At 48.9% G+C, this 95,691-nt stretch carries 94 protein-coding genes, 2 tRNA genes and 1 other RNA gene (1 of these 97 only partly in view); 60 read left to right on the plus strand and 37 right to left on the minus strand.

Features of this window, described 5'->3' with window-relative positions:
* The 3 genes from ligA to ampD form a co-directional block, all read right to left on the minus strand.
* A protein-coding gene (gene ligA / locus ACTHSX_RS06520) for an NAD-dependent DNA ligase LigA (RefSeq protein ID WP_440377158.1) crosses the window boundary here: on the minus strand, positions 1 to 1,294 show its 5' portion. 1,175 nt of this gene lie to the left of the window's left edge; 1,294 of the gene's 2,469 nt are visible here — the first part of the coding sequence; the start codon lies at positions 1,292 to 1,294; its stop codon lies beyond the left edge, outside the window.
* Positions 1,295 to 1,434: 140 nt separating this feature from the next.
* Positions 1,435 to 2,703 (minus strand): cell division protein ZipA C-terminal FtsZ-binding domain-containing protein, encoded by a 1,269-nt coding sequence (locus tag ACTHSX_RS06525; RefSeq protein WP_440377159.1) that lies wholly within the window; start codon positions 2,701 to 2,703, stop codon positions 1,435 to 1,437.
* A gap of 177 nt (positions 2,704 to 2,880) precedes the next feature.
* Complete coding sequence (gene ampD / locus ACTHSX_RS06530) at positions 2,881 to 3,447, minus strand: 1,6-anhydro-N-acetylmuramyl-L-alanine amidase AmpD (protein WP_440377160.1); 567 nt, start codon at positions 3,445 to 3,447, stop codon at positions 2,881 to 2,883.
* 115 nt (positions 3,448 to 3,562) lie between these two features.
* On the opposite strand from ampD, the gene mltG reads away from it, so the two are divergent.
* The 3 genes from mltG (at position 3,563) to ACTHSX_RS06545 (ending at position 6,796) form a co-directional block, all read left to right on the plus strand.
* Positions 3,563 to 4,558 (plus strand): endolytic transglycosylase MltG, encoded by a 996-nt coding sequence (gene mltG / locus ACTHSX_RS06535; protein WP_250600947.1) that lies wholly within the window; start codon positions 3,563 to 3,565, stop codon positions 4,556 to 4,558.
* 67 nt (positions 4,559 to 4,625) lie between these two features.
* Positions 4,626 to 5,252: a dTMP kinase gene (gene tmk / locus ACTHSX_RS06540; RefSeq protein WP_440377161.1), complete on the plus strand. Its 627-nt coding sequence runs from the start codon at positions 4,626 to 4,628 to the stop codon at positions 5,250 to 5,252.
* A 263-nt stretch (positions 5,253 to 5,515) separates the two neighbouring features.
* Positions 5,516 to 6,796 (plus strand): malic enzyme-like NAD(P)-binding protein, encoded by a 1,281-nt coding sequence (locus ACTHSX_RS06545; RefSeq protein ID WP_440377162.1) that lies wholly within the window; start codon positions 5,516 to 5,518, stop codon positions 6,794 to 6,796.
* A gap of 299 nt (positions 6,797 to 7,095) precedes the next feature.
* Here ACTHSX_RS06545 and ACTHSX_RS06550 read toward each other — a convergent pair whose 3' ends face one another.
* From ACTHSX_RS06550 to ACTHSX_RS06580, 7 genes are all read right to left on the minus strand, one after another.
* Positions 7,096 to 8,439: an aldehyde dehydrogenase family protein gene (locus tag ACTHSX_RS06550; RefSeq protein WP_440377163.1), complete on the minus strand. Its 1,344-nt coding sequence runs from the start codon at positions 8,437 to 8,439 to the stop codon at positions 7,096 to 7,098.
* Positions 8,440 to 8,518: 79 nt separating this feature from the next.
* Complete coding sequence (locus tag ACTHSX_RS06555) at positions 8,519 to 9,178, minus strand: MarC family protein (protein ID WP_440377164.1); 660 nt, start codon at positions 9,176 to 9,178, stop codon at positions 8,519 to 8,521.
* A gap of 1 nt (position 9,179) precedes the next feature.
* Positions 9,180 to 10,331 (minus strand): rod shape-determining protein RodA, encoded by a 1,152-nt coding sequence (gene rodA, locus ACTHSX_RS06560; protein WP_440377165.1) that lies wholly within the window; start codon positions 10,329 to 10,331, stop codon positions 9,180 to 9,182.
* Positions 10,324 to 12,372, minus strand: a complete 2,049-nt coding sequence (gene mrdA / locus ACTHSX_RS06565) for a penicillin-binding protein 2 (RefSeq protein ID WP_440377166.1) — start codon at positions 12,370 to 12,372, stop codon at positions 10,324 to 10,326. Before mrdA ends, rodA begins: the two co-directional genes overlap by 8 nt.
* 4 nt (positions 12,373 to 12,376) lie before the next feature.
* Positions 12,377 to 12,877 carry a rod shape-determining protein MreD gene (gene mreD, locus ACTHSX_RS06570; RefSeq protein ID WP_063075403.1) on the minus strand — a complete coding sequence of 167 codons (501 nt, stop codon included), beginning with the start codon at positions 12,875 to 12,877 and terminating at the stop codon, positions 12,377 to 12,379.
* A gap of 4 nt (positions 12,878 to 12,881) precedes the next feature.
* Positions 12,882 to 13,712, minus strand: coding sequence for a rod shape-determining protein MreC (gene mreC, locus ACTHSX_RS06575; protein ID WP_440377167.1), 831 nt, complete (start codon positions 13,710 to 13,712; stop codon positions 12,882 to 12,884).
* An 11-nt stretch (positions 13,713 to 13,723) separates the two neighbouring features.
* Entirely contained in the window at positions 13,724 to 14,761 is a 1,038-nt protein-coding gene (locus ACTHSX_RS06580; RefSeq protein ID WP_039862245.1) for a rod shape-determining protein, read from the minus strand.
* Positions 14,762 to 14,985: 224 nt separating this feature from the next.
* Between ACTHSX_RS06580 and gatC the strand changes: the two genes are divergently transcribed.
* From gatC to ACTHSX_RS06610, 6 genes are all read left to right on the plus strand, one after another.
* Entirely contained in the window at positions 14,986 to 15,276 is a 291-nt protein-coding gene (gatC, locus tag ACTHSX_RS06585) for an Asp-tRNA(Asn)/Glu-tRNA(Gln) amidotransferase subunit GatC (RefSeq protein ID WP_440377168.1), read from the plus strand.
* Between the two features lie 151 nt (positions 15,277 to 15,427).
* Complete coding sequence (gene gatA / locus ACTHSX_RS06590; protein WP_440377169.1) at positions 15,428 to 16,876, plus strand: Asp-tRNA(Asn)/Glu-tRNA(Gln) amidotransferase subunit GatA; 1,449 nt, start codon at positions 15,428 to 15,430, stop codon at positions 16,874 to 16,876.
* Positions 16,877 to 16,974: 98 nt separating this feature from the next.
* Positions 16,975 to 17,595 carry a trimeric intracellular cation channel family protein gene (locus ACTHSX_RS06595; RefSeq protein WP_049331484.1) on the plus strand — a complete coding sequence of 207 codons (621 nt, stop codon included), beginning with the start codon at positions 16,975 to 16,977 and terminating at the stop codon, positions 17,593 to 17,595.
* 99 nt (positions 17,596 to 17,694) lie between these two features.
* A complete protein-coding gene (gatB, locus tag ACTHSX_RS06600; RefSeq protein ID WP_440377170.1) occupies positions 17,695 to 19,125 on the plus strand; it encodes an Asp-tRNA(Asn)/Glu-tRNA(Gln) amidotransferase subunit GatB in 1,431 nt (476 codons plus the stop codon).
* An 81-nt stretch (positions 19,126 to 19,206) separates the two neighbouring features.
* Positions 19,207 to 20,211 (plus strand): FAD-binding oxidoreductase, encoded by a 1,005-nt coding sequence (locus ACTHSX_RS06605; RefSeq protein WP_440377171.1) that lies wholly within the window; start codon positions 19,207 to 19,209, stop codon positions 20,209 to 20,211.
* Positions 20,212 to 20,285: 74 nt separating this feature from the next.
* Positions 20,286 to 20,492, plus strand: coding sequence for a hypothetical protein (locus ACTHSX_RS06610; RefSeq protein WP_440377213.1), 207 nt, complete (start codon positions 20,286 to 20,288; stop codon positions 20,490 to 20,492).
* Between the two features lie 44 nt (positions 20,493 to 20,536).
* On the opposite strand, the gene ACTHSX_RS06615 is transcribed toward ACTHSX_RS06610, so the two are convergent.
* Positions 20,537 to 20,707: a YegP family protein gene (locus ACTHSX_RS06615; protein ID WP_049332664.1), complete on the minus strand. Its 171-nt coding sequence runs from the start codon at positions 20,705 to 20,707 to the stop codon at positions 20,537 to 20,539.
* Positions 20,708 to 20,719: 12 nt separating this feature from the next.
* Here ACTHSX_RS06615 and ACTHSX_RS06620 point away from each other — a divergent pair, with 12 nt between their 5' ends.
* The 4 genes from ACTHSX_RS06620 to ACTHSX_RS06635 all read left to right on the plus strand — a co-directional run bounded on the left by ACTHSX_RS06620 (position 20,720) and on the right by ACTHSX_RS06635 (position 22,815).
* The gene (locus ACTHSX_RS06620; RefSeq protein ID WP_049227008.1) at positions 20,720 to 20,938 is read left to right on the plus strand and encodes a hypothetical protein; all 219 of its coding nucleotides are present in this window, start codon (positions 20,720 to 20,722) and stop codon (positions 20,936 to 20,938) included.
* Positions 20,935 to 21,159 (plus strand): hypothetical protein, encoded by a 225-nt coding sequence (locus tag ACTHSX_RS06625; protein WP_254323667.1) that lies wholly within the window; start codon positions 20,935 to 20,937, stop codon positions 21,157 to 21,159. The genes ACTHSX_RS06620 and ACTHSX_RS06625 overlap by 4 nt, the downstream gene beginning before the upstream one ends.
* 366 nt (positions 21,160 to 21,525) lie before the next feature.
* On the plus strand, positions 21,526 to 22,149 hold the full coding sequence (locus tag ACTHSX_RS06630) for a ferric reductase-like transmembrane domain-containing protein (protein ID WP_440377172.1): 624 nt from the start codon (positions 21,526 to 21,528) through the stop codon (positions 22,147 to 22,149).
* 21 nt (positions 22,150 to 22,170) lie between these two features.
* Positions 22,171 to 22,815 carry an FAD-binding oxidoreductase gene (locus tag ACTHSX_RS06635; protein WP_440377214.1) on the plus strand — a complete coding sequence of 215 codons (645 nt, stop codon included), beginning with the start codon at positions 22,171 to 22,173 and terminating at the stop codon, positions 22,813 to 22,815.
* A gap of 355 nt (positions 22,816 to 23,170) precedes the next feature.
* Here the strand turns inward: ACTHSX_RS06635 and ACTHSX_RS06640 are convergent, their stop codons facing one another.
* Positions 23,171 to 25,279, minus strand: a complete 2,109-nt coding sequence (locus ACTHSX_RS06640) for a LysM peptidoglycan-binding domain-containing protein (RefSeq protein ID WP_063075409.1) — start codon at positions 25,277 to 25,279, stop codon at positions 23,171 to 23,173.
* Between the two features lie 156 nt (positions 25,280 to 25,435).
* Here ACTHSX_RS06640 and ACTHSX_RS06645 point away from each other — a divergent pair, with 156 nt between their 5' ends.
* The 5 genes from ACTHSX_RS06645 (at position 25,436) to ACTHSX_RS06665 (ending at position 30,401) form a co-directional block, all read left to right on the plus strand.
* A complete protein-coding gene (locus ACTHSX_RS06645; protein ID WP_440377173.1) occupies positions 25,436 to 26,095 on the plus strand; it encodes a class I SAM-dependent methyltransferase in 660 nt (219 codons plus the stop codon).
* A gap of 42 nt (positions 26,096 to 26,137) precedes the next feature.
* Positions 26,138 to 26,965, plus strand: a complete 828-nt coding sequence (mutM, locus tag ACTHSX_RS06650; RefSeq protein ID WP_063075582.1) for a bifunctional DNA-formamidopyrimidine glycosylase/DNA-(apurinic or apyrimidinic site) lyase — start codon at positions 26,138 to 26,140, stop codon at positions 26,963 to 26,965.
* A gap of 64 nt (positions 26,966 to 27,029) precedes the next feature.
* Positions 27,030 to 27,815, plus strand: coding sequence for a 1-acylglycerol-3-phosphate O-acyltransferase (locus ACTHSX_RS06655; protein WP_063075411.1), 786 nt, complete (start codon positions 27,030 to 27,032; stop codon positions 27,813 to 27,815).
* Positions 27,816 to 28,003: 188 nt separating this feature from the next.
* Entirely contained in the window at positions 28,004 to 28,741 is a 738-nt protein-coding gene (locus ACTHSX_RS06660; RefSeq protein ID WP_003747251.1) for a redoxin family protein, read from the plus strand.
* Between the two features lie 253 nt (positions 28,742 to 28,994).
* On the plus strand, positions 28,995 to 30,401 hold the full coding sequence (locus tag ACTHSX_RS06665; protein WP_440377174.1) for a dihydrolipoyl dehydrogenase: 1,407 nt from the start codon (positions 28,995 to 28,997) through the stop codon (positions 30,399 to 30,401).
* A 69-nt stretch (positions 30,402 to 30,470) separates the two neighbouring features.
* Here the strand turns inward: ACTHSX_RS06665 and ACTHSX_RS06670 are convergent, their stop codons facing one another.
* On the minus strand, positions 30,471 to 31,601 hold the full coding sequence (locus ACTHSX_RS06670) for a PilT/PilU family type 4a pilus ATPase (protein WP_070590824.1): 1,131 nt from the start codon (positions 31,599 to 31,601) through the stop codon (positions 30,471 to 30,473).
* A 204-nt stretch (positions 31,602 to 31,805) separates the two neighbouring features.
* On the opposite strand from ACTHSX_RS06670, the gene ACTHSX_RS06675 reads away from it, so the two are divergent.
* The 3 genes from ACTHSX_RS06675 to lepB all read left to right on the plus strand — a co-directional run bounded on the left by ACTHSX_RS06675 (position 31,806) and on the right by lepB (position 35,452).
* Entirely contained in the window at positions 31,806 to 32,507 is a 702-nt protein-coding gene (locus ACTHSX_RS06675; RefSeq protein WP_440377175.1) for a 5'-methylthioadenosine/adenosylhomocysteine nucleosidase, read from the plus strand.
* Positions 32,508 to 32,639: 132 nt separating this feature from the next.
* Positions 32,640 to 34,433, plus strand: coding sequence for a translation elongation factor 4 (gene lepA / locus ACTHSX_RS06680; protein WP_440377176.1), 1,794 nt, complete (start codon positions 32,640 to 32,642; stop codon positions 34,431 to 34,433).
* Positions 34,433 to 35,452 carry a signal peptidase I gene (lepB, locus tag ACTHSX_RS06685; protein WP_295846339.1) on the plus strand — a complete coding sequence of 340 codons (1,020 nt, stop codon included), beginning with the start codon at positions 34,433 to 34,435 and terminating at the stop codon, positions 35,450 to 35,452. Before lepA ends, lepB begins: the two co-directional genes overlap by 1 nt.
* Positions 35,453 to 35,505: 53 nt before the next feature.
* Here lepB and ACTHSX_RS06690 read toward each other — a convergent pair whose 3' ends face one another.
* Positions 35,506 to 36,384 (minus strand): DMT family transporter, encoded by an 879-nt coding sequence (locus ACTHSX_RS06690; protein ID WP_440377177.1) that lies wholly within the window; start codon positions 36,382 to 36,384, stop codon positions 35,506 to 35,508.
* A gap of 237 nt (positions 36,385 to 36,621) precedes the next feature.
* Between ACTHSX_RS06690 and ACTHSX_RS06695 the strand changes: the two genes are divergently transcribed.
* The 12 genes from ACTHSX_RS06695 to greB all read left to right on the plus strand — a co-directional run bounded on the left by ACTHSX_RS06695 (position 36,622) and on the right by greB (position 45,855).
* A complete protein-coding gene (locus ACTHSX_RS06695; RefSeq protein ID WP_440377178.1) occupies positions 36,622 to 37,161 on the plus strand; it encodes a gamma carbonic anhydrase family protein in 540 nt (179 codons plus the stop codon).
* A 14-nt stretch (positions 37,162 to 37,175) separates the two neighbouring features.
* Positions 37,176 to 37,781 carry a Maf family protein gene (locus ACTHSX_RS06700; RefSeq protein WP_440377179.1) on the plus strand — a complete coding sequence of 202 codons (606 nt, stop codon included), beginning with the start codon at positions 37,176 to 37,178 and terminating at the stop codon, positions 37,779 to 37,781.
* Positions 37,782 to 37,863: 82 nt separating this feature from the next.
* The gene (rsmA, locus tag ACTHSX_RS06705; protein WP_440363752.1) at positions 37,864 to 38,643 is read left to right on the plus strand and encodes a 16S rRNA (adenine(1518)-N(6)/adenine(1519)-N(6))-dimethyltransferase RsmA; all 780 of its coding nucleotides are present in this window, start codon (positions 37,864 to 37,866) and stop codon (positions 38,641 to 38,643) included.
* 61 nt (positions 38,644 to 38,704) lie between these two features.
* Positions 38,705 to 38,923, plus strand: a complete 219-nt coding sequence (locus ACTHSX_RS06710; protein ID WP_440379659.1) for a hypothetical protein — start codon at positions 38,705 to 38,707, stop codon at positions 38,921 to 38,923.
* Between the two features lie 50 nt (positions 38,924 to 38,973).
* On the plus strand, positions 38,974 to 39,702 hold the full coding sequence (locus ACTHSX_RS06715; protein ID WP_137040945.1) for an amino acid ABC transporter ATP-binding protein: 729 nt from the start codon (positions 38,974 to 38,976) through the stop codon (positions 39,700 to 39,702).
* 63 nt (positions 39,703 to 39,765) lie between these two features.
* Entirely contained in the window at positions 39,766 to 40,125 is a 360-nt protein-coding gene (locus ACTHSX_RS06720) for a hypothetical protein (protein ID WP_070608171.1), read from the plus strand.
* A 4-nt stretch (positions 40,126 to 40,129) separates the two neighbouring features.
* Entirely contained in the window at positions 40,130 to 40,582 is a 453-nt protein-coding gene (locus ACTHSX_RS06725) for a protein YgfX (RefSeq protein ID WP_440377180.1), read from the plus strand.
* A gap of 38 nt (positions 40,583 to 40,620) precedes the next feature.
* On the plus strand, positions 40,621 to 41,904 hold the full coding sequence (gene folC / locus ACTHSX_RS06730) for a bifunctional tetrahydrofolate synthase/dihydrofolate synthase (RefSeq protein ID WP_440377181.1): 1,284 nt from the start codon (positions 40,621 to 40,623) through the stop codon (positions 41,902 to 41,904).
* Positions 41,905 to 41,917: 13 nt separating this feature from the next.
* Positions 41,918 to 43,066, plus strand: a complete 1,149-nt coding sequence (gene ftsN / locus ACTHSX_RS06735) for a cell division protein FtsN (RefSeq protein ID WP_440377182.1) — start codon at positions 41,918 to 41,920, stop codon at positions 43,064 to 43,066.
* The gene (locus ACTHSX_RS06740; RefSeq protein WP_254346843.1) at positions 43,059 to 43,592 is read left to right on the plus strand and encodes a CvpA family protein; all 534 of its coding nucleotides are present in this window, start codon (positions 43,059 to 43,061) and stop codon (positions 43,590 to 43,592) included. The genes ftsN and ACTHSX_RS06740 overlap by 8 nt, the downstream gene beginning before the upstream one ends.
* Positions 43,593 to 43,744: 152 nt before the next feature.
* The gene (gene purF / locus ACTHSX_RS06745) at positions 43,745 to 45,289 is read left to right on the plus strand and encodes an amidophosphoribosyltransferase (RefSeq protein ID WP_440377183.1); all 1,545 of its coding nucleotides are present in this window, start codon (positions 43,745 to 43,747) and stop codon (positions 45,287 to 45,289) included.
* Between the two features lie 74 nt (positions 45,290 to 45,363).
* Positions 45,364 to 45,855 (plus strand): transcription elongation factor GreB, encoded by a 492-nt coding sequence (greB, locus tag ACTHSX_RS06750; RefSeq protein ID WP_003685038.1) that lies wholly within the window; start codon positions 45,364 to 45,366, stop codon positions 45,853 to 45,855.
* Positions 45,856 to 45,942: 87 nt separating this feature from the next.
* Here greB and plsY read toward each other — a convergent pair whose 3' ends face one another.
* Positions 45,943 to 46,554, minus strand: coding sequence for a glycerol-3-phosphate 1-O-acyltransferase PlsY (gene plsY / locus ACTHSX_RS06755; protein ID WP_314593132.1), 612 nt, complete (start codon positions 46,552 to 46,554; stop codon positions 45,943 to 45,945).
* 57 nt (positions 46,555 to 46,611) lie between these two features.
* Here plsY and folB point away from each other — a divergent pair, with 57 nt between their 5' ends.
* The 3 genes from folB (at position 46,612) to ACTHSX_RS06770 (ending at position 48,278) form a co-directional block, all read left to right on the plus strand.
* Positions 46,612 to 46,962 carry a dihydroneopterin aldolase gene (gene folB, locus ACTHSX_RS06760; RefSeq protein WP_377073069.1) on the plus strand — a complete coding sequence of 117 codons (351 nt, stop codon included), beginning with the start codon at positions 46,612 to 46,614 and terminating at the stop codon, positions 46,960 to 46,962.
* A gap of 46 nt (positions 46,963 to 47,008) precedes the next feature.
* A complete protein-coding gene (locus ACTHSX_RS06765; protein ID WP_440377184.1) occupies positions 47,009 to 47,656 on the plus strand; it encodes a nuclease-related domain-containing protein in 648 nt (215 codons plus the stop codon).
* Positions 47,657 to 47,741: 85 nt separating this feature from the next.
* Positions 47,742 to 48,278 (plus strand): NUDIX hydrolase, encoded by a 537-nt coding sequence (locus tag ACTHSX_RS06770; protein WP_003747210.1) that lies wholly within the window; start codon positions 47,742 to 47,744, stop codon positions 48,276 to 48,278.
* A gap of 129 nt (positions 48,279 to 48,407) precedes the next feature.
* Here the strand turns inward: ACTHSX_RS06770 and ACTHSX_RS06775 are convergent, their stop codons facing one another.
* Both ACTHSX_RS06775 and ACTHSX_RS06780 read right to left on the minus strand, forming a co-directional pair.
* Positions 48,408 to 49,046 (minus strand): alpha/beta hydrolase, encoded by a 639-nt coding sequence (locus ACTHSX_RS06775; protein ID WP_440377185.1) that lies wholly within the window; start codon positions 49,044 to 49,046, stop codon positions 48,408 to 48,410.
* 41 nt (positions 49,047 to 49,087) lie between these two features.
* Positions 49,088 to 49,882 (minus strand): polyamine aminopropyltransferase, encoded by a 795-nt coding sequence (locus ACTHSX_RS06780; RefSeq protein ID WP_440377186.1) that lies wholly within the window; start codon positions 49,880 to 49,882, stop codon positions 49,088 to 49,090.
* Positions 49,883 to 50,097: 215 nt separating this feature from the next.
* Here ACTHSX_RS06780 and ACTHSX_RS06785 point away from each other — a divergent pair.
* The 7 genes from ACTHSX_RS06785 (at position 50,098) to ACTHSX_RS06815 (ending at position 56,764) form a co-directional block, all read left to right on the plus strand.
* Positions 50,098 to 50,173: transfer RNA gene (locus ACTHSX_RS06785), tRNA-Thr, on the plus strand.
* A 36-nt stretch (positions 50,174 to 50,209) separates the two neighbouring features.
* Positions 50,210 to 50,285, plus strand: a tRNA-Thr gene (locus ACTHSX_RS06790).
* A 128-nt stretch (positions 50,286 to 50,413) separates the two neighbouring features.
* Positions 50,414 to 51,205: a 3-methyl-2-oxobutanoate hydroxymethyltransferase gene (panB, locus tag ACTHSX_RS06795; protein WP_440377187.1), complete on the plus strand. Its 792-nt coding sequence runs from the start codon at positions 50,414 to 50,416 to the stop codon at positions 51,203 to 51,205.
* Between the two features lie 119 nt (positions 51,206 to 51,324).
* On the plus strand, positions 51,325 to 52,161 hold the full coding sequence (gene panC, locus ACTHSX_RS06800; RefSeq protein WP_308538293.1) for a pantoate--beta-alanine ligase: 837 nt from the start codon (positions 51,325 to 51,327) through the stop codon (positions 52,159 to 52,161).
* A 68-nt stretch (positions 52,162 to 52,229) separates the two neighbouring features.
* The gene (locus tag ACTHSX_RS06805) at positions 52,230 to 53,177 is read left to right on the plus strand and encodes a DUF4424 family protein (RefSeq protein WP_440377188.1); all 948 of its coding nucleotides are present in this window, start codon (positions 52,230 to 52,232) and stop codon (positions 53,175 to 53,177) included.
* Positions 53,178 to 53,274: 97 nt separating this feature from the next.
* Positions 53,275 to 55,875, plus strand: coding sequence for a DNA mismatch repair protein MutS (gene mutS / locus ACTHSX_RS06810; RefSeq protein WP_440377189.1), 2,601 nt, complete (start codon positions 53,275 to 53,277; stop codon positions 55,873 to 55,875).
* Positions 55,876 to 55,912: 37 nt separating this feature from the next.
* Complete coding sequence (locus tag ACTHSX_RS06815) at positions 55,913 to 56,764, plus strand: DUF5672 family protein (RefSeq protein WP_440377190.1); 852 nt, start codon at positions 55,913 to 55,915, stop codon at positions 56,762 to 56,764.
* Positions 56,765 to 56,807: 43 nt separating this feature from the next.
* Here the strand turns inward: ACTHSX_RS06815 and ACTHSX_RS06820 are convergent, their stop codons facing one another.
* Positions 56,808 to 57,638, minus strand: a complete 831-nt coding sequence (locus tag ACTHSX_RS06820; protein WP_003685007.1) for a DUF4198 domain-containing protein — start codon at positions 57,636 to 57,638, stop codon at positions 56,808 to 56,810.
* 388 nt (positions 57,639 to 58,026) lie between these two features.
* Between ACTHSX_RS06820 and ACTHSX_RS06825 the strand changes: the two genes are divergently transcribed.
* The 3 genes from ACTHSX_RS06825 to ACTHSX_RS06835 all read left to right on the plus strand — a co-directional run bounded on the left by ACTHSX_RS06825 (position 58,027) and on the right by ACTHSX_RS06835 (position 61,059).
* The gene (locus ACTHSX_RS06825; RefSeq protein ID WP_440377215.1) at positions 58,027 to 59,076 is read left to right on the plus strand and encodes a sulfate ABC transporter substrate-binding protein; all 1,050 of its coding nucleotides are present in this window, start codon (positions 58,027 to 58,029) and stop codon (positions 59,074 to 59,076) included.
* A gap of 77 nt (positions 59,077 to 59,153) precedes the next feature.
* Complete coding sequence (gene dinB, locus ACTHSX_RS06830; RefSeq protein WP_440377191.1) at positions 59,154 to 60,212, plus strand: DNA polymerase IV; 1,059 nt, start codon at positions 59,154 to 59,156, stop codon at positions 60,210 to 60,212.
* A gap of 115 nt (positions 60,213 to 60,327) precedes the next feature.
* Entirely contained in the window at positions 60,328 to 61,059 is a 732-nt protein-coding gene (locus tag ACTHSX_RS06835) for a phosphoadenylyl-sulfate reductase (protein ID WP_440377192.1), read from the plus strand.
* Positions 61,060 to 61,118: 59 nt separating this feature from the next.
* Here ACTHSX_RS06835 and recB read toward each other — a convergent pair whose 3' ends face one another.
* The 4 genes from recB to ACTHSX_RS06855 form a co-directional block, all read right to left on the minus strand.
* Positions 61,119 to 64,775: an exodeoxyribonuclease V subunit beta gene (gene recB / locus ACTHSX_RS06840; protein ID WP_440377193.1), complete on the minus strand. Its 3,657-nt coding sequence runs from the start codon at positions 64,773 to 64,775 to the stop codon at positions 61,119 to 61,121.
* A 144-nt stretch (positions 64,776 to 64,919) separates the two neighbouring features.
* Positions 64,920 to 68,678, minus strand: a complete 3,759-nt coding sequence (locus tag ACTHSX_RS06845; protein WP_440377194.1) for a beta strand repeat-containing protein — start codon at positions 68,676 to 68,678, stop codon at positions 64,920 to 64,922.
* Positions 68,679 to 68,933: 255 nt separating this feature from the next.
* Positions 68,934 to 70,601 (minus strand): ShlB/FhaC/HecB family hemolysin secretion/activation protein, encoded by a 1,668-nt coding sequence (locus ACTHSX_RS06850; RefSeq protein WP_440377195.1) that lies wholly within the window; start codon positions 70,599 to 70,601, stop codon positions 68,934 to 68,936.
* A 211-nt stretch (positions 70,602 to 70,812) separates the two neighbouring features.
* Positions 70,813 to 71,721, minus strand: coding sequence for a Dyp-type peroxidase (locus ACTHSX_RS06855; RefSeq protein ID WP_440377196.1), 909 nt, complete (start codon positions 71,719 to 71,721; stop codon positions 70,813 to 70,815).
* A gap of 103 nt (positions 71,722 to 71,824) precedes the next feature.
* Between ACTHSX_RS06855 and ACTHSX_RS06860 the strand changes: the two genes are divergently transcribed.
* Both ACTHSX_RS06860 and ACTHSX_RS06865 read left to right on the plus strand, forming a co-directional pair.
* Positions 71,825 to 72,913 carry a metallophosphoesterase gene (locus tag ACTHSX_RS06860; protein ID WP_440377197.1) on the plus strand — a complete coding sequence of 363 codons (1,089 nt, stop codon included), beginning with the start codon at positions 71,825 to 71,827 and terminating at the stop codon, positions 72,911 to 72,913.
* Between the two features lie 142 nt (positions 72,914 to 73,055).
* A complete protein-coding gene (locus tag ACTHSX_RS06865; protein ID WP_440377198.1) occupies positions 73,056 to 73,646 on the plus strand; it encodes a LemA family protein in 591 nt (196 codons plus the stop codon).
* 108 nt (positions 73,647 to 73,754) lie between these two features.
* Here the strand turns inward: ACTHSX_RS06865 and ACTHSX_RS06870 are convergent, their stop codons facing one another.
* From ACTHSX_RS06870 to ACTHSX_RS06885, 4 genes are read right to left on the minus strand one after another with little or no spacing between them, the layout of a single operon-like run.
* Positions 73,755 to 74,867, minus strand: a complete 1,113-nt coding sequence (locus tag ACTHSX_RS06870; RefSeq protein WP_440377199.1) for an SGNH/GDSL hydrolase family protein — start codon at positions 74,865 to 74,867, stop codon at positions 73,755 to 73,757.
* Positions 74,864 to 75,892, minus strand: coding sequence for a peptidoglycan O-acetyltransferase PatB (patB, locus tag ACTHSX_RS06875; protein WP_440377200.1), 1,029 nt, complete (start codon positions 75,890 to 75,892; stop codon positions 74,864 to 74,866). Before patB ends, ACTHSX_RS06870 begins: the two co-directional genes overlap by 4 nt.
* 10 nt (positions 75,893 to 75,902) lie before the next feature.
* A complete protein-coding gene (locus ACTHSX_RS06880; protein ID WP_440377201.1) occupies positions 75,903 to 77,339 on the minus strand; it encodes an MBOAT family O-acyltransferase in 1,437 nt (478 codons plus the stop codon).
* Between the two features lie 46 nt (positions 77,340 to 77,385).
* On the minus strand, positions 77,386 to 78,024 hold the full coding sequence (locus tag ACTHSX_RS06885) for a DedA family protein (protein WP_070592086.1): 639 nt from the start codon (positions 78,022 to 78,024) through the stop codon (positions 77,386 to 77,388).
* 230 nt (positions 78,025 to 78,254) lie between these two features.
* On the opposite strand from ACTHSX_RS06885, the gene hda reads away from it, so the two are divergent.
* The 4 genes from hda (at position 78,255) to ACTHSX_RS06905 (ending at position 80,905) form a co-directional block, all read left to right on the plus strand.
* A complete protein-coding gene (hda, locus tag ACTHSX_RS06890; protein ID WP_440377202.1) occupies positions 78,255 to 78,923 on the plus strand; it encodes a DnaA regulatory inactivator Hda in 669 nt (222 codons plus the stop codon).
* Positions 78,920 to 79,588, plus strand: coding sequence for an HAD family hydrolase (locus ACTHSX_RS06895; protein WP_440377203.1), 669 nt, complete (start codon positions 78,920 to 78,922; stop codon positions 79,586 to 79,588). Before hda ends, ACTHSX_RS06895 begins: the two co-directional genes overlap by 4 nt.
* Before the next feature lie 59 nt (positions 79,589 to 79,647).
* Complete coding sequence (locus ACTHSX_RS06900) at positions 79,648 to 79,962, plus strand: TonB family protein (RefSeq protein ID WP_308111186.1); 315 nt, start codon at positions 79,648 to 79,650, stop codon at positions 79,960 to 79,962.
* Positions 79,963 to 80,119: 157 nt separating this feature from the next.
* Positions 80,120 to 80,905 (plus strand): endonuclease/exonuclease/phosphatase family protein, encoded by a 786-nt coding sequence (locus ACTHSX_RS06905; RefSeq protein ID WP_440377204.1) that lies wholly within the window; start codon positions 80,120 to 80,122, stop codon positions 80,903 to 80,905.
* A gap of 164 nt (positions 80,906 to 81,069) precedes the next feature.
* Here the strand turns inward: ACTHSX_RS06905 and ssrA are convergent.
* The 3 genes from ssrA to ACTHSX_RS06920 form a co-directional block, all read right to left on the minus strand.
* Positions 81,070 to 81,432: a transfer-messenger RNA gene (ssrA, locus tag ACTHSX_RS06910) on the minus strand.
* Positions 81,433 to 81,545: 113 nt separating this feature from the next.
* Complete coding sequence (locus ACTHSX_RS06915) at positions 81,546 to 82,760, minus strand: pyridoxal phosphate-dependent aminotransferase (RefSeq protein WP_003685291.1); 1,215 nt, start codon at positions 82,758 to 82,760, stop codon at positions 81,546 to 81,548.
* Between the two features lie 85 nt (positions 82,761 to 82,845).
* The gene (locus tag ACTHSX_RS06920; protein WP_250579506.1) at positions 82,846 to 83,061 is read right to left on the minus strand and encodes a tautomerase family protein; all 216 of its coding nucleotides are present in this window, start codon (positions 83,059 to 83,061) and stop codon (positions 82,846 to 82,848) included.
* A gap of 165 nt (positions 83,062 to 83,226) precedes the next feature.
* Between ACTHSX_RS06920 and ACTHSX_RS06925 the strand changes: the two genes are divergently transcribed.
* The gene (locus ACTHSX_RS06925) at positions 83,227 to 83,826 is read left to right on the plus strand and encodes an MlaC/ttg2D family ABC transporter substrate-binding protein (protein ID WP_254321839.1); all 600 of its coding nucleotides are present in this window, start codon (positions 83,227 to 83,229) and stop codon (positions 83,824 to 83,826) included.
* A 59-nt stretch (positions 83,827 to 83,885) separates the two neighbouring features.
* On the opposite strand, the gene efp is transcribed toward ACTHSX_RS06925, so the two are convergent.
* From efp to ACTHSX_RS06940, 3 genes are read right to left on the minus strand one after another with little or no spacing between them, the layout of a single operon-like run.
* A complete protein-coding gene (gene efp / locus ACTHSX_RS06930; protein ID WP_049351376.1) occupies positions 83,886 to 84,446 on the minus strand; it encodes an elongation factor P in 561 nt (186 codons plus the stop codon).
* Between the two features lie 42 nt (positions 84,447 to 84,488).
* The gene (gene earP, locus ACTHSX_RS06935) at positions 84,489 to 85,646 is read right to left on the minus strand and encodes an elongation factor P maturation arginine rhamnosyltransferase EarP (RefSeq protein WP_440377205.1); all 1,158 of its coding nucleotides are present in this window, start codon (positions 85,644 to 85,646) and stop codon (positions 84,489 to 84,491) included.
* 31 nt (positions 85,647 to 85,677) lie between these two features.
* Positions 85,678 to 85,956, minus strand: coding sequence for a hypothetical protein (locus ACTHSX_RS06940; RefSeq protein ID WP_440377206.1), 279 nt, complete (start codon positions 85,954 to 85,956; stop codon positions 85,678 to 85,680).
* Between the two features lie 102 nt (positions 85,957 to 86,058).
* Between ACTHSX_RS06940 and nadE the strand changes: the two genes are divergently transcribed.
* Positions 86,059 to 86,847, plus strand: a complete 789-nt coding sequence (nadE, locus tag ACTHSX_RS06945) for an NAD(+) synthase (RefSeq protein ID WP_440377207.1) — start codon at positions 86,059 to 86,061, stop codon at positions 86,845 to 86,847.
* 68 nt (positions 86,848 to 86,915) lie between these two features.
* Here nadE and ACTHSX_RS06950 read toward each other — a convergent pair whose 3' ends face one another.
* The gene (locus ACTHSX_RS06950; protein WP_003682450.1) at positions 86,916 to 87,116 is read right to left on the minus strand and encodes a protein MIGRI; all 201 of its coding nucleotides are present in this window, start codon (positions 87,114 to 87,116) and stop codon (positions 86,916 to 86,918) included.
* A 116-nt stretch (positions 87,117 to 87,232) separates the two neighbouring features.
* Between ACTHSX_RS06950 and metX the strand changes: the two genes are divergently transcribed.
* Entirely contained in the window at positions 87,233 to 88,372 is a 1,140-nt protein-coding gene (metX, locus tag ACTHSX_RS06955) for a homoserine O-succinyltransferase MetX (RefSeq protein WP_311459837.1), read from the plus strand.
* Positions 88,369 to 88,950, plus strand: coding sequence for a methionine biosynthesis protein MetW (gene metW / locus ACTHSX_RS06960; protein ID WP_049329691.1), 582 nt, complete (start codon positions 88,369 to 88,371; stop codon positions 88,948 to 88,950). The genes metX and metW overlap by 4 nt, the downstream gene beginning before the upstream one ends.
* Positions 88,951 to 89,044: 94 nt before the next feature.
* On the opposite strand, the gene ACTHSX_RS06965 is transcribed toward metW, so the two are convergent.
* Both ACTHSX_RS06965 and ACTHSX_RS06970 read right to left on the minus strand, forming a co-directional pair.
* Positions 89,045 to 89,509 (minus strand): low molecular weight protein-tyrosine-phosphatase, encoded by a 465-nt coding sequence (locus ACTHSX_RS06965; protein WP_440377208.1) that lies wholly within the window; start codon positions 89,507 to 89,509, stop codon positions 89,045 to 89,047.
* Positions 89,510 to 89,596: 87 nt separating this feature from the next.
* A complete protein-coding gene (locus ACTHSX_RS06970) occupies positions 89,597 to 90,697 on the minus strand; it encodes a conjugal transfer protein (RefSeq protein WP_440377209.1) in 1,101 nt (366 codons plus the stop codon).
* 204 nt (positions 90,698 to 90,901) lie between these two features.
* Between ACTHSX_RS06970 and gloA the strand changes: the two genes are divergently transcribed.
* On the plus strand, positions 90,902 to 91,315 hold the full coding sequence (gloA, locus tag ACTHSX_RS06975; RefSeq protein ID WP_003685011.1) for a lactoylglutathione lyase: 414 nt from the start codon (positions 90,902 to 90,904) through the stop codon (positions 91,313 to 91,315).
* Positions 91,316 to 91,366: 51 nt separating this feature from the next.
* On the opposite strand, the gene ACTHSX_RS06980 is transcribed toward gloA, so the two are convergent.
* Positions 91,367 to 92,116 (minus strand): lysophospholipid acyltransferase family protein, encoded by a 750-nt coding sequence (locus ACTHSX_RS06980; RefSeq protein WP_440377210.1) that lies wholly within the window; start codon positions 92,114 to 92,116, stop codon positions 91,367 to 91,369.
* A 58-nt stretch (positions 92,117 to 92,174) separates the two neighbouring features.
* Positions 92,175 to 92,930 carry a GNAT family N-acetyltransferase gene (locus tag ACTHSX_RS06985; protein WP_070608212.1) on the minus strand — a complete coding sequence of 252 codons (756 nt, stop codon included), beginning with the start codon at positions 92,928 to 92,930 and terminating at the stop codon, positions 92,175 to 92,177.
* Between the two features lie 178 nt (positions 92,931 to 93,108).
* Between ACTHSX_RS06985 and ACTHSX_RS06990 the strand changes: the two genes are divergently transcribed.
* From ACTHSX_RS06990 to ACTHSX_RS07000, 3 genes are all read left to right on the plus strand, one after another.
* Positions 93,109 to 94,041: an AEC family transporter gene (locus ACTHSX_RS06990; protein ID WP_003685108.1), complete on the plus strand. Its 933-nt coding sequence runs from the start codon at positions 93,109 to 93,111 to the stop codon at positions 94,039 to 94,041.
* A gap of 182 nt (positions 94,042 to 94,223) precedes the next feature.
* Positions 94,224 to 94,697 carry an iron-sulfur cluster repair protein DnrN gene (dnrN, locus tag ACTHSX_RS06995; RefSeq protein WP_003681045.1) on the plus strand — a complete coding sequence of 158 codons (474 nt, stop codon included), beginning with the start codon at positions 94,224 to 94,226 and terminating at the stop codon, positions 94,695 to 94,697.
* A 157-nt stretch (positions 94,698 to 94,854) separates the two neighbouring features.
* Positions 94,855 to 95,580 (plus strand): hypothetical protein, encoded by a 726-nt coding sequence (locus tag ACTHSX_RS07000; protein WP_440377211.1) that lies wholly within the window; start codon positions 94,855 to 94,857, stop codon positions 95,578 to 95,580.
* The last annotated feature ends 111 nt before the right edge of the window (positions 95,581 to 95,691 follow it).

Raw genomic sequence — 95,691 nt, forward strand, 5'->3', positions numbered from 1 at the left:
CGGCTTGCGTTTTAGAAGGTGTTTCGGCAAACAAATCGTCTTGCAGGCCGTCTGAAACGGAAATATTGGTCTCCTGCATTGGGCGGCGTTCAAAAATTACGCGCACCACCTCGGGAATGACGTCTCCGGCACGGCGCACAACGACGGTATCGCCAACGCGTACGTCTTTACGCGATACTTCGTCCTGATTGTGCAGGGTAGCGTTGGTAACGGTAACGCCGCCGACGAATACAGGTTGCAGGCGGGCAACCGGGGTTACTGCGCCGGTGCGCCCGATTTGTACATCAATGGCTTCGACAATGGTCAATGCTTCTTCGGCAGGAAATTTGTGGGCAATGGCCCAGCGTGGTGCGCGTGAGATGAAACCCAGTTTTTCTTGTTGTGCCAGACTGTTGACTTTGACCACCATGCCGTCGATTTCATAAGGTAAAGTAGGGCGTTTTTGCTGCATTTTTTCGTAAAACGCCAATACTTCGTCGATATTTGGGAAACAGCCGAAATTGCCATCGGGCAGACTGAAGCCAAGCTCTTTACAGTAGCTCAGCTCTTGCAGGTGTTCTTCTGCGATAAAACCGCCTTGTTGTCGGGCAATGGAATAGGGGAAGAAATGCAGTTTGCGTTGTGCCGTAATGCGCGAATCGAGTTGGCGCAGGCTGCCGGCGGCGGCATTGCGCGGATTGGCGAAAGGTTTTTGTCCGTTTTCAGCCTGTCGTTCGTTCAAGGCAGCAAAATCGGCTTTGAGCATCAGTACTTCGCCGCGTATTTCGATAAGCTCGGGGATATTTTCTCCATGCAGACGCAGGGGGATGTTGGATACGGTTTTGACGTTTTGGGTAACGTCTTCGCCTGTTGTGCCGTCGCCACGGGTTGCCGCTTGAATCAATACGCCGTCGCGGTACAGCAGGCTGATGGCCAGACCGTCAAATTTAGGCTCGATAACGTATTCCGGTTTTTCTCCGTTTAATCCGCCACGAACGCGCTCATCGAAAGCGTACATTTCGGCATGGTCAAATACGCCGTTTTCATCTTGTGGCGAAAAGGCGTTGGTCAGTGACAACATAGGCACTTCATGACGCACTTCATCAAAGCCTGCCAAAGGCTCGCCGCCGACGCGCTGGGTTGGGCTGTCGGGTAGTTTCAACTCAGGGTGATTCAGCTCCAATGCTTCAAGCTCGCGGAACAATTTGTCGTATTCGGCATCGGGTACACTGGGCGCGTCTAGGGTGTAATATTCGTAGGCGTAGCGGTTGAGGAGGTCGGTCAGGTATTTGATACGTTGTGCGGTCGGATTCATGAGCAATCGAAATAGAGTTTTCAGACGGCCTGATGATAGCGAGGCCGTCTGAAAATCGATGAATATTGAAGATGAAGGGATTTTACCTGAAAAAAAGCGGATATGCCGTCATTGCATATCCGCTTTTTGATTGGGGAAGTTTAAGAGAACAGGCGCAGGGCTTGTTTGCTGCCGGGTTTGATGCCGACTTTAAGCATTTCTTCCTGACGGGCCAAAACGTAGTTGCGTACGTCTTTAAGCCATTGGGTGGAAACTTCTTCCATTTGGTCGTTAACCAAATCCAAGCTGAGTTGGCCGGAGAGTTTGACTGCCAAGTCCATGAATTTGTCGAAAGTTTTTTCTCCGGCCGGAACATGCGGAATATCCAGAAGCATGCTGAAACCGCGGTAGGCTTGGTTGTCCAACAGAGGGTTGGTAAACGGTTTGTTGTCCAAAGTATGGATGGAGAACAATTGAGGGTTGTTGTTGTCGCCGAAGTGGAACGCGCCGTCTTCGCCCAGTTTGAAGCCTGTATCTTCCACGGCGGCACGTAATTCTACGCCGCTGATATTGGAGTGGGAAACCAAGTGAATGGCGATGGTTTGGTCAACACGCGCACAGAATTGGTCGAGGGCTTGCGCGACTTCGGTGAACGCGTCTAAGTCGGTATGCAAAACTTTGCCGTTCATCAGTTGGGCAAAAGCATCAACCTGTTGGTCGAAGTGTTGCAGCTCTTCACGCGTGGCCAAACCGTTGCGGCTGACAGCTTGCAGGCCCATGACGAAGCCTTGGTAGTAAACGCCCGGAATCGGCTCGGCAACGCGGAAATGGTCGTCCATGGTACAACCGATGATTTGGAAGCGGTGAGTGCTGGAAAGGCGCGGCAGGGCGTGCAATTCTTGGGCTTGTTTCAGGGAGACGTAGGCCATGTAGTCGAAGCGCGGGTCAAACCAAGGCAACTCGACTTGAGACAATTCGTCCAAGCTGATCAATGGTACTTGTGCCACAGGTTCGGCTGCGGTTTCAACCGGAGCAGAAGCGGCTTCGGCAGGGCTGACGGTAATTTCGTTGTTCAAACCGATAACGGTGTGTTGGACTTTTTCTTCTGCGGAGAAGTCGTCTTCCACAGTCAACTCAACATCAGTTTTAAGCTGGGCAGGGTGGGCCAGTTTGGCTTTTGCCGCGTAGATTTCATCTTGCTCTTGCAGGTTGCGCAATGCCTCTTCGGTTTTTTTGTTTTTCTTAATAAACAAACCTTGGCCGCCGGTTTCTTTACTGTCGCGGACATGTTTGGGTTTGCTGGTCAAAAGTGCATCCTTATCGGAATGGCCGAATTGTTCGCGCACTTGTTTGCGGTATTGGTTTTCCTGGTACATGTTGTAACCGATGACCGCCAAAAGGGCGGCGAGGGCTAAGACGATGAAAATCATGGAGTAATCACTTTTTAAAAAGGCAGCATTCCGTCTTTTTCAGGGTGCGGAATCTTGCTGCATGGGAAGTTCGTTGGAGCCGGACTTTATGCGTCCGAATGAATAGCTGAATTATAACGAAAATAAACGGTTGTGACAGCATTATGTCTGCCAATCATTGTTCAGGCCGTCTGAAAGTTATCCGCGCCGGACGGGGAAACCTGCTTTTTGAAGGCGTGGCCAATCGAAGAAATGTCCGGGATCGGTTTTCCTGTCCGGCGCGATGTCCTGATGACCGGTAACGGCCTGAATCGGGTAATGTTCGGAAATAGCGGTCAGCAAGGCTTGCAGGCTGATGTATTGTGCTTCGGTAAAAGGCTCGAAATCACAGCCTTCCAATTCGATACCGATGGAGAAGGCATTGCATTTTTCTCTGCCTTGAAACGACGATATTCCGGCATGATAGGCCATGTCGTCGCAGGAAACGAATTGGACGGTTTCGCCTTTACGGCTGATGAAAAAATGGCTGGAGACGCGCAAGGTGTGGAGGATGCTGAAGAAAGGATGTTCGTCAGGGTTGATTTGGTTGGTAAACAATTTTTCCACAGCCCCCGTGTTGTACTCAAAAGGAGGGAGGGAAATATTATGGAGGACAACCAATGAGATGTCTGTATCCGGTTCGCGCGGGCTGAAATTGGGCGAATGAGTTTGGCGTGCATTCAGCCAACGGCCGTTTTGCCAAGTGTTTTTTGAAGGGGAATTCATGATTTCAGACGGCCTTTCGGGATAGGAAAACATACGTTTGGGAAGGTGGCGGGCTTGGTGCGCTTGTTTTCGGTTATACTGTCGCCCGACACGTTCACAAACCAAGAATCCTACCATGCTGAAAAAATTGTTGAAATGGCTGGCCGTATTTTTGACGGCATTTGCCGCCGTGGTTGCCGCATTGTTGTTTGTTCCGAAAGACAACGGCAAACCATACCGTATTACCATTACCAAAAACCAAGGTATCTCTTCCGTCAGCCGTAAACTGGCTCAAGACGGCATCGTTTATAACCGTTATGTGCTGGTAGCCGCCGCATATGTGATGGGCGTACACAACCAACTCAATGCCGGTTCTTACCGCCTGTCTTCCAAAGTATCGGCTTGGGATATTTTAAAACGCATTAAAAAAGGCCGTCCTGATTCGGTCAGCGTGCAAATTTTGGAAGGTGCGCGTTTTGCCCAAATGCGCCGTATTATCGACAATACTGCCGACATTGCCCACGACACGCGCGGTTGGAGCGATGAAAAACTGATGGCCGAAGTGGCGCCCGATGCCCTGAGTAGCAATCCGGAAGGACAGTTTTTCCCAGATAGTTACGAAATTGATGCCGGTGGCAGCGATCTTCAAATTTACAAAATTGCCTACCGTAAAATGCGGGAAAACCTGCAAGAAGCATGGGACGACCGTCAAAGCGGCCTGCCTTATAAAAATCCGTACGAAATGCTGATTATGGCGAGTCTGATTGAAAAAGAGACCGCGCACGAAGACGACCGTGCTCATGTAGCCGCCGTATTCGTCAACCGCCTGAATATCGGCATGCGCCTGCAAACTGACCCGACCGTCATCTATGGCATGGGCGATGCGTATAAAGGCAGAATCCGCAAAGCCGACCTGCAACGAGATACGCCTTACAATACCTATACGCGCAGCGGTTTGCCGCCGACTCCGATTGCGCTTCCCGGCAAGGCCGCGCTTGAAGCGGCGGGTCATCCGTCTGATGAAAAATATCTGTATTTCGTCTCAAAAATGGATGGTACGGGCTTGAGCGAGTTCAGCCACAATCTTTCCGAACACAATGCTGCCGTGCGCAAATATATTTTGAAGAAATAAACCGAATAGGCCGTCTGAAACATTTATAATCCCTGTTTCAGACGGCCTTTAAATTGACGATATCCATATGAAACCCAGATTTATTACCCTTGACGGCATAGACGGCGCAGGCAAATCCACCAACCTAGCTGTAATGAAAGCATGGTTTGAAAAACACAAACTGCCCGTGTTGTTTACGCGCGAACCGGGAGGCACTCCGGCCGGAGAAGCATTGCGTGAAATCCTGCTCAACCCAGCCACCCAAGTCAGCCTGCGTACCGAAACCCTGCTGATGTTTGCCGCCAGACAGCAACACTTGGAAACAGTCATTCTGCCTGCCCTGAAAAACGGCACGCATGTCGTTTCCGACCGTTTTACCGATGCAACGTTTGCTTATCAAGGCGGCGGACGCGGTGTTCCCTTGCGAGATATTGCCACGCTTGAGCATTGGGTGCAGGGTAATTTCCGTCCCGATTTAACTTTGCTGTTGGATGTGCCTTTGGAAGTGTCAATGGCACGCATCAACCAAACGCGTGAGAAAGACCGCTTTGAGCAAGAAGAAGCCGAGTTTTTCAATCGGGTGCGCGAAGTGTATCTGCAACGTGCTAACGAACAGCCGGAACGCTATGCCGTCATCGACAGCAGCCAAAGTCTGGACGCGGTAAAAAATCAGATTGAAACCGCGCTAGACAGTCATTTTGGATTGAATGTTTAAGTTTAAATAAAATGCCGTCTGAAAGAAGGATAGTGTAGCGAAGAAATATTATTACAGAAGTTTTTAGACATAAAACCAAATAAAACGAAACATCAAAACAAATGTAATAAATATCGGTATGCGCCACCAAAAGAACATGATAAAATTACGGCCTCTTACAAAGCCGGTCTGTTAACAACCCGACTTTAGAAATTTTAAACGTCTGAAGCAGCCTGTTTCAGACTTGTTCGCTGTAAAATCTCTCTCGCAAACAGGATCGATAAATGGAAAATTCATTAAAAGAAGCCGCCCTGCAGTTCCACGAATTCCCCGTGCCGGGCAAAATCTCCGTTACCCCAACCAAATCTTTGGCCACTTCTAAAGACTTGGCGTTGGCGTACTCTCCGGGCGTAGCCGCTCCTTGTATGGAAATCCATGACGATCCTCAAACTGCCTACAAATACACTGCCAAAGGCAATTTGGTTGCCGTGATTTCCAACGGTACCGCAGTGTTGGGTTTGGGCAACATCGGTGCGTTGGCCGGTAAACCTGTAATGGAAGGCAAAGGTGTATTGTTCAAAAAATTCGCCGGCGTTGACGTATTCGATATCGAAATCGATGAAAAAGACCCACAAAAATTGGTAGACATCATCGCTTCTTTGGAACCGACTTTCGGCGGCATCAACCTCGAAGACATCAAAGCGCCTGAGTGCTTCTATATCGAACGCGAATTGCGCAAACGTTGCAAAATCCCTGTATTCCACGACGACCAACACGGTACCGCCATCATTACTGCTGCCGCTGTATTGAACGCTTTGCGTTATACCGGCCGCAAAATTGAAGAAGCGACTTTGGTGTGCTCCGGTGCAGGTGCCGCAGCGATTGCTTGCTTGAACCAATTGCTGGATTTGGGTCTGAAACGTGAAAACGTAACCGTCTGCGACTCTAAAGGCGTGATTTATAAAACCCGCGAAGACAAAGACCGTATGGACGAGTCCAAACAATTCTACGCCATCGAAGACAACGGCCAACGCGTATTGGCTGATGCCGTTAAAGGTAAAGACATCTTCTTGGGTCTGTCCGGTGCAAACCTGCTGACTCCTGAAATGCTGAATACCATGAACGAAAAACCAATCGTGTTCGCTATGGCAAACCCAAATCCGGAAATTCTGCCTCCATTGGCAAAAGAAACCCGTCCGGATGTGGTAATCGGTACCGGCCGCTCAGACTTCCCGAACCAAGTAAACAACGTATTGTGCTTCCCATTCATCTTCCGTGGCGCATTGGATGTCGGCGCGACCACCATTAATGAAGAAATGAAACGCGCTTGCGTATACGCTTTGGCTGACTTGGCAATGGAAGAAGTAACTGAAGAAGTGGTTGCCGCTTACGGTAAGAAATTCGAATTCGGCGCGGAATACCTGATTCCTACCCCATTCGACTCCCGCCTGTTGCCTCGCGTTGCTTCTGCCACTGCTAAAGCAGCTATGGAAAGCGGCGTGGCTACCCGTCCAATCGCCAACTTGGATGCGTACGCTGCTAAATTGGCTGCATGGGAACTGTAATTCAGTAAGTAGTGCTTGATTGAAAAGGCCGTCTGAAAGTTGTATTTCAGACGGCCCTTTTGTTTATTGGGTATTTTAGAAATGGCTTAATGCAGTAATTGTAATAAAGAATACGATAATCTGCTGGTTCAAAATCGACGTGGGAATATGGATTACTTTCTAAGATAGGTTTCTTATTTTTGAAGTATTTTGGCTTTGCATGGTTTGTACGGGATTGAATACAACATTTTGCCAGCCTTTTAAACAATATCAGGCCGTCTGAAATCGAGTTTTCAGACGGCCTGAGTTAATAAGACAGTTTATTTTTGCCAATAGGTTTTGACGTTGACGAACTCGTACAGCCCGAATTCTGATAGCTCGCGTCCATAGCCGGAAGCTTTGACGCCACCAAAGGGGAGGCGCAGGTCGCTGCTGGTATGGCGGTTGATAAAGACAGAGCCTGCTTGAATTTTTTCGGCGTATTTCCATGCGTTTGCCGTGTCGGCTGTGTAGATGCAGGCGCCGAGGCCGAAAGGTGTGTCATTGGCAAGTGCGACGGCGTGATCCGGATTGTCGGCACGTAAAATCATGGCAACCGGGCCGAAAACTTCTTCGTGCCAAACGCGGCAGTTGGGGTTGACCTGATCCAATACCGTGGCAGGGTAAAACCAGCTTTCTCCATCAGGGATATAGCCGCCGCTCAAGCATTGCGCGCCATGTGCAACCGCATCTTGAACCTGCTCGTGTACGGTTTGACGCAAGTCTTGGCGGTGAAGTGGGGCAAGGGTGGTGTTCGGGTCTTTGGGATTGCCGGTTTGCAGTTTGGCGCACTCGACAAGGAAGAGCGGGATAAATTGTTCGGCAATATCTTGGGTAACAACGATGCGTTTGGCGGCATTGCAGGATTGTCCGGCATCGCGAAAGCGCGAATAGCAGGCATCGATGGCTGCGCGTTGCAGGTCGGCATCGGGCAGGATAATAAACGGATTGCTGCCGCCCAGTTCAAGGACGGTTTTTTTCAGATGTTTGCCTGCATGGGCGGCCAGCAGGCGGCCGGTATGGGTCGAACCGGTAAACGCCATGGCATCGGTATCTTCAATGGCTTTAAGCGTGTCTTCATGGCTCAACCATGCGCCGATAAGCGGCAAACCTTTTGGGACAAGGCTGAATAGGGTTTCGCTAACGCGGGCGACACTGGGCGCAGGTTTGACCGCGCAGGCATTGCCGGCACAGAGGGCAGGGATGGCAAATCGTAAAATCTGCCAAACAGGATAGTTCCACGGCATGACCGCCAAAACAACGCCCAAAGGCTCGAAGCGGACCTGGCTGAGGCTGGCTTGGGTGGCGATGGTTTTATGGGCAAGCAGTTTGGGGGCAAGGCGGACGTAGTAGCGGATAAGCTCAATGGATTTGCTGATTTCGGCACTGCATTCGTGCAGGCAGCGTCCGACTTCTTCGCAAACCATTTCGGCAAGGTGTTCTTGGTTTTGGGTGAGGCTGTCGGCAAATTGCTGTAAGAGGGCGGTGCGCTCGATAATGCTTGATTGGGCAAAGGTTTGCTGAAGGGTTTGGAGGCAGTTTAATTCGTCGGTGAACTCGGTATAGCTTTGCGCCGGTCGGCGGTAAATGGTTTCTCCGGTGAAAACGTGGGTGCTGTGAAACATGGTTGGCTCCTTTGTTTTTATGTTTTTATGAGGCCGTCTGAAAATGTTTCAGACGGCCTTTTATTGTGATGATTGTACTTCAAGCGACCAGTTGGGGGAAAATGGATTTTAAGCCGGCAACAATAATCTCTACGGAAATGGCAGCAAGCATCATGCCCATGATGCGGTTGAGGATGGTCAGACCGGTATTGCCCAAGCGTTTGCTGATGCGTCCGGCCACGACCAAAATGAAATAGCAAATCAGGCTGACCAAAAAGCCGGAGATGATAATCAGGGCAATCTCGCTGTAATTTTTGGCGGCAGAGGAATAAATGATGACAGTGGAGATACCGCCGGGGCCGATGGTAATCGGAATGGCAATGGGTACGACGGCAATGGCTTTTTCATTGCGGTGGACTTGTTGCGCACTTTGATGCTCTTCTGAATGGGGATCAATTTTGGGTTTGGCAGGATTGTCGTTGCCGTTCATTAATGAGATGGCAATCAGCAAAACCAGAATCCCGCCGCCGACTTGGAAAGAACCGACGCTGATGCCGAGTACTTTCAGTAAGATACCGCCGCTCAGTGCAAAGACGACAATCACGATGAAAACAGCCAATGCGGCAGTACGCGCGATTCTGCGCTTTTCTTTGGTGCTGTGGTTTTGTGTCAGATCAAGATAGATTGAGAGCGCGCTGAAAGGATTAATCAGCACGAGAAATGCCACAAGCAGCTTGCCGATTTCTACACCTAATTCCATATTATTCCTCGCTTTCAGTCAGGTCATCGTTATCCGCATTACGGCGGCGGAGGTTTTTGTGTTCATTAGCAATACCCATCAACAGGGCGAGTACCACCATGATAGAAAGCGTAGCCGTACCGCCGTAGCTGACCAAGGGGAGGGGGACGCCGACGACGGGCAAAATGCCGCTGACCATGCCCATGTTTACAAAGGCATAACAGAAAAAAGTCATGGTTAACGCACCTGCCAGAGTACGGCTGTAAAGGGATTGCGCTTGCGCGGCAATCCACAATCCGCGTGCCAGAATGATAAGGTAAATCAGTAGCAACAGGATATTGCCAATCAGACCGAACTCTTCGCCGAATACCGCGAAAATAAAGTCAGTCGTTGATTCGGGAATATAGTCCAAATGGGTTTGCGTACCGTTTAGCCAGCCTTTACCCCATACGCCGCCCGAGCCGATGGCAATCATGGATTGGATGATGTGGTAGCCTGCACCTAACGGATCTTTGGTTGGGTCAAGCAGGGTGAGAACACGGGTTTTCTGATAGTCGTGCATGCCGTAATTCCATAAGAGCGGCAAGGCGGCCACAAAGGCAATAATAGCGGCAAAAATGGCTTTCCAAGGCAATCCGGCAAAGAAGATGACAAAAATACCCGAAGCCATAATCAATGCTGCCGTACCGAGGTCGGGCTGCTTCAAAATCAGGGCGACAGGAACAAGAATCAGCACGAGGGCGACAATATAATGTATCCATTTCAGACGGCCTTCATAGCGTTGGAAATACCACGCGACAGTCATGGGAATGCCGATTTTCATGATTTCGGAAGGTTGGATACGGGTAAAGCCGAGACTCAGCCAACGGGTCGAGCCGTTGACAGTAACGCCGGCGACTTCGACGCCAATCAGCAGTAATACGCCGACAATGTAAACAGGCAGGGCAACTTTGGCAGCCGTTTGCGGTTTGAATATGGCGATAATCCATAACAGGGCAAAGCCCAAAACGGTATGGATGGTTTTGTTTTCCAATTGGCCGAACTCTTGCCCATCTGCAGAATAGAGCAGGAACAGGCTCATGATGTAGATGGCGAGCATAGCAAAAAACAGCCAAGGGTCAATCGGGGCTGTAATGGTGGATTTGAAATTTTTCCACACTGATGTGTTATTCATGATGAACCTCCGGCTGTGAGGCAGGGCTTGTCGGAGTCAGTCCGTAGGCAGATTGGAAAATGCTGGTAATAGGCTGATGCTTGTCCGTTGTTTCAGTTTTGGCCGAGTCTGGTTCAAGGCCGTCTGAAAACTGTTGCGGCTTGACGTGAAGCATATAAAAATCAGTCATTTCACGAGCCAATGGCGCGGCATACGCACCCCAACCGCCATTTTCCAAAATAACGGCAATGGCAATTTCAGGTTTTTCCAATGGCGCAAACGAGATAAACCATGCGTGGTCACGGTGTTGTTCGCGCAGGGCTGCGGCGTTGTAGCGGCCGCCCTGTTTGATTTGTACGACCTGGGCCGTACCGGTTTTACCACCCATCGTATAAGCGAGTCCGCCACCGATACGGTGTGCCGTACCGCCTGGTTTCAATACCTTTTCCATTGCTCGTTTGACGTATTCGAAGTTGTCGGCTTTGAACGGAATTTGACGCTCGGGATTGGGGTTGATGCGGGTAATTTTGCGTGCGCCGAAATCCAATACTTCTTTGACCAAATGCGGCTGATAAACGACACCGTTATTGGCCAGAGAAGCTGTCGCATGTGCCATTTGTAAAGGCGTGTAGGCATTGTAGCCTTGGCCGATACTGACGGAAACCATTTCGCCGGCGCGCCATTCTTTGGCGGTCGGATCGGAAGACTTGGCAAAGCGTTTGGCTTTCCATTCGCGGCTAGGCAAAACGCCTGTATATTCGCTGGGCAGGTCAATGCCGGTTTTTTGGCCGAAACCGAATTGCGCCAGATACCGAGAGGCTTTATCGATACCCATTTCGTAACCCAAGCGGTAGAAGAAGGTATCTGAAGATACTTGGATGGCTTTGCTCAAGTTGGCCGAGCCGTGGCCGCTGCGGACTGAGTCGCGGAAAATATGGCGGCTGCCGGGTATACTCCATGCGCCGGGAGCGGGGACGATGGTGTTTTGAGTGATTTTGCCGCTTTCCAATAAGGCCATGCCCATAAAGGGTTTGAATGTAGAACCCGGCGGATAAAGGCCTTGGGTAACGCGGTTGATCAAAGGCTTTTTCCAATCGTCATTCAGCATTTTCCAAGTGTCGCTGTCGATGCCGTCAATAAAGAGGTTGGGATCGAAAGAAGGCTTGGAAACAAAAGCCAAGACAGTACCGTCTTGCGGATTGATGGCCACCAATGCGCCACGGCGGTCGCCCAAAATGCGGTCGGCTTCCTGTTGCATACGGATATCCATGCCTAGGCGCAAGGTTTGCCCCATTTTTGACGGGACATTTTTCAATACGCGGACGATATTGCCGTAAGCGTCTTTTTCGACTTCCTGATAGCCTGGAATGCCATGAAGCTGGTGTTCGTAATATTTTTCCAAGCCGGATTTGCCGATATGCGTACTGCCGCGGTAGAGGGCGGTCAGGCCTTCTTCTTCCAGCATTTCTTTGTCTTTGTCGCTAATACGGCCGATATAGCCTAAGAAATGGGAAGTCAGTTTGCCGTAAGGATATTCGCGGAATGTGCGTGAATTGACCTCTACGCCTTTGAATTCGCGCAGATGTACGGACAAACGGGCTGCCTCTTCATCGGTCAGTCTGAGTTTGAGCGGAATATTTTCAAATTTTCGATAGCTTTCACGGTATTTTTTGAAGCGTTTTAAATCTGTCGGCGTAATATCGACGTATTTTTTCAATGCTTCAATGACATCTTCCATCTTGCCTTCAATGCGGCTGGGAATAACTTCGAGCGAAAAGACTGGATAGTTTTTGGCCAAGGGAACGCCGTTGATATCGACGATTTCGCCGCGTACGGGCGGCGTTGGAATCAGGGTGATGCGGTTGTTCGATGCCTGACCGGAAAACTCGTTGTGTTGAGTCACTTGCAGGTAGAAGAACCGTGCCAGCAAGATGGAAAAGAAGATGATGATCAGGATAAAAGCAACGAGCAGGCGCAACAAAGCGTCGGCTTGTGCTGCCTGAGCGGAAGGTTTTTTGGTATGTTGACCACCGGAAAGACGGCGTGGAAGAATCGGTTTCATCTTTTCAGTGGGAGCGGTAAATACGGGTTACAATCAGCATCAGCTGGCTGAGTATCGGCCAAAGCAATGCGCCGACAAACGGGGCAACAAAGCCTTGCAAAGTGATGACCTGATGATTGAGGAACAAGCGGGCAACAGTTAAGACGGCCTGATTGAGAAGCAGCGCAGCCAAGACAGCGGCCAATTGCATAATGTGGCCGTAAAGCATGATTTGGCGGCGGCGGTTTAAGATGAAATAAGTCATCACGACGTAGGACAGGGCGTGTAACCCTAAAGTTGCGGCGGTTGCTGCATCGACAATCAGACCGATGGCAAAAGCCAGTCCCATGCCTGCGCGTTGCGGTTGGTGCAATGTCCAATACAGCAACATCAGTGCCGTCATTTCAGGCAGCCAAAAGAATCCGTCAAAGGAAAACGGCATAAAGTCCAGTATCATCATTACAATGAGACTGGCCGCCATGATGTGCAGCGGTACTGCACGGTAAGAATCATCAAAATCGTTCATGAAATCAGCGTGGGGAAGAAAGTACCAAGACAAAACGGCTGCTGCGTAAAGCGGCCAAAGGCGTCAGTTGCGTATCGTAATAAGGCGTTCCTGATGCGCGGACAACCTTGCTGACGGTTGCAACGGGAATCCCCGCCGGATAAGTACCGTCCAAACCGGAAGTCAGCAGAACATCGCCGGGTTTCAAGTCGGAGCCGGTTGGAAAATAGCGCAAATCCAAACCGTTGCCATTGCCGTATGCCAAATTGCGTTCGCCAGTGCGGCTGACGGCTATGGGGACAATGCTTTGTCCGCCCGAAATCAGCCCAATTTCTGCACTTTGTGTGTGAACTTGTGTCAACAGACCGATCAAACCGCTTTGATCGATGACCGCATCGCCAACTTTCAAGCCGTTTTGACTGCCCTTGCCGATAATCAGTCTTTCGGAAAGCGGATCTTTGCCATTGGAAATGACTTCCGCACCGATAACGTTGTGAATGCCTTTTTGTTGCAAACCGTACAGTTTTTTCAATTCGCGCAATTCGTCGGTATTGACTTTATCCCGCTGCAAATCGATTTTCAGACGGCCATTTTCTTCCAGAAGCTGACGGTTTTGTTCTAAGAGCTCGGATTTAGACTGAGAGAGGTCGGCAAAATATTGATAAAGTTGAACAGGTTGATTGGCCAGCCATTGAACAGGGTAGAGCATGGGCATGACCGCCGCACGTACAGGCTGCATCAATGAAAAGCGGTAATCTGCCACCATCAGGCCGGCAGCCAGAGCGATATAAACGACAAAACGAGGCAACAGCTTAGGGCCTTTTGCCTCGTCAAAGCGCAAAGAAGAGCGTTCCATAACCATCTACCTTATGGGTTTTCTGTAAACACGGTATCCCATTTGCCGATATAGTCCAAAGCCTTACCGGCACCATAGGCGACGCAATTCAGAGGCTGGTCGGCAATACCGACGGGCAAGCCGGTTGCATCGGCCAAGACGGTATCGATACCGTGTAGAAGAGCACCGCCGCCGGTCAGCATAATACCGCGGTCGGCGATGTCGCCGGCCAGCTCGGGCGGAGCTTGTTCCAAAGCCAGACGGACGGCTCGGATGATTTGATTTACCGTTTCGCTCAATGCTTCACGGATTTCATTTGAAGTAACCGCCAAGGATTTAGGCGTGCCTTCGGCCAGATCTCGGCCCTTAATGCGCATGGCTGTTTCGGTTTCAAAGCCCGAGGCCGAGCCGATTTGTTTCTTCAATTCTTCGGCCGTAGCTTCGCCAATCAAGACACCGCGATGGCGACGCAGGTAATGGATGATGCTTTTATCGAATTCGTCGCCGGCTGCGCGGACAGAAGCAGAATAGGCCATGCCGCCCAGTGAAAGAATGCCGATTTCAGTAGTACCGCCGCCAATATCGACAATCATCGAACCTGCAGCATCTTCAATCGGCAAGCCCGCGCCTAAAGCGGCGGCCATCGGTTCTTCAATCAAATGTACGCTTGCAGCGCCGGCAGCAAACGCAGAATCCAAAATTGCTTTACGTTCCACTTGGGTAGAGCCGCCCGGAACACAGATAACCACACGAGGCGGAACCAAAGACCGTCCTTCGGTGGCTTTTTTAATCAACATACCCAGCATACGCTCGGTAATCACAAAATCGGCAATCACACCGTCCCTCATCGGGCGGACAATTTCGATATTGCGCGGCGCACGGCCCTGCATTTTTTTGGCTTCCGTGCCCACTGCCATAATTTTACTTTTATTGCCTGCGCCGGATTGAATCGCAACCATGGACGGCTCATCCAAAACAATCCCTTTGCCGCGTACAAAAATCAGCGTGTTGGCCGTGCCCAAGTCGATGGCAATATCATTGGAGAGGAAACGAGATAAAAGACGAAACATAGGATACCTGAAATTCCGGCCCAGCCCGGATGTGTTTAGCGCTATTTAAAATAAGAAAAACAGGTACACGGTTTAAGACGGATAAATGCGCCCTTAAAAGGCCGTCTGAATCAAAACACCATGCCAACCTGTTTGGTTTTCGGTTATAATTCTTCGCTTCATAGAAGACGAAATGCAATGATACCCCAAACCCAAGAGGCATTGCTATCAGACAAGGATTTTTTATGGCTTTAAGCTTAAATGATGTGGAAAAAATCGCAAAACTCTCGCGCCTCACTTTAACGGACGAAGAAAAAAACAAAACGCTTGCCGAGTTGAACGACATTTTCGCCATGGTTGAAAACATGCAAAGCGTCGATACCGACGGCATCGAACCCATGGCGCATCCGCACGAAGCCTCTTTGCGCCTGCGCGAAGATAAAGTGACTGAAACCGATCACGCCGCAGAATATCAGGCTGTTGCTCCTGAAGTGCGCAACCGCCTGTATATCGTTCCTCAAGTGATTGAAGAATAAGGTTTCAGACGGCCTTTGCTCATCTGCAAACTCCTATTGCAAGGCCGTCTGAAAGGATATTCTGTTCAGACGGCCCGATTTATTGATTTAAACGGATGTTTTCAATATCTGTTTTGAAAGCAAAAAACTGTTTTATAGAAAGTACGGCACAATGACCGCTTACACGCTTAAACAAGCCAGCAGCCTGCTGCAATCCAAACAAATTTCCGCAGTCGAATTGGCGACCGAATATTTGGCCGCTATTGCTGCGAAAAACCCTGCCATCAATGGCTATGTGACCATCGATCAAGATAAGACCCTTGCTGAGGCTAAAGCAGCCGATGCGCGTATCGCAGCCGGTAATGCAACGGCTTTGACCGGTGTGCCGGTTGCTTACAAAGATATTTTCTGCCAAACAGGTTGGCGCAGTGCATGCAGCTCCAAAATGTTGGATAACTTTGTTTCTCCTTATACTGCCACTGTGGTACAAAACCTGTTGGATGCCGGCATGGTTACTCTTGGCCGTACCAATATGGACGAATTTGCCATGGGTTCGACCAATGAGACTTCGTTCTACGGCGCAACCAAAAACCCATGGAATCTTGAACATGTTCCCGGCGGTTCGTCAGGTGGTTCGGCTGCCGTGATTGCAGCGCGTTTGGCTCCGGCTGCGTTGGGTTCGGATACCGGCGGTTCTATCCGTCAGCCTGCATCGCATTGCGGTATTACCGGTATTAAGCCGACTTACGGTACGGTTTCACGCTTCGGTATGGTTGCCTATGCTTCCAGCTTTGACCAAGCCGGCCCTATGGCGCAAACGGCCGAAGACTGCGCGATTTTGTTGAACGCTATGGCCAGCTTTGACGAGCGCGATTCCACCAGTTTGGAGCGCGACAAAGAAGACTACACTCGTGATTTAGACAAGCCGCTCAAAGGTTTGAAAATCGGTTTGCCTAAAGAATATTTCGGCAAAGGCGCGGATGCCGATGTTCAGACGGCCTTGCAAAGCGTTATCGATTTGCTCAAAGCTCAAGGCGCGGAGACTGTTGAAGTTTCCCTGCCGCAAACATCATTGTCGATTCCTGCTTATTACGTTCTTGCCTCTGCGGAAGCAAGTACCAACTTATCCCGTTTCGACGGCGTACGTTATGGCCATCGTGCAGCACAATTCGGCGATTTGGAAGAAATGTATAGTAACACCCGTGCCGAAGGTTTTGGCAGCGAGGTTAAGCGCCGTATCATGATCGGTACTTATGTATTGAGCCATGGTTACTACGATGCTTACTACCTGAAAGCGCAAAAATTGCGCCGTCTGGTTGCCAATGATTTTCAGACGGCCTTTGGTCAATGTGATTTCATTTTGGCGCCGACTGCACCGACTGCTGCGCCGAAACTTGGCAGCGACATTCACGACCCTGTGCAAATGTACTTATCCGATATTTACACCATCGCCGTGAACCTTGCCGGTTTGCCTGCATTGACTCTTCCTGCCGGTTTCAGCGCAAACGGCCTGCCGATTGGTGTGCAATTTATCGGCAACTATTTCTCCGAAGCCAAAATTTTGGGTGCCGCACATCAGGTTCAACTAAACAGCGATTGGCACACTAAAGCGCCGGAATAATGTTTTAGGGCCTTGATGATTCAAGGTCGTCTGAAAATAAACCATATAAAAGCGCCTGAATGTATTGAGGTGCTGCATATTGTAGATATTTAAAAATTATGACAGCCACCGACTTCATTCAAATCATTGGGACAGCCGCGTTTGCCATTTCCGGCTATTTGGTCGGCTACAACAAGCGGTTGGATGTACTCGGTGTCGTCATTACAGCGTTACTGACGGCAGTCGGCGGCGGCATGATACGTGATGGCTTGGTCGGCCGGATTCCGCAAGTGTTTTTGCAAACAGATGCGCTGATTGTTGTGTTTGCCACGCTTGCCATCGCATGGTTGATAAGGGTGCAACGTTATCGCAGCACCTATTTGGCCGCTGCTTTTATTATTGCCGATGCCATTGGTTTGGCAGCGTTCAGCATTACCGGCGCACAAATCGGTATGGCTTTGCAGCTTAATCTGTTCGGCGTTATTTCTTTGGCTTTTGTGACTGCCGTTGGCGGCGGTATTGCGCGCGATATTTTGGTCAATGATGTACCGATGATTTTGCGCACCGACCTTTACGGCAGCGTAGCCATTTTGATTGGCGGGCTGATTTATCTGTTCGGGCATTTGGGCTGGATTAATATCTTTACGTTAAACCTGCTCTTTGCCGGCGGATTGTTGTTTCGCCTGACTGCATACCGTTTCCATTGGCAACTGCCCGGTTTCCAACGCCGCAGGAAATAAACTTATCTTACAGACGGCCTATTATGTTTTTTATTCAGGCCGTCTGAAAAACGAATCACTCATTTAACCGATTAACTTTTTTTCGACAGAAAGACCCTTATGACTTGGGAAACCGTAATCGGACTGGAAATCCACGTCCAACTCAACACCCAATCCAAAATCTTCAGCGGCGCATCCACTGCATTCGGTGCCGAGCCTAATGCCCACGCCAGCGTGGTTGAGTGTGCGTTGCCGGGCGTATTGCCGGTAATGAACCGCGAAGTCGTCGAAAAAGCCATCAAACTCGGTTTGGCTTTGGATGCGAAAATCAATCAGAAAAACGTGTTCGACCGTAAAAACTATTTTTATCCTGATTTGCCAAAAGGCTATCAAATCAGTCAGTTAGATTTGCCGATTGTTGAACACGGCAAGCTGGAAATCGTAGTAGGCGATGAGGTTAAAACCATCAATGTTACCCGTGCGCACATGGAAGAAGATGCGGGTAAATCCGTACATGAAGGTTTGAACGGTGCTACTGGTATCGACTTGAACCGTGCCGGTACGCCTTTGTTGGAAGTTGTCTCCGATCCTGAAATGCGTTCCGCAGCCGAAGCCGTGGCATACGCTAAAGCGTTGCACGGTTTGGTAACTTGGCTCGATATTTGCGACGGTAATATGGCGGAAGGATCGTTCCGTGTCGATGCCAACGTTTCTGTACGTCCCAAAGGCCAGGTAGAGTTCGGTACACGCCGTGAAATCAAAAACCTCAACTCTTTCCGCTTCTTGGAACAAGCCATCAATTATGAAGTAGAAGCGCAAATCGAAATCTTAGAAGACGGCGGTAAAGTACAGCAGGCAACCATGTTGTTTGACCCTGAAAAAGGCGAAACCCGTGTGATGCGTTTGAAAGAAGATGCGCACGATTACCGCTATTTCCCAGATCCGGATTTGCTGCCGGTCATTATTTCAGACGGCCAATTGCAAAAAGCCAAAGATGAAATGCCTGAATTGCCGCATGAAATGGCGGCGTGTTTTGTTGCCGATTACGGCGTGTCTGACTATGATGCGCGCCTGTTGACTGCCAGTCGTGCTCAAGCTGCCTATTTTGAAGAAGCGGCCAAAGCCTGCGGCCAAGGTAAATTGACAGCGAACTGGATGAACGGCGAGCTTGCCGCGACCTTGAACAAAGAAGGTTTGGAACTGGCTGAAAGTCCGATTACGGCTCCACGCCTTGCCGAGTTGGTTGCTAAAGTTGCGGATGGAACATTAAGCAGCAAACTGGCGAAAAAAGCTTTTGAAGCGATGTGGGCTGAGCCTGAAGCAGGTATTGCCGAAATCATCGAGAAACATGGTTTGCAACAAATTACTGATACTGGCGCAATTGAAGCGATGGTGGATGAAGTGTTGGCAAATAATGCAAAAGCCATTGAGCAATTCCGTTCCGGCAATGAAAAAGCCCTGAATGCGATTGTCGGCCAAGTGATGAAAGCAAGTAAAGGCAAGGCCAATCCGGCTCAAGTTCAAGAACTGATTAAAGCCAAATTAGCTTGATAAATAGGATAGGCCGTCTGAAAAATAGGTCTTATTTTTCAGACGGCCTTTATTTTTGATTCTAAAATTATTCTAAATACCATGACACATACTATTACCTTATCAGATCAAATCACATTTACGGCAAACGAGGATGAAACCGTTCTTGCCGCTGCGACCCGTCAGAATTTAAATCTGCCTCATTCTTGTAAAAGTGGCGCCTGCGGACAATGTAAGGCTGAGTTGATGAGTGGCGAATTTGAAATGGGCGATCATATTGATAAAGCCATCAGCTCAGAAGAAAAAGCGCAGGGCAAAGTGCTATTGTGCTGCACTACTGCAAAGAGCGACCTGAAAATCAATGTGCCTGGGTTTAATTCGAATGCTTTGCCGGTGCGCACTTTGCCTGTACGTATCGAAACGATTGAAATCAAACATGATGTTGCTTTGTTGAGATTGGCTTTGCCTAAAGCGCCGTCATTTGCATTTTATGCCGGACAATATATTGATTTGCTGCTTCCCGGCAATATCAGCCGCAGCTATTCAATCGCCAATTCGCCTGACCAAGAAGGCGTTTTGGAGCTGCATATCCGCAAACGTGAAAACGGCGTATGCTCAGAAATGATTTTTGGTGCCGAGCCTAAAATCAAAGAAAAAGGTATTGTCCGCGTCAAAGGTCCATTGGGTACGTTTACTTTGCAAAAGGACGGCAATAAACCGATTATTTTGTTGGCAACGGGTACAGGTTACGCACCTATCCGCAGTATTTTGCTTGATTTGATTCATCAGAATAGCGAGCGTCAGGTTCATTTTTACTGGGGAGCACGTCAGCAGGAGGATTTGTACGCATTGGAAGAAGCAGAAGCATTAATAGGCCGTCTGAAAAATGCGAAATTCTCGCCTGTTCTTTCTAAGCCTGATTCCGATTGGAAAGGGGAGAATGGATACGTGCAAAATGTTGCTGCACAAAATTATCCTGATTTGAGCCAATACGAAGTTTATGCTTGCGGGTCACCAGCAATGACGGAGAGTGCGCAAAGTTTGCTGACTCAAAAATGTGCCTTGCAGGAAGATGCCTTCTTCTGTGATGCTTTTTCACCGGCATAATGCAAGCGGTAATTGTATTGACGGCTTTGGTCATCACGGCCTGCAGCTCTACAACCGCGCCCTCGGCTACGGAAATTAAGGTTGTCGAAAAGGCGGTCATGCCGACACCGCCTGCCGCGCTGATGGTCGCGCCGGTACGCCCGAATCCGCCGAAAGACGGCAAGACGGCAACGCTGCTCGAACACGCCGCTGAGTTTGGCGGCTATGTTGCTGAGCTGGAAAACCAAAACGCAGCGTGGCGCGATTGGGCGGGCAATCACTCCCGCAAAGTCGGCGACTGACAAAAAAGCCCGCGTAGGGCGCGGGCTGAGGGTGAAAGCGGATTTTATACCTCTTTTACAGGGGTAGCGGCGGTAGTGCTTTTCAGCAAATCGACTGCGTGCTGGCAGTTTTGCTTGCTGGTGTAGCCTTGGCCCTGAGCGATGATTTCATGGTTGGCTGCTTTCAAATGCCAACGGTATTCGCCTTTTGCGTCTTTATAGATTTCAAAATACATAAGGTTTCTCCTATGAATGAGTACACGTTTTCTTACCGCTTTGACGGCAAGTCCTGGTCATTGAGCATTTGGGCGGACAGCCCTGAAGAAGCCCGGGCAAAATTTCGGGCTGCACGGGAAAATGCGCAGTATGACGGCGAAGTTGTAACAAAGATTTATACATTTGTAAATATTTCGTGGGTTAAGAAGTTGTACAGACGGATAAAATATTTGATGGGTATCAAAGAATGACCTACCGTGAATTAGTTGAACGTCAGTTGGCTGTGCGCCATGCCGATTTGGAATTGGGCTTAAGCCGCTCCCGCGAACAAGAGCCGTTTGTCATTCATGTTTCTAATCTGCTGGATAAGGCAGGGTTTGAATATACGGTACGGATGAATAAGGATTTTCAACGGAAAATAAAAAGGAAATCGAAAATGTCCTTACTCAAGACCGTAAAAATGATGCTGTGAAATAGAAGATAGATTTGAATTCAAGTAGTAAGCATTGAGCTTGAAGAGAAATCAAACTTTGAAAGAGTGTACATTATGTACACTCTTCTGATTTTTTGAGTTGGCATTTTTAAATACGCAGTGCGTTGCGTGTCCATAAAATCTTGGTGTGGATTGGGTTGTCTAGGGCAGCCCTTAAATGTAAATCACTATGAAGTCAAACTAATCAAAACCATACTTTTCAATATTTTAGAGACGTTATCAAGTTTTGAGTCAATTCACGCTTTTATTTGTGGCACAGTAATTATCATCTAATTTTTTCCCTATACAATTTTTCTTGTAAACGGCGCAGGCCGTTTTAAGTCAACTTTATCAGGAACCATGATCATGAGAAACATCAAACTAACCTTAGCCATATTTTTCGGAGGCATATTTGCTTTATGGCTACTTGCTACATCATTTCCAGACCAGTGGGGCGTATTTCCAGTACGCAATTTACTGCTGCAACTCACTGGCGCCATCAGCATACTGGCGATGAGTGCCTGCCTGATACTCGCCGTACGCCCCAAAATACTGGAAACCCCGCTCGGCGGGCTGGACAAAATGTACCGCCTGCACAAATGGTTCGGCATCATCGCCCTTTCAGGCAGCATCCTGCACTGGACTACCAAGCAATTCCCCAAATGGCTGGTAAAGCTCGGACTGTTTGACGGCAAAAAACCGCCGCGCCCGCCGATGCAGGAAATATTGACGTTAAAAGATTGGCTGGCTACCCAACGCCACCTTGCCGAAGAAATCGGCGAAGTCGCCTTTTATGTCGCTATTGTTCTGCTTGTCGCCGCCCTCATCAAACGCATACCCTACCGCTGGTTTGCCAAATTCCACATCCTGGTCGTACCCGTTTATCTCGCGCTCGTGTGGCACACCATCGTGCTGGTAAACTTTTCCTACTGGTCGCAACCGCTGGGCTGGCTGATCATCGCCGCCTTAAGTGCAGGCATCGCCTGCTAGCTGATTGCCCTGTTTAAGCGCATCGGTAATCCGCAAAACGCTACCGTCTCCGCCCTGAATCAAAACGGTAAACTGCTCTCTCTGACTCTGAATGCCCCGAAATGGCAAGGACACTGTGCAGGACAATTCCTCTTTTTACGCACACACGGAGAAAGCCACCCCTTCACCATCGCTTCAGACTGGCAGCCTGATAACCAAGAGCTCACGCTCGTTATCAAAGATTTGGGCGATTACACACACCGCTTGCCGCAGCGCCTTAATATTGGCGACACCGTTCAAATCGATGGTGCATACGGACGTTTTGACTTTTCTGATAAGCAAGCGCAAATTTGGGTCAGCAACGGCATTGGTTTTACTCCATTTCTTGCACGCCTTAATGAACTGTCGAAACAGCCAATTACCCAGTCGATAGACTGGTTCCATGCTGATAGAAATCTGTCTGCCGACACGCTTGCCCATTGGCAAAATTTAGCGCAACAAGCCAACGTGAATTTCCACTATATCCCTTCGGAAACCCAAAGGCTCACCGCCGAACATATCGGACAGACTGTCCGCGACTGTGCCAACCGCAGCCTGTGGCTCTGTGGCAGCAGCAGCTTCACGCGCAGTATTTCAGATAACCTGAAAACAAGGTCGCAACATTTGGAGTTCTTTGAATTCCGCTAAACATCCATAGATGTGGGATAGCTTGAGAGCGTAGTCTTAACCTAGTGCAAATAAAAACAGTTCAAGCCTTCAAAATAAAGCTGCGGACTGTTTTTTGTTTTTCAGACGACCTTTAGCACTTAAAGAGGTTTCAGTCTGATAATGCAGCCTTAATAGTATGAAAATAAAAGCAGTCCACACCTTCATTTTGAAGGTGTAGGCTATTTTTTAATTTTCTGGTCATCCTTACAGTAGAGTCCTTACAAAACTCCTTAAATGTTTAGATAGGACTTTAAGGGGGAGATAAAAAGCTATGGCCGTCTGAAATATTTCAGACGGCCATATATTCACAAGGATTGAACAGGGGAGTATTGTATTAGCTACCCATCAGTTTCAAACGTTGACCAGGAGTCACAGTACGGGTATTGCGGTTCCAACGGCGGATCTCATTAACATCAACATTGAAACGGCTGGCAATAGTGTTCAAAGTATCACCTTTGCGTACAGTGTAGGAAACGTTTTGAATCGGGTTGCTGCGGACTTTTGCCGGAGCAGCTGTAACGCGGAGGATTTGGCCTTTTTTGATATTGTTGCCTTTGATGTTGTTGGCAATAATCAAATCAGCTACGCTCAGGTTATAACGTTTGGAGATGTTAAACAACGTGTCACCATCTTCCACGCGGTGTGTACCTGCTGCAAGTGCTGCAGTTTGTATGTTTTGTTGGCCATTTACACGGGCAAGACGCGCATTGATGCGTTGTTGTTGTTTAGCGGTATTGGCTGCAATACGTGCGGCACGAGCACTTTCAGCAGTCACAACAGTTTGAACTTGTTTGGCTTCAGGAGTCGCTTCAGCAACAGTTGCTGCAGGTTCATCTGCAGGTCGGCTTTGTACTAAGGCCATCAGGTCATCATGCTCTTCTTGAGCCGGCGCGGCAACAACAGATTCAACTGCAGGAGTAGGGGCTACATCGTTTGCGGCAACAGTCGGTGCAGTCAAGTCGGCAGGGATAGTTGCTTTAGGTGCTTCTGCAACATTTGTAGTAGCAGGATCAGCAGTGGTATGGATCATGGCTACAACAGGGGCAGCTACTTTTGCACTTGCAACTTGAGGCTGCGCCTTGGTTTCTGTTACCGCTACTGAAGTAACGTTTTCAGCTTTGTTGCGTTCAATAAAGTCAACCGGTTTGCTGGACTGTGGAACAACAGGTGCAACAATATTGGTCACGGTATTTTGAGCGACTTTAACCGGTTCTGCTACGTTGGAAGCAATAATCGGAGACATGGCCGGCATATTGGATTGGTAAGTATCCGGCGTATTGTCTTTGTCGATAAAGTTAATGATATCTTGACTTTGGGTAGCTGAGTTTTTAGCCACCAAAATGCTGCGACCTTCAGAAATGGCACTGCCACTCAGGCCGTTGAGGCGTTTAAGCTCGGCTACGCTCATGCCAGTATCGTTGGCGATGGCATTAAGCTTTTTGTTGCCCAAAGAAGTATAAATATCCCAAGACATCAGGGTATCTGGATTAGCATTGCGGTAGTTTTTTTCAAATGCGGAAACCGCAGAAACCGGTAACAACAGGCGACGGTTGTTTTTAGGGATAAATACCGGGGCATTGAAACCTGGGTTGAGTGCCAACAGTTCGCTTTCGCTGATGTTTGCAAAGCGAGCGATTGTGCTGTTATCAATAGGTTTGTCGATGCTGACAGATTTGAAATATGGCTGATTGCTGATTTCACTGATATTCATGCCGAAAGTTTGCGGATTGGCAACGATATTGCGGACAGCCAAAAGTTTGGGGACGTAATTACGTGTTTCGTTCGGCATACGCAGGTTTTCGTATGTCGGCTCCAAACCTTGCGCACGGGCACGGTTTACGGCACGGCCGACGTTACCTTCGCCCCAGTTGTAAGCGGCAAGTGCCAAAGACCAGTCGCCGAACATACCGTGCAGGTATTGCAGGTAGTTCAATGCGGCATCGGTAGCAGCGTAAATGTCGTGGCGGCCGTCATACAAAGGCGTTTTTTCCAAGCCGAAGTGGCGGCCGGTAGCCGGCATAAATTGCCACAGGCCGGATGCGCCGACGTGTGATTTGGCTTTGGTTACGAATGCGCTTTCAATGAAAGGCAGTAAAGCGATTTCAGCAGGCATATTGCGTTTTTTAACTTCATTGGCAATATGGTACATATAAGGTTTGCTACGGGAGATAGTGCGGTCGAAATATGCACTATTTGCAGCAAATTTGTTTTCATGGCGGCGAACCAGTTCTGTGTTGACTTCGTTGATGCGGAAGTCTTTACGCAACGATGCCCACAAGCTGCCAGAGCCGAAAGTTTGTGCTTTGGCTTGGTCGAGCAGGGAAGAGTTGAGGCGCATCATGGCCATGCCGACTTGGTTGGGCGTAGCGTTTTGCGCGTAGGCTGTGGCGGAAACTGCCGACAGGCTTGAAACGGTCAGAGCGATGGTTTTTAGTTTTGCCATAGTAAATAGAGTTATCAAATATATAATAAAATTTCGTCTTTTCGATGGTATCGTTTCAGCATTCAAACGTCAAGTCGAGTAGGGAATTTGCTTGTATGATGTGTTCGTGGTGTTAAAATTCTGTCACACAAGTCGGGATGCATAGGGGAGCATTTAATGGAAACTTTTTTTATGCAAACGCCAATGGGACAATATCTTGCTCAAAAAGAGGCGGATTTTTTTAGACGGCATTTGCAATATTTGAATGGCCAAGTAGCGGTTCAATTGGGCGGGGTATGGCAGAGGCCGTCTGAAAATATGATTGTGGTGCCTCGCGATGTACGGATGGATGCTGAAATGTTGGCATTTGAAACGCATTCCGTGGATGTGTTATTGATGCACCATCTTTTGGAAATTTCAACTGCGGATTTAGTGTTGAAAGAGGCGTTTAGGGTATTAAACCCTGAGGGCAGGTTGATTTTAACGGGGTTTAACCCTAAATCTTTGTGGGGATTGAGCTCGTGGTTTGATGGCAAAAGACTGCCTATGAAATCTCAATGCTTGGCTTTGGCTGAGTTGAAACGAAAAATTGCCACTATTGGTTTTGAAATGGAATATGGGCAATTTATGGATTATCTGCCTGCGGTGAATTCGCCATCTGCTTTGAAGTTCTGGCAGTTTATGGAAAAAGCCGGGGATAGGTGGTGGCCTCAGTGTGCGGCGGTTTATGGTGTGGTTTTAACGAAACATTTGATTGGTGTCCATCCTTTGCCCGAATTGGAATCTGCATTCGATGGCAATACGGTTGCTTTAAGTACAGCACGTTTGGCTGAATAGTTTCAGACGGCCTATATATAATGATGAATTTGGAGAATAATGATGCCTGAATTACCTGAAGTGGAAACGACTTTACGCGGAATCGCGCCACATATTGATGGCAAGAAGATAGAAAAAGTCATTATTCGCCAGTTTAAATTGAGATGGCCTATTCATCCAGACTTGGCGCAAATTTTGGCAGGGCGCAAAGTTTTGGCATACAACCGGCGTGCGAAGTATTTGATTATTACTTTTGAAACGGGTATTTTACTTATTCATTTGGGTATGTCTGGCAGTTTGCGGATTTTTACCGCTGATGATGAGCGTATCGCCACTCCGGATAAACACGATCATTTAGATTTTGTATTTGATGACGGTACCGTATTGCGTTATCACGATCCGCGTAAATTTGGTGCGGTGTTGTGGTATGAGGGTATTGCCGAGCATCATCCGCTGTTGGAAAAGTTGGGGCCGGAGCCGCTCTCGGACGATTTTGATGCAAACTACCTGTATCAGAAATTAAAAACCCAAAAGCGTGCAGTCAAATTAGCACTAATGGATAATGCGGCGGTAGTTGGTGTCGGCAATATTTATGCGAATGAAAGTCTGTTTAAGGCAGGTATTTCGCCATTGCGTCCGGCGAATAAGTTGACCAAGAAAGAATGCGCATTATTGGTGGAAACGGTTAAAGCGGTTCTGCAAAGGGCGATTGAAACCGGCGGCAGTACGCTGCGAGACTTCGTTAATAGCGATGGAAAAAGCGGCTACTTTCAGCAGGAATATACGGTCTATGGCCGTCATAATGAGCCTTGTGTCCAATGTGGCGGGCTGATTTTTAAAGAAACTTTGGGGCAGCGTGGAACATTTTATTGTCCAAATTGCCAGAAATAGTTTCAGACGGCCTTAAATGTCAGAGGCCGTCTGAAAATAATGAACACAATACAGAAGAAATTTTATGTCTAAACAAAAAGCTCCTTTTTTTAAACGACTGGGCAGACTTTGCCGTTTGGCGGCTTGGTTATTCAGAACCGGCCGGGATTTGCGTGCCATCGATGGCAACAATGCAGAGGAACGCAATCACGCTGTGGTTGTTTTGGGAAAAGGTGCGTTGGATGCTTTGGATATCGAATTGGAAATCGGCGTACCGCCTCAAGGAAATGTGAGCGGTACTTTGGTGGTGGCCAACCATGTGTCTTGGTTGGATATTTTTGCCATGAGTGCCGTTTATCCGAGCAGTTTTATTGCAAAAAAGGAAATCAGCGGTTGGCCGGTTTTGGGGAAAATGGGTAAAAATGCCGGCACGGTGTTTATTAACCGCAATTCCCGCCGTGATGTCGAGCCGATTAATCAGGCGATTTGTGCGGCATTGAAAGCAGGGCAGAATGTCAGCTTCTTCCCCGAAGCGCGCACTTCTTCCGGCTTGGGTATTTTGCCGTTTAAAGCAGCCCTGTTCCAATCGGCTATTGATGCGAAAGCGCCGATTCAGGCGGTAACCTTACGCTATTATGATGACGAAGGACAACGGACGGATCTGCCATCCTATGCAGAGGTAAATCTGTTTCAGTCTTTATGGCGCATTGTTTCTATGAAGAAAATCCGTATCCGTTTGGATTTCTCGCCACAGTATAAACCGACAGATATGCCTGATAAAGACCGCTATGCTTTGAAGGATATTGCGGAAACAGCCATCAGCAAAATTGTGGCTTCGGATTCTCCCGTTCAGCCCTTACCTAAAAAATAATTTCAGTCAGGCACTTGTTTTATTTCAGACGGCCCCCATTTAGAGGAACAGCTGTTTTCGGTTTAATTGAATTGATAGTTTGATGTAATTAATATTATTTGAACTATAAATTATACAAATCGATAGGCCTGCATTAAAATGCAAGCATTGATTCATTTCTCAAACCCGAATTTTTAAGGAGCTTAAAAATGGCTTTGCAAGATCGTACCGGTCAAAAAGTACCTTCCGTAGTATTCCGCACTCGCGTTGGCGACACTTGGAAAGATGTTTCTACTGATGATTTGTTCAAAGGCAAAAAAGTAGTCGTGTTCTCTCTGCCTGGCGCATTTACTCCAACTTGCTCTTCTTCTCACCTTCCACGCTACAACGAATTGTTTGGCGCGTTCAAAGAAAACGGTGTTGACGCAATCTACTGCGTATCTGTAAACGACACTTTCGTAATGAACGCTTGGGCTGCTGAAGAAGAAGCCGACAACATCTATATGATTCCTGATGGCAACGGTGAATTCACTGAAGGCATGGGCATGTTGGTTGGCAAAGAAGACTTGGGCTTCGGTAAACGCTCTTGGCGTTACTCCATGCTGGTTAACGACGGCGTGGTTGAAAAAATGTTTATCGAACCTGAAGAACCAGGCGATCCTTTCAAAGTGTCTGACGCTGACACTATGTTGAAATACATTGCTCCTGACTGGAAAGCTCAAGAGTCTGTTGCCATCTTTACCAAACCTGGTTGCCAATTCTGTGCAAAAGCTAAAAAAGCTCTGCAAGACAAAGGCTTGTCTTACGAAGAAATCGTATTGGGCAAAGATGCAACTGTTACTTCCGTACGCGCTATTACCGGTAAGATGACTGCTCCTCAAGTATTCATCGGCGGCAAATACATCGGCGGCAGCGAAGACTTGGAAGCTTACTTGGCTAAAAACTAATTGCCTGTATGCTTGAGACGGCTTGAAAAGGCCGTCTGAAAGACCCAAATATAGAGTTATTCAGACGACGTTTACAAATCGGCGTTCTGAATAACTCTATATTTACAAGTAGAATTTGAGATTATTGTTTTAAATCGATATTTAGGTATTGGCTATTGATTTTTAAATTTTGATAGTTTGTGAAGTTTAGGCCGTCTGAAAACGGATAACCTGATGGCAATATCGGTTTGGATATAGACAGTAAGGATAAAATATGAAAAAGATTCAAGCAGATGTAGTAGTACTGGGTGGCGGTACAGCCGGTATGGGCGCATTTCGCAATGCCCGACTTCATACAGACAATGTTTACCTGATTGAAAACAATGTATTCGGAACAACTTGTGCGCGTGTCGGCTGCATGCCGTCCAAGTTGCTGATTGCGGCTGCGGAAGCGCGCTATCATGCTCTGCATACCGATCCGTTTGGCGTACATTTGGATAAAGACAGCGTAACGGTAAACGGTGAAGAAGTCATGCGCCGCGTGAAGTCCGAACGCGACCGTTTTGTCGGTTTTGTAGTCAGCGATGTAGAAGAGTGGCCTGCCGACAAGCGTATTATGGGTACGGCAAAATTTGTTGACGAACACACCGTCCAAATCGATGACCACACTCAAATTACTGCAAAAAGTTTTGTGATTGCCACCGGTTCGCGTCCTGTGATTTTCCCACAGTGGGAAGTTTTAGGCGATCGCTTGATTGTGAACGATGATGTTTTCTCTTGGGATACCCTGCCTAAGAGTGTTGCCGTGTTCGGCCCTGGCGTAATCGGCTTAGAGTTGGGTCAGGCTTTGCACCGTTTGGGCGTGAAAGTTGAAATTTTTGGCGTGGCCGGTGCTATTGGCGGTATTTCTGATCCTGTTGTCGCTGAAGAAGCCAAAACCATTTTTGGTGAAGAGTTGACTTTGCATTTGGATGCCAAAACCGAAGTCAAATTGGACGCAGAAGGCAATGTTGAAGTTCATTGGGAACAAGATGGCGAAAAAGGTGTGTTCCATGCCGAATATGCTTTGGCTGCCGCCGGTCGTCGTCCAAACGTGGACAATATCGGTTTGGAAAACCTGAATATCGAAAAAGATGCGCGTGGCGTGCCTGTTGCCGATCCGCTGACCATGCAAACCAGCATTCCGCACATCTTTATCGCAGGCGATGCGTCCAATCAATTGCCTCTGCTGCATGAAGCTTCCGACCAAGGCAAAATTGCCGGTCATAATGCCGCTATTTTCCCGAATATTGAGGGCGGTTTGCGCCGTAGCGTAATCGGCGTGGTATTCACCAGTCCGCAAATTGCCACTATCGGCTTGAAATATGCGCAAGTCGCGGCGAAATATCAGCCTGATGAGTTTGTAATCGGCGAAGTTTCCTTCCGAAACCAAGGCCGTAGCCGCGTTATGTTGGTCAACAAAGGCCATATGCGTTTGTATGCTGAAAAAGCAACCGGCCGTTTCATTGGTGCAGAAGTTGTCGGTCCTGCTGCCGAACATTTGGCACACTTGATGGCTTGGGCGCATCAAATGAAGATGACGATTCCGCAAATGTTGGATATGCCGTTCTACCATCCGGTTATCGAGGAAGGTCTGCGCACTGCATTGCGTGATGCCGATGCAAAATTGAAACAGGCTTGATTATTTGATGGAATAAAGGCCGTCTGAAACTGTAAGGTTTCAGACGGCCTTTTTTATGCTTTGAAGTTGTTAAATCAATTCTAAATCCGGACCGGCATTTTGCGCACGACGGCTTCGTAATTGAATGTCTAAGCGCAAATCATGGGCGGAGTCGGCATTTTTAATGGCGTCTTGATAGCTGATATCGCCGTTTTCATACAAATCATACAAGGCTTGGTCAAAAGTGATCATGCCCATGCCGGTTGATTTTTTCATCATTTCTTTGATGTTGTGGACTTCGCCTTTTTGAATCAAGTCGGCAATAATCGGCGAATTGAGCAAAACTTCGACCGCCGCCACACGACCCCGTCCGCTTTCACGGGGAATCAGGCGTTGGGAAATAAAGGCTTGCAGGTTGAGCGACAAGTCGGTCAGCAACTGGGTACGGCGCTCTTCGGGGAAGAAGTTGATGATGCGGTCGAGCGCTTGGTTGGTACTGTTGGCATGCAGTGTCGCCATACATAAATGGCCGGTTTCTGCGAAGGAAATGGCGTAGTCCATGGTCTCGCGGTCGCGGATTTCGCCAATCAAGATAACATCCGGTGCTTGGCGCAGGGTATTTTTCAGCGCAATCGGCCAATTTTCAGTATCTACGCCGATTTCGCGTTGAGTGATGATGCAGTTTTTGTGTTGGTGGATAAACTCAATCGGATCTTCGATGGTAATAATGTGGTCGAAGCTGTTTTCGTTTCGATAGTCGATAAGGGAGGCGAGGGAAGTGGACTTGCCCGAACCTGTACCGCCAACAAAAATAATCAGGCCGCGTTTTCTGAGGGCAATGTCTTTCAGAATAGGGGGCAGATTGAGCGTTTCAAATTTTGGAATATTGCTGGTAATGGAGCGGAACACCAATGCAGTTGCACCGCGTTGAACCATTGCATTGACACGGAAGCGGCTGGTATCGGGCAGGCTGATGGCGAAGTTACATTCGTTGGTGGAAGAAAATTCTTCGATTTGTTTGGAAGACATAATCGAAAAAGCGATTTCCATACATTTTTCAGCACTTAGCGGTTCATCGCTCAGTCGCGTGATTTTGCCGTCCACTTTCATGGCTGGCGGGAAATTGGTGGTAATGAAAAGGTCGGAGCCTTTGTATTTGTTCATATGGCGTAGCCAAGCGAACAATTCTTCTTTTGCGCCCGGAGTATTTTCGTCAAACATAAGAATTTAGATAGTTAATATTAAGTTATTTTATTGAGAATAATTATAACAGAAGCAATCATTATTTGCTGTTTTGCCCACTAAAGTGGCTATCTGTTTTAAATTGAGTGTCGTGCTAGGAATATAGCAGATTTTTCAGTATCCCTGTGATTTTAAATTCTGCTGTTATAATGTTGCTCGATTAGTGAATGGAAAGGTAACGAGATGTCAGTACAAACAATTGCCGTGGTCGGCGCAATGGAACAGGAAATTGAGTTTTTGCGTGAAAGCATGGCCAATGTCAAACATGTGTCCTTCGGTAAATTCTCGGCATATGAAGGCGAATTGGCTGGAAAACGCACGGTATTGGTTTTGAGCGGTATCGGTAAGGTCAATGCGGCGGTTTCGACTTCTTGGGTCATTCATCAGTTTGCACCGGATTGCGTCATCAATACCGGCAGTGCAGGCGGTTTGGGCAAGGGTCTGAAGGTCGGTGACGTGGTCATCGGCGAAACTGTGGCGCATCACGATGTTGACGTAACGGCTTTTGGTTATGTTCGGGGGCAAGTACCGCAACTTCCTGCTGTGTTCGCATCGGATGAAAACCTGATTCGCCAAGCAGAAAAGGCGGCGCAAGTGTTTGAAGGTGCGGCTGTAACTCAAGGCCTGATTGTCAGTGGCGACCGTTTTGTGCACAGTAGCGAAGGTGTCGCGGAAATCCGCAGTCATTTTCCTGACGTAAAAGCAGTTGAAATGGAAGCTGCGGCGATTGCGCAAACCTGTCACCAGTTGGAAGTGCCGTTTGTGATTATTCGCGCCGTATCCGATTCGGCAGATGAGAAAGCGGACATCAGCTTTGAAGAGTTTTTGAAAACGGCGGCCGTCAGCTCGGCGAAGATGGTGACCGAGATTGTCAAATCGCTATAAAATCATGCAAAAGCGTTGAATTTCCGTTAGAATACGGAACGATTCAACCTTATTCTAAGGCCGTCTGAAAACTGAATCCCTGTTTTTTCAGACGGCCTTTCAGCCTTTAATTGTATTTATCTTAATAACAATATGAAAAACATACGGAATTTCTCCATCATTGCCCACATCGACCACGGTAAATCGACGCTTGCCGACCGTTTTATCCAATACTGCGGCGGTTTGGATTTGCGCGAAATGAGTACGCAGGTGCTCGATTCCATGGACATCGAAAAAGAGCGCGGCATTACCATTAAAGCGCAAACCGCCGCGCTCAACTATAAAGCACGCGACGGGCAGGTGTATCAGCTCAACCTGATTGATACTCCGGGACACGTCGACTTCTCTTACGAAGTTTCCCGTTCGCTGTCGGCTTGCGAAGGCGCGCTTTTGGTGGTTGATGCGTCTCAAGGTGTAGAAGCGCAAACCGTGGCGAACTGTTATACCGCTATTGATTTGGGCGTGGAAGTTGTGCCTGTTTTGAACAAAATCGATTTGCCTGCCGCAGAACCCGATCGCGTGGAGCAGGAAATTGAAGACATTATCGGCATTGATGCTGTCGGTGCGGTTCAATGTTCCGCCAAAAGCGGTATTGGTGTGGAAGATGTTTTGGAAGAAATCGTTGCCAAAATCCCTGCGCCTATCGGCGATGAAAATGCGCCGTTGCAAGCGGTGATTGTCGATTCGTGGTTTGACAACTACGTCGGCGTGGTCATGTTGATTCGTGTGAAAAACGGCACCATCAAGCTGAAAGACAAAGTGCGCTTTATGAGCACCAAGGCGGAAACGCAGGTTGAGCAGCTGGGCGTATTCACGCCGAAATCGGTTCAAAAACAAGAACTCAAAGCCGGCGAAGTAGGCTTTTTGATTACCGGTGTAAAAGAATTGGGACAGGCGAAAGTCGGTGATACGGTTACTTTGGTTGCCAACCCTGCCTCTGAGCCGCTGCCCGGCTTCCAAGAAGTACAAAGCCAAGTATTTGCAGGCCTTTATCCGGTAGAAAGCCACGACTATGAAGCTTTGCGTGACGCGTTGGAAAAATTGCAGCTGAACGATGCTTCGTTGAAATTTGAGCCTGAAGTTTCCCAAGCATTGGGTTTCGGCTTCCGTTGCGGCTTCTTGGGCCTGTTACACTTGGAAATCGTGCAGGAGCGTTTGGAGCGCGAGTTCGATATGGACTTGATTACCACTGCACCAACGGTGGTTTATGAAGTTGTGTTGAAAAACGGCGAGAAAATCGAAGTTGAAAACCCGTCCAAACTGCCTGAAATCAGCACCATCGAAACCATTCTTGAACCGATTATTACTGCGACCATTCTTGTGCCACAGGAATATGTCGGTAACGTCATGACTTTGTGTAACCAAAAGCGCGGCGTTCAGGTCAATATGCAATACATGGGCCGCCAAGTCATGCTGACTTATGATTTGCCGATGAACGAAGTCGTGATGGACTTCTTCGACAAACTCAAATCCACTTCGCGCGGTTATGCTTCGTTGGACTACCATTTCAAAGAGTTCCAACCGTCTGATTTGATTAAGCTCGACATTATGGTCAACGGCGAAAAAGTCGATGCCCTGAGCCTGATTGTCCACCGTCAAAGCGCCGTTCACCGCGGTCGCGAGCTGGCAGCGAAAATGCGCGAACTGATTCCGCGCCAAATGTTCGACATCGCTGTCCAAGCCGCCATCGGCAGCCAGATTATCGCCCGCGAAAACGTCAAAGCCCTGCGTAAAAACGTTTTAGCGAAATGTTACGGCGGCGATATTACGCGTAAGAAAAAACTTCTCGAAAAACAAAAAGCAGGTAAGCGCCGCATGAAACAAGTGGGCAATGTGGAAATCCCGCAAAGCGCGTTCTTGGCGATTCTGCAAGTGAGTGATAAATAATGAGTATAAATCTGACTTTAGGCGCAATCGTTGTACTGCTGGCCGGCTTGGTCCTCAACTTCAAAAGCAGTAAAGAGCGTCAGGAAAACGGCGAATGGAGCTCCGGCCTGCAATGGAGTTATCTCTTGTGCATGGTCGGCGTATTCGGCATTTTGTCCGAGTTTATGAGCTTTACCGCCGTATTGCTGGTGTTTGTCGTGTTCACTGGTATTGTTTGGGCAATCCATAAAGGCCGTCTGAAAAAAAGCGAGACCGGCGAAGACAATGCGCATTTTACCGACTATATGGGCGGCTTTTTCCCCATCATCTTGGTTATCTTTGTGTTGCGCAGCTTTATTGCCGAGCCGTTCCAAATTCCGTCCAGCTCCATGCGTCCTGGCTTGGTCAAAGGCGATTTTATCTTGGTGAACAAATTTTCTTACGGTATCCGCCTGCCGATTTTGAATAAGGTCATTATCCCTGTTGGCAACATTGCCCGAGGCGATGTCGTGGTGTTCAATTACCCACTTCAGCCTGAGATGAATTACATCAAGCGCATCGTCGGTATTCCGGGCGACGTTGTGGAATACCGTGATAAGGTTTTGACTGTTAACGGAGAAATTATTTCCGAAAAACCAAATGGCAATTATCAATACGCAGATGATACCGATCCGTCTATGATTCATACGCTTGAGCGTTTTCATACTGCCTTGAACGGCAAAAACTTTGACGTTATCAAAGAGGCCGGTCAGCCTTCCGTATCTATTGCCGTATTGAATAAATACACCTCCGAAGTGATGCCTGAAAGCAATTACTCGCTTGAAACAAGCGGTTTGGAAAATTGCGAATACGCAGAAGACGGCAATGGCTTTATCTGTAAAGTTCCTGAAGGCCGTTATTTCGCGATGGGCGACAACCGCGACAACAGCGCCGATTCCCGTTATTGGGGATTTGTCGATGACAAACTGATTGTCGGTAAAGCCTTCTTTGTTTGGATGAACTTTGGCGAACTCAGCCGTATCGGTACCAGTATCAAATAAGCAATAACAGATTAAAAGGCCGTCTGAAAAATTTCAGACGGCCTTTTTTGTATCTATTTTTTGTCTTTTAACGAACCTAAATAAATCGCCAATAAAGTCAAAGTGGCGCCGCTCCATTGGACGGTATTAATTGGTTTATCCAACCAGAAATAATCGATCAGCATGGCGGCGACTGGTTCTGAGAGCAGCAGGAGGCCGGTCAGTGATAAGGATAAAAGCGGGATGGCGTAAGCAATCAATGCCCAAGCGAAGCATTGCATAACGATGCCGTAGATGGAGACTAGAATCACATCGTTTAAAGTTTTGGGGTAAAGATGGGTGGCATCGAATAGCAGTGACGGGATGACCAGCGCCATTGCGCCGCCGAAGCTTAAAATCATCATCAGAGGAAACAAACCAACTTTTTCCTGCTCATGGGTTTTGCGTACGAAGACCATAGACAGGGCCAGCATGGCACCGGATACTACGCCGCTGACAAATCCCCATGCGGCATTGTTGTTATGGCTGAACTCTGGACTGCCGATTAAGGCGACGCCTATGGTGGCCAATATCAAACTTAAAATTTGCAGGGCGCTTAAACGTTCAGAATAAAAGAAGAAGCCGATGGCGGCTAAAAAGAAAATCTGCAGGCTGTTGAGTAAGGTGGAAATGCCGGGGCCTACGGCGTGAATGCTTTCGTGCCAAAGGGCGAGGTCGAATGCGAGGAAAACGCCGGATAAGATTGCGTAGCCAACTGTTTTTCTTTTCGTGGGCATTTTTTGTCTGAAAAAACGCCCGAGTAGGAAAAATATAGGGGCGGCGATCAGCAAGCGCCAGAATGCGATGGCGTAAGAGCCGACATCGACAAATTTGACGATTAAACTGCCCAAACCGAAGACGACGCAGCCGACGACCAGCAGGGGCGCTGCATAATTTCCCGAACGTGTCTTCATCGGCTTCTCCAAGAATTAAATGAAGACGATTATTCCATAAAATATAGCTGGGGCGCTAATGATAAATAGTGGTAAGCCAAGATAAAGGGTTTATGATGAAAGGCCGTCTGAAAACTGTTTCAGACGGCCTTTTGATGATTTTCTGGCTTGATTTCGTATTGTTGTAGTATAAAATCGTTTTACGCCGTGTTTTCAGACGGCCTGATCAGTTTTGGTTTTGAGAAAAGGATATTGGAAATGGCAAACCCTATTCGTGCGTTTTTGGATTATGTGCCGTCGGTTGATAAGTCTTGTTTTGTAGATGAGACTTCGGTAGTGATTGGCGAAGTGTTGCTGGCGGAAGATGTATCGATTTGGCCTTATGCTGTATTGCGCGGCGATGTGAACAGCATTTCTATCGGCAAACGCAGCAATGTGCAGGACGGCAGCGTTTTGCATGTGTCGCATAAGAATGCGGCAAAGCCTGACGGTTCGCCTTTGATTATCGGCGATGATGTGACGATTGGGCATAAGGTCATGCTGCATGGCTGCCGAATTGGGAATCGTGTGTTGGTGGGCATGGGCTCGATTATTTTGGATGATACGGTTGTCGAAGATGATGTGATGATAGGCGCAGGCAGTTTGGTGCCACCGCGCAAACGTTTGGAAAGCGGTTTTTTATACGTCGGTTCGCCTGTTAAACAAGTGCGTCCGCTGACTGATGAGGAAAGGGAATTTTTGACGTATTCGTCTGCGCATTATGTCCGCCTGTCCGGTCAGCATAAAATTTCAAAATAAGGAAAACCAATACAATGAACGCAATTTATATGGCTTCGGGCAGTCCGCGCCGTCGTGAGATTTTGGAGAATTTGGGTTTCACGGTACGCCGCCTTCCTGCGGATATTGATGAAACCCCTAAAGAAGGCGAAGCCGCAGTAGAGTATGTGCGCCGTATGGCCTGCGAGAAAAATCAGGCAGCGGTGGCACAATGGTTTACTGCTCATGATCAAGAGCCTGAGTTTGCTGTATTGACGGCGGATACGACGGTGGCGGATGGTACGGTTATTTTGGGTAAACCGGAATCTGAGGCGGATGCGGTCGATATGCTGGAACGTTTGTCCGGACGGACTCACCAGGTACTGACGGCTGTATGCGTTTACTGGCAAGGCGTGTGCCATGATGTGGTGCAGACGAGCGAAGTGCGCTTTAAAACGTTGACGGCTGAGGAGATTGCAGCCTATGTTGCCAGCGGCGAGCCGATGGATAAAGCCGGTGCGTATGGGATTCAGGGCTTGGGCGGCGTATTTGTCGAGCATTTGCAGGGCAGTTTTACCGGCGTGATGGGTTTGCCGGTTTATGAGACCGCGCAACTACTGAAATCTTTGGGTTTGGAAGCGCCGCCGTTTGCTTTAAATTAGGCAAATGCCGTCTGAAAGCGTGCCGACAAAAACGCCTGTTTCAGTTACAATACTGCCTTAAACAGCTTGTTTGAAGAAAGATATGAAAGAACATAAGGCCCGGAAACGCTTCGGGCAGAATTTTTTGCAGGATACGCGGATTATTAGCGATATTGTCAACGCGGTCAGACCGCAGCCTGATGATATCGTGATTGAAATCGGCCCGGGCTTGGCTGCCATTACCGAGCCTTTGGCGAAGAAACTCAATCGCCTGCATGTTTGCGAAATCGACCGCGACATCGTACGTCGTCTGAAAACCTTGCCGTTTGCAGATAAATTGGTGATACACGAAGGCGATGTATTGCAGTTTGATTTCAACAGCATTGAAGGCAAGAAAAAAATTGTCGGCAACCTGCCGTACAATATTTCCACGCCGCTTTTGTTCCGATTGAGCGAAGTGGCAGACGATGTGATCGATATGCACTTTATGCTGCAAAAAGAAGTGGTCGAACGCATGGTGGCGCAGCCGAAAACCAACGACTATGGCCGTCTGGGCGTAATGCTGCAATATTTCTTCGATATGGAAATGTTGATTGAGGTGCCGCCCGAGTCCTTTGATCCTGCGCCGAAAGTGGATTCGGCCGTGGTGCGCATGATTCCGGTGAAACACCGCATCGGTAAAGCAGAAGATTTTGAACATTTTGCCAAACTGGTGAAACTGGCTTTCCATCAACGCCGCAAAACCATACGCAATAATTTGAAGGAACTTGTCGGCGATGATGATTTGCAGGCAGTCGGCATCAATCCGCAGGACAGGGCAGAACACATTGCCGCTGAGAAATATGTGGAATTGAGCAATTATCTGGTTCAAAAGGCCGTCTGAAATAGTGATGGTAATTTTTAAGCAACCTCCTATTCGATGAGAGGTTCTGGGTGATTCATATTTGTGGCGTGAATTGGCGCAGTATTTTTCCGGTAAGGATATGCCGTCTGAGCGGCACCGTTTTGAAGCAGCAATTATCGGCGCAGTTTGGGTATTGACCGGGTATCATCTTGATAGGGAAGAGCAATTTAAAGTTAATCGGTACAATCAAGGCAGAATTTCCGGCGGCATAGTCAGTTGCCGCTTTTGGCTGGAAACGGCCATTCCTTTGCCTTGGTAGTGGCAAGCGTAACTCAAGCCCCGAAAATTTTGGCAGTTTGGAAAGAAATAATGATTAAATTCAAAAATGTACACAAACATTTTAAAGATTTGCACGTTATCAACGGCGTGAATCTGGAAGTTAAACAAGGCGAGGTGGTCGTTGTATGCGGCCCTTCAGGCAGTGGCAAATCTACGCTGATTCGTACGGTAAACCAACTCGAGCGCATTGAAAGCGGCGAGATTTGGGTGGATGGCATCAATGTTGCCGATCCGAAAACCGATTTGAACAAAGTGCGCGAAGAAGTGGGCTTTGTGTTCCAAGGGTTCAATCTGTATCCGCATTTGACCGTCTTGGAAAATATTATTCTTTCTCCGATGAAAGTGAAAAACCAAAGCCGTGAAGAGGCGGAAAAGAAAGCGATGGAGCTTTTGGAACGCGTCGGCTTGGCACATAAAAAAGACGCGCTGCCCGGTCAGCTTTCCGGCGGTCAGCAGCAACGTGTGGCGATTGCACGAGGTTTGGCGATGGAGCCGCGCGTAATGTTGTTTGACGAACCGACTTCCGCGCTTGACCCTGAAATGGTCGGCGAAGTATTGAAAGTGATGAAAGACTTGGCGGAAAGCGGCATGACCATGATGTGTGTGACCCATGAAATGGGTTTTGCGCGCGAAGTTGCCGACCGTGTGATTTTTGTCGATAAAGGCCAGATTCTGGAAGATGAAACGCCGGAAGAATTTTTTACCCATCCGAAACACGAGCGTGCCAAACAATTCCTGCAACAGGTGATGACACATTAAACTCGGGCCGTCTGAAATTTCAGACGGCATGATCGGTTTGAATGATTTTGAAAGTTGAAAATAATGTATTTTGTTGACCGTACTGCTGTTGTGCTGAAGCCGACCGCCCGTTTTTTGGAATGGCTGAAATCCGCCGATGAAAATATGCCCGACCTGACCATCGAGCAACTGCGTACCAACTGCTCCGTATTCCTTGTGCCGCAATTTGACGAACCCGAATCCGTCATTTCTTATTTTGACGAACGCTACCAGCAGATTTTTGAAGCCGAATTGGCCGGCTGGGACATCGATAAAAGCAAATGGCCGCAAGACATGAGTTTGAAGGCTTTTTGGGAATTTTTCGATACCGAAATCCACGATATGGTTTTGGACATGGAAGAGGCGGAATTGAATATTACGCCTGTTTTCGACAATATGATGTAAAGCCGTGCGAAGTTTTCAGACGGCCTTAAAGCCCTCGCGTTCTTTGAAAATTCTGATTGTCTTCTTACACCTTTCAGCATTGGCCTTATGCCTTACCGAGTTTTACGGTTGGATGATGTGGCTGGGTTTGGCGGCATTGGCCGGTAGTTTTACCTATGCTTGGCGCAGCGTTAATTTTCAGACTCGAAATGCGGTCAGAAAAATCATCATCGACCGTCAATACCGTGCGACGGTTTACTTGAATGACGAGGAAGAGGGAAGAAGCGTGGTTTTGCAAGACAGCAGTATGTTGACAGCTTATGCTTTGTTTCTGCAATGGAATATTGATGGAAAAATAGTCAAACACTGCATCTTGCCCGATATGGCCGACCGCGATGCCTACCGCCGTCTGAAAGTGTGGGCGCGCTGGTGCCGTGAAAAAGAAGACAAAGCAGAACTTGCGGCAGATATGGATTAAACGGCTGTTTCAGACGGCCTTTTGAAGCGATAAATACAATGAAAACATTACAAGACTGGCTTTCTCATTTGGAGACTGCCCATAGTTCCGGCCTTATCGATATGGGCTTGGAACGCGTGGGAGAAGTGAAAAAACGCATGAATTTGGTGCCGCAATGTCCTGTCGTCGTGGTGGCGGGTACCAATGGCAAAGGCTCCGTATGCGCCTATTTGTCGCATATTTATAAAGAAGCCGGTTTTAAAGTCGGTACGCTGACCAGTCCTCATCTTCTGCGTTACAACGAACGAATCGCCATCAACACTCAGCCGGTTTCAGATGAATTGATTGTTTCCTCATTTGAGCGTATCGAAGCGGCGCGAGGTGAAATTTCTCTGACGTATTTTGAGTTTAATGCTTTGGCGGCCGTTGATATTTTCATGCATGAAAATGTGGACGTAATGATTTTGGAAGTCGGTTTGGGCGGACGGTTGGATGCCGTGAATGTATTTGACGGCGACTGTTCGGTCGTTACCAGCGTGGATTTGGATCATCAGGCATTTTTGGGTGATACTGTCGAGCAGGTCGGTTTTGAAAAAGCCGGAGTGTTCCGTAGCGGCAAATCTGCCGTATGCGGTCAGAATCCTGCGCCTGAATCATTGCTCAAACACGCAGAAGAAATTGGCGCAAAACTGTTGATGGTTCAGCGAGATTTTGATTTTGCGTCAATGGAAAGCGTACAGTGGAACTACCGCTTCCATCCGCAAGCTTCAGACGGCCAAAGCCGTAACCGTAATTCCTTGCCGTTTCCTGCTTTGCGCGGTGCCTATCAGTTGTCCAATGCCGCGTGTGCATTGACTGTGTTGGAATGTTTGAACGAACAATTGCCGGTTGATATCGGCGCGATTAAACGTGGTTTGCTGTTGGTTGAGAATCCTGGACGTTTCCAAGTTTTGCCCGGCCGTCCGCTGGTGGTTTTGGATGTCGGCCACAATCCGCACGCAGCCCGTGCTTTGCGCCGCAGCCTGATTAACCTTGCCTTTGCCCAAAAACGTACCGCCGTATTCAGTATGTTGTCCGACAAAGATATTGATGGCGTGTTGGAAATCGTTAAAGATCAGTTTGACGAGTGGAATATTGCGCCTTTAGATGTGCCGCGCGGCATGACGGTGGAGGCTTTGCAGGCCAAATTGGCTGAACACGGCATCGATAATGTAAATGTTTTTGAAACTGTCGCTGCAGCCTACCGCGCTGCTTTGGCTAAAGCAACCGAAAATGATAGAATCGTTGTTTTCGGCTCATTCCATACTGTTGCCGATGTAATGGCTGTTTTGAAAGAACACTAACGAGGAAATTATCATGTCCGACAATAAACAAAAAGAAACTCCAAACGGATACGATTTAGACGGTTACGAACGACTCAAACGTCGCAACCGCCGTCGCTTGGTCTTGGCCTCCGGCTTGGTGGTGGCATCGGGTATGCTGTTCGGTCTGGCGCTGACTTCCGGCGACGATAAAAATTTACCGTTTAAAGAAGCGCCTGTCGGTCAGAGCCAAGTTAAAACGGCTGACGAGCCGAGCAAGGCCGTTGTGTTAGAGCCGAATAAAGAAGATGTCGCTGCTGCTGAGGAGGCTGCCCGCCATGCTGATGCCGAAGCATCAAATAAACCGCAAAATGCAGGCGACGAAGAAGACAATGCGCCGGTTGAAGTATTGAAGCCAAACCGTGAATCTGCCCCCGAAGATGTTGGCGAGCCGTTGGTTTTGATCAACGATACTTTGGATGACGGTAATATTAAAGGCTTGGAAGAGTCCGAACGTATTCAACGTGCCGAGGCTGCCAAGCGTGAAGCTGCGGAGCGCCGAGCCGAAGAACGCCGCCAACGTCAGGCTGAACAACGTGCTGCAGCGGCCCGTAAAACACAAGCCCAACAGGAAGCTGTTGAGAAAGAAAGCGCATTGGCAGCTAAAAAACGCGCACTTCAAGCGCGTGCTGAAAAAGCAGAACGTGAAGCCGCTGCCGAACGCAATAAATTGGCACAATTGGAAAAAGCAGAGAAAGCCATTGCCGAGCGTAAATCTGCCAAAAACAGCAAAGACAGCGTAAAAGATAAGGCCGAGCCTGCTAAGAAAGCAGAAGCCAAAGTTGAAAAACCAAAAAATGAAAAGGCTAAACCAGAAACGGCCAAAGCAGAAAAAGCCGATAAGGTAAAAACTGCCGAGAAGCCGTCTGAAAAAGCCAAACCTAAAGCTGAAAAAGAAAAAGCAGAAGCCAAACCTGCGAAAAAAGCCGCTATTCAGGCTGGTTATGCTGAAAAAGAACGCGCGCAAAGCCTGCAACGTAAAATGAAAGCCGCAGGTATCGATTCGACCATTACTGAAGTCATGACCGATAAAGGTAAGGTGTATCGCGTGAAATCAGCCAGTTATAAAAATGCACGCGATGCAGAGCGCGATTTGAACAAATTGCGTGTGCATGGCATTGCCGGTCAGGTGACCAGTGAGTAATTTGCCTGTTGCTGATTTGTTGGCGGCCGCCGTCATCGTCATTTGCATCATTATCTCGTTGACACGGGGTATTATTGCCGAAGCAGGGGCGATGGTAGCGTGGGTGGTATCGTTTATTGCAGCCAGAACGCTCGCCGTGCCGTTTGCCGATGTGGTCTTTAAATCGGTTGAGCCGCATTCTTTGGCGGTTGCCATGGGTTTTGCCGCTGTGTTTTTTTTGGCATGGCTGTTGCAGAAACTGGCACGATCGCTGTTAAGCAGTTTGATGTCTGCCGTTGGTCTGGGAAGCATTAACCGTTTGCTTGGTGGCATATTCGGTGCAGTGAAGGGTGTGATTTTGGTGACACTGGCAGTGATGGTTTTTTCACACACTGATTTGCCGAAAACGGAAGAGTGGCAAAGTTCGCACACAATTCCGTATTTTGAATCACTTGCCGATGCTGCAATGCCTTATTTGCCTGGAAAAGATACCGCAATGCCGCATCTTTCGGGTAAAGCAGCTGAAGTTGAAGAATTGGATGATTGAGTTTGACGGATTCAGACGGCCTATGGGTCGTCTGAATCCGTTTTTATTTGCGTAAATTTAGCATCATATTGTTAACAATTCGAGCAAACTCATCTAAATTATTTTATAATGACGGCTTACCCATTTAATCTTCAAACTCGGAGAAGCACGATATGTGTGGTGTATTAGGTTTGGTTAGTCATGAGCCGGTCAATCAGATGTTGTATGATGGTTTGCAGATGTTGCAACACCGTGGTCAGGACGCAGCAGGTATTGTTACTGCCGAAGGCAATATATTTCATATGCACAAGGGCAAAGGCATGGTGCGCGAAGTGTTCCGTACCCGCAATATGCGCGACTTGATTGGTAATGCCGGCATTGCACATGTCCGCTATCCGACTGCAGGCAATGCGGGCAGCAGTGCAGAAGCCCAGCCGTTTTATGTCAGCTCCCCATTCGGCATTGTTTTGGCACACAACGGTAATCTGACCAATACCGAAGAGTTGTATGAAAACGTATGCAACAAACACCTGCGCCACGTTAATACCAGCTCTGATTCTGAAGTCCTACTCAATGTATTTGCGCACGAATTACGCCGCGAAGTCTCTAAAAATACAGCCCCTTATCAACTTACCATCGACAATATTTTCAACGCTGTTTCCGAAGTACACCGTTTGGTGCGCGGCGCATACGGCGTAGTAGCTATGATTGCAGGATACGGCATGCTGGCTTTCCGAGATCCTTTCGGCATCCGTCCGTTGGTTTTGGGTTCGCAAATTGACGAATCCGGCAAAAAATCTTATGCCGTTGCCTCCGAATCCGTTGCCTTCAATGCGCTTGCCTATGATTTGGAACGCGATATCCATCCGGGCGAAGCCGTATTTATTGGTTTTGACGGTACGATTATTTCCCGTCAATGCAGCGATAAAGCCAAATTAAGCCCTTGTCTTTTCGAATATGTTTATTTTGCCCGCCCGGACTCCGTCATCGATGGCGTTTCCGTTTATCAGTCCCGTATGGATATGGGCGTATCTTTGGCAGAAAAAATCAAACGCGAGCTGCCGGTCGACGATATCGATGTTGTTATGCCTATTCCCGATACCAGCCGACCCAGCGCGATGGAGCTTGCCGTCCATCTCGAAAAACCTTACCGCGAAGGTCTGATTAAAAACCGCTACATCGGCCGCACCTTTATTATGCCCGGCCAGGCAACACGCAAAAAATCAGTACGCCAAAAACTCAGCCCGATGGAAACAGAGTTTAACGGCAAAAGCGTTTTATTGGTGGATGATTCCATTGTACGCGGTACGACCAGCCGTGAAATCGTCGAAATGGTACGCGCGGCAGGTGCACGCAAAGTCTACATTGCTTCTGCAGCTCCCGAGGTGCGCTATCCAAATGTGTACGGCATCGATATGCCGACCCGTGAAGAACTGATTGCAAACGGCCGCAGCGCAGCAGAAATAGCAACCGAAATTGGCGCGGACGGCATCGTCTTCCAAAACTTAGAAGATTTGGAAGCAGTAGTCAAAGCACTCAATCCAAAAATCGAATCCTTTGATTCTTCATGCTTTAACGGTGTTTATCAAACCGGCGATATCGATGAAGCATATCTGAACCGTCTCTCTACCGAAAAATCAGGTTGTGGCGGCTTGAAAGTACATCCAAGCAAAATGGAACACAGCATCAGTATCAGCGATAGCGATGATGAAGAATAAAGTAAATTGACTTACAATAAAGGCCGTCTGAAAATTAACGTTCAGACGGCCTTTAATTATGTTTTAGACACATTATGAGTACCGAAACCAAAAATTACATCACACCTACCGGTTGGCAGGCACTGAAAGACGAACTTTATCATCTGGTCAACAAAGAACGCCCGGAAATCGTCCAAATCGTTAACTGGGCGGCAAGCAATGGCGACCGCAGCGAAAATGGCGATTATCTTTACGGTAAACGCCGTATGCGCGAAATCGACCGCCGTATCCGTTTCCTAACCAAACGCTTGGAAGCTGCCGTCGTCGTCGACCCTGAAGCGCGTGAAGCCACGGATCAGATTTTTTTCAGTGCAACCGTTGGCTTATTGCGCGGAGACGGTCGTGAACAAACCGTCAAAATCGTCGGCGTAGATGAAATCGATACCGCTAAAAACAAAATCTCATGGATTTCCCCTTTGGCACGCAGCCTGATTAAAGCGCGCGAAGGAGATGAAGTTGTCTTGGATACACCGGAAGGACGTGAGGTTATAGAGATTCTGTCGGTAGAATATATTAAGATTGACTGATTATGCATGAATAAAGCAAGTGAAACTATAAAAGGCCGTCTGAAAAATATACTTTCAGACGGCCTTTTATTGATTGTATCTACGCTTTTAAGATTTTCCGGCTTTATCTCCGATTTTGCTTTCTTTACCTTGAATCAGGTTTTGAATATTGCTTCTATGGCGGTACAACACCAATGCGGCAATGAATACGGTTGCCCATGCCCAAGAGGCGTGTGGCATCATGAAGAAGGCGAAGATGGGTGCGCAGACGGTGGCAACCAGTGCGGCGAGTGAGGATACTTTGAAACCGAACGCCATGACCAGCCAAATCAAGGCGCAGAGCAGGGCGGTTGCGGGGGAGAGGGCGAGCAAGACGCCCAATGCAGTGGCTACGCCTTTGCCGCCTTTAAAATTGAAAAATATTGGCCACATATGGCCGACCAATGCGGCGATGGCAACCAGTGCTATCGTTGCATCAGACAAATTTAAAGCATCTTGAAGACAGCGTGCCAAGATGACGGCAATCAAGCCTTTTACTGCATCGCCGAGTAGGGTCAGTGCGGCTGCTTTTTTCTTACCGCTGCGCAAGACGTTGGTGGCACCGGGGTTGCCGGAGCCGTAAGTGCGCGGATCGTCCATGCCGTAATATTTTGATACGATGACGGCAAAAGACAGGGAACCGATAAGATAGGCGGCAATAATGGCGAGTACATTGAACATTTTGGGTGCTTTACTTAAAATGGGAACGGTTATTCTATCAAAAAAACGGACAGGCAAATGGATAAAATCTTTTTGTACGGCATGAAGGCCGATACTTTAATCGGCCTATATGATTGGGAACGCGAGCGTAAACAGACTTTGATTTTGGATTTGGAAATCAGTGTTCCCGAGCGTACCGGCACGAGCGACGATATCGGCGACACCATCCATTATGGCGAAGTATGCGAAGTCGTACGCCGCAGCCTTGCAGAACAGGATTTTTTACTGCTGGAAACGTTGGCGGAACATATCGCCCAATTGATTTTAAATGATTTTGGCGCGGCCAAAGTGCGCGTCCGTATTGTGAAACCCGGTATCTTGCCCGATGTGGCGCAAGTCGGTATTGAAATTGAACGCGCTCGGGAATAAACCATAAATATATAAATTTTTAGTTTTAAATAAAAAAGAAAACGTCATGATTGAACAAATATTGGGAAGTATGTCAGGTATATTTTGGGTTTTTCTGATCATTATTCCTTTGCTTTTATTAAAAGCGCTGTTGAAAAATCCTAAAATAAAGGGAAGTATGGGGGAAATAGCAGTTCGTTCTGTAATTGGAAAAAATTTAGATGAGAAAACTTATTCTGAGTTTCACGATTTAATTATTCCATCTCGAGATGGTACGACACAAATTGATCATATTTATGTCTCAATTTTTGGGATATTTGTGATAGAAACTAAAAATTACACAGGTTGGATTTTGGGTAGTGAAAAGCAATCTAAATGGACGCAAATCATCTATAAACAGAAACATTATTTCCAAAACCCGTTGCGTCAGAATTATGCTCATATCAAAGCGTTGTCAGAACTATTGCAATTTCCTGAGGAGAAGTTTCATTCAATGGTAGTTTTCTTAGGTGATTGTGAGTTGAAATCAAAAATGCCACCAAATGTTTGCCGTATTAGGCAGGCGGCGGCTTATATTAAGAATTTTCAGACGGCCTTATTGCTTCCTCATGAGGTAGAGGCAATAGTTGCTGTATTGTCTTCAAGTGACTACCAAGCAAATAGTGAAAAGCTGCGAACACATACGGAGCGTTTGCAGCAACGACATCAGCGATAACCATTAGAAAAGGCATCCTCTGAGTTTATTTCTGTAAAATTTCAGACGGCCTTTAACATTTAATAATTTGGAAATGAGGTAAAAAATGGATTTGAAAGAAACTAAATTAAGCAGCGAGCCAATCTACGAAGGTTCTTTTGTTACCATTAGCCGTGATCGGGTGCGCCTGCCTAACGGCAATGAAAGCCAACGGGTTGTGATCCGTCATCCGGGTGCTGCGTGTGTATTGGCTGAAACGGAAGACGGCAAAGTTGTTTTGGTGCGCCAATGGCGTTATGCCGCCGATCAGGCGACGTTGGAATTGCCGGCGGGTAAATTGGATGTGGCGGACGAAGATCCTGCCGAATGCGCTTTGCGTGAGTTGGCGGAAGAAACGCCATATGTCGCCGACAGTGTCAAATTGTTATACACCTTTTACACCGCAGTCGGTTTTTGCGATGAAAAAATGTATCTCTACCAAGCGCAAGGCGTGCGTTTGGGCAGCGAGTTGAGCAATGATGAGGATGAAATTACAGAAACCGTCCTGATGAGCAAGGAGGAGGTGCGCAATGCATTGGCAAACGATGAAATCAAAGATGGTAAGACTTTGATTGGTTTGCAGTATTGGTTGACTCAGAATTGATATGTTAAGCAGAAAATCCTTGATGGATTTTTAAATACTTGAGCCTGATATTTAGATAATAAGGTTTTATGCAAACAAGGCCGTCTGAAAAAGCTTTCAGACGGCCTTGTTTTATTTTGTAGCCGGATTTTAACCTAATAAAGCCGGTGCGAACCGTGTAATCGTATCGCGTAAAACGATGAGTTTGCCGTGGAAGAAGTGGGACGAACCGGCAATGGTGACAACAGGCAGGCCTTGTGGTTCTGCCCATGTCAGGGCTTTGTTGATTTCAACGACTTCGTCTTCTGCACCATGAATCATCAATGTTTTGGCGACATCGGGAACGTCGGATGGTTCCAGGCGGTCGGTGTAGTGATGGACGGCGGCGCCCATCAGTAACAGCAAATCAGGCGTGCGTGCTTGTGCGGCAAAGGTGGAAACGTAGCCGCCGAATGAGAAACCGGCCAGGACGAATTGCGGTGCATCAGGATGTTGAGCACGGGAGTAGTCGATAACGGCAATGCAGTCTTGCGTTTCGCCGCGGCCGTAGTCGTGTTCGCCTTGGCTATTGCCTACGCCGCGCAAATTGGGCAGGTAGCAATGGAAACCGAGTTGGCTGAGGGCTTTGGCGGCGGTTTGGATGACTTTGTTGGTGTTGGTGCCGCCTTGCAGGGGATTGGGGTGGTTGATGACGGCAACGCCGCGGGCGGATTCTTGTGTGCTTGGCAGGTAGATGGTTTCCAGCAAACCGGCCGGGCCGGAGATTTGAATGATGTCGGGTTTGAGCATGGGTGTGTCCTTGTTTGTTTTTTCAGACGGCCTGAAGCGGTTTACAGATAAAAATTCTTGCCGTTGTTTTGATTGTTGGCTTTCAAATCGGCAAGCATCCGTTTGAAGTCCAAGCCGTATTTTTCGCTTAATTTTTCTGCACGTTTTTTTAAGTTGTCGAGATTTTGTTCTTTAGGGCTGCTTTGGAACGCCATGACCGCAACGTTGCCGTGGCTTTCTGCAGGCAGCTCGAGTACGCGGCCGTCAAAGACGTTGAGCAGGCGTTCGACAAAGCGTTGATAACGCTGATCGCCGCTCCACCAGTTGGTGACAAATACGCCGTCGGGGGAGAGGGCGTTGCGGCAGTCTTGGAAGAAGGGGTCTTCCACCAAAGCATCGATAATCTGTTCGCCGTCAAAACCATCAACCAAAATTACATCGGTATTGTGGCGGAACACTTTAATATATTCCGCGCCATCTGCCTCGATAATTTCAAAATTTTCGCCTTCGTGCGGCAATTCAAACAGGCTGCGCGCCACGGCGATGACTTGCGGATTGATGTCTACGGCGGTTTGCTTGGTGTGGGGAAGATAGCTGTCTATCCAACGGGCAAACGAGCCGCCACCCAAGCCGATTTGGGTGATGTGTTTCGGCGGGGTTTCTGCAAACAGCAGCCAACCCATCATGGCGCGGCTGTACGACAACACCAGCTCGGACGGATGATTGACATTCATGGAGCTTTGAATGGTGTTGCTGCCCAAGTGCAGGGAACGGATATTGCCTTCTTCGGAAATGCCGACTTCGGGCAGATGGGATTTGGCTGGGCGCAGGCGGCGGTAAGGATGGCGGGGTGGCATGGGTGCAGACGAAAGATATTAAAGGCGTTATTTTAACAGAAACAATGATGTTTTGCGCTGGGGCGGTTTTCAGACGGCCTTTGTGTGTGTTGGATGGAAAGATAAGGCAGGTATTTAATTTTCTTTAAAATCATTGGTTTTTATAATTTCGTGAGTAACTTTGTTTTAAAATGCTTGCCAAGATGGGAACTTATCGGCATAATGCCGACTTCCTTGCCGGTATAGCTCAGTTGGTAGAGCACCTGACTTGTAATCAGGGGGTCCCGAGTTCGACTCTTGGTGCCGGCACCAGTTAAAGACTGATGGTGCCGCAAGGCATTTCAGTAAGCCGGTATAGCTCAGTTGGTAGAGCACCTGACTTGTAATCAGGGGGTCCCGAGTTCGACTCTTGGTGCCGGCACCAATTAAAAGCCCGATTGTGAAAGCAGTCGGGCTTTTTGCTTATGCTTTGATATTTTAAAAGCAGACCTTATAATACCGCGTTTCCATTACAACAAAGGGCTGCCCGCCGGGCGGAACACACAAAACACCATGATTACCGTAAACACTTTGCAAAAAATGAAAGCAGAGGGCGAAAAAATCGCCATGCTGACCGCTTATGAATCCAGCTTTGCCGCGCTGATGGACAATGCCGGCGTGGATGTGTTGCTGGTAGGCGATTCTTTGGGTATGGCGGTGCAAGGTCGTCAGTCCACTTTGCCGGTGAGCTTGCAAGATATGTGCTACCACACTGGATGCGTGGCTCGCGGTACTAAAAATGCCATGATTGTCAGCGATTTGCCGTTTGGCGCATATCAGCAGAGCAAAGAGCAGGCATTTGCGGCAGCGGCAGAGTTGATGGCAGCCGGTGCGCATATGGTCAAGCTCGAAGGCGGTGTTTGGATGGCGGAGACCACTGAATTTCTGCAAATGCGTGGTATCCCTGTTTGCGCCCACATCGGCCTGACCCCGCAATCTGTGTTTGCATTCGGCGGCTATAAAGTTCAAGGCCGCGGCGACAAGGCAGAAGCGTTGCTCAACGACGCCAAAGCGCATGATGCGGCAGGTGCGGCAATCGTATTGATGGAATGCGTTCCTGCAGAGTTGGCGAAAAAAGTGACCGAGACAGTTTCTTGCCCGACCATCGGTATTGGTGCAGGCGTGGATTGTGACGGTCAGGTTTTGGTGATGCACGATATGCTCGGCATTTTTCCCGGTAAAACCGCCAAATTCGTGAAAAACTTTATGCAGGGCAAAGACAGCGTTCAAGCTGCGGTCAAAGCCTATGTGGACGAAGTCAAAGCAAAAACGTTCCCATCTGTCGAACATACGTTTGCCGGATAAAATAAAAACCAGGCCGTCTGAAACTTATTTCAGACGGCCTTTTTGATGAATAAAAGCGTATAATCGGCGCGTGATTTCCGTTGATGAAGCGGCGGAAAAGATAAAGGATTTTTCAAACCATGCAAATCATTCATACGATTAAAGAATTGCGCGAGTGGCGCAAAACTGCCGGAAAAGTGGCATTTGTGCCGACCATGGGCAATCTACACGAAGGCCATCTTGCGCTGGTGCGCGAAGCGAAAAAACGTGCCGATAACGTTGTGGTCAGTATTTTTGTCAACCGCCTGCAATTCGGACAAGGCGAAGATTTCGACAAATATCCGCGCACTTTGCAGCAAGATGCCGACAAATTGGCAGGCGAGGGCGTTGCCGTCGTGTTTGCGCCTGATGAAAAAGAGCTGTATCCAAATGTGGAACAGCGTTTCAATGTCGAGCCTCCGCACCTGCAAAACGAATTGTGCGGCAAATTCCGCCCGGGACATTTCCGCGGCGTTGCGACTGTTGTAACCAAATTGTTCAACATTGTTCAACCCGATACCGTCTGTTTCGGCAAAAAAGACTATCAGCAGCTGGCGATTATCAAAGGCTTTGTCGAAGACTTGAATTTCAATATCGAAATCGTCCCGGTCGATACCGGCCGAGCTTCAGACGGCCTGGCACTTTCCAGCCGCAACCAATATTTGAGCGAAGCAGAGCGCGCAGAAGCGCCCCGCCTCTATCAAGAGTTGCAAAACATTGCCGCAGCCCTGAAAAACGGCAATCTGGATTACGCCCAGCTCGAGGCCGAATGTATCCGCCGTTTGAGCGATGCCGGCTGGGTGGTAGATTACGTTGAAATCCGCCATGCACACAGCTTGGCAGTAGCTCATGTCGGCGATAAAGAATTGGTGGTGCTTGCCGCCGCTCGTTTGGGTACCACGCGCCTGATTGATAATTTGGAAGTGGCTTTGGCTTAAAACCAAGCTGCTGTTAAAGGCCGTCTGAAACCTGTTTTTCAGACGGCCTGTTTCAAAGGGGTTAAATCATGAAACAAAAAGCTTTAATCTTGCTCCTTCTGCTGACTGGGGCTGCTCATGCCAATGACAGTATGGGTACGGTCAGCACAAGCGGCATCAAATATCTGAAAAATCCGCATATCGATATGCAGAGCGAAGATTTGCACATCAGCGAAAAGCAAATCCGCGTACATTACAAGTTTAAAAATACTACAGCGCAAGATATTACCGAGACGGTTCTTTTTCCTTTGCCCATCGTTCCTGCGGTCACAGTTTCCGACTTTGCCGACACCAAAGGCTTGGTGGACAGCTTCCGAATTTACGCCGACGGCAAACCTGTCCGCCCGCAAGCCCACGTCCGCGCCTATTTTGAACGGCGTAACGGCTCGCTGGTGGACGTGACCGCCGATTTGAAAAAATGCGGTTTGAGCGATCAGGAACTGATGCACCCTTGGACGAAAAACAAAGATGCCGAAAAGCTCAATGAGAAAATTCGTACTTGTAACTCGCCCAAAATCAAATCCTTGCTTCCAGCCAGCGAATCAAACATAGTGGGCTGGACGTCTTGGTCGTCGCAGATTATTTACAGCTGGAAGCAAACCTTTAAAGCCAACGCTGTAACCGAAATCAAACACCAATACACCCCGTTGGTTGGCGGCAGCTTCCTGCCTTCGCTCAAAGCCAAAGACAGCAAAGCATTCATAGATGAGTACTGTATGGATGAAAACTTCCTTAAAAACTTTAAAAATGTGAAAGAAGAAAAGGTCTATCACCATTTGGGCTATATCCTGACCACAGGTGCCAACTGGGCAAAACCTATCGGTAAATTCACCCTGACCATAGACCGCGAGCCCAATACCGTGCTGTCGCTCTGCTGGGACAAATCCTTGCGCAAAGTAGGGCCGAACCGTTTCCAAGCAGTCAAAGAAAATTTCCTGCCGAAGAAAGACTTAGACATTATTTTCGTTTATAACTAATCTTATTCGGCATACATAAAAGGCCGTCTGAAAGCTTATTTAGGTTTTCAGACGGCCTTTTGTTACAATAACGCTTTTGCGTTTCTAAGGCTTTTCCATGTCCAAACCCACTGTTTCCCCGATGATGCAGCAGTATCTCGCCATCAAATCGCAACACGCCGACAAGCTGGTGTTTTACCGTATGGGCGACTTTTACGAGTTGTTTCTGGATGATGCGGTGGAGGCGGCAAAGCTGCTGGACATCACCCTGACCACGCGCGGGCAGATGGACGGCGTACCGATTAAGATGGCGGGCGTGCCGTTTCACGCGGCGGAGCAGTATTTGGCGCGGCTGGTGAAGATGGGCAAAAGCGTGGCAGTGTGTGAACAGGTGGGCGAAGTCGGTGCGGGCAAAGGGCCGGTGGAGCGCAAAGTCGTGCGCATCGTAACGCCCGGCACGCTGACCGACGCGGCGTTTTTGGAAGACAAGGAAACCAACCGGATTGTGGCAGTGAACGCAGACAAGAAAAACGTTGCCATCGCATGGGCTTCTTTGCAAAGCGGCGAATTTAAAACCAAGCTGACGACGGCGGACAAACTCGCCGACGAACTGGCGCGTTTGCAGGCGGCGGAAATCCTGTTACCCGAAGGTAAAAGTCTGCCTGATGGTTTTCAGGCAACCTCTGCCAACATCACGCGCCTGAACTCATGGCAGTTTGCCGCCGACGCGGGCGCGAAGTTGTTGACTGAATACTTCGGTTGCCAAGACCTGCACGGCTTCGGTTTGGACGGCAAGGAACACGAAGCCGCCGTCGGCGCGGCGGGCGCGCTGTTGAACTACATCCGCCTGACGCAAAACCTAATGCCGCAACACCTCGACGGCATTTCGCTCGAAACCGACAGCCAATATATCGGCATGGATGCCGCCACGCGCCGCAATCTTGAAATCACGCAAACCCTCTCCGGCAAAAAATCGCCGACCCTGTTTTCCATACTCGACGGCTGCGCCACCCACATGGGCAGCCGCCTGTTGGCACTCTGGTTGCACCACCCCTTACGCAGCCGCGCCCACATCCGCGCCCGCCAAGAAGCCGTTGCCGCGTTGGGTTCGCAATACGAAACCCTGCAAGGCCGTCTAAAAAACATCGCGGACATTGAACGCATCGCTGCCCGTATCGCCGTGGGCAACGCCCGCCCGCGCGACCTCGCCGCCCTGCGCGACAGCCTGTTTGCCCTGTCCGAAATCGAATTGTCCGCCGAGGGCAGCAGCCTGTTGGAAACCCTCAAAGCCGTTTTCCCCGAAACCCTATCTGTTGCCGAAACCCTCAAAGCCGCCGTGATGCCCGAACCCGCCGTCTGGCTCAAAGACGGCGGCGTCATCAATCAAGGCTATTCGGCAGAACTGGACGAACTGCGCCACATCCAAAACCACGGCGACGAATTCCTGCTTGAGCTTGAAGCGCGCGAACGCGAACGCACCGGCCTTTCCACCCTCAAAGTCGAGTTCAACCGCGTCCACGGCTTCTACATCGAGCTATCCAAAGTCCAAGCCGAACAAGCGCCTGCCGACTACCAACGCCGCCAGACCCTGAAAAACGCCGAACGCTTCATCACTCCCGAACTCAAAACTTTTGAAGACAAAGTCTTGACCGCGCAAGAGCAGGCATTGGCATTGGAAAAACGCCTGTTTGAAGCTCTCCTCAAAGACATTCAGACGACCCTGCCGCAGCTTCAAAAAGCAGCCAAAGCCGCCGCCGCCCTCGACGTACTCTCCACCTTCGCCGCCACCGCCGCCGAACGCGGCTTCGTCTGCCCCGAGTTCGCCGACTACCCCGTCATCCATATCGAAAACGGCCGCCATCCCGTCGTCGAGCAACAAGTGCGCCACTTCACCGCCAACCACACCCGCCTCGACCACAAACACCGCCTTATGCTCCTGACCGGCCCCAACATGGGCGGTAAATCCACCTACATGCGCCAAGTTGCCCACATCGTCCTCATGGCGCACACCGGCAGCTTCGTGCCTGCCGATTCAGCCCAAATCGGCCCCATCGACCAAATCTTTACCCGTATCGGCGCCTCCGACGACCTCGCCTCCAACCGCTCCACCTTCATGGTCGAAATGAGCGAAACCGCCTACATCCTCCACCACGCCACCGACCAATCCCTCGTCCTCATGGACGAAGTCGGACGCGGCACTTCGACTTTTGACGGCCTTGCCCTTGCGCAAGCCATTGCCGAACACCTGCTGCAAAAAAACAAATCCTTCAGCCTCTTCGCCACCCACTATTTCGAACTGACCAAACTGCCCGAAGCCCACGCAACGGCAGTCAACATGCACCTCTCCGCACTCGAACAAGGACAAGACATCGTCTTCCTCCACCACATCGAACCCGGCCCCGCCAGCAAAAGCTACGGTATCGCCGTCGCCAAACTTGCAGGCCTGCCCAACCGCGCTTTGAAAGCGGCCCAAAAGCATTTAAACGATTTGGAAAACCAAGCCGCCGCCAACCGTCCGCAGTTGGATATTTTCAGCGCTATGCCGTCTGAAAATGGGGCAGATGAGGAAGGGAAAACACAAGAAATTGAACCTGTTGATAATTTGCAGAACAATGAATTGACTGAAGCGTTGGCGCAAATTCAGCCCGACAACCTCACACCGCGCGAAGCCTTGGATGCCTTATATCGCTTGAAAGATATCTGCAATAAGGCGTCGTAAATAGCTCAAAGGCCGTCTGAAACAGGGGAATATATTAATGAGTTTTACTGACATTACCGTGGTTGGTATTACCGGCGCAGATTCTTATACCGAGGGCACGATGTATGCCATTGTCCGTAGTTGTGCCGAATTGCCCGGCAGCCGTGGATTGCTGATCAGCCCGAGCTGTCCGCAAGGTTTGCCGGAGAATATCCGACATCAGCCTTGCCGGAAATTCGGTTATCTGGAATACAATCTGTTTGTTTTGTACCAACTGATGTATTACATCGATACTGATTATTGTTTGATTGTTCAAAATGACGGTTGGGTGTTGAACGGTCAAAACTGGCAGGATGCTTATCGGGAATATGACTATATCGGCGCACCTCTGCCGATTTTGTTGGAAACCGAAGCCGACGGGCAGTTTTTCCTGAAGGGAACCGACCAATATTTGGCCAAGCAACATCTGATTCAGACTTCTCCGAATTTTGACGAGCCGCAGAACGGCGGTTTCAGCCTGCGCAGCATACGGCTTTTAACCATGCCGCGACAACTGGGTTTAAATGTAGAAATCCGACCGCCTTTGCCGCCGAAAGACGAAAAAATTGCCGATATGGAATGGCTGGTACGGCTGCACCACGAAGATATGTTTTTGACGGCGCAACACCGGTATAGATTGCAGGACTTGGGTTTGAAATTCGCGCCCCCGGATATTGCTACGCAATTTTCTTCAGAAGTACCGTTTATCAATCAAATGAGGAATGTCCCTTTAGAACGCGTCTTTGGGGCTCACTGGATGGGCAATGTGGTCTTGACCGGCTGCAACCGTGTCCGGTTTGCCCAATTGAATGAGGATAAATTGGAAACATACTCCCGTTTTTTTAGAAATTTAGGTTATGAATGTGAATAAATTAAGGCCGTCTGAAAGTTCAGACGGCCTTTTTTAATGGCTGTTAATGCTGATGGGCATGGCGTGCAGCCGCGCGTTTGGTGCCGACAGGTACGATCAGCGTTGCATAAGCTTTGTCCTGCTGGCATACGCTTTTATCGCTGTAATCGGTCTCGTTCACCACTTTGATTTTCCACAAGCCGTCAATCAGAGTAATCACATTGACCACGCCGTTTTTATCGGTTTTGCCGGAGAAGCCTTGAGGCTCGCGGTGGTCATGGGTTGATTCCAAGTCCATTTCGGCCAAAGTGTCCGAGCTGGCGGTAACGGTGGCTTTAACCAAAGGCTCGCCTTTGTACAGGACTTTGACCGGCAAAATACCGCCGGCTTTGACTTCGTTCGGATTTTTCAGCGGAACCAGTTCCAGCTCTTGGCCGATAGGGCGGGTCAATACAGCTTCATCAACTGCGCCGTTGCCCACTTGGACAAAGCTCTTTCCGAACATTTGCGATTGTTCGCAATAGGTTGAACCGGCCAGCTGTTTCAAGGTTTGCTGTTTCCAGCCGTCTTGGTTTTTCGACCAGAAAGTCGGTTTGTAGGTTGCGCTGACCCAGTAGGAGCCTTCAGGCAAAGCGGCTTTGGAAACGTATTGATAGTTTTCGCCTTTATTTACCAAATCAACGGTTTTCTTTGAGCTGCCGGTCAATTGCAGCGGTTTGAAAATATGCACGCGGTCATCGGCGATTTTTTCGACATTGGGGAAGTCATGGCTGTAACCCAAATCCGCATGCAGGATTTGGCCGGCAGGCTGATGTGTCGGTGCGGCCACCCAAACATCGTGCGCCTGCGCCACTGCGCCCAATCCCAGCAATCCTAAAAGCATCCATTGTTTCATAGTTTCTACACTCCATTTTGTTGTTGAATGAAAGGCCTTGTATTTTGGCGAGTAGAAACATTACTCTTATTTGCATTTTTTGTAAATAATAAGGATTATATTTTTTTAATTATAAATAATTATTTATATTGGATTTTCAGACGGCCTGACGTATTGGGTAATACTGTTTGCAACGTATGTTTATCTTGTATAAATAGCTGCTTTAATCTTTATCTGATTGATGTATATATAATTTATCGTAATGCTTATCTGTGTGGGCATTTTTTCCCAACTTCCGCCCGGATTGTATATAACCAAAACTGATAAACGCGAAAGCAAACATTATTTCCAGTTTGCATCCAATCCCGATAAAGTGCTCCCATATTTTTAACAGGAGCCGACCATGAATATCCGTACGCTTTCTTTTGCCGCTTTGACCGCCGCGCTGGCTTTGAGCGCGTGCTCGCCAAAAGCCGAACAATCCGCCGACAATGCTTCTCAAGCTGCCGGAGGTAAGGGGGGTGAAATCAAATTGCTGAATGTCTCCTACGATGTCGCCCGCGATTTTTATAAAGAATACAATCCGTTATTTGTCAAAGAGTTTGCCGCAAAAAACGGCGGGCAGTCGGTTGAAGTCCAACAGTCGCACGGTGGCTCCAGCAAGCAGGCTTTGGCTGTCGCCAATGGTTTGGCTGCCGATGTGGTGACCATGAACCAGACTTCCGATATCGAGCTTTTGGTGAAAAAAGGTTTGGTCAAAGCCGATTGGAACACACGCCTGCCGGACAATGCCGTGCCTTATACCAGCAACGTCGTTTTCTTGGTACGCAAAGGTAATCCGAAACACATTCAAGACTGGGGCGATTTGGCCAAAGACGGCGTGCAAATCGTTTTGGCCAACCCGAAAACCACCGGCAACGGCCGCTACGCCTTTTTGGGTGCGTACGGTTATGGTTTGAAAGTGAATAACGGTGATGAAGGCAAAACAAAAGATTTTGTGGCCGCATTGCTGAAAAACACGCCTGTGTTTGAAAACGGCGGCCGCGCAGCAACAACGACCTTCAGTCAACGCAATATCGGCGATGTCTTGGTTACCTTTGAAAATGAGGCCAACTACGTTAGCAAAAAGCTGACCCAAGACCAGTTTGAAATCGTTTATCCAAGCTACACCATTCTTTCCGAAGCACCGGTTGCCGTCGTGGACAGCGTAGTCGATAAAAAAGGCACACGCGCCGCTGCCGAAGCCTATCTGCAAAACCTCTGGAGCGAACCGGCCCAAGAGTTGGCCGCCGATCTTTACCTGCGTCCGCGCAATGCCGAAGTATTGGCGAAACACAAAGCCGATTTCCCTGAGATTGAGACGTTTAATCCGAATGAGAAATTTGGATCGTGGGAAGAAATTATGAAAAAATTCTTTGCCGACGGCGGATTATTTGACCAGCTTTCCAGTAAAAAATAAGGCTTAAACATAGAGGCCGTCTGAAACTTCAGACGGCCTTTTGTTACAATAAGCCTTTTTCTTATCCACCTTTTCCCATGTCCCAACGCAAAATCATCCATATCGATATGGACGCATTCTACGCTTCGGTAGAACTGCGCGAGCAGCCGCACCTGAAAGGGCTGCCGGTCGTTGTGGCGTGGGACGGTACGCGGTCGGTCATTTGTGCCGCTTCTTATGAAGCGCGCAAATTCGGCTTGCACTCGGCCATGTCGGTAGCGACGGCGAAAAGGCTGTGTCCGCAGGCGGTGTTTGTGCCGCCGCATTTTGATTTGTACCGCCAAATTTCGGCGCAGATTCATGCCGTGTTTCGGCGTTATACCGATTTGATCGAGCCTTTGTCTTTGGACGAGGCTTATTTGGATGTTACCCGAAATTTTGAAAATATCCCGTACGCCAGCGAGGTGGCCAAACGCATTCGTGCCGAAATTTTTGAAGAAACCGGTTTGACAGCCTCCGCAGGCATCGCGCCCAATAAGTTTTTGGCAAAAATCGCTTCTGACTGGCGCAAACCGAACGGGCAGTTTGTGCTGCCGCCGCAAAAAATCATGGCGTTTTTGGAGAGCCTGCCGTTGGGTAAGATTCCCGGTGTCGGCAAAGTTACGCTGAAAAAGATGAATGCCCTCGGTATGCAGACCGCCGGCGATTTACGCCGTTTTGAGCGCGGCGAACTTTTAAACCATTTCGGCCGCTACGGCTACCGCCTTTACGATTTGGCACGCGGTATCGACGAGCGTCCGGTCAAAGCCGAACGCGAACGCCTGCAAATCTCAACCGAAATCACTTTGCCCGAAGATTTGTCTTTGGTGCAGGCTTCAAGCCATTTGCTGCACCTTGCCGAAGATCTCTGGCGGCAGATTGAGCGCAAAAACGTCGAAGCCAAAGGCGTTACCCTCAAACTCAAAACCCACGATTTCCGCATTATCACGCGTTCGCTGACGTATTCTTCCGTCCTTCCCGACAGCGCCTCGCTGCTTCAGGCGGCGCATACTTTGTTGCAACGCATACCGCCGCAACGCGAAGACGCCTTCCGCCTGATCGGTATCGGCGTGAGCCATTTGCTGCCGAAAAACCAGCAGCAGACGCTTTGGTTATAAAGAAATAGAAAAGCATTCTTTCCGTTTGAAGATAGGGCGCAGGACAATATTGTTCCATAACCATATCGGCAGCCGTTTAAACAGGCCGTCTGAAAATTATTAGGAACAACCAGCCATGTCTTTATTCCGCCCACAATTCTGGAAAATCCCCGAAATCAGCGATGCCGAACGTCGCCGCCTGCCTGAGTTGGCGGCCGCTTTGGAGCGCCGTTTGCAAAACATTGCCGCACGCTATCCGCAAGCCGTGTTCGCATCCAGCCTTGCGGTTGAAGATATGGTCATTACCGATGCCGTGTGCCGTCTGAAACTGCCCATCCGCATCATCACGCTCAATACGGGCAAACTCAATCCCGAAACCGCCGCCCTGATTGCCGAAACCAATGCGCGTTATCAAACCGAATTGGAAGTGTTTTATCCCAACCGACAAACCGCCGCCGAATTTGAAGCGGAGTTTGGCACGGCCGCGATGTACGACAGCGTCGAGTTACGCCGCCGTTGCTGCCATATCCGCAAAATCGAACCACTCAACCGTGCTTTGCACAACGCCCCCGCATGGCTGACCGGACAACGCCGCAGCCAGTCCGAAACGCGCAGCGAATTGAATTTTGAAGAGCTGGATACGGGGCGCAACATCGCCAAATTCAATCCTATTTTCGATTGGGAAGAACAGGATGTGTGGGCATATGCGCACGAGCACCAAGTTCCGCTCAATGCGCTGTATCATCAGGGCTATCCCAGCATTGGGTGCGAACCCTGCACGCGTCCGGTCAAGCTGGGCGAAAATATCCGCGCCGGGCGATGGTGGTGGGAGAGTAAAGACAGTAAGGAATGCGGTTTGCACAAATAATCAAAGGCCGTCTGAAAACTTTTCAGACGGCCTTTTTGACGGTTTAACAAAATGATTTATCAAGAATTTGTTTTTCGCTCAACGAAAGTGGAAAGTAGGGCGGTATCGATGTCCCATTTCCAAATGCCTTGATCCGAGCCGTCCATGCCGCGCAGGAAGAGGTAGCGGATGGCGATTTTGGGCAACGGCTTGCCGCGCAGGGCATAGTAGCGTGCAATGGCAACGGCGTAGATCAGGGCTTGCAGGTAGTAGTGATGATGCGCCACGGCTTCGTTCATTGCCTGTTGCGTGTACGCGCTTGCATCATTGCCCAAATGGTTGGATTTGTAGTCGATTAAAACAACATTGCCGTCTGAATCTTGGCAAACCATATCGATAAAGCCGTTTAAATAGCCTTGTAAATCATGGAAATCAAGCAGTTGCGCGGCTTGGACGCATTCGGGCGGCAGGTTTGCTTCGTTTGAGGCAAACCAACGGCGCAAGTCGTCCAGTTTGAAATCGTCCATGTACAGGGTGAACCCCATTTCGGGCAGGCGTCGGGTCGGCGGAATCTGCGACAGGCTCTCGTTGATTAAAGGCGTCAGGCGGCAGATGTCGAGCATGGCGCTTACCGTCGGCAGCCATTTGTCTTCAAAGCTGTGGCGTTGCAAAACTTCGGCAATCATTTCGGATTGGCTCTCGGCAGAGGCGGCGAAGTCGAGTTTTTCCAACATTTCATGCAAACATACGCCGGCATTGGTGCCGCGGGGAAAATGGTGGATATCGAGGCCGTCTGAAAGCGGGGACGGCAGGTTTTCAGACGGCATGGCACGGTCTGCGCTTTCTGCCGGGTCGATGGCAGGTTGCAAAGGTTCGTGTTGTTCGTCGGTTGACTTGGTGTGCCTGCTCAAACCGGTAAAGCTGGTGTGGCGGATAAAGTCAAAATCGCGGCGTTTAATGCTATGAGCGCTCAAAGCTTGGTCTTGCTGGCGGCTGTATTGGTAGACGGTTTCTGGCGGGGCTTCTTCCGTGAAGGCAAACTCCGTATTTTCGGGCGCGTTTGTGATAAAGCGTTGCCAGTTGGTTTTGAGCATTTCCACAACGTCTGTCGCGCTTTTATAGCTTTGACTGACGCTTTCGCGGTCGGCATCTGGCAAACCTTCGAGCAGATAGGCAAAAGGATTGTTTGGCGTACAGTTTTTGTTGGCGGCGGCGTAGATGTTGAGCTGTTCTTCGGCGCGGGTAAGTGCGACATAGAGCAGACGCAAATCTTCTGCCGTCTTTTCGTCGGCAAGGTGGCTTAGTTCTGCTTCTGAGGTTTGTGATTTGGCCAGCAGCTCGGTTTCATGGCTTTCAGTATGTAGGATTTTCCAGTTTTCTTTGGAATTGTCTTTGGTATCCCATGCGAAGGGGCAGTACACCAAAGGATATTGCAAACCTTTCGACGCGTGCATGGTAACGATTTTGACCAATTTTTCGTCGCTTTCAAGACGGATGGTTTGTGCGTCTGACGGGAAATGGCCGCTGCGCGCACGGCTGATTTGCTCGTTTAACCATTTATGCAGGGCGGCAGGGTTACGGCTTTGGCTGTCTTCTTCGGCCAAAAGCTCCAGAATTTGGTAGTAGTTGGTCAGGCTGCGTTCGTTGCCGCCTTTGAGCAGGCGTGTTTCAATGTCATGTAGGGTGGCAAACTGCTGCATGGCGGCAAAAATGCCGCCTTTCCGCCATTTTTCCATGGCCTCGGCAGATGACTCCAGCCATTTCAGCAGCTGGTGTTCGTTGTGGTTGAGTTCGTAAATTTCTTTGGCGGTATAGCCGAACAAAACTCCGGTCAAGACAAAGCGAAGCCAGTCGGTTTGCCTTGGGTTGAGCCAAAAGCCGATCAGCGCGGACAGCGAGTCTGCCTCGGCGGAATCGAAAACGGACTGGCGCGACAGCAACACGCTTTGGATACGGCGCTGTTTCAGTTTTCCGGCAATCATTGCCGCTTCGTTGTTGGTGCGCACCAAGACGGCAATATCGCCGGATTCCAGCGCGCGGCCTTTGAAGTTCAGACGGCCTTCGGCTGCTTCATTGAGCGCAAAGGCAATTTCATCGGCGCAATATTCGGCGGCACGGCCGCGCAAAATCTCTTTGCCGGTTTGGTCGTCCGTATTGAGCCAGCGCACTTGGATGGCGGGGCAGTGTGGCGACAGCCGGCTTTCGGCGCGGCTGGCGGAGACATCGCTGTAATCGATGTTTTCCAACACGAAGGGGTGTTTTTTTTGTTTGAACAAGGCGCTGATGCCGTTAATCAGCTTGGCATGGCTGCGGTAGTTGACGGCGAGGGTGTAATGCCTGTCCGCATCTTGCGCGGCTTGCAGATAGGCGTAAATGTCCGCACCACGAAAGCTGTAAATCGCCTGCTTGGGGTCGCCAACGAGAAACAGCGGGCAGCCTTGTTCGATAAAAATTTGGCGGAAAATTTCGTATTGCAGCGGGTCGGTATCTTGGAATTCGTCAATTAGCGCGATTTCCCAGTTTGCCGCCGCCACTTTTGCCAATGTGTTGCCGTGTTCATTGGTGGTCAATGCCTGATGGACATCCAGCAGCAAATCGTCAAACACGCGCTCGCGGCGTGATTTTTTTTGTTCGGCGATGGATTGGTTGATGTAGGAAAGGAGATCAAGTTGCAGGCAGATGAAGGCCGCTTCTTCCGAGTTTTCCATTGCCTGCAAATCACGACCGAGATTGGCTAAGGCTTGCAGCTGAATAATTTCCGGCGCATCGGCATCGGCTTTATATTCTTTTTTCAGTTTGCTGTTGAGTGTATCGATACTGAAATGGTTTAGTTTTCCTAGCGTTTGTTTGCTCAGGCGGGGCAGACGGTTGGATTCGGCGTTTATTTTTAAATCAGTAAAAACATTTTCAAAGGTATTTCTTTTGTAGGTCTGGCCATTAAGTTTGGGAAAGATTGCCCAAAACGCTGTTTCCAAGTCTTCCAGTTGGCCGCAAACTTTTTGCCATGTTTCTTGAAGGTTGGCTTGGGTTTCTTTCAAATCGCCTTCAGGCCGTCTGAATTTCAGATAGGGGCGGCCGGTATAGCTTTTGATTTCGGCAAGCATTTCTTCAGGCGTGCATTTTCGGTCAAAAACCAATTGTGCCAATGTGGCATCGGTTGCCACTTTCTGCCGCCAAAAGTCCTGCGCTGGAATCAGCAGCCTCTCGCGCGAGTCATCCGACAGCTCGACATCCAAAGGCGCGCCGCACAAAAACGCATAATCGCGCAAGACGCGCTGACAGAAGCCGTGGATGGTGTAAATCGATGCGTTGTCAAACTGGCCCAGCGCGGCTTTGAGGCGGAGAATCAGGCGATGGCAGCTTTCCTGTCCGTCTTTCTCGCCTAAAGCCAAAGGAATCAATCGATTGAGAAAGTCATCGGGAGATTTTTTTTCTTTTTCGTAATATTTGTTCAGGCCGTCTGAAATATGTTCCGGCTTGCCGCCCAAAGTTTGGATTTCGTTTAAAACCTGCAACACTTCGTCCAAACGCGCACGCAAACGGGTTTTCAGTTCTGCCGTCGCCGCTTTGGTAAAGGTAACGACCAGAATTTTCTCGATGTCTTTTTTTTCTAAAACAATCAGTCGGGTAAAGAGCGCGGCAATGCCGTAGGTTTTACCCGTACCGGCAGAAGCTTCGATGAGGTTGGTGCCGTCGATGGAAAGTGTGAGCGCGTCAAAAGGAAGAGCGGAAGACATGGTTGGAACGGAATAATATTAGCGAGGCATTATCATAACAGAGATAGTGTGTTGTTTTGCATTGATGATAAAAATGCCGTCTGAAAACTTTCTGTTTTCAGACGGCATGTCTTAATGGCTATTAAATGACTTCAATAGCGCATCTTAGTAGCGCAAACGGCGTCTGGCGTAGCTTGGTTGGCGAGGACGGTAGGTATAACGGTTCGCCACTGGAGCTTTACTGTCGTCATAGTAGTACGCAACATTATTACCGTTGATGGTCGTATTGTTGACGCTCAAACCGGTTGGAGAGCCGGTAGTAATAACAACATTGTCGCTTTGGATGGTGTTTGCCGTATTGGTTACGTTGGCTTCGTTTTTACCTTTGGCGTTGATGCCGCCGTTTGGTTTGCCTGAAGCGTAGCTGCCATTGACATTGACGGTCAGATTTTTTTCGTTAACGCTGCTGATTGCGCCTGAAGTATTGACTTTGTTGCCTTCTACTTCTATGGAGTTGTTGGATACCAGGTTGGTACCGTGCAGGTTGACGTCGCCGTTGTTGGCATTGATTTTAATGTCATTGCCGGCCGCTACATTCGCGCCTGTGGCGGTAGAAGAAGCGTTATCGGTTTTGTTGATGCCGACAGAGCCATTGACGTGAGGAACGGCAACACCGGTTTCAACATTGATTGTCGCGCCAGCACCGATACCGACATTAACGGCTGTACCTTGGTTGGAGGCAGTATTGGCTGACTCGGTGAAGGTTACTCCGTTGCCTGCGGTAATGTTGACGTTGTTGTTGGCGGTAATGTTGGATGCGATTTCAGCAGAGTCTTTGGCATTGATGACAACATTGGTAGCATTCATATCGCCTTTGACGGCGGTAGATTCTTTTTTGTTTTCATCAGCGTAGTTGACGTTCAGGTTGGCATTCACATCAACGTTTGAACCGTCTTTGGTGTATGCGCCGACAGTCAAAGAAGCGCCGCCTTGTTTGCTGCTGCTGTTGCTGGTGTTGTGGGCGGCAGTGTTGTGGTATGAACCTGCATCAATGTTGATCGCACCGGTAACATCGTATTTTGTACCTTCATCAGACACTTTGTCATTTGCCAAAACGATGGCATTGCCTGCGTTGATGGTGGTTACGGTTGCAGTGGATTCATTGTGGGTTGAAGAGTTGCCTTGACCTTGTGCAGTGATTTCACCGCCGATGCCTTTGTTGGTGCTGATGCCGGCAGAAACGACCAAACCGCCGCCGTTTTGTTTCACATCGGATTTCGCGCCGCTGTGTGCCGCTGCATGGGTAACGTTTTTGGCAGCTTCAACCACATTGCCAGTCGCATTAATCACGGTACCTTCTTGATTAATATTGCCGTTGGCAGTGATGGTGGTGTTGCCGCCGGTGTTGATGTTGGATACATGGGATGTATTTGTTACGGTGGTTGCATCTGTTTTGGTACTGGTAATGCCGACAGATACGCCGACGCCTGCGGCGTTATTTTTTCCGTATGCGGTGGCAGATACGCCCAGATCGGTTACGCGGCCGGATTCGGTCACTGTGCTGCTGCCTTTGGAGGCAACAACATTGACGTCATTGGCTGCGGAAATGTTGACGGATTCTTCGCCGTTGACTTGGCTGCCGCTGACGGTAATGTTTGAGTTGGAAGACAACTGGGTGTTTTTACCGGTCAGAATGCTGCCGCTCAGGCCGACAGAATGAGTGTCGGTGTGGGTATCGGTGAATTTGATACCGGCTTTGGCAGTCACGCTGCCGTTTTCTTTATTGGTTTCAGTACCGGAGTAGCCTTTGATGGAATACTCGTTGACCTGTTTGTTTTCTACCGCTTTGGCAGCATCGATGGTCAAATCGCCTGCGGAAGCCAGTTGCAGTTTTTGTGCCGCAAACAATGCAGAGCCGATTACATTGATGTCTTTGTTGGAAACAACGGTCAGGTCGGCATTGGAAACCAGGGTAGAACCGGTTACTTTTTCAATGCTGCTGTTGCTGCTGGTTTTAGAGGTCGTGATATTGAAAATCGTACCTTTACGCGCGCTTTGTGCGGAAGTGTCGGTGCTGGTGGCATTTTTAATGTCAACATTGCCTGCTTTGGAGCTGACGAATGTACCGGCTTGGCCTTCAACGGTACTGCCGTAAACGTTGACGCCGTTTTTTGCACCCAAAACTACGTTTGAGTTGGCAGTAATGCTGCTGCCGTGCAGGTTTTCGGTACGGTTGTTTTGAACTTGGCTTTCACCGCCGAACAGACCACCCCAGTATTTTTTCTGGTCGTCGAGGCTGTTGGTGTTGATGGTGGTTTGAGTACCCAAATTAATCTTGTTGACATCGGTAACGACATTGCCGTTTGCCGCTATGCTTGCGCCGTAAGTGCTCAAATCGCCTTCGGAAATCAAACCGATATCACCAGCTGTGGAGATTTTGGTTTGATGGGCGGTAGAGTTTTTGGAAGATTTTGTGGCGATACCGGTTTTCAGGGCTGCAGTTTCATTTTTGAAGCTGACATAAGTCGAGCTGCTGTCGGTTTCGCTGTTGCTGCTCAATACGATGCCTTGTTGGGCGGCAATGCGTGCATCTGCAGCCGAGTTCAGTTCGGTCGCATCCAATTGAACTTTGCCAGTGGTGGCAATATTGACAGAACCGGCATTGATTTTGGTTTGATGCAGGCTTTCGTCAGCAGAAGAGCTCAGGTTGTTGTTGTACCAAAGGCCTTTGCTTTGAGTGTGGTCGGATTCTGTACGGTTGGTTGTTTTTACCGCGTTAGAATTGATGTTGCCCGTGGCAGATGCAGTCAGCGCACCGGCATTGATGTTGGCCGCGCTTAGGTTGAGGCTGCCGCTATTGTTCAAAGTCAATGACTCGGATGCATTGATATTGCTGGCGGTAAAGGTTTCCGTTTTGTTGCGGTCTGAACGGAAGTGCTGAACATTTTGCGCTTCTTTGCCGCTGGAAGATTTGTTAGCAGAACGGCTGGTAACCGTGCCTTTGATGTCGGTATCGCGGGCAAACAGTTCCATTTGTGCGCCGGTCAGATTGGCAGACTGGATGCTCAGGTTGCCTTTGCTGTCGATATTCAGGTAGCGGGTACCGGTAATGGTGGCATTTTGAATGTTTTGTTTGGCGCGTTTGTCAGTCGCGTGGATTTGGATGGTACCGGCGCGCATACTGCCGAAGATATGACCGTCAAGCACCGGCGCATTTGAAGCAGCGTCCAATGCTTCGATTTGTGCGGTTTTGTAGTCAAAGTTGCTTTTGCCTGAAGAAACATTGATGGCGTCGGCGGTATTAACGTTGGCTGATTTGCCGACTACAACTTGCGGAGCAAGCAGGTCAACTACGCGGTTGCTGCTCAAATTGCCGTTTACTTGCAGTTGTTTGCCATTGTCGCTGATATTGAAAGATTTCAACGTGCCGTCTGAAACGGTTGGCGTACCGACAACCAAGGATGCGCGGTTGGCATTCAGGATGCCGCCGCCGTTGTGGGTAATGCCGTTAGGGTTTGCCAAAACATAGTCTGCGGCAATACCGAAGATCTCTTGCTGACCTAAGATCAGAGAAGGGTTTTTGCTGACCACTTCGTTCAAGATCACAGATGCGGCCTGACCTTGGAAGTTTTTGTTGGCAGACAGGTTCCCGGCCAGTTGGGATTTACCGGCAGACAGGGCGTTATTCAAAACGGCGCCGTGTTGGGAAACGTTGTACTTGTTATATTGGTTGTGAGAAAGACCTTGGGCCGTCGGTGCGGCAATGTTGACGATGTCGACATTGTGTTGCTGCTGTACCGAAGTTTGGCCGATGGCTTCGATGTTGGCCGCTACCGCTGCATTTCCCAGGAATGCAAAGCACACGGCGACAGTTACTTTGCCGGAAGCTGAGAGCTTAGGCTGATATAAAGTGTCGATTTTCATGGATTTTAATCCTTATTTATCGTGATGGAGATTGAATCAGAAATCCCATATCGGGTATCGGATTTCTGTTGAGGAAATTTTTGAATGTATTAACATTGTTATGGAATTTTTTACAATCATACCACCAGTATGGCCTTGTGTGCACTATTTCAAATGCAAATAAAAACCACCTATCTTATTGATATTAATAGAAAATTAATAATGTTAAGATGGGCGGTTTATATATTGGATAAAAGGATATATATTTACATAACTTTAAAATGGAATGCGCAAAGAAACGGTCACATGATCCTGTATTTCGCTGTTTGATTGGTTGGGCATACGTGCAAAACCTTTGCCATAGTCGGCAGAAAGCTGCCATTTGTCCGCCTTGCCCAAATTCAAACCTGCAACCACACCCATGGCGCGTTGTAAACCTTCGTTATTGTTTTTGGCAACGCCGATGTCTGCGCCCAGATAAGGCTCGATATAGATGCCGTGAGGCGTATTGCGGCGGAAATAAACGGTATTGCTTAACAGGACTGCGCTGTTTGCGCTCAAAGAAGTCGAACGGAAACCGCGTACATTTTGATAGCCGACGATGTCCATTTCTTTGGCGGCAAACAAATCATGCGGACTGTATTGGGCATCGATTTGGTGATGGTTGCGCACGATCCATTTACCCAATGGGCGGTTTTGAATCAAATTGCTTTGCAAGGATACAGAGGTATAGCGCTTGTGGAACGGCGTGTGTTCGGTATTTTTCGCAAACCCTTGTTCCACGCCGATATTGTTGAGCCAAATGCCGTTTGGCAGGATGGCCGTGTGCGACAGGCCGACTTGTGCCGAATAAATTTCCGGGCTTTGCAATTCCAGTTTGCTGTCGGCAAATTTTGCAGTCTGTTTCACATAGTCAATGCCGACATAGGCGGAGGCAATGTGTTTTTGACTGCGTGAGAATACGCGGTCTGCTTTGATTCCTGCCGCTTTGGATTGGGAGCGGTAGGCGTAGCGCGTAACACTGGGCGTTAGGATGCTTTGCGATTGCGACGCGGCGGCGTAAGTGCTGAATGTCCATGCGCCATAAGGAACTTGGTAGAACAGGCTGCCGCCGCGACTGTAATGGCTGTCGTGGTTGTTTAGATTGGTGTAGCCGTTTAGATAAAGGGAGTCGCTCAATCCCAACGGGCTGCCGATATTCAGGCTGCCGCGCAGTGTCGTGGTATTGGGTTTGCTGCCTTTATTATCGATGGTAATGCTGCCGCCCCAATGTTTTTCGGCATCGTTGTTGAGTTGGATGGAGGCGGTGCCGTCATCATGCGGATAAACATCGATGCTGACGTTGTTGCCGACAACATGGTTTGCCTGTTCGATACCTTGGTCAAGGTATTGGATGTTCAGCGGTTTGCCTTGATGATTGGGGAAGAGGGTGTCGACGTTGACCGTACGGGAGCCGCCGGTAATCTCACGGATTTTGCCTTCGATGACTGCTAATTTCAGGATGCGTTCAGGCGTGGTTTCAAATTTGATTTGCGTGTGTGGATAGCCTTGAGCGATATACTCGGCAACGATGTCCCGGTTCAGTTGGTTGATGCTGTTTTGATTGATGCATTTGGGTAACTTGGCTTCAATCTTTTGGGAATCGATAAGGGTAATGCCGGAAAGCTCGATACCGGTGTAATCCAAGCATTCGGTATTGTTTTCAGACGGCACCTCTTGTGCAACCGCGTCGTTATCTTGTTTTTTCTGTAAATCCCATGCTGACTGCTCGCGTTTTTGGATTTCGACCGAATGAATCTGATCGAGGTTGTCGCGGAAGTCTTTGTCGAATTGGTTGGGTACGTTTTTATCGATTTGATCAAGCGGATTCGGCGTATTGGCCGCATAGGCGTTCAGTGCGGAAAGAATCAATACGGGCAGGGGAAGAAGGCGGGATTTATACATGGTGTCGTAATTTTATAGGGATAATAATTGGGTTTATTTTATCGAAAATAGCTGCTTGGGGCGTATCGGTTTTTATCCTTGTCTGCAATCAGGGTTTATTAAGCAACAATGGGATAAATTTCTATGATGATACCATAAAAATATTAAGGGAATTTGAATAACAAAAACCTGCCTTTGAAAAGGCAGGTTTTTTCAGACGGCCTTTGAGCCGTTAAAGATTTTGCAAACGCTCGACAGAAGGCGCGTAGTAGTAGGCGCCTGATACGGCTTTAGACAAATATTTCAGCAGTAAGTCGGTTTTACCGTCTGCATCGCCGAACATATTGAGCAGTTGAACTTCGATATTGTGCAGCGTGTTGCAATAGGAAGTGAACATCAAACCATGTTCGCCGCTGATTTTGCCGAAGGGCAAGCTGCGGCGGACGATTTTCAAACCAACGCCGTTTTCTTTGACATTGACGCGGCCGAGATGTGAGTCGGGCAGGCGCACGTCTTTGCTGAATTCGTCATTGGCTTCTTTGCTGCGGCCAACGCTGGCTTCTTGTTCGGCAGTAGGAACGGCATCCCATTTTTTCAAATCGTGCAGGTATTTTTGCAGCAAAACATAGCTGCCGCCGGCATCAGGCTTGCCTTCGGGAATGATGGCGACATTGCGTACATTGTCATCGCCCTGAGGATTTTCCGTACCGTCGACAAAACCGTCCAAGCCGCGGTCTTCATACAGGCGCAGGCCGTGTTCTTCAGTGGCTACGCGGATGCTGTCGCCGAATGCGCCTAAAACAGATTGAGCCAAGGCATAGGCGGCTTTTTGCTCGGTGGCTTGAATGTGGATATAGAGGTCGTGTTGGGTGGAAGGGGCGAGGCCATTGCCCAATTCTGGGAAAGGTTTGATTTCGCTGCCTTCGTCAGTGTGACCGAACGATTGCCATGCGCGGCTGCCGAAGGCAATGGTTAAACCCAAAATATCATTCGGAAAACGGGTTTTTAATTTGGCCAGAGCCTCCAAAGAAAGACGGCAGGCAGATTTGATGTCTTCATTGCGGCCGTCTGAAATGTCTGCTTCGATAAAAATACCGGCTTGTGCGTGATCAGGAATAATGGCTGATTGTGGATGGCTCATGATGATTCCTTTCAAAATCTTATGGGTTTTTACGCGAGGGATTATACACTGAAAGTTTCAGACGGCCTAAAATCTGCCTTTTGATTTTTTAGGGCGGAAAGGCATGTTTGGCAAGATGTTTTTTGTGAGCATCATTCTGTTGCAAGTGTTTACATTCGGGCTCGGGCGTTCGCTGCAATGGCTGTTTGCGCCTTGGATCGGTAAAGTCGGCAGACGTTGGCTGATGGGTATTTCCTATTTCATTACAAACGGCTTGTTGGTCGGCTTGCTGCTGGAGTTGGGACATATAATGTTCCGCGTGGTGGCGTTTTGGATGGTGATCTTGCTGTTTGTAATGTATGCTGCGTTGGCGACATTTATCCTGTATCTTTTGCTGCGCCGTTTTATGGCGCGCCAACCGCTGTCACGAAGCCTGCGGCTGTTTGCTCCTTTGTTTGTGGCCGGTTTGCTCGGTTTTGGGATGTATAACGCCTATACGCCCGTTGTCCGCCATCAAACCGTCTTCATCAATAAGAAAATGGATAAGCCGCTGCGTATCGGCGTGGCCAGTGATTTGCACTTGGGGATTTTGTTCGGCGCACGTCAATTGGACAAACTGACGGACATCATGAGGCAGGAACAAGTCGATATGGTGTTGCTGCCGGGCGATTTGATGGACGATACCGTTGATGCGTACTTGAAAGAAAACATGAAACCGCATTTGAAGAAGCTGACTGCGCCGATGGGCGTTTATGCCACTTTGGGCAATCATGACTGGTTCCGCGATCAGAAGCGTATCAAGCATGAATTGGAAGCCGCAGGTTTGACGGTTTTGGCCAATCAGATTTTGGAAGTGAATGGTGTGTTGCTGGTAGGGCGGAGCGATGATTTGGATCGCAAGCGTCCCAGTGCGGAGCAGCTTTTAGAAGGTCAAAATACCCGATTACCGGTTTTATTGATGGACCACCGTCCTACTTCAATCGAAGCCCATGCACGGCTGCCGATTGATGTGCAAGTTTCCGGCCATGTTCACAACGGCCAAGTTGCACCCGCCAACCTTATCGTCCGTACGCTTTATCGTCTTGCTTACGGTTATGAGGCGATCGGCAACGGCCATTTCTTCACCACTTCGGGCTATGGCTTCTGGGGCATTCCCCTTCGTTTGGGTTCGCAATCAGAAGTGTGGGTTATCGACATCAAGTCAAAGCATTGAAATAGAAATATAAACTTCAGGCCGTCTGAATTTCAGACGGCCTTTTTTATGAAAAATGGGAAAAAATATTGAAATTGGATTATAATCGACGTCAATAAAATCAGCCACCGATATGAGTGGTATCATAACTAGGGAACTCACTATGGGCATTATTAGTCTTGCACTTATCTTCGTGTCAATCGCCGCCGTCTTATTGTATTTCAAACAACAGTTGAAAGATCGCAAAAAAGACTGTCGCGAATCCTTTGTCTCTTTGCGCATTGCGCTTGACTGCCGACATCAGGCCGTCCGTCATGTATTGGATGCATACGGCAAACATCTGCAAGAGCAGGGCATTGCATCGGATCAAAACGTTCAGCAGATGTGTGCCGAAGTCGAAACCGCATTGGCGCAAACTGCCAAAACATTTTCCGAATCCAAAATCAAACATCTGTGCGAAGCCGAAACAGCATTGAATTATGCGCTGAAAAAATTGCAAACTGCCGTCAAAGGCCTTTTGAAACAGTATCCTGATGAAAAATTGGCCGGTTTGATGGAAATGCTGGATGCAGCAGAGGCGGAAGTTGCATCGGCGCGCCGCACTTACAACCGCAGAGCCGGAAGCTACAATCATCATTTAAACAAATTGCCCAACCGCCTTGTCGCCAAGCCATTAGGTTTTGACAAGCAGGCAAGATTGGTTCGTTTTACGGAAAACCAAACGCAACGAATGAGCAGCAATATGTTGGCTTAAAAATTAAGCAGTTTGCTGAATAAGCGATAAACAAAAGGCCGTCTGAAATATTAATTTCAGACGGCCTTTTATGTGCTGTTAATGAAAAACACTTAGGCTTTGGCCAATTTATTGAGCAAAGCGGATCAGGCTGTCGGCAAGTTTATCGGCTGCAGTTTCATAGCCTTGTGCAGAGAAGTGAACGCCGTCTTTGGCTGCCAAGCCTTGAGCCATCCAGTTTTTCATGCTGCATGCCCCGCCCATCGCATCCTGCCAAGACCAGAACATGATTTTTTCGTCATGGGCAACGCGTTGCTGCATTTGTTGTACTTCGCTGAGCAAGACAGGGCGGTTGCCGCAGCTGCCGTAGGCGGTTTTCAAAGATTCCGGAGCACCGAGGATCAGGATACCTGCGTTGGGCAGGGTATTTTTGATTTGACGGATGTAATTGCGCCATGTCCGCTCGGTAGAGGAAATATCGAGGTTGCCGGAAAAGGCTTCATTGGTACCGTAGGCAAGGATGATTAAATCGGCTTTGGTTTGTGCCAAATCCTCCCACATGCCCGGCCGCCATTTTGACCATTGGGATAACTGCGCGCCGTTGATGCCCATGGCGGAAACGGTTACGCCGCGTCCGGGTCGTTCGATATTAATGAAACCGATTTGCCAAGGCATGCTGCTGCTGAGGGTCATCGGTAGGGAAGCATTGGTATGCATCAGTTGCCAACCGTTTTGTGTGGCAGGGATTTCGTGGCCGTTGACGGTCAGGGTTTGCTCGGACCAAACCGGTTTGCCGAAAATGGAGATTTGTTGCATATCCATGTTGCCGTCGGCTGCGCTTAAGGTAACGCTGCCGCCATCGGCGCGTGCTTCAATCCCACCGAAAGAAAAATCGCTGTGTGATTTGCGGCTGCTGATGGTGTTCCAACCGCTGCCGTTGTAACGGACGGTAGCCATACGCTGGCCTTTGACAGTGTTGGGATAAACCCAGCCGATGCCGCCGTTACCCCATTTTTGTTGCAAACGGCGACGCAGGCGATCGGTGAAATAGTCGCCGGCGGTGTGGGAGTCGCCGACTTGGATAATGCGGAACTTGCCGTCTGAAGTGTTGTTGAGTTGTTGCAGTTTGTTCAGCCAGGCAGGGCGGTTGGAGCCGTAGTTGCTTAACAGGCCGTCATTGGTTGCGCAGGCGGTAATAGGGAGTGCGAGAAGCGTGAGGAGTAAGGTTTTATTAAATTTCATGGTTGTGTATCGTGTGTAAAATTAATTTTTTCCATAATTTTTCCGGCCAATAGTTTTTGGCCTTCTGCGGAAAAGTGAATGCCGTCCTTGCTGCGGTAACGGATGATTTTTCCATCTACTTTGACAGAGTCGGCATATTCTTCTGCGCCATTGCTCAACAGTTTGTCGGTCGGCAGCCAAATGGCTTGAGGCGACACCGTACCCGACAGGATTTTGTCGAGGTAACGCATCTGTTCGTTGAGTTTGGCTTTTTTCATGTAAGGAATGCCCAGCCAAATGACTTGGACATCATGTGCGGAGGCTGCATCAAGAATACGGCGGACGCGGTTGAGGTATTCTGCCTCCCATTCGGGGGAAGCGAACTTCAGGTATTTTTTACCCATCGGGAAATCCCAAGGGTCGTTAGGGCCTAAGAATACAACCAAAACGCGGATGTCGGGTTCTTTTTGCAAAGTTTGTTCGATGGTTTTCGGCCAGTCGAAGAAATTAGGGTAGGACAAGCCGGTGCTTTGTTTGCTGAGGTTGACCGATTGTACGCCATATTCTTGCTTGAGGTGTTTTTGTACGAAAGGTGCAACGCCCTGCATCAGCGAGTCGCCGGCAAAGAAAACTTTATTGCCTTTTTTCAACATGACCTGTGTTGCCGACTGATCAACCTGATTGCTTGGCTCACTGGCGGCGATATCCGTATTGTTAGCTACATCGGAAGCAGCAGAGTCTTTTTGATTGTCCGATACTTCAATGTCTTCCGTATTTTCAGACGGCCTTGCTGTTTCAATGCCAGAGTCTTCCGAAGCCAAAGCGTCTTCTGTTTCCAGTGAAGCTTTCAGGCCGTCTGAAAATTCGTAGGCTTTTTGTTGCCAATCTGCACCGATACGCCACCAAGCGTATTCGGATAAAGGCTCAAGCGGACTGTTTTCATGATAGGTCTGCTGCCAATAGGCATTGATGGAGTTTTGGGCAAACCACGTCAGCGCAACCGCACTGAGCAGAATCGAAACAAACAGGGAGATAAAGCGTTTCATGTTCTGCTCCTTAGAAGTTGGCGTAAATAAAGCCGGGAATGCCGGACGGGGCGAAGACGATAATCAGGGCTAGGATAAGTGTGATGGGGATAAACCATAGCCATGCAGGCAGTTTGTCCAAGCCTTTTACCGATGCTTCAAATAAGCGAAGCAAATACGGGTACAGTAAAAGCATCATTGCAAATGCACCCAGCAACATGAGGTCGGTCGGCAGAGGCGCGTTCCAACCTTTGTCATTGGCAAATAAGGCGCTGAACAGCATTTCCGTATCGGCAAGCGTTGCGCTGTTAAACACGACAAAAGCGAAACAAACGAAATGGAAGGTAAACAGCCAGGCAAGCGGTTTGCCGATTTTCAGACGGCCTAAGGCATTGCGGCCGACGATTTTATCGCCGCAGTTAAGGAATACCAAAGCCGCACCGTGCAGCGCGCCCCAAATCAAAAAGCTCCAGCCGTAGCCATGCCAAATGCCGGAAAGCAACATGGCAATCATCAGATTGAGCTGGGTGCGACCGAAGCCTTTTTTGCTGCCGCCCAAAGGGATATAGATATAGTCGCGAATCCAAGTGGACAGGCTGATGTGCCATCTGTCCCAGAAGTCGCGGATGTTGATGGCGCGAAGCGGCGCGGCAAAGTTTTTCGGCAGCTGGAAGCCGAGCAGCATGGCTAAGCCGATGACCAAATCCGAGTAGCCGGAAAAGTCGAAAAAGAGTTGGAAGGTGTAGCCATAAATCGCAGACAACACGCCCCAGCCGTCGAACTGAGCCGGATTTTCAAAAACAGGCGATACCCAGCCTTCCGCCAATACGCCGGCAAGCCACCACTTTTTGGCGATGCCCAATACAATCAGGCCGACAGCCAACGCCGGATAAATCAGTTGGCGTGCCTGTTTGGTGCGGATTTGCGCCAACGCACCCGCTTGTTCGCCGTCTATGCTTTTAAAAGCGGCCGCACGGATAATCGGGCCGGATGTGATGGTGGGGAAGAAGCTCAGATGCAGTAGGAGCTCGTGCCATTCAAAACGCTCTCCTTTCGGCTCGCGGTAGCAATACACCAAGTAAGCCAGCGATTGGAAAGTGTAATAAGACAAGCCCAGAGGCAAAAGGATGTCGATGACGGCGCTTTGCCCCGTATATTGTTGAATAATCGGGCGGAAAAAGTCGAAGTATTTGAAGAAACACAAAACAGTCAATGCTGCCGAAATACCGCAACCCAGCCAAAATTTGCGGATATTCTCGTTTTCAGAAAACATCAGCACGCTGACCAGGTAAACCACAGACGAGTAAACCAAAATCAGCGCGGCAAAAATAGGGTCGATACGGTAAAGCCAGCCCAGTCCGGCAACCAAAAGTAAAACGTTTTGAACTTGCGGCAAACGTGCAAATGCCCAGTACAGCGGCAAAAATGCGATAAAGAATACCGCAAACTCAATAGACAGCAACGGCATGGCAATTCCTTGATGTGTTTAAACTTTCAAACTTTTCGATTGATTGTTATTTTTTGGCGTTAAGTTTGGCACGGATGACTTCGACTACCGCAGGTAAAATCGAAATCACGATGATTGCCGCCATGACTAAGCCCAAATTGTTTTTGACGACAGGGATATTGGCGAAGAAGTAGCCTGCATAGGAAAACGACAATACCCACAACACTGCGCCGATAATGTTGTAACGGATAAACGTGCCGTAGTGCATATCGCCCATGCCTGCGACAAATGGTGCAAACGTCCGCACAATCGGCACAAAGCGGGCAATGATGATGGTTTTGCCGCCGTGTTTTTCATAGAACGCATGGGTTTTTTCCAAATACGAACGGCGGAAAATTTTGGAATCCGGATTGGCAAACAGTTTTTGTCCAAAATACTTGCCAATCATAAAGTTGGCCGCATCGCCTAAAATGGCGGCTGCTAAGAGCAGCAATACCATGACGTGGATGTTCATGCCGCCGATGGCCGCAATACCGCCGGCAGCAAACAGCAGCGAGTCGCCGGGTAAAAATGGCGTTACGACCAAACCGGTTTCGCAGAAAATCACAACAAACAAAATCGCGTAAATCCACGGGCCGTATTGGGCGGAAAGGTGGACAAGGTGTTGGTCGATATGGAGGATGAAATCAATAAGGGTAGAAATCACTAGGGTTCCCCAAATAAAAAGGCCGTCTGAAAAAGAACAGACAAATGTTTCGGCGAGAAGTTCGACATTGTAAAACCAAAGCGGAATAAAACCAATGCCGTAAGCGCGTCAAGATATGTTTAGAAGTGCAGATATGTTGCAGGTATGGGCTTCAGACGGCCTTTATCCTTGATGGTGGACGGCAAAACAACGTAGAATAAAGCCGATTTCAACCTAACCGGTGCGCCTTTGTGAACCAGCTCATCTTCGATTTTGCCAGCCATGATTATCCCGGCTTCGACAAATTTCTGGGAACAGAAAATGCCGAGCTGGTGTATGTGTTGCAGCACAAACATGGGCAATTTATCTATGTGTGGGGCGAAGAGGGCGCAGGCAAAAGTCATCTCTTGCAGGCATGGATCGCTCAGGCGCTCGATGTCGGACGAAATGCCCTTTATATTGATGCCGCCGCCACGCCGCTGACAGAAGCCGCGTTGGATGCGGAATATCTTGCCATTGACCAAATCGAAAAGCTTAATAATGAAGAACAGGCTTTACTGTTTGCCATCTTCAACCGCTTCCGCAACAGTAGCAAAGGCTTTTTGCTTTTGAGTTCCGAATATACGCCGCAGCAGCTTGTTATTCGCGAAGACCTGCGCACACGCATGGCGTATTGTTTGGTTTACGAAGTCAAACCGCTGACCGACCGGGAAAAAATCGATGCGCTCGTCAGCATGGCGGCCGCCCGTCAGGTAACCATCGATCCGGAAATTTTCGAATACCTGCTGAACCATTGGCGGCGTGATATGGACAGCCTGATGCAAATGCTCGATACCCTCGACAACTACGCCGTTATGATGGGCAAGCGTATTACTTTGCCGCTTTTGCGCCAGCTTTTAAAACAACAGGAAACCCAATGAAAAACCTTGCCATTTTCGACCTCGACAATACCTTAATCAATACCGATTCGGATCACTCCTGGCCGCAATACCTGATTAAAAAAGGCATAGTCGATGCGGCTGAAACCGAGGTGCAAAATGAAAAGTTCTACCAAGACTATCAAAACGGTTGTCTTGATATTGATGCCTTCCTCAAATTCCATCTCGCGCCTTTAGCCCGCTTCAGCAAGGAAGAATTGGCTGAGTTTCATCGTGAGTTTATGGCCGAATATATTGTTCCGTATATTTCTCCGATGCAGCGTATGTTGGTGCAAAGCCATCAAATGGCGGGCGACGAAATGTTGGTTATTTCTTCGACCAACGAGTTCATCATTACCCCTATCTGCCATCTTTTCGGTATTCACAACATTATCGGCACACAGCTTGAAACCGGCGAAGACGGCCGATATACCGGCAACTATATCGGTACGCCCAGCCTGAAAGAAGGCAAAATTACCCGATTGAACCAATGGCTTGCCGAGCGTGGCGAGACCTTTGAAAGCTACGGTAAGGTTTATTTTTACAGCGACTCCAAAAACGATTTACCGTTGCTGCGTATCGTGGACGAACCTGTCGCCGTCAATCCGGATGCCGAGCTGGAAAAAGAAGCCAAAGCAAAAGGTTGGCCAATTTTGAATTTCAAATAACGATGAATCAGGCTGTCTGAAATATTTAACCTAACCACAACCCTAATAAGGACTAAAACATGAAAACGACTAAACTCCTCGCCTCAGCCCTGTTGTTTGCCGCTGTATTCGGTACTGCACAAGCAGCCGATACCGAAACTCTGGAAGCCATGAAAGCGCAAAACGGCAGCGTTAAAACCGTTTTGATGGATGTCTTCACAACTCCTGCCGGCGATGTTGACCGCGTAAATATCATTCAATCCAGCGGCAATCCTGAAATGGACGAACGCGCAGTGAAAAGCGTTTCCAAATATCCTTATCCGCAACGTAAAACCGCATCTAAATACCAACACACCGTTACTTTTGAAACTAATGTTGAAGTAATCAACAACTGATTTGGACGCAAGGCCGTCTGAAAAACAGAAGGCGTTTTGATTGGGAAATTCCCTGTCAAAACGCCGTTTTATTCTTTAAACAAGTATAACCAAAATTGCCGTAAAACCACACGCTCCGGTGCTATACTGAAACAAATAAACCGCTTCATCACACATCATGTCTCCTCGTCCAGTTACCATTACTTCCTACAATATGCACAAAGGCATGTCTGCGCTCAACCGCAAAGTGCAGGTCAACCGCATGGCTGACGCGCTGGGCGCATTGGGTTCGGACGTTTTGTTTTTACAAGAAGTCCAAGGACAACATCTCAACAGAAGCCGCCGTACCGACTTCCCCGATGCGCCGCATTACGACATCATCGGCGACAGCCTTGATTATCATCGCAGCTACGGCAAAAATGCCGTCTATCCCAAACGACACCACGGCAACGCCATTCTCAGCCGCTTGCCACTGAAAACGGAAAACAACCTTAACATCAGCGTCAACAAACTCGAACAGCGCGGCCTGTTGCATTGCGAAGTCGTGCCCGAAGGTTGGGAAGATCCGCTGGTGTGTTTGTGTGTCCACCTCAACCTGCGCGAGCCGGACCGCCTCAAACAATACCGAGCCATCAGCGACTACGTTGGCCGATATATTCGTCCGGAAAGCCCGTTGATTATTGCCGGCGATTTCAATGACTGGCGGCAGAAATCAGCGCGTGAGCTGGGTAGGGCATTAGATTTGAACGAAGTATTTGTCGATAATACAGGCAAACGCCCCAAAACCTTCCCTTCGCGCCTGCCCATCCTCAGCCTCGACCGCATTTACACGCGCAATCTTGATGTCATCGATTCTGAAATCCACAACAGTAAAGGCTGGCAGCATTTGTCAGATCATCTGCCATTGAGTGTAACGGTTAGGCCGCATCGTAAAATGAATATGAAATCCGATAGAAAAATGTAAGGCTGAAATCTTTGTTGAAGCGCTATTGGTAATGTATCGAAAGAAAAAGTTTTTCACTCAGATATTTGAGACAAAAACAGGCCGTCTGAAATTTTTCAGACGGCCTGTTTAAGTTTATAAAAAAAGCGCAAACCTTTTTATATCAAAAGTTTGCGCTTCAAATCTGGTGGAGGCGGGGGGAATCGAACCCCCGTCCGAAAGTCCTCTACAGAGCGTTCTACATACTTAGTTGTGTCTATTTATAATCTCGTCCCCATCATGCCGACCAACAGGCCTTCAGAGAACCAGTTACCTTAAATCTCGTTTCCTGCCAAGTAACCCGACAGAAAACCAGTCAATGTAGAATGACGTTGCGGTAGCTTGCGCTACACAGCCCATTGACCAACTGCTGCAACGGCAGGCCTTAAGCGGCCAGTGCGTAAGTTTCGTCGTTTGCGACTATTTAAATTCAGTGTTTTACGGGAAATCTGAGACCCCGGTATGCCCGCATCTGCTTTGCAACCCCCGTCGAAACCAAGATCGCCCCCAGATAGGAAAAGTCGATTATACGCATGTCAGCGTGCTTTGCCAAGTTGCTGATTGATTGAAAAGGCCGTCTGAACAGCAGTTTGCTTTTTCAGACGGCCTGTTTGGCTTAGGTTTATTGATGGTAGTTTTGTAAGAAGCGTTTGAGTTTGTCCATGGCTTCTTCGATTTGATGAACGGGCGGCAGGGTAACGATACGGAAGTGGTCGGGGCGTATCCAGTTGAAGCCTGTGCCTTGGACGAACAAGACTTTTTCACGCACGAGCAAGTCGTAGACGAATTTCATGTCGTCATGAATGCCGTACATTTCGGTATCGATTTTGGGGAACATATACATCGCGCCCATCGGTTTGACGCAGGAAACACCGGGGATTTGGTTGATCAGTTCCCATGCCTTATTGCGTTGTTCCAACAGGCGGCCACCAGGCAGGATAAATTCGTTGATGCTTTGATAGCCGCCCAAGGCCGTTTGAATGGCGTGTTGCATCGGCGTATTGGCACACAGACGCATAGAGGAGAGCATATCGAGACCTTCGATATAGCCCTTGGCATGATGTTTCGGGCCGTTGAGCACCATCCAGCCTTGGCGGAAACCGGCCACACGGTAGGCTTTGGAAAGGCCGTTAAAGGTAATGGTCAGCAAGTCGGGGGCGAGAGCGGCAATGTGATGGTGTACAGCACCGTCGTAAAGAATTTTGTCGTAAATTTCGTCGGCGAAAATAATCAGGCCGTGTTTACGCGCCAATTCGGCGATTTCCAGCAGGATTTCTTTGCTGTACACCGCGCCGGTAGGGTTGTTGGGGTTGATAACGACGATGGCTTTGGTTTTCGGCGTAATTTTGGCTTCTATATCGGCCAGATTCGGGAACCAGTCGTTTTCTTCGTCGCACAAATAATGACGCACATTGCCGCCGGCCAGTGTCGCGGCTGCGGTCCACAGTGGATAGTCAGGCGCAGGAATCAGAATTTCATCGCCGTCGTTGAGCAATGCCTGCATGGACATGGTAATCAGCTCGGAGACGCCGTTGCCGATGTAAACGTCGTTGACGGTAACGTCGAGCAAGCCTTTGGTTTGATAGTAATGAACGATGGCTTTGCGTGCGGAATAAAGGCCTTTGGAGTCGCAATAGCCCTGCGCGGTTGGCAGGTTGCGGATCACGTCCACTAAAATTTCATCAGGCGCTTCAAAGCCGAACGGGGCAGGGTTGCCAATATTGAGCTTGAGGATTTTGTTGCCTTCTTCTTCCAGTTGCAGGGCTTTTTTATGAACCGGGCCGCGGATGTCGTAGCAAACGTGATCCAGCTTGGACGATTTGGGGAATTTCTCCATGATGTGTGTTCCGTAAAATTGTTAACAATGGGGGTAAATGTACTCTTTTTGCGGGTAAATTAAAAGCGTTTCAGACGGCCAAAGCTTACTTATTGCGCGCTTCGGCACGGCGAACCGTCACGCTTTTGCCGCCTATGCCCCAGTTGTCCATATCGATTTCGTCAATGACGACGACGGTTGTCTCAGGATTTTTGTTGAGAACGCGTGAGAGTAATTCGGTGACGCCGCGAATTAATTCGGCTTTTTGCTCTGCATTTGGGGCTTCGCTGCCACCGGTTACTTTGATGTTGACGTAAGGCATGGCTGTTTCCTTTTAAAATAGTGTTCACATGTTATCTTATTTTTATCAGGCCGTCTGAAATTTAATTGCAGGATTTTTCATTGTTCATGACTGCTTTTACAAAGAATTAAGTTTTTTGGAATAGATTGTTTTTACAATGCGGTTTTATTTTGGATGGATATTGTCATGAACCGTTTTCTTCAGACTTTGATTGTGGCCGCACCGATGGTGATTGCCGCGCCTTATGTGGCGGCAGAAACGCATCCGGCGCAAAAGCAGATGCAGCAGAACATTGATACCGTGTTGAAAATTGCACGCAATACATCTTTGACAGAAGCGCAACGTGTGAAACAGGTTGAGCAGTATGCCAACCGTTATTTGGATTATGAGCGTATTTCGGCTTTGGCTGTCGGCGCGCCATGGCGTGAATTTTCTGCCAAACAGAAAGCTGATTTTATCCGTGCATTCAAAGATATGGTGATTGCAATGTACTCGCATTCTGCACTGATTGGTGCGGCGGATGCGAATGTGCGTCTGTTGCCGAAGATGACGGCAAACGGCAATAAGTTTGACGTTTTCTCAGAAATTCAGACCAAAAAAGGCACCAAGTATGAAGTGGCCTACCAGCTTTACCAAAGCGGCGGTGCGTATAAGATTTACAACATTCGCGTGGACGGTACCAGCTTGGTAACGGTATACCGCAACCAATTTGGCGAGCTGATTAAGAGCAAAGGTATTGACGGTACGATTGCGACTGTTGAAGCCAAGGGCTTGAAGAAACAATAAGGCAGATTGACAAAAAGGCCGTCTGAATATTCAGACGGCCTTTTTGTGTGACGGGCTGATTAAGCACGTTTGCGGAATTCGCCGGTACGGGTATCGATTTCGACTTTGTCGCCGTTTTCGATGTAAGACATCACTTGGATTTCAGTGCCGCCGACCAGACGTGCGGTTTTCATCACTTTACCGGAGGTATCGCCTTTAACGGCAGGCTCGGTGTATTCAACTTCGCGAACGATGATGGTAGGCAATTCTACGGAGATTGGGTTGCCTTCGTAGAAAGTTACTTCGCATACGTCTTCCATGCCGTCAACGATGAATTTCAACGCGTCGCCGATGTTGTCGGCTTCGATTTCGTATTGGTTGAATTCTTCGTCCATGAAGACGTACATTGGGTCGGCAAAGTAGCTGTAAGTACAGTTTTTGCGGGCCAAAATCACGACGTCGAATTTGTCGTCGGCTTTGTAAATAGTTTCAGAAGCGGCACCGGTCAGCAGGTTTTTCAGTTTCATGCTGACTTTGGCGGAAGAGCGACCGCCTTTGATGTATTCGGTTTTTTGAACAACCATAGGGTCGTTGCCGACCATGAATACGTTGCCGGCGCGCAGTTCTTGTGCTGTTTTCATTGTAGTTTTCCAATCAAATCGGTTGTAATAAAACGCGCTATTTTAGCGTATTTTTTTGTGCTTTGAAATAAAGGCGGCAAGTTTTTCAACAGCACTTTTTTGGGCAAAAAGTCCGTCTCGCCATTTTGCCGCGCTTTGCCGCCATTCGTTTTGGTGTGCCGTCAGGGTTTGCCATGCCTGTAGGCGTTGGCTGTCGCTGAGTGCTTCTCCGTTGTTGAGTTCGTCGGAAAGGCGGCGGTGTGCCGTGGCGACAACATCCGGATAAACCTGATGCGCTTTGTCCCAAAACGCGTGCAGTTTGTCGAGATGGATATTTTCTTCTTGCGGATAGATGTGCCAAAAGAAAGGCTTTCCGGCAAGCTGGGCGCGAACAAAGCTGTCTTCTCCGCGTATGACGGCGCCGTCGGCAAGGTTGAGCAGTTTATCGAAATCCTGTTGGACAACGAAAGGGATTTTGATCAGGGTAACGTGTTCGCTCTGATACACATCGCCGTCTTCAAGCAGGGCGTTTTGCGGCACTAGGCCGCTGTTTTTCAGGCTGGCGATGATTTGTGTACCTGCAAGCAGCAGGGTAATGGGTTGGCCGGCCTGTTGCCACATGGTCAGCCATTTTGCCCAAATATCGCTTTGATAGCCGAAAAGCAGCCATTCGGGGGCAGTTTTGGCGGGAAGTTTAAGTTGTCGGCGTAAGGCTTCCGTATCAAATCCGGCAGATTCGGCGTAATCGCGTTCGCGCGGCAGGCCGCCGCTTTTTTCGCTGAAACCCATAAACCAAAAATATTTCTGTATGCCGCCGGCTTGGGGCGAAGGCATTAAGTGCAGCCTCTCGTTGCTGTCTTCTGCGCTGAGGTATTCCCAGTTGAGCCAAAGTGGTTGGTGTTGGCGGATGATGGTTTGAACGTTGTCAGGCAGTTCGCAGGCGAAGGTTTCGATGACGATGTCGGGGGTAGGGGCTGTATCGGTATCTTCGGCATGGTCGGCTTGCCAAGCGTGAATGCCGATGCCTTGATGGATATTGGGAATCGAGGCCAAGTCAGGGCAGAGTGCCTGAAGGGACGGGAAGTCGTCTGTCCATAAATGCACTTGCCAGCCGAGTTCGCGTTGTAAGACACGAGCCAGCCGCCATGAAACGCCGATGTCGCCGAAGTTGTCGATGACGTTGCAGAAAATCCAGCAGGTATAAGGTGGGGTGGTGTTCATGGAAAAATATGCCCAAGGCCGTCTGAAAATATCAGAATGCGCCGAAATAGTGGAATAAATAAACAATCAGCAAAACAATCGGGATAAACATCAAAATGCTTTGCCGTTTCAATTCGGGCTCTTGTTTGAGGTGGTGTTTGATGACGTCAAAGAGGACGAATTTAAATAGGAACGTGGCTTCGCAGGCAAGGATGATGCCGTTGATGAGGTGTTGCGTTTTGTCTTCGGGCGGGTTGAGGGCAAACCACAAAAGGGTGGCGAGCGGAATCAGGCAGACAGCGAGCCAGCGCAGAAGGATGGGTTTGGACATGGTGTGTGTGCAAGAAATAAAAAGGGCATTATACCCTGTCGTCTTTCAGACAAGTGCAAATCAGGCTATCATTCGTTTTATTTGAAGCGAACATTTATCCCTATGCAAACCCAAGCCATCATCCGCCATATTGTTCAATGGCTCAAAGATTACGCCGAGCAGGCGCGTGCCAAAGGTTTTGTCGTCGGCGTATCCGGCGGCATCGATTCTGCCGTGGTTTCCACCCTTGCAGTGCAAACTGGTTTGTCGGTTTTGTTGTTGGAAATGCCGATTCGTCAGAAATCCGACCAAGTCAACCGCGCGCAAGAACACATGGGCCGTCTGAAACAGCGTTATCCCAATGTGAAAGCGCAAAGCGTCGATTTGACCCAAACGTTCGATACGTTTGCCGATACCGTTGACGTCAGCGAAACCGAATTTCCCAACAAACAGCTGGCACTTGCCAATGCACGCAGCCGCCTGCGCATGACGACGCTTTATTATTACGGCCAGCTGCATGGTTTGCTGGTGGCGGGGACGGGCAACAAAATTGAAGATTTCGGCGTCGGTTTCTTCACCAAATACGGAGACGGCGGCGTGGACATCAGCCCGATTGCTGATTTGACCAAAACTCAGGTGTACGCGTTGGCAGCCGAGCTGGACGTATCGGAAGACATTCAAAAAGCTGTACCGACGGACGGCCTTTGGGATACCGAGCGTACCGATGAAGAGCAAATGGGCGCATCATATCCCGAACTTGAATGGGCGATGAGCGTGTACGACAGCCACAAGCCTGAAGATTTTGAAGGCAGGCAGCGCGAAGTTTTGGCAATCTATACCCGATTGCACAAAGCCATGCAGCACAAAGTCAATCCGATTCCGGTTTGCAAGATTCCGGAAGAGCTGTTTTAAGTTTGAACATTAAAAGGCCATCTGAAAACGCTGGATTAAGGTTTTCAGACGGCCTTTTATATTTTATTTCAATAAGAATTAGGAATATGCTTGAAAAACAGCATCATCAGATACCAAAACAGCGTAGCGGCCGCCGCACCCAGCAATACCCACGCGCTGATTTTGGCGATTTCCCGAATGGTGCGCTTTTGTTTGCGGCTGAACAAACGGTTCACAATCAATGCCGCTATGGCGCAAAAGAAAAAAAATCGCAAAAGCCTGCCTATCATTCCACATTCTCCCAAAAATATTGCCTTTAATCAGGGCAGGCTGTCTGAAGCCTCATGCACAAAACAAAAACGAAACGTTATAATACCCCTTTTGCCGCTTCACTTGGAAATTACAAATGACAACAAATGCCTCTGTGGGCATTGTAACGCCCCAGAAAATCCCGTTTGACACACCGCTTGCTCTGGAAAATGGCAAAACCTTACCCCGTTTCGACCTGATGATTGAAACCTACGGCACACTCAATGCCGACAAAAGCAATGCCGTCCTTATCTGCCACGCCCTGTCAGGCAATCATCACGTTGCCGGCAAGCACAGTGCGGAGGATAAATACGCGGGCTGGTGGGACAATATGGTCGGCCCCGGCAAACCCATCGATACCGAACGCTTTTTCGTTGTCGGTTTGAACAACTTGGGCGGCTGCGACGGCAGTACCGGCCCTTTGTCCAAGAATCCTGAAACCGGCCACGAATATGGCGCGGATTTCCCAGTCGTAACCGTCAAAGACTGGGTGAAGTCCCAATCCATGCTTGCCGATTATCTCGGCATTCAAAAATGGGCGGCCATTGTCGGCGGCAGCTTGGGTGGTATGCAGGCATTGCAATGGACGATTTCTTTGCCTGAACGCGTTGCTCATGCGCTCGTTATTGCTTCTGCGCCTAAACTTTCCACTCAAAACATCGCGTTTAACGATGTTGCCCGTCAAGCTATTTTGACCGATCCTGATTTCCATGAAGGCAATTACCGCAGCCATCATACCGTTCCTTCACGCGGTTTGCGTATCGCGCGCATGATGGGGCACATCACCTATCTTGCCGAAGACGGCTTGGGTAAAAAATTCGGCCGCGATTTAAAATCAGACGGCTATCAATACGGCTATGGCGTTGAATTTGAAGTGGAATCTTATCTTCGCTATCAAGGCGACAAGTTTGTCGGCCGTTTTGATGCCAATACTTATCTGCTGATGACTAAGGCACTCGACTACTTCGACCCAGCCGCCGATTACGGCCACAACCTCACGCGCGCCGTGGAGAATGTGCAGGCCAAGTTTTTTGTTGCCAGTTTCAGTACCGACTGGCGCTTCTCGCCGCAACGTTCGCATGAATTGGTCAAGGCATTAATTGCCGCGCAAAAATCCGTGCAATACATTGAAGTCAAATCCAATCACGGCCACGATGCCTTCTTGATGGAAGACGAAGCCTATATCCGCGCGGTTGCCGCTTACATGAACAACGTTTACAAGGACTGCCAAAAATGAATCTGCGCGACGATTTGCAACTCATTTACGATTGGATACCTGAAGGCAGCCGCGTACTCGATTTAGGCTGCGGCGACGGCGAACTGTTGGCCGCGTTGGTGGAACATAAAAATTGCACCGGCTACGGCGTTGAAATCGATACCGACAGCGTGATTGCCGCCATATCCCGCGGCGTGAACGTCATTCAAGCCGATTTGGAAGAAGGTTTGGTGGCTTTTGGCGATCAAAGTTTTGATGTGATTGTCTTGAGTCAAACCATTCAGGCGATGCAGAACACGGAAAAAATCCTGCGTTGTCTGATGCGTGTGGCTAAACAGGCCATCGTCAGCTTCCCTAACTTCGGCTACTGGCGCAACCGCTTTCAAATCGCGATCGGTGGCCATATGCCGGTTTCTGAACGGATGCCGTATCATTGGTACGATACGCCCAATATCCATTGGTGTACCCTTAAAGACTTCGATTTATTGTGCGCCAAAAACAAAATCCGCGTGCTTGAGCGTGCGGTCATGACGGGCAACCGACAGGTTAAACATCTGCCGAATTTATTGGGCAGCCTGGCGTTTTATCGCGTAGGTTGATTGCGGTCATAGATAAAGGCCGTCTGAACAGGTAATCACGAAAGCATGGCTTTTGCGGATAGCTGTTCAGACGGCCTTTTTTGTTAAAGCCGGTTTAAGCCTGTTTCAATTTTTCCAATAAGGCCAAACTGCCGGCATCGACCAGACGGTAGGTTTCGTCAAAGTCGCCTGTGTACCACGGATCGGGAACGTGGTTGTAACCTGAATCGGGGATAAGGTCGGTCAGTTTGAAGATTTTGCCGGGGTGGAAACCGAGCTGTTTTTCGGTTTCTCTGAGGTTGTTGTCGTCCATCACGATGATGTAGTCGAAATGTTCGGTATCGCTGGGTTTGATTTTGCTGCTGGTAAAGCCTGACGGGTCGATGCCGTGTTGCTTGAGCGCGCGGCGCGTGCCTTCGTGCATGTCTTCTCCGTCGTGCCAACCTGATGTGCCTGCGCTGGCTGTAATGACGGCATTACCCATGCCTGCTTCGCGGGCGCGGTGGCGCAGGACGTATTCGGCCATGGGGGAGCGGCAGATGTTGCCGAGGCAGACGAAAAGGATTTTGTGGGTTTTCATAATGCGCGAAAATGAGTGGTAAGGTTTGAAAATCAATGCAACACGCTAAACCGTTTTCAGACGGCCTTGGCGTGTTGCATTTTCAACTTAGTTTACATTGCTGAAGAAAGGATTGTGGCCTTCCAGTTTCAACGCTTGGGCATAAGTAGGGATGTTCTCGTTTTCGCCCAGTGGGTTGTGCAGCAGGTAGAGGTGCTCGATTCGGCATTCGGCCATCAGGTCGAGGAAGTTTTGTTGAACGATGGCGATATTGTCGGTTGAGGCCAGTTCCCAAGTGAAGGTCTGCGGAACGATTTCAAACGCGCTGTCTGTTGCGTTGAAGCTAAACTGGAGCTTGCCGCCCGCTTTTGCTGCGGCAACAACGCCGACGCGCGGGCTTTGCATACGGATGGCTCGGATGGCGTTGGTGGCAAAAACGTCCATGGCCATGCGTTGGCGGGTGTGGCTGCCGTCGGTAAGCGCGTCAAGCGGCGTATTGGGCGAGAGCGGGTTGGTAAAGAGGGTAACGCCGTCGAGGGCGAGATGCTCTTGCCAAACCTGCATCAATGGCAGGCCTGCCTGTTGCAGGTTGAGACCCAAGGCCGTCTGAATGTCTTGATTGCCGTAGCCCAGCGCGTAAACAACATGGACGGATTGACCTTCGGGCAGCGTCAATGGTTTGTATTCGAATTTTTGCAGGAATGCGCCTGCCGCCTCATCGTTTTGCTTGGCTTGGAACCACTCGCCCGGGGTAACGCTGCTCAAGTCGGTAGATTGGACGAGGTAGGGCAGCCATTGCGTGTTTTGCGTGAGGGTGCGCAGGTTCGGGTAGTTTTGCAGGCAGGCGAAGAGGGCTTCGGTAGGCAGCGTGAGCGGCAGGGTTTGTTCTTTTTTGCAACCGGCAACCAAAACAACAGGCAGGGCAAACCATTGGGCTTCGTTATCGTTTTCTGCCTTCAGGACTTCGCCCACGCTTTGAATCAGGCTGGTGTAAGTGCCGACATCGGGCGCCATGGTCATCGCCAATGAAAGGTTGATGTAATGGTTTTGGCTGAGCATGGTGCGGATTTCGGTTTGCAGTTGGCCGGCCGAAAGTTTGCGTGATGCGGAAGAGGAGTTGTGCGCCAGCTGATAGGCATTGAGCAGAAGGTAGTTTTTGATAGGGCTCTGCGGATAAGGGCGGGTATCTGGAAGAACAAAGGTTTTCATGACGGTTTGAAGTGTTGTGTTGTAAGTGTGGCGATTATAGCAATTTAGTCAGTCGGTGTGCTTGTTAATACATGAAATTCAAATGACGGCAGGGTGTGTGCTTCATTTTTATGCAGTTTCAGTGTCGGTATTTTGAGGCTGAAGAGGATGGTGCCCGATGTGTTATAATCCATGACCAAACATAATTCAGAAAGGAACAAAATCATGCGCTTGCTTCATACTATGCTGCGTGTCGGCAATCTCGAACGCTCTTTGGATTTCTATCAAAACGTATTGAACATGCAACTGCTGCGCCGCCGTGATTATCCTGAAGGCCGTTTTACTTTGGCTTTTGTCGGTTATGGCGATGAGGCGGACCATACTGTTTTGGAACTGACCCACAACTGGGATACCGAATCTTACGATTTAGGCGATGCTTACGGCCACATCGCGATTGAAGTCGATGATGCTTACGCCGCGTGCGAACGTGTCAAAGAGATGGGCGGTAAAGTGGTACGCGAAGCCGGCCCGATGAAACACGGCACAACTGTGATTGCGTTTGTCGAAGATCCGGACGGCTACAAAATTGAATTTATTCAAAAGAAAAGCGGTAGCGATTCGGTACAATATTCATCTTAAGACATAAGATAATGGAAAAGGCCGTCTGAACATTCAGACGGCCTTTTTTGATCAGCCCAACTGTTTTTGCTTTTCGTTCAACAGGGCGTGTACTTGAAGCGCGGTAGCGTAACGGTCTTCTCCCGCTTCAATCGGATCAAGGAAATGCAGTTCGACCGTGCTGGAAGGCTGGCTGATGACCATGCAGATGGATTGCCAGAGGCTGATGTCGCCGTAGTAGGCGGTGTGCGGATTGGGGCTGCTGCCGTCCGGATTCGGATAGCGGCAGAGTGCCGGAATAATCGGTACGCCTGCATCATAGGCCGTCTGAAAAAAGCTGGGTTTGAACGGCAGGATTTCACGGCCTTCGGTACTGGTGCCTTCAGGGAAAATGGTGACGGTATCGCCGTTTTTCAGTGCTTCGGTCACGCCTGCAATTTTGGCAGAATTGCCTTTGATGCCGCGGTTGCGCGAGACGTAAACCGTTTGCGCCTGTGTAGCGAGATAACCGACCACCGGCCATTTGGCCACATCGTCTTTAGCCACAAAACGGCCGGGGAATGCGCCGTTGACCGCCATAATGTCCAGCCAGGAAATATGGTTACTGATAAGCATCTGGCCGTGGCCTTCTTGCGGCGGCGTGCCGAAAGTTTGCAGTTTCATGCCGCAGGAAGCGAGCACGCGCAGCGACCATAATTGGATCGCGCGCAGTTTGCGTTTGCTGCTGTAAAAGGGAAACAGAAAAAACATTTCGGCCATGCCGTACAAAAGGCAGCCGGCAATACAGAGAAGACGGAAGATAAAACGGATTTTGGCGGTCATTGTGTGTGTTTTTTTATAAAGATTAGGCAGGCCGTCTGAAGTTTCAGACGGCCTTTTATTATGAATCGGTTTTAGGGGCAAAACGCTGCAAGTAGCGGTCGGAAAGGTGGCTGATGTCCATCATGATCAGCACATCCGCGCAGTTGAATGCTTCATCGACGCAAGGCTCGCCGCAGAACCACGCGCCTGCTTTGAGATAGCCTTTGATCAGTGCGGGTACAGGCGGATTTTCAGACGGCGTGATGCTGTCCCATTTGAGCGGGTTGAGCGGTTTGACGCACCATTGTGCCGGAGCGAGGTATTTGTCTTTCAAAGCATGATACAGGCCCGCCGCATCGTTGCCGCCGTCGCGCATTTCGATACTGCCGCAACCAATCATAAAGCGCAGGTTTTCGTCTTTCATGAATTTGACCAAACCGGTCCACAATAGCATGACTAAGCCGCCGTTGCGGTAGTCCGGGTGGGTACAGGCGCGGCCGAGTTCTACGGTTTGCGGCAGGATGTCTTTCAAAGGCTCAAGATCGAATTCATGCTCGCTGTACCAGCCGCCGACTTTTTTTGCGGTTTCTTCGGTAATCAGGCGGTAGCAGCCGATAACTTCGCCGGTTGCATCGTCAAACGCGAGCAGGTGGTGGCAATGTTCATCATAAGGATCGACATCGCGGCCGTCATCGCTTTCGATTTCCGCCCCCAATTCTTGGGCAAAAACCTGATAGCGCAATCTTTGGGCGGCTTCGATTTCAGCTTGGGTTTCTGCAAGGCGTACGCTCAGGCCGATTTTGGGGCCCGTTTGATTGAAACGGCTGGGGGACATGATGTTTCCTGTTTGAAGAAAATGGCTGATTATAGCGGATATACGGACAGATTTATATTGATTTGCTTTGCGGTAGGGCAAATTATGTCGGGTTGTTGGAAAAAGGCTTCAGGCCGTCTGAATTTGGCATGCCAAGCGGTAGAAGCGTAAAATCAACGTTTTTGTCGCTTTTTTTATTATGGAAACCTCTTTCCTGCTTGCCGGAAAAATTACCGAGCTGACGCTGATTGTTTTGATGGGCGTGGCCTTGGTAAAGGCCGGGCTGTTGAAATCGGAAAACAGCTACACGCTCTCTGTTATCGCGCTTTACCTGATCAGCCCGTCCGTCATGATTCATGCTTTTCAGATGGACAATACGCCGCAGATTATTGAAGGGCTGAAGCTTTCCGTCATGCTGGCGGTATTTTTCCATGTGGTGTTGATTGTTTTGGGCAGGTTGTTTAAACACTTGTTCAAACTCGATGCGCTCGAACACGCGGCGACGGTGTACAGTAATTCGGGCAACCTGATTATCCCTTTGGTGATGTCGGTCTTTGGTGCGGAATGGGTAATTTACACCAGTGGTTTTATCATGGTGCAGACGTTTTTGTTTTGGACACATCTGCGCCTGTTGATTTGCGGCCGTGGCAATGTGGCTTGGAAAACCATTTTCACCAATATCAACATCTTATCCATGCTGGTCGGGCTGCTGATGTTTACCTTTCAAATCAAGCTGCCGCATATTGTCGATAATACTTTGGCGACGGTGGGCGGCATGATTGGCCCGGTTGCCATGTTGGTGGCGGGCATGCTTTTGGCTTCTTTGCCGCTGCGCTCGATTATGTGGACGCCAAGGCTGTATCTTGTTGCTTTTTTAAGGCTGATTTTGATTCCGATATTATTGCTTTTTGCCGTCAAAGTCTGCGGTTTTGCCCATCATGATGCGCATGCGGATACGGTTGTTTTAATCAGCTTTTTGGCAACGACTTCGCCTGCCGCCTCGACAGTTACCCAAATGGCGGTTGTTTACGGCAAAAATGCCCAAAAAGCCAGCGCGATTTACGGGCTGACAACTTTGCTTTGCGTGGTAACCATGCCGGTGATGATTGCGTTATATCGTTGGATTATTTAAGAAAAGGGCAGGCCGTCTGAAACGTTGGCATTATGTTTCAGACGGCCTGTTTGTTATTTTAAATTTGAAAATAACTTTTATTATCAATTAATTAAACAATTAAAAAACTATACAAAGCTGATTGCTGCGTGTATCCTTACGCCTAACATTCATTCAATATAAATCTTTAAAGGAACACAGCCATGACCGACTTTACCCTTTGGGAAACCGCGCCTTTCAATTCTACGATTGACCATATCCTGCAACGTTATCACAACGTTCACCGCGCCCAGTTTGAAGAGTTGGTACCGCTGGCGCAAAAAGTGGCGCAGGTTCATGCCGATACTTTCCCTGCCGAAGTGGCCGATTTGTTGGCCTATATGCAAAACGAGCTGTTGATGCACATGATGAAAGAGGAACGCATGTTGTTCCCGATGATTAATCAGGGCGTCGGCCGTGGTGCGGCAATGCCCATCAGCGTGATGATGCACGAGCATGAAGAACACGACCAAGCCATCGCTCGTTTGGAAGAATTGACCAACAATTTTGAGCTTCCTGAAGGTGCTTGTGGCAGCTGGACCCGTTTGTACACATTGGCCAAAGAGATGGTGGATGATTTGAAAGACCATATCCATTTGGAAAATGAGATTTTCTTCCCCCGTGTTTTGGCTTCTTAAAATTTGAGGTTAATCAAGGCCGTCTGAATGTTCAGACGGCCTGTTCTTTAATTCCTTGCTAAGTTAGTACAATAGTTCTAAAATTTTAATAAAGAAATAAAATTAGGCAGTAAAGGCACACATCCGTTCTATTGTTTACTTAAGAAGGAGTTTATGAATGAAACATTCTAAAGTTTTACTATCGGGTATTCTGTTTGCCGCTGTGACTGCATGCGCCCAAACGACGGGCGGTGACTGGAGCGCCCTGCAGGATGCAAAAACAGGCGTGCAGTCGCGGCCTTATTATGAATTTGGCAATGTACTGCAGAAGATTTCTTTTAAGAAAACCGGTAATCCGGAAAATGGTCTGAAAAAGCCTGTCTTGACGGTGTATAGTCAGGGCAAGCTGTTGGGCGAAGCATATAATTTGGAAGCCTATCATGGCACCCCCTTGTTGACAACCCTGTTTTTGGTAAACGGCAAGTCATTAAATATCAATGACGGCAACGATAGAAAACTGTTGGCTGCTGCTAAGAGAATCGATTTTTACGATTTCGGGCGTAGCCGGATCGGCCATGCAGTCTTTACCGCGCCTAACGGCATCTGTCAGGATATGAAACACGGCAAAGGCGTTTCCTACAAGCTGGTTACCAACTATATTGATTTTCCGGATTATCCTTCGCCTGAAAATATCTTGATTATTACTGCGCAAGGCAAATATGAGCAAGACAGCTTTATATTGGATTCTACCGAGTCAAGGGTGACCAGTGCCAATAAAGAATTTGCCAGAAAATATGGCGAAGCCCTGAAATCTAAGAATGGCCCTGAGACCAGGCAGGTAAACATGGCTAATGCAGCCAGTGCGGAAAAGGGTAGGCTGTTGGCTGATTATGTATGTAGGTGATGAAATCAAAGGCCGTCTGAAATTCAGACGGCCTGAGACCTTTGCAAAATTCCCCAAAATCCCCTAAATTCCCACCAAGACATTTAGGGGATTTCTCATGAGCACCTTCTT

It is taken from the genome of Neisseria sp. P0014.S002 (assembly GCF_051958295.1).
GTDB classification, from domain to species: Bacteria; Pseudomonadota; Gammaproteobacteria; order Burkholderiales; family Neisseriaceae; genus Neisseria; species Neisseria flavescens_B.

Excerpts from the sequence above, each read along its gene's own strand:
- metW (WP_049329691.1), top strand. The coding sequence starts at position 88,369 with ATGAATCTGCGCGACGATTTGCAACTCATTTACGATTGGATACCTGAA.
- ACTHSX_RS06950 (WP_003682450.1), bottom strand. The coding sequence starts at position 87,116 with ATGATAGGCAGGCTTTTGCGATTTTTTTTCTTTTGCGCCATAGCGGCA.
- ACTHSX_RS06905 (WP_440377204.1), top strand. The coding sequence starts at position 80,120 with ATGTCTCCTCGTCCAGTTACCATTACTTCCTACAATATGCACAAAGGC.
- ACTHSX_RS06865 (WP_440377198.1), top strand. The coding sequence starts at position 73,056 with ATGGGCATTATTAGTCTTGCACTTATCTTCGTGTCAATCGCCGCCGTC.
- ACTHSX_RS06550 (WP_440377163.1), bottom strand. The coding sequence starts at position 8,439 with ATGTTTCACAGCACCCACGTTTTCACCGGAGAAACCATTTACCGCCGA.
- ACTHSX_RS06835 (WP_440377192.1), top strand. The coding sequence starts at position 60,328 with ATGTCTTTATTCCGCCCACAATTCTGGAAAATCCCCGAAATCAGCGAT.
- ampD (WP_440377160.1), bottom strand. The coding sequence starts at position 3,447 with ATGAATTCCCCTTCAAAAAACACTTGGCAAAACGGCCGTTGGCTGAAT.
- ACTHSX_RS06695 (WP_440377178.1), top strand. The coding sequence starts at position 36,622 with ATGGCAAACCCTATTCGTGCGTTTTTGGATTATGTGCCGTCGGTTGAT.
- ACTHSX_RS07000 (WP_440377211.1), top strand. The coding sequence starts at position 94,855 with ATGAAACATTCTAAAGTTTTACTATCGGGTATTCTGTTTGCCGCTGTG.
- ACTHSX_RS06805 (WP_440377188.1), top strand. The coding sequence starts at position 52,230 with ATGAAACAAAAAGCTTTAATCTTGCTCCTTCTGCTGACTGGGGCTGCT.
- ACTHSX_RS06715 (WP_137040945.1), top strand. The coding sequence starts at position 38,974 with ATGATTAAATTCAAAAATGTACACAAACATTTTAAAGATTTGCACGTT.
- ACTHSX_RS06670 (WP_070590824.1), bottom strand. The coding sequence starts at position 31,601 with ATGTTTGACGAAAATACTCCGGGCGCAAAAGAAGAATTGTTCGCTTGG.
- tmk (WP_440377161.1), top strand. The coding sequence starts at position 4,626 with ATGAAACCCAGATTTATTACCCTTGACGGCATAGACGGCGCAGGCAAA.
- gloA (WP_003685011.1), top strand. The coding sequence starts at position 90,902 with ATGCGCTTGCTTCATACTATGCTGCGTGTCGGCAATCTCGAACGCTCT.
- recB (WP_440377193.1), bottom strand. The coding sequence starts at position 64,775 with ATGTCTTCCGCTCTTCCTTTTGACGCGCTCACACTTTCCATCGACGGC.
- gatA (WP_440377169.1), top strand. The coding sequence starts at position 15,428 with ATGACCGCTTACACGCTTAAACAAGCCAGCAGCCTGCTGCAATCCAAA.
- mutM (WP_063075582.1), top strand. The coding sequence starts at position 26,138 with ATGCCTGAATTACCTGAAGTGGAAACGACTTTACGCGGAATCGCGCCA.
- ACTHSX_RS06620 (WP_049227008.1), top strand. The coding sequence starts at position 20,720 with ATGAATGAGTACACGTTTTCTTACCGCTTTGACGGCAAGTCCTGGTCA.
- ACTHSX_RS06690 (WP_440377177.1), bottom strand. The coding sequence starts at position 36,384 with ATGAAGACACGTTCGGGAAATTATGCAGCGCCCCTGCTGGTCGTCGGC.
- ACTHSX_RS06555 (WP_440377164.1), bottom strand. The coding sequence starts at position 9,178 with ATGGAATTAGGTGTAGAAATCGGCAAGCTGCTTGTGGCATTTCTCGTG.
- ACTHSX_RS06765 (WP_440377184.1), top strand. The coding sequence starts at position 47,009 with ATGATTGAACAAATATTGGGAAGTATGTCAGGTATATTTTGGGTTTTT.
- ACTHSX_RS06665 (WP_440377174.1), top strand. The coding sequence starts at position 28,995 with ATGAAAAAGATTCAAGCAGATGTAGTAGTACTGGGTGGCGGTACAGCC.
- gatB (WP_440377170.1), top strand. The coding sequence starts at position 17,695 with ATGACTTGGGAAACCGTAATCGGACTGGAAATCCACGTCCAACTCAAC.
- greB (WP_003685038.1), top strand. The coding sequence starts at position 45,364 with ATGAGTACCGAAACCAAAAATTACATCACACCTACCGGTTGGCAGGCA.
- lepB (WP_295846339.1), top strand. The coding sequence starts at position 34,433 with ATGAGTATAAATCTGACTTTAGGCGCAATCGTTGTACTGCTGGCCGGC.
- ACTHSX_RS06595 (WP_049331484.1), top strand. The coding sequence starts at position 16,975 with ATGACAGCCACCGACTTCATTCAAATCATTGGGACAGCCGCGTTTGCC.
- ACTHSX_RS06990 (WP_003685108.1), top strand. The coding sequence starts at position 93,109 with ATGGAAACCTCTTTCCTGCTTGCCGGAAAAATTACCGAGCTGACGCTG.
- ACTHSX_RS06545 (WP_440377162.1), top strand. The coding sequence starts at position 5,516 with ATGGAAAATTCATTAAAAGAAGCCGCCCTGCAGTTCCACGAATTCCCC.
- ACTHSX_RS06915 (WP_003685291.1), bottom strand. The coding sequence starts at position 82,760 with ATGGAGAAATTCCCCAAATCGTCCAAGCTGGATCACGTTTGCTACGAC.
- ACTHSX_RS06700 (WP_440377179.1), top strand. The coding sequence starts at position 37,176 with ATGAACGCAATTTATATGGCTTCGGGCAGTCCGCGCCGTCGTGAGATT.
- ACTHSX_RS06855 (WP_440377196.1), bottom strand. The coding sequence starts at position 71,721 with ATGAGCCATCCACAATCAGCCATTATTCCTGATCACGCACAAGCCGGT.
- plsY (WP_314593132.1), bottom strand. The coding sequence starts at position 46,554 with ATGTTCAATGTACTCGCCATTATTGCCGCCTATCTTATCGGTTCCCTG.
- ACTHSX_RS06615 (WP_049332664.1), bottom strand. The coding sequence starts at position 20,707 with ATGTATTTTGAAATCTATAAAGACGCAAAAGGCGAATACCGTTGGCAT.
- ACTHSX_RS06775 (WP_440377185.1), bottom strand. The coding sequence starts at position 49,046 with ATGCTCAAACCCGACATCATTCAAATCTCCGGCCCGGCCGGTTTGCTG.
- ACTHSX_RS06625 (WP_254323667.1), top strand. The coding sequence starts at position 20,935 with ATGACCTACCGTGAATTAGTTGAACGTCAGTTGGCTGTGCGCCATGCC.
- lepA (WP_440377176.1), top strand. The coding sequence starts at position 32,640 with ATGAAAAACATACGGAATTTCTCCATCATTGCCCACATCGACCACGGT.
- ACTHSX_RS06895 (WP_440377203.1), top strand. The coding sequence starts at position 78,920 with ATGAAAAACCTTGCCATTTTCGACCTCGACAATACCTTAATCAATACC.
- ACTHSX_RS06965 (WP_440377208.1), bottom strand. The coding sequence starts at position 89,509 with ATGAAAACCCACAAAATCCTTTTCGTCTGCCTCGGCAACATCTGCCGC.
- metX (WP_311459837.1), top strand. The coding sequence starts at position 87,233 with ATGACAACAAATGCCTCTGTGGGCATTGTAACGCCCCAGAAAATCCCG.
- ACTHSX_RS06525 (WP_440377159.1), bottom strand. The coding sequence starts at position 2,703 with ATGATTTTCATCGTCTTAGCCCTCGCCGCCCTTTTGGCGGTCATCGGT.
- ACTHSX_RS06920 (WP_250579506.1), bottom strand. The coding sequence starts at position 83,061 with ATGCCTTACGTCAACATCAAAGTAACCGGTGGCAGCGAAGCCCCAAAT.
- ACTHSX_RS06780 (WP_440377186.1), bottom strand. The coding sequence starts at position 49,882 with ATGCCACCCCGCCATCCTTACCGCCGCCTGCGCCCAGCCAAATCCCAT.
- mreD (WP_063075403.1), bottom strand. The coding sequence starts at position 12,877 with ATGAACGATTTTGATGATTCTTACCGTGCAGTACCGCTGCACATCATG.
- dinB (WP_440377191.1), top strand. The coding sequence starts at position 59,154 with ATGTCCCAACGCAAAATCATCCATATCGATATGGACGCATTCTACGCT.
- ACTHSX_RS06675 (WP_440377175.1), top strand. The coding sequence starts at position 31,806 with ATGTCAGTACAAACAATTGCCGTGGTCGGCGCAATGGAACAGGAAATT.
- ACTHSX_RS06720 (WP_070608171.1), top strand. The coding sequence starts at position 39,766 with ATGTATTTTGTTGACCGTACTGCTGTTGTGCTGAAGCCGACCGCCCGT.
- ACTHSX_RS06850 (WP_440377195.1), bottom strand. The coding sequence starts at position 70,601 with ATGTATAAATCCCGCCTTCTTCCCCTGCCCGTATTGATTCTTTCCGCA.
- efp (WP_049351376.1), bottom strand. The coding sequence starts at position 84,446 with ATGAAAACAGCACAAGAACTGCGCGCCGGCAACGTATTCATGGTCGGC.
- ACTHSX_RS06870 (WP_440377199.1), bottom strand. The coding sequence starts at position 74,867 with ATGAAATTTAATAAAACCTTACTCCTCACGCTTCTCGCACTCCCTATT.
- ACTHSX_RS06815 (WP_440377190.1), top strand. The coding sequence starts at position 55,913 with ATGAGTTTTACTGACATTACCGTGGTTGGTATTACCGGCGCAGATTCT.
- ACTHSX_RS06605 (WP_440377171.1), top strand. The coding sequence starts at position 19,207 with ATGACACATACTATTACCTTATCAGATCAAATCACATTTACGGCAAAC.
- folB (WP_377073069.1), top strand. The coding sequence starts at position 46,612 with ATGGATAAAATCTTTTTGTACGGCATGAAGGCCGATACTTTAATCGGC.
- mutS (WP_440377189.1), top strand. The coding sequence starts at position 53,275 with ATGTCCAAACCCACTGTTTCCCCGATGATGCAGCAGTATCTCGCCATC.
- ftsN (WP_440377182.1), top strand. The coding sequence starts at position 41,918 with ATGTCCGACAATAAACAAAAAGAAACTCCAAACGGATACGATTTAGAC.
- rodA (WP_440377165.1), bottom strand. The coding sequence starts at position 10,331 with ATGAATAACACATCAGTGTGGAAAAATTTCAAATCCACCATTACAGCC.
- folC (WP_440377181.1), top strand. The coding sequence starts at position 40,621 with ATGAAAACATTACAAGACTGGCTTTCTCATTTGGAGACTGCCCATAGT.
- ACTHSX_RS06660 (WP_003747251.1), top strand. The coding sequence starts at position 28,004 with ATGGCTTTGCAAGATCGTACCGGTCAAAAAGTACCTTCCGTAGTATTC.
- ACTHSX_RS06770 (WP_003747210.1), top strand. The coding sequence starts at position 47,742 with ATGGATTTGAAAGAAACTAAATTAAGCAGCGAGCCAATCTACGAAGGT.
- earP (WP_440377205.1), bottom strand. The coding sequence starts at position 85,646 with ATGAACACCACCCCACCTTATACCTGCTGGATTTTCTGCAACGTCATC.
- nadE (WP_440377207.1), top strand. The coding sequence starts at position 86,059 with ATGCAAACCCAAGCCATCATCCGCCATATTGTTCAATGGCTCAAAGAT.
- gatC (WP_440377168.1), top strand. The coding sequence starts at position 14,986 with ATGGCTTTAAGCTTAAATGATGTGGAAAAAATCGCAAAACTCTCGCGC.
- mrdA (WP_440377166.1), bottom strand. The coding sequence starts at position 12,372 with ATGAAACCGATTCTTCCACGCCGTCTTTCCGGTGGTCAACATACCAAA.
- mreC (WP_440377167.1), bottom strand. The coding sequence starts at position 13,712 with ATGGAACGCTCTTCTTTGCGCTTTGACGAGGCAAAAGGCCCTAAGCTG.
- ACTHSX_RS06645 (WP_440377173.1), top strand. The coding sequence starts at position 25,436 with ATGGAAACTTTTTTTATGCAAACGCCAATGGGACAATATCTTGCTCAA.
- ACTHSX_RS06925 (WP_254321839.1), top strand. The coding sequence starts at position 83,227 with ATGAACCGTTTTCTTCAGACTTTGATTGTGGCCGCACCGATGGTGATT.
- mltG (WP_250600947.1), top strand. The coding sequence starts at position 3,563 with ATGCTGAAAAAATTGTTGAAATGGCTGGCCGTATTTTTGACGGCATTT.
- ACTHSX_RS06860 (WP_440377197.1), top strand. The coding sequence starts at position 71,825 with ATGTTTGGCAAGATGTTTTTTGTGAGCATCATTCTGTTGCAAGTGTTT.
- ACTHSX_RS06940 (WP_440377206.1), bottom strand. The coding sequence starts at position 85,956 with ATGTCCAAACCCATCCTTCTGCGCTGGCTCGCTGTCTGCCTGATTCCG.
- ACTHSX_RS06640 (WP_063075409.1), bottom strand. The coding sequence starts at position 25,279 with ATGGCAAAACTAAAAACCATCGCTCTGACCGTTTCAAGCCTGTCGGCA.
- ACTHSX_RS06880 (WP_440377201.1), bottom strand. The coding sequence starts at position 77,339 with ATGCCGTTGCTGTCTATTGAGTTTGCGGTATTCTTTATCGCATTTTTG.
- dnrN (WP_003681045.1), top strand. The coding sequence starts at position 94,224 with ATGACCGACTTTACCCTTTGGGAAACCGCGCCTTTCAATTCTACGATT.
- ACTHSX_RS06580 (WP_039862245.1), bottom strand. The coding sequence starts at position 14,761 with ATGTTTCGTCTTTTATCTCGTTTCCTCTCCAATGATATTGCCATCGAC.
- rsmA (WP_440363752.1), top strand. The coding sequence starts at position 37,864 with ATGAAAGAACATAAGGCCCGGAAACGCTTCGGGCAGAATTTTTTGCAG.
- ACTHSX_RS06630 (WP_440377172.1), top strand. The coding sequence starts at position 21,526 with ATGAGAAACATCAAACTAACCTTAGCCATATTTTTCGGAGGCATATTT.
- ACTHSX_RS06900 (WP_308111186.1), top strand. The coding sequence starts at position 79,648 with ATGAAAACGACTAAACTCCTCGCCTCAGCCCTGTTGTTTGCCGCTGTA.
- panC (WP_308538293.1), top strand. The coding sequence starts at position 51,325 with ATGCAAATCATTCATACGATTAAAGAATTGCGCGAGTGGCGCAAAACT.
- purF (WP_440377183.1), top strand. The coding sequence starts at position 43,745 with ATGTGTGGTGTATTAGGTTTGGTTAGTCATGAGCCGGTCAATCAGATG.
- ACTHSX_RS06980 (WP_440377210.1), bottom strand. The coding sequence starts at position 92,116 with ATGACCGCCAAAATCCGTTTTATCTTCCGTCTTCTCTGTATTGCCGGC.
- ACTHSX_RS06845 (WP_440377194.1), bottom strand. The coding sequence starts at position 68,678 with ATGAAAATCGACACTTTATATCAGCCTAAGCTCTCAGCTTCCGGCAAA.
- ACTHSX_RS06985 (WP_070608212.1), bottom strand. The coding sequence starts at position 92,930 with ATGTCCCCCAGCCGTTTCAATCAAACGGGCCCCAAAATCGGCCTGAGC.
- panB (WP_440377187.1), top strand. The coding sequence starts at position 50,414 with ATGATTACCGTAAACACTTTGCAAAAAATGAAAGCAGAGGGCGAAAAA.
- patB (WP_440377200.1), bottom strand. The coding sequence starts at position 75,892 with ATGAAACGCTTTATCTCCCTGTTTGTTTCGATTCTGCTCAGTGCGGTT.
- ACTHSX_RS06655 (WP_063075411.1), top strand. The coding sequence starts at position 27,030 with ATGTCTAAACAAAAAGCTCCTTTTTTTAAACGACTGGGCAGACTTTGC.
- ACTHSX_RS06970 (WP_440377209.1), bottom strand. The coding sequence starts at position 90,697 with ATGAAAACCTTTGTTCTTCCAGATACCCGCCCTTATCCGCAGAGCCCT.
- ACTHSX_RS06820 (WP_003685007.1), bottom strand. The coding sequence starts at position 57,638 with ATGAAACAATGGATGCTTTTAGGATTGCTGGGATTGGGCGCAGTGGCG.